This is a genomic window from Marinobacter aromaticivorans, from assembly GCF_002806975.1.
GTDB lineage: Bacteria > Pseudomonadota > Gammaproteobacteria > Pseudomonadales > Oleiphilaceae > Marinobacter > Marinobacter aromaticivorans.
Map to the genome: position 1 here is coordinate 344,034 of NZ_NIHD01000001.1, position 115,343 is coordinate 459,376.

Annotated in this window: 98 protein-coding genes (2 of these 98 cut by a window edge); 47 read left to right on the forward strand and 51 right to left on the reverse strand. The window is 56.9% G+C overall.

From position 1 onward, the window contains the following. Positions 1 to 184, reverse strand: the 5' portion of a protein-coding gene (locus tag CDH48_RS01595) for a peptidylprolyl isomerase (protein ID WP_303596297.1). Its footprint begins 95 nt before the window's first position; the window shows 184 of its 279 coding nt (coding positions 1-184); its start codon is at positions 182 to 184; its stop codon lies off the left edge, out of view. Positions 185 to 367: 183 nt separating this feature from the next. On the opposite strand from CDH48_RS01595, the gene CDH48_RS01600 reads away from it, so the two are divergent. From CDH48_RS01600 to CDH48_RS01615, 4 genes are all read left to right on the forward strand, one after another. Next, complete coding sequence (locus tag CDH48_RS01600; protein WP_100686950.1) at positions 368 to 1,954, forward strand: ABC-F family ATPase; 1,587 nt, start codon at positions 368 to 370, stop codon at positions 1,952 to 1,954. Between the two features lie 175 nt (positions 1,955 to 2,129). After that, positions 2,130 to 2,693 (forward strand): DUF1415 domain-containing protein, encoded by a 564-nt coding sequence (locus CDH48_RS01605; protein ID WP_100686951.1) that lies wholly within the window; start codon positions 2,130 to 2,132, stop codon positions 2,691 to 2,693. Positions 2,694 to 2,871: 178 nt separating this feature from the next. Then, complete coding sequence (locus CDH48_RS01610) at positions 2,872 to 3,603, forward strand: polyamine aminopropyltransferase (RefSeq protein ID WP_100686952.1); 732 nt, start codon at positions 2,872 to 2,874, stop codon at positions 3,601 to 3,603. Positions 3,604 to 3,619: 16 nt separating this feature from the next. Continuing rightward, positions 3,620 to 4,522 (forward strand): NAD-dependent protein deacetylase, encoded by a 903-nt coding sequence (locus CDH48_RS01615; protein WP_100686953.1) that lies wholly within the window; start codon positions 3,620 to 3,622, stop codon positions 4,520 to 4,522. 53 nt (positions 4,523 to 4,575) lie between these two features. On the opposite strand, the gene CDH48_RS01620 is transcribed toward CDH48_RS01615, so the two are convergent. From CDH48_RS01620 to CDH48_RS01630, 3 genes are all read right to left on the reverse strand, one after another. Continuing rightward, entirely contained in the window at positions 4,576 to 5,628 is a 1,053-nt protein-coding gene (locus CDH48_RS01620; protein ID WP_227520877.1) for a sodium:calcium antiporter, read from the reverse strand. Between the two features lie 144 nt (positions 5,629 to 5,772). Then, positions 5,773 to 7,182 (reverse strand): sodium-dependent transporter, encoded by a 1,410-nt coding sequence (locus CDH48_RS01625; protein WP_100686954.1) that lies wholly within the window; start codon positions 7,180 to 7,182, stop codon positions 5,773 to 5,775. 89 nt (positions 7,183 to 7,271) lie between these two features. Further along, entirely contained in the window at positions 7,272 to 8,369 is a 1,098-nt protein-coding gene (locus tag CDH48_RS01630; RefSeq protein ID WP_100686955.1) for a Leu/Phe/Val dehydrogenase, read from the reverse strand. 441 nt (positions 8,370 to 8,810) lie between these two features. Between CDH48_RS01630 and CDH48_RS01635 the strand changes: the two genes are divergently transcribed. From CDH48_RS01635 to CDH48_RS01650, 4 genes are all read left to right on the forward strand, one after another. Beyond that, a complete protein-coding gene (locus CDH48_RS01635) occupies positions 8,811 to 9,548 on the forward strand; it encodes an AzlC family ABC transporter permease (RefSeq protein WP_100686956.1) in 738 nt (245 codons plus the stop codon). Continuing rightward, positions 9,545 to 9,871 (forward strand): AzlD family protein, encoded by a 327-nt coding sequence (locus CDH48_RS01640; RefSeq protein WP_100686957.1) that lies wholly within the window; start codon positions 9,545 to 9,547, stop codon positions 9,869 to 9,871. Before CDH48_RS01635 ends, CDH48_RS01640 begins: the two co-directional genes overlap by 4 nt. Before the next feature lie 98 nt (positions 9,872 to 9,969). Beyond that, positions 9,970 to 11,295 carry a hypothetical protein gene (locus CDH48_RS01645; protein ID WP_100686958.1) on the forward strand — a complete coding sequence of 442 codons (1,326 nt, stop codon included), beginning with the start codon at positions 9,970 to 9,972 and terminating at the stop codon, positions 11,293 to 11,295. A gap of 228 nt (positions 11,296 to 11,523) precedes the next feature. Beyond that, positions 11,524 to 11,739 carry a dodecin gene (locus tag CDH48_RS01650; protein WP_100686959.1) on the forward strand — a complete coding sequence of 72 codons (216 nt, stop codon included), beginning with the start codon at positions 11,524 to 11,526 and terminating at the stop codon, positions 11,737 to 11,739. Positions 11,740 to 11,778: 39 nt separating this feature from the next. Here the strand turns inward: CDH48_RS01650 and CDH48_RS01655 are convergent, their stop codons facing one another. From CDH48_RS01655 to CDH48_RS01665, 3 genes are all read right to left on the reverse strand, one after another. Next, the gene (locus tag CDH48_RS01655) at positions 11,779 to 12,975 is read right to left on the reverse strand and encodes a GNAT family N-acetyltransferase (RefSeq protein ID WP_100686960.1); all 1,197 of its coding nucleotides are present in this window, start codon (positions 12,973 to 12,975) and stop codon (positions 11,779 to 11,781) included. Positions 12,976 to 13,002: 27 nt separating this feature from the next. Further along, entirely contained in the window at positions 13,003 to 13,437 is a 435-nt protein-coding gene (locus CDH48_RS01660; RefSeq protein ID WP_100686961.1) for a hypothetical protein, read from the reverse strand. 289 nt (positions 13,438 to 13,726) lie between these two features. After that, a complete protein-coding gene (locus CDH48_RS01665; protein WP_100686962.1) occupies positions 13,727 to 14,086 on the reverse strand; it encodes a hypothetical protein in 360 nt (119 codons plus the stop codon). A 201-nt stretch (positions 14,087 to 14,287) separates the two neighbouring features. Here CDH48_RS01665 and CDH48_RS01670 point away from each other — a divergent pair, with 201 nt between their 5' ends. The 6 genes from CDH48_RS01670 to CDH48_RS01695 all read left to right on the forward strand — a co-directional run bounded on the left by CDH48_RS01670 (position 14,288) and on the right by CDH48_RS01695 (position 19,233). Beyond that, a complete protein-coding gene (locus CDH48_RS01670) occupies positions 14,288 to 14,974 on the forward strand; it encodes a response regulator transcription factor (protein ID WP_100686963.1) in 687 nt (228 codons plus the stop codon). Beyond that, the gene (locus CDH48_RS01675) at positions 14,971 to 16,287 is read left to right on the forward strand and encodes a sensor histidine kinase (RefSeq protein WP_100686964.1); all 1,317 of its coding nucleotides are present in this window, start codon (positions 14,971 to 14,973) and stop codon (positions 16,285 to 16,287) included. Before CDH48_RS01670 ends, CDH48_RS01675 begins: the two co-directional genes overlap by 4 nt. A gap of 19 nt (positions 16,288 to 16,306) precedes the next feature. Beyond that, positions 16,307 to 16,912, forward strand: coding sequence for a YigZ family protein (locus CDH48_RS01680; protein ID WP_100686965.1), 606 nt, complete (start codon positions 16,307 to 16,309; stop codon positions 16,910 to 16,912). A gap of 75 nt (positions 16,913 to 16,987) precedes the next feature. Further along, entirely contained in the window at positions 16,988 to 17,518 is a 531-nt protein-coding gene (locus tag CDH48_RS01685; protein ID WP_100686966.1) for a DUF4136 domain-containing protein, read from the forward strand. Positions 17,519 to 17,599: 81 nt separating this feature from the next. After that, positions 17,600 to 17,956, forward strand: a complete 357-nt coding sequence (locus CDH48_RS01690) for a translation initiation factor Sui1 (RefSeq protein ID WP_100686967.1) — start codon at positions 17,600 to 17,602, stop codon at positions 17,954 to 17,956. A 23-nt stretch (positions 17,957 to 17,979) separates the two neighbouring features. Continuing rightward, positions 17,980 to 19,233, forward strand: coding sequence for a D-amino acid dehydrogenase (locus tag CDH48_RS01695; protein ID WP_100686968.1), 1,254 nt, complete (start codon positions 17,980 to 17,982; stop codon positions 19,231 to 19,233). 116 nt (positions 19,234 to 19,349) lie between these two features. Here the strand turns inward: CDH48_RS01695 and CDH48_RS01700 are convergent, their stop codons facing one another. The 8 genes from CDH48_RS01700 to CDH48_RS01735 form a co-directional block, all read right to left on the reverse strand. Then, positions 19,350 to 20,993: a fatty acid--CoA ligase gene (locus tag CDH48_RS01700; protein WP_100686969.1), complete on the reverse strand. Its 1,644-nt coding sequence runs from the start codon at positions 20,991 to 20,993 to the stop codon at positions 19,350 to 19,352. 114 nt (positions 20,994 to 21,107) lie between these two features. Next, positions 21,108 to 21,440, reverse strand: a complete 333-nt coding sequence (locus tag CDH48_RS01705) for a Na+/H+ antiporter subunit G (RefSeq protein WP_100686970.1) — start codon at positions 21,438 to 21,440, stop codon at positions 21,108 to 21,110. Positions 21,441 to 21,456: 16 nt separating this feature from the next. After that, positions 21,457 to 21,726 (reverse strand): K+/H+ antiporter subunit F, encoded by a 270-nt coding sequence (locus CDH48_RS01710; protein WP_100686971.1) that lies wholly within the window; start codon positions 21,724 to 21,726, stop codon positions 21,457 to 21,459. After that, positions 21,723 to 22,211, reverse strand: coding sequence for a Na+/H+ antiporter subunit E (locus tag CDH48_RS01715; protein ID WP_100686972.1), 489 nt, complete (start codon positions 22,209 to 22,211; stop codon positions 21,723 to 21,725). The genes CDH48_RS01710 and CDH48_RS01715 overlap by 4 nt, the downstream gene beginning before the upstream one ends. 4 nt (positions 22,212 to 22,215) lie before the next feature. Then, complete coding sequence (locus CDH48_RS01720; protein WP_100686973.1) at positions 22,216 to 23,748, reverse strand: monovalent cation/H+ antiporter subunit D; 1,533 nt, start codon at positions 23,746 to 23,748, stop codon at positions 22,216 to 22,218. Continuing rightward, the gene (locus CDH48_RS01725) at positions 23,745 to 24,110 is read right to left on the reverse strand and encodes a Na+/H+ antiporter subunit C (protein WP_100686974.1); all 366 of its coding nucleotides are present in this window, start codon (positions 24,108 to 24,110) and stop codon (positions 23,745 to 23,747) included. Before CDH48_RS01725 ends, CDH48_RS01720 begins: the two co-directional genes overlap by 4 nt. Beyond that, on the reverse strand, positions 24,110 to 26,911 hold the full coding sequence (locus CDH48_RS01730; RefSeq protein ID WP_100686975.1) for a monovalent cation/H+ antiporter subunit A: 2,802 nt from the start codon (positions 26,909 to 26,911) through the stop codon (positions 24,110 to 24,112). The genes CDH48_RS01725 and CDH48_RS01730 overlap by 1 nt, the downstream gene beginning before the upstream one ends. Positions 26,912 to 27,251: 340 nt before the next feature. Next, the gene (locus CDH48_RS01735) at positions 27,252 to 27,440 is read right to left on the reverse strand and encodes a hypothetical protein (protein WP_100686976.1); all 189 of its coding nucleotides are present in this window, start codon (positions 27,438 to 27,440) and stop codon (positions 27,252 to 27,254) included. 246 nt (positions 27,441 to 27,686) lie between these two features. Between CDH48_RS01735 and CDH48_RS01740 the strand changes: the two genes are divergently transcribed. Next, entirely contained in the window at positions 27,687 to 29,489 is a 1,803-nt protein-coding gene (locus CDH48_RS01740) for an acyl-CoA dehydrogenase (protein ID WP_100686977.1), read from the forward strand. Between the two features lie 188 nt (positions 29,490 to 29,677). On the opposite strand, the gene CDH48_RS01745 is transcribed toward CDH48_RS01740, so the two are convergent. Then, positions 29,678 to 30,967, reverse strand: coding sequence for an alkane 1-monooxygenase (locus tag CDH48_RS01745; RefSeq protein ID WP_100686978.1), 1,290 nt, complete (start codon positions 30,965 to 30,967; stop codon positions 29,678 to 29,680). Positions 30,968 to 31,159: 192 nt separating this feature from the next. Continuing rightward, positions 31,160 to 31,390 (reverse strand): hypothetical protein, encoded by a 231-nt coding sequence (locus tag CDH48_RS19075; RefSeq protein ID WP_157807785.1) that lies wholly within the window; start codon positions 31,388 to 31,390, stop codon positions 31,160 to 31,162. Between the two features lie 105 nt (positions 31,391 to 31,495). Here CDH48_RS19075 and CDH48_RS01755 point away from each other — a divergent pair, with 105 nt between their 5' ends. Further along, positions 31,496 to 31,789, forward strand: a complete 294-nt coding sequence (locus tag CDH48_RS01755) for a hypothetical protein (protein ID WP_100686980.1) — start codon at positions 31,496 to 31,498, stop codon at positions 31,787 to 31,789. A gap of 49 nt (positions 31,790 to 31,838) precedes the next feature. On the opposite strand, the gene CDH48_RS01760 is transcribed toward CDH48_RS01755, so the two are convergent. The 3 genes from CDH48_RS01760 to lamB form a co-directional block, all read right to left on the reverse strand. Then, a complete protein-coding gene (locus CDH48_RS01760) occupies positions 31,839 to 32,297 on the reverse strand; it encodes a hypothetical protein (protein ID WP_227520878.1) in 459 nt (152 codons plus the stop codon). A 71-nt stretch (positions 32,298 to 32,368) separates the two neighbouring features. Next, positions 32,369 to 35,530: a pullulanase-type alpha-1,6-glucosidase gene (gene pulA, locus CDH48_RS01765; protein WP_100686981.1), complete on the reverse strand. Its 3,162-nt coding sequence runs from the start codon at positions 35,528 to 35,530 to the stop codon at positions 32,369 to 32,371. 234 nt (positions 35,531 to 35,764) lie between these two features. After that, a complete protein-coding gene (gene lamB, locus CDH48_RS01770; protein ID WP_227520879.1) occupies positions 35,765 to 37,126 on the reverse strand; it encodes a maltoporin LamB in 1,362 nt (453 codons plus the stop codon). Between the two features lie 431 nt (positions 37,127 to 37,557). Between lamB and zwf the strand changes: the two genes are divergently transcribed. Genes zwf through CDH48_RS01785 form a run of 3 tightly spaced genes read left to right on the forward strand, consistent with a single transcriptional unit; the run spans position 37,558 to position 40,416 of the window. Beyond that, positions 37,558 to 39,033, forward strand: coding sequence for a glucose-6-phosphate dehydrogenase (gene zwf, locus CDH48_RS01775; protein ID WP_100686983.1), 1,476 nt, complete (start codon positions 37,558 to 37,560; stop codon positions 39,031 to 39,033). Further along, the gene (gene pgl / locus CDH48_RS01780; protein ID WP_100687196.1) at positions 39,026 to 39,739 is read left to right on the forward strand and encodes a 6-phosphogluconolactonase; all 714 of its coding nucleotides are present in this window, start codon (positions 39,026 to 39,028) and stop codon (positions 39,737 to 39,739) included. The genes zwf and pgl overlap by 8 nt, the downstream gene beginning before the upstream one ends. Before the next feature lie 29 nt (positions 39,740 to 39,768). Further along, positions 39,769 to 40,416, forward strand: a complete 648-nt coding sequence (locus CDH48_RS01785) for a bifunctional 4-hydroxy-2-oxoglutarate aldolase/2-dehydro-3-deoxy-phosphogluconate aldolase (protein WP_100686984.1) — start codon at positions 39,769 to 39,771, stop codon at positions 40,414 to 40,416. An 11-nt stretch (positions 40,417 to 40,427) separates the two neighbouring features. Here the strand turns inward: CDH48_RS01785 and pyk are convergent, their stop codons facing one another. Beyond that, positions 40,428 to 41,876: a pyruvate kinase gene (pyk, locus tag CDH48_RS01790; RefSeq protein WP_100686985.1), complete on the reverse strand. Its 1,449-nt coding sequence runs from the start codon at positions 41,874 to 41,876 to the stop codon at positions 40,428 to 40,430. 67 nt (positions 41,877 to 41,943) lie between these two features. Next, on the reverse strand, positions 41,944 to 42,948 hold the full coding sequence (gene gap, locus CDH48_RS01795) for a type I glyceraldehyde-3-phosphate dehydrogenase (protein WP_100686986.1): 1,005 nt from the start codon (positions 42,946 to 42,948) through the stop codon (positions 41,944 to 41,946). A gap of 166 nt (positions 42,949 to 43,114) precedes the next feature. On the opposite strand from gap, the gene edd reads away from it, so the two are divergent. Next, on the forward strand, positions 43,115 to 44,935 hold the full coding sequence (gene edd / locus CDH48_RS01800; RefSeq protein WP_100686987.1) for a phosphogluconate dehydratase: 1,821 nt from the start codon (positions 43,115 to 43,117) through the stop codon (positions 44,933 to 44,935). Beyond that, entirely contained in the window at positions 44,932 to 45,897 is a 966-nt protein-coding gene (locus CDH48_RS01805; RefSeq protein WP_100686988.1) for a glucokinase, read from the forward strand. The genes edd and CDH48_RS01805 overlap by 4 nt, the downstream gene beginning before the upstream one ends. Positions 45,898 to 45,954: 57 nt before the next feature. On the opposite strand, the gene CDH48_RS01810 is transcribed toward CDH48_RS01805, so the two are convergent. The 3 genes from CDH48_RS01810 to CDH48_RS01820 all read right to left on the reverse strand — a co-directional run bounded on the left by CDH48_RS01810 (position 45,955) and on the right by CDH48_RS01820 (position 49,531). Further along, positions 45,955 to 47,205: an ABC transporter substrate-binding protein gene (locus CDH48_RS01810; RefSeq protein WP_100686989.1), complete on the reverse strand. Its 1,251-nt coding sequence runs from the start codon at positions 47,203 to 47,205 to the stop codon at positions 45,955 to 45,957. Between the two features lie 147 nt (positions 47,206 to 47,352). Beyond that, positions 47,353 to 47,700 (reverse strand): aldo/keto reductase, encoded by a 348-nt coding sequence (locus CDH48_RS01815; protein WP_227520881.1) that lies wholly within the window; start codon positions 47,698 to 47,700, stop codon positions 47,353 to 47,355. Positions 47,701 to 47,707: 7 nt separating this feature from the next. After that, positions 47,708 to 49,531, reverse strand: coding sequence for an alpha-amylase (locus tag CDH48_RS01820; RefSeq protein ID WP_100686990.1), 1,824 nt, complete (start codon positions 49,529 to 49,531; stop codon positions 47,708 to 47,710). A gap of 262 nt (positions 49,532 to 49,793) precedes the next feature. Between CDH48_RS01820 and malE the strand changes: the two genes are divergently transcribed. The 3 genes from malE (at position 49,794) to malG (ending at position 53,551) form a co-directional block, all read left to right on the forward strand. Then, positions 49,794 to 50,993: a maltose/maltodextrin ABC transporter substrate-binding protein MalE gene (malE, locus tag CDH48_RS01825; protein WP_100686991.1), complete on the forward strand. Its 1,200-nt coding sequence runs from the start codon at positions 49,794 to 49,796 to the stop codon at positions 50,991 to 50,993. Positions 50,994 to 51,108: 115 nt separating this feature from the next. Next, positions 51,109 to 52,650: a maltose ABC transporter permease MalF gene (gene malF / locus CDH48_RS01830; RefSeq protein WP_379923175.1), complete on the forward strand. Its 1,542-nt coding sequence runs from the start codon at positions 51,109 to 51,111 to the stop codon at positions 52,648 to 52,650. 10 nt (positions 52,651 to 52,660) lie between these two features. Next, positions 52,661 to 53,551: a maltose ABC transporter permease MalG gene (gene malG, locus CDH48_RS01835; RefSeq protein WP_100686992.1), complete on the forward strand. Its 891-nt coding sequence runs from the start codon at positions 52,661 to 52,663 to the stop codon at positions 53,549 to 53,551. 207 nt (positions 53,552 to 53,758) lie between these two features. Here malG and malK read toward each other — a convergent pair whose 3' ends face one another. The 3 genes from malK to malT all read right to left on the reverse strand — a co-directional run bounded on the left by malK (position 53,759) and on the right by malT (position 59,509). Then, positions 53,759 to 54,874 carry a maltose/maltodextrin ABC transporter ATP-binding protein MalK gene (gene malK, locus CDH48_RS01840; protein ID WP_100686993.1) on the reverse strand — a complete coding sequence of 372 codons (1,116 nt, stop codon included), beginning with the start codon at positions 54,872 to 54,874 and terminating at the stop codon, positions 53,759 to 53,761. A gap of 32 nt (positions 54,875 to 54,906) precedes the next feature. Further along, the gene (locus tag CDH48_RS01845; RefSeq protein ID WP_100686994.1) at positions 54,907 to 56,520 is read right to left on the reverse strand and encodes an alpha-glucosidase family protein; all 1,614 of its coding nucleotides are present in this window, start codon (positions 56,518 to 56,520) and stop codon (positions 54,907 to 54,909) included. A 232-nt stretch (positions 56,521 to 56,752) separates the two neighbouring features. Beyond that, on the reverse strand, positions 56,753 to 59,509 hold the full coding sequence (gene malT / locus CDH48_RS01850; protein WP_100686995.1) for an HTH-type transcriptional regulator MalT: 2,757 nt from the start codon (positions 59,507 to 59,509) through the stop codon (positions 56,753 to 56,755). A 320-nt stretch (positions 59,510 to 59,829) separates the two neighbouring features. On the opposite strand from malT, the gene CDH48_RS01855 reads away from it, so the two are divergent. After that, entirely contained in the window at positions 59,830 to 61,482 is a 1,653-nt protein-coding gene (locus CDH48_RS01855; RefSeq protein WP_100686996.1) for a methyl-accepting chemotaxis protein, read from the forward strand. Positions 61,483 to 61,541: 59 nt separating this feature from the next. Beyond that, on the forward strand, positions 61,542 to 61,913 hold the full coding sequence (locus CDH48_RS01860; protein ID WP_100686997.1) for a DUF4870 family protein: 372 nt from the start codon (positions 61,542 to 61,544) through the stop codon (positions 61,911 to 61,913). Between the two features lie 23 nt (positions 61,914 to 61,936). Here CDH48_RS01860 and CDH48_RS01865 read toward each other — a convergent pair whose 3' ends face one another. The 5 genes from CDH48_RS01865 to CDH48_RS01885 all read right to left on the reverse strand — a co-directional run bounded on the left by CDH48_RS01865 (position 61,937) and on the right by CDH48_RS01885 (position 68,394). Then, on the reverse strand, positions 61,937 to 63,208 hold the full coding sequence (locus tag CDH48_RS01865; RefSeq protein WP_100687199.1) for an MFS transporter: 1,272 nt from the start codon (positions 63,206 to 63,208) through the stop codon (positions 61,937 to 61,939). Between the two features lie 180 nt (positions 63,209 to 63,388). Continuing rightward, the gene (locus CDH48_RS01870; RefSeq protein WP_227520884.1) at positions 63,389 to 64,489 is read right to left on the reverse strand and encodes a DUF1513 domain-containing protein; all 1,101 of its coding nucleotides are present in this window, start codon (positions 64,487 to 64,489) and stop codon (positions 63,389 to 63,391) included. 10 nt (positions 64,490 to 64,499) lie between these two features. Next, complete coding sequence (locus CDH48_RS01875) at positions 64,500 to 65,549, reverse strand: imelysin family protein (RefSeq protein ID WP_100686998.1); 1,050 nt, start codon at positions 65,547 to 65,549, stop codon at positions 64,500 to 64,502. Between the two features lie 11 nt (positions 65,550 to 65,560). Further along, a complete protein-coding gene (locus CDH48_RS01880) occupies positions 65,561 to 66,973 on the reverse strand; it encodes a di-heme oxidoreductase family protein (RefSeq protein WP_100686999.1) in 1,413 nt (470 codons plus the stop codon). Positions 66,974 to 67,107: 134 nt separating this feature from the next. Then, positions 67,108 to 68,394, reverse strand: a complete 1,287-nt coding sequence (locus tag CDH48_RS01885) for an imelysin family protein (protein ID WP_100687201.1) — start codon at positions 68,392 to 68,394, stop codon at positions 67,108 to 67,110. 201 nt (positions 68,395 to 68,595) lie between these two features. On the opposite strand from CDH48_RS01885, the gene CDH48_RS01890 reads away from it, so the two are divergent. The 3 genes from CDH48_RS01890 to CDH48_RS01900 all read left to right on the forward strand — a co-directional run bounded on the left by CDH48_RS01890 (position 68,596) and on the right by CDH48_RS01900 (position 71,615). Beyond that, a complete protein-coding gene (locus CDH48_RS01890) occupies positions 68,596 to 69,435 on the forward strand; it encodes a 23S rRNA (adenine(2030)-N(6))-methyltransferase RlmJ (RefSeq protein WP_100687000.1) in 840 nt (279 codons plus the stop codon). A 75-nt stretch (positions 69,436 to 69,510) separates the two neighbouring features. Further along, positions 69,511 to 70,803 carry a hypothetical protein gene (locus CDH48_RS01895; RefSeq protein ID WP_227520885.1) on the forward strand — a complete coding sequence of 431 codons (1,293 nt, stop codon included), beginning with the start codon at positions 69,511 to 69,513 and terminating at the stop codon, positions 70,801 to 70,803. 8 nt (positions 70,804 to 70,811) lie between these two features. After that, on the forward strand, positions 70,812 to 71,615 hold the full coding sequence (locus CDH48_RS01900) for a mechanosensitive ion channel family protein (protein ID WP_227520886.1): 804 nt from the start codon (positions 70,812 to 70,814) through the stop codon (positions 71,613 to 71,615). An 80-nt stretch (positions 71,616 to 71,695) separates the two neighbouring features. Here CDH48_RS01900 and CDH48_RS01905 read toward each other — a convergent pair whose 3' ends face one another. After that, the gene (locus tag CDH48_RS01905; RefSeq protein WP_100687001.1) at positions 71,696 to 72,094 is read right to left on the reverse strand and encodes a DUF4168 domain-containing protein; all 399 of its coding nucleotides are present in this window, start codon (positions 72,092 to 72,094) and stop codon (positions 71,696 to 71,698) included. A gap of 188 nt (positions 72,095 to 72,282) precedes the next feature. Between CDH48_RS01905 and CDH48_RS01910 the strand changes: the two genes are divergently transcribed. The 4 genes from CDH48_RS01910 to CDH48_RS01925 are packed head-to-tail and all read left to right on the forward strand — an operon-like array spanning position 72,283 to position 76,358. Beyond that, positions 72,283 to 73,755 (forward strand): ATP-binding protein, encoded by a 1,473-nt coding sequence (locus CDH48_RS01910; protein WP_100687204.1) that lies wholly within the window; start codon positions 72,283 to 72,285, stop codon positions 73,753 to 73,755. Continuing rightward, positions 73,752 to 75,185: a sigma-54-dependent transcriptional regulator gene (locus CDH48_RS01915; RefSeq protein WP_100687002.1), complete on the forward strand. Its 1,434-nt coding sequence runs from the start codon at positions 73,752 to 73,754 to the stop codon at positions 75,183 to 75,185. Before CDH48_RS01910 ends, CDH48_RS01915 begins: the two co-directional genes overlap by 4 nt. Continuing rightward, the gene (locus CDH48_RS01920; protein WP_100687003.1) at positions 75,182 to 76,090 is read left to right on the forward strand and encodes a DMT family transporter; all 909 of its coding nucleotides are present in this window, start codon (positions 75,182 to 75,184) and stop codon (positions 76,088 to 76,090) included. The genes CDH48_RS01915 and CDH48_RS01920 overlap by 4 nt, the downstream gene beginning before the upstream one ends. Before the next feature lie 13 nt (positions 76,091 to 76,103). Further along, positions 76,104 to 76,358: a GIY-YIG nuclease family protein gene (locus tag CDH48_RS01925; RefSeq protein WP_100687205.1), complete on the forward strand. Its 255-nt coding sequence runs from the start codon at positions 76,104 to 76,106 to the stop codon at positions 76,356 to 76,358. Here CDH48_RS01925 and CDH48_RS01930 read toward each other — a convergent pair. Continuing rightward, positions 76,336 to 77,229 carry an alpha/beta hydrolase gene (locus tag CDH48_RS01930; protein WP_100687004.1) on the reverse strand — a complete coding sequence of 298 codons (894 nt, stop codon included), beginning with the start codon at positions 77,227 to 77,229 and terminating at the stop codon, positions 76,336 to 76,338. The two genes, CDH48_RS01925 and CDH48_RS01930, sit on opposite strands and share 23 nt — an antisense overlap. A 79-nt stretch (positions 77,230 to 77,308) precedes the next feature. Here CDH48_RS01930 and CDH48_RS01935 point away from each other — a divergent pair, with 79 nt between their 5' ends. Both CDH48_RS01935 and CDH48_RS01940 read left to right on the forward strand, forming a co-directional pair. Next, positions 77,309 to 78,325 carry an alpha/beta hydrolase gene (locus CDH48_RS01935; RefSeq protein ID WP_100687005.1) on the forward strand — a complete coding sequence of 339 codons (1,017 nt, stop codon included), beginning with the start codon at positions 77,309 to 77,311 and terminating at the stop codon, positions 78,323 to 78,325. A 79-nt stretch (positions 78,326 to 78,404) separates the two neighbouring features. Next, on the forward strand, positions 78,405 to 79,061 hold the full coding sequence (locus CDH48_RS01940) for an OmpA family protein (protein WP_100687206.1): 657 nt from the start codon (positions 78,405 to 78,407) through the stop codon (positions 79,059 to 79,061). A gap of 83 nt (positions 79,062 to 79,144) precedes the next feature. Here the strand turns inward: CDH48_RS01940 and CDH48_RS01945 are convergent, their stop codons facing one another. Both CDH48_RS01945 and serA read right to left on the reverse strand, forming a co-directional pair. Beyond that, positions 79,145 to 79,468: a sll1863 family stress response protein gene (locus CDH48_RS01945; RefSeq protein ID WP_100687006.1), complete on the reverse strand. Its 324-nt coding sequence runs from the start codon at positions 79,466 to 79,468 to the stop codon at positions 79,145 to 79,147. A 266-nt stretch (positions 79,469 to 79,734) separates the two neighbouring features. Beyond that, complete coding sequence (gene serA, locus CDH48_RS01950; RefSeq protein WP_100687207.1) at positions 79,735 to 80,964, reverse strand: phosphoglycerate dehydrogenase; 1,230 nt, start codon at positions 80,962 to 80,964, stop codon at positions 79,735 to 79,737. Positions 80,965 to 81,170: 206 nt separating this feature from the next. On the opposite strand from serA, the gene CDH48_RS01955 reads away from it, so the two are divergent. Beyond that, positions 81,171 to 82,574: an FAD-binding oxidoreductase gene (locus CDH48_RS01955; protein ID WP_100687007.1), complete on the forward strand. Its 1,404-nt coding sequence runs from the start codon at positions 81,171 to 81,173 to the stop codon at positions 82,572 to 82,574. Continuing rightward, entirely contained in the window at positions 82,574 to 83,257 is a 684-nt protein-coding gene (locus CDH48_RS01960) for an SIR2 family NAD-dependent protein deacylase (protein WP_100687008.1), read from the forward strand. Before CDH48_RS01955 ends, CDH48_RS01960 begins: the two co-directional genes overlap by 1 nt. Before the next feature lie 45 nt (positions 83,258 to 83,302). Here CDH48_RS01960 and CDH48_RS01965 read toward each other — a convergent pair whose 3' ends face one another. The 5 genes from CDH48_RS01965 to CDH48_RS01985 all read right to left on the reverse strand — a co-directional run bounded on the left by CDH48_RS01965 (position 83,303) and on the right by CDH48_RS01985 (position 88,019). Continuing rightward, positions 83,303 to 84,613: an ABC1 kinase family protein gene (locus CDH48_RS01965; protein WP_100687009.1), complete on the reverse strand. Its 1,311-nt coding sequence runs from the start codon at positions 84,611 to 84,613 to the stop codon at positions 83,303 to 83,305. Positions 84,614 to 84,660: 47 nt separating this feature from the next. Next, positions 84,661 to 85,323 carry a fumarylacetoacetate hydrolase family protein gene (locus tag CDH48_RS01970; RefSeq protein WP_100687010.1) on the reverse strand — a complete coding sequence of 221 codons (663 nt, stop codon included), beginning with the start codon at positions 85,321 to 85,323 and terminating at the stop codon, positions 84,661 to 84,663. A gap of 56 nt (positions 85,324 to 85,379) precedes the next feature. Then, entirely contained in the window at positions 85,380 to 85,922 is a 543-nt protein-coding gene (locus tag CDH48_RS01975) for an adenine phosphoribosyltransferase (RefSeq protein WP_100687011.1), read from the reverse strand. Positions 85,923 to 85,951: 29 nt separating this feature from the next. Then, a complete protein-coding gene (locus tag CDH48_RS01980) occupies positions 85,952 to 87,250 on the reverse strand; it encodes an NCS2 family permease (RefSeq protein WP_100687012.1) in 1,299 nt (432 codons plus the stop codon). A gap of 157 nt (positions 87,251 to 87,407) precedes the next feature. Then, complete coding sequence (locus CDH48_RS01985) at positions 87,408 to 88,019, reverse strand: trimeric intracellular cation channel family protein (protein WP_100687013.1); 612 nt, start codon at positions 88,017 to 88,019, stop codon at positions 87,408 to 87,410. 223 nt (positions 88,020 to 88,242) lie between these two features. Here CDH48_RS01985 and CDH48_RS01990 point away from each other — a divergent pair, with 223 nt between their 5' ends. Continuing rightward, a complete protein-coding gene (locus CDH48_RS01990) occupies positions 88,243 to 89,223 on the forward strand; it encodes an NADPH:quinone oxidoreductase family protein (protein WP_100687014.1) in 981 nt (326 codons plus the stop codon). Positions 89,224 to 89,658: 435 nt separating this feature from the next. Here CDH48_RS01990 and CDH48_RS01995 read toward each other — a convergent pair whose 3' ends face one another. The 8 genes from CDH48_RS01995 to CDH48_RS02030 form a co-directional block, all read right to left on the reverse strand. Beyond that, positions 89,659 to 91,482: a long-chain-acyl-CoA synthetase gene (locus tag CDH48_RS01995; RefSeq protein ID WP_100687015.1), complete on the reverse strand. Its 1,824-nt coding sequence runs from the start codon at positions 91,480 to 91,482 to the stop codon at positions 89,659 to 89,661. 61 nt (positions 91,483 to 91,543) lie between these two features. Next, complete coding sequence (locus CDH48_RS02000) at positions 91,544 to 92,371, reverse strand: SDR family oxidoreductase (RefSeq protein WP_100687016.1); 828 nt, start codon at positions 92,369 to 92,371, stop codon at positions 91,544 to 91,546. After that, on the reverse strand, positions 92,368 to 94,338 hold the full coding sequence (locus CDH48_RS02005; RefSeq protein WP_100687017.1) for an acetyl/propionyl/methylcrotonyl-CoA carboxylase subunit alpha: 1,971 nt from the start codon (positions 94,336 to 94,338) through the stop codon (positions 92,368 to 92,370). Before CDH48_RS02005 ends, CDH48_RS02000 begins: the two co-directional genes overlap by 4 nt. Positions 94,339 to 94,492: 154 nt before the next feature. Beyond that, positions 94,493 to 95,311, reverse strand: coding sequence for an enoyl-CoA hydratase/isomerase family protein (locus CDH48_RS02010; RefSeq protein WP_100687018.1), 819 nt, complete (start codon positions 95,309 to 95,311; stop codon positions 94,493 to 94,495). Between the two features lie 153 nt (positions 95,312 to 95,464). Next, positions 95,465 to 96,625 (reverse strand): citronellyl-CoA dehydrogenase, encoded by a 1,161-nt coding sequence (gene atuD, locus CDH48_RS02015; RefSeq protein ID WP_100687019.1) that lies wholly within the window; start codon positions 96,623 to 96,625, stop codon positions 95,465 to 95,467. 474 nt (positions 96,626 to 97,099) lie between these two features. Continuing rightward, the gene (locus CDH48_RS02020; protein ID WP_100687020.1) at positions 97,100 to 98,716 is read right to left on the reverse strand and encodes an acyl-CoA carboxylase subunit beta; all 1,617 of its coding nucleotides are present in this window, start codon (positions 98,714 to 98,716) and stop codon (positions 97,100 to 97,102) included. 9 nt (positions 98,717 to 98,725) lie between these two features. Beyond that, a complete protein-coding gene (locus CDH48_RS02025) occupies positions 98,726 to 99,592 on the reverse strand; it encodes an SDR family oxidoreductase (protein WP_100687021.1) in 867 nt (288 codons plus the stop codon). Between the two features lie 150 nt (positions 99,593 to 99,742). Further along, complete coding sequence (locus CDH48_RS02030; protein WP_100687022.1) at positions 99,743 to 101,539, reverse strand: acyclic terpene utilization AtuA family protein; 1,797 nt, start codon at positions 101,537 to 101,539, stop codon at positions 99,743 to 99,745. A 156-nt stretch (positions 101,540 to 101,695) separates the two neighbouring features. Between CDH48_RS02030 and CDH48_RS02035 the strand changes: the two genes are divergently transcribed. The 7 genes from CDH48_RS02035 to parE all read left to right on the forward strand — a co-directional run bounded on the left by CDH48_RS02035 (position 101,696) and on the right by parE (position 112,207). Beyond that, positions 101,696 to 102,316 (forward strand): TetR/AcrR family transcriptional regulator, encoded by a 621-nt coding sequence (locus tag CDH48_RS02035; protein WP_227520888.1) that lies wholly within the window; start codon positions 101,696 to 101,698, stop codon positions 102,314 to 102,316. A 328-nt stretch (positions 102,317 to 102,644) separates the two neighbouring features. Beyond that, complete coding sequence (locus CDH48_RS02040; RefSeq protein ID WP_379923178.1) at positions 102,645 to 103,655, forward strand: hypothetical protein; 1,011 nt, start codon at positions 102,645 to 102,647, stop codon at positions 103,653 to 103,655. 75 nt (positions 103,656 to 103,730) lie between these two features. Further along, entirely contained in the window at positions 103,731 to 104,741 is a 1,011-nt protein-coding gene (locus CDH48_RS02045) for a putative solute-binding protein (protein ID WP_100687025.1), read from the forward strand. A gap of 15 nt (positions 104,742 to 104,756) precedes the next feature. Beyond that, positions 104,757 to 106,808 carry a TRAP transporter large permease subunit gene (locus CDH48_RS02050; protein WP_100687026.1) on the forward strand — a complete coding sequence of 684 codons (2,052 nt, stop codon included), beginning with the start codon at positions 104,757 to 104,759 and terminating at the stop codon, positions 106,806 to 106,808. Between the two features lie 108 nt (positions 106,809 to 106,916). Further along, complete coding sequence (locus tag CDH48_RS02055) at positions 106,917 to 109,682, forward strand: S8 family serine peptidase (protein WP_157807787.1); 2,766 nt, start codon at positions 106,917 to 106,919, stop codon at positions 109,680 to 109,682. 20 nt (positions 109,683 to 109,702) lie between these two features. Then, a complete protein-coding gene (locus CDH48_RS02060; RefSeq protein ID WP_157807788.1) occupies positions 109,703 to 110,197 on the forward strand; it encodes a protease complex subunit PrcB family protein in 495 nt (164 codons plus the stop codon). Positions 110,198 to 110,311: 114 nt separating this feature from the next. Beyond that, positions 110,312 to 112,207 (forward strand): DNA topoisomerase IV subunit B, encoded by a 1,896-nt coding sequence (parE, locus tag CDH48_RS02065; RefSeq protein WP_100687029.1) that lies wholly within the window; start codon positions 110,312 to 110,314, stop codon positions 112,205 to 112,207. Between the two features lie 76 nt (positions 112,208 to 112,283). On the opposite strand, the gene CDH48_RS02070 is transcribed toward parE, so the two are convergent. Further along, positions 112,284 to 113,579 (reverse strand): EAL domain-containing protein, encoded by a 1,296-nt coding sequence (locus tag CDH48_RS02070; RefSeq protein ID WP_227520889.1) that lies wholly within the window; start codon positions 113,577 to 113,579, stop codon positions 112,284 to 112,286. A gap of 562 nt (positions 113,580 to 114,141) precedes the next feature. Here CDH48_RS02070 and CDH48_RS02075 point away from each other — a divergent pair. Both CDH48_RS02075 and CDH48_RS02080 read left to right on the forward strand, forming a co-directional pair. Continuing rightward, positions 114,142 to 114,702, forward strand: a complete 561-nt coding sequence (locus tag CDH48_RS02075; protein WP_100687030.1) for a cytochrome b — start codon at positions 114,142 to 114,144, stop codon at positions 114,700 to 114,702. Positions 114,703 to 114,773: 71 nt separating this feature from the next. Beyond that, positions 114,774 to 115,343, forward strand: partial view of a YceI family protein gene (locus tag CDH48_RS02080; protein WP_100687209.1) — the 5' portion only. 12 nt of this gene lie beyond the right edge of the window; only the first 570 of its 582 coding nucleotides appear in the window; its start codon is at positions 114,774 to 114,776; its stop codon lies off the right edge, out of view.

Consider the following 115,343-nt stretch of genomic DNA (forward strand, 5'->3'; position numbering starts at 1 on the left):
CGAACTCCGGAACCATCTGGCCGGGGCCGAATGAGCCCAGGTCGCCGCCGTTACGGCCGGACGGGCAGGAGGAGTGCTGCTTCGCGACTTCGGCGAAATCCTTGCCACCTTCGATTTCTTTTTTCAGCTCTTCACATTTTGCTTCGCTGTCTACCAGAATGTGGCGTGCGGTTGCCTGTGTCATGGTGATTGTCCTTGAATAAAATGAATGGGTACCTCAGAGGGGGAATGCTGCCCTTACCCTGCGCTTGAGGCAAGCCCTTTTTATGGGGGTTTCTGCGGTCTCACAGTTACCACCGCAAACCTGTACAATGCGCGCTTTCTCTAGCCGGCCCGGCGCTGGCCCCCACATATACAGGTTTGTTTCTTGATCTCTACTGCCAATATCACCATGCAATTCGGGGCCAAGCCCCTGTTTGAAAACGTATCCGCCAAGTTCGGCAACGGCAACCGCTACGGCCTGATCGGGGCCAACGGCTGCGGCAAATCCACCCTGATGAAAATCCTCGGTGGCGACCTGGAGCCTTCTGCGGGCCAGGTGATGCTGGAGCCGAACGTGCGCCTGGGCAAACTGCGGCAGGACCAGTTTGCCTACGAGACCTGTTCCGTCATGGACACTGTGATCATGGGCCATGAAGAACTGTGGAACGTGAAAAAAGAACGCGACCGCATCTATTCGCTACCGGAAATGAGCGAAGAAGACGGCATGGCAGTGGCGGATCTGGAAGTGCAGTTCGCAGAAATGGACGGCTACACCGCCGAATCCCGCGCCGGCGAACTGCTTCTGGGCCTGGATATTCCCCTGGAACAGCACGAAGGCCCCATGAGCAGCCTGGCACCGGGCTGGAAGCTTCGGGTATTGCTGGCCCAGGCACTGTTCTCCGATCCGGATGTGCTGTTGCTGGACGAGCCCACCAACCACCTGGACATCAACACCATCCGCTGGCTGGAAAACATTCTGGTGGCCCGCAGCAGCACCATGATCATCATTTCCCACGACCGCCACTTCCTGAACAGCGTGTGCACCCACATGGCTGACCTGGATTACGGCGAGCTGAGGCTGTTCCCGGGCAATTACGATGAATACATGACCGCCGCCACCCAGGCCCGCGAGCGCATGCTCTCGGATAACGCCAAGAAAAAGGCCCAGATTGCAGAGCTGCAGCAGTTTGTCAGCCGCTTCTCTGCTAACGCCTCGAAAGCGAAACAGGCCACCTCCCGCGCCCGCCAGATCGACAAGATCCAGCTGGCAGAAGTGAAACCCTCCAGCCGGGTCAGCCCGTTTATCCGGTTTGAACAGGGCAAGAAGCTGCACCGACAGGCAGTAACCGTTCGCGACCTGACCAAGGGGTTCGATGGAAATACCCTGTTCAACAGGCTGAACCTGCAGATCGAAGCCGGCGAGCGCGTGGCGATCATCGGCCCCAACGGTATTGGTAAAACCACGTTGTTGCAGTGCCTGGCTGGGGCTTATGAGCCGGATAGTGGTGAGGTGAAATGGACGGACAGTGCAGAAGTGGGCTACTACGCGCAGGACCACGGTGCGGACTTTGATTCAGACGACTCGCTCACAGACTGGATGGCCCAATGGACAACAGGCGGAGAGCAGCTGGTTCGCGGCACCCTTGGGCGTATGCTGTTTTCCGGCGATGACATTGGTAAATCGGTGCGGGTTATTTCCGGCGGTGAGCAGGGGCGCATGCTGTTTGGCAAGCTGATTCTGCAGAAGCCCAATGTGATGCTGCTGGACGAGCCCACCAACCACCTGGACATGGAGTCCATCGAGGCGTTAAACCTGGCGCTGGAGAACTATCCCGGTACACTGATTTTCGTGAGTCATGACCGTGAGTTTGTGTCTTCCCTGGCCACTCGGATTATTGAGCTGACGCCTTCGGGTGTTACGGACTTTAGCGGGACTTATGATGATTATCTTCGGAGCCAGGGGTACATTTAGGATTTATTAATTGCTTCGGTGGCTGGGCAAACGGGCAGGGCTGTCCAAAAAACGCTGTAAATACGTCCCTGTACGCTTGGCTCCGCCATCCATGGCTCCGCACATTTTTGGACAGCCCTGCCCGTCTGCCCGATTCGAACCTCTCGGGTAAATCCAACTAAACAAGGAATACCCATTGAATGAGTCAGCTTTAGTAGAAATTACCCGAAAATGGGTCGAAGACGTTGTTGTTGGCTACAACCTGTGCCCGTTCGCCAAACGGGAACTGGTGAGAGACCGGGTTCGGTTTGTGGTAACAGACGCCGACAACGAAGAGTCACTGCTCCAGGCCTTGCAAACAGAACTCCTGCGTTTGGACGATGAACCGGAAATCGAAACCACGCTTTTGATTCATCCGCACGTGCTCCAGAACTTTACTGACTACAACGAATTACTGAGCGCTGCCGACGGGTTGTTGACTTATCTGGATATGGAAGGCATCTACCAGATCGCCAGTTTCCACCCGGACTACCAGTTTGCTGGCACAACACCGGATGCCGCCGAGAACTATACCAATCGCTCCCCGTTCCCCATGCTTCACCTGTTGCGGGAAGCCAGCCTGGAAGCGGCAATTGATAGTCATCCGGATGTAGATGGGATACCCCCGAGGAATATTGAGCTGATGAACAAGCTTGGTGCAGAGAAAATGCGGGATATTTTGGCCGGATGTATGAAGGCAACAGAGAATCCAGGGGAGTAGACAGTTGCGCTGGTGGGGGCCCCTCTCCCAAAAATGTGCGGAGCCATGGATGGCGGAGCCAAGCGTACACGGACGTATTCACAGCGTTTTTTGGGAGAGGGGCCCCCACCAGTGCTTGCACAGTGCCGATCTAATGCAGGCACGACAAAGGTCAAAGCAAAGAAAAAGAGGCACCAAAGTGGCAAGACTGTTCGAGCAAATTGATAGCCAGCCCTCCGAAATCGGCGAAATCACACTCCGGCGCCGGCGCATCCCCGCACTGGGTGACAGAGACATTTACGAAGTAAAACTCGGTGAAGAGTTTCTCATGTCCAGCATGTTTGTGGATGCCGAAGTCGCGCTCTCAGATCTTGGGCTAAACGAAACCGAAGGCGACAACCTCAGCGTCGTCGTGGGCGGCCTGGGACTCGGCTACACCGCCGTGGCAGCTCTCAAACACCAACGGGTAGCGGAGCTGCTGATTGTCGAATACCTCGAACCGGTTATCCGCTGGCACCAGCAAGAATACGTGCCCCTTGGCAAAGACATCAACGCAGACCCCCGCAGCCGCTACATCCACGGCAGCTTCTTCGATCTGGCCAATGCCGAACCCGAGAGCGGTGGCTTTGATCCCGAAGCCCCAGGCAAACAGTTCGATGCCATCCTGCTGGATATCGACCATTCGCCCCGCGCCCTGCTGAACGCTTCCAATGCCAGCTTCTACACCACCGAAAATATCAGTCGCATGGCCCGGCAACTCAAACCCCGTGGTACCTTTGCCATGTGGTCCAATGAGGCCGAAGATAACGTATTCATGGATGTATTACGGGAAGTGTTCACCGACGTCGAGTGTCACCTGGTGAACTTCTTCAACCCGTTCCAGAACCGGGAATCTTTCAATACCGTTTATGTTGCCCGTAAACCGGGCTGAATCAGCCGGAGTTTGCATGTCAGTAACCACCCACCGAACTCGTCCCTTCAGCGCGGATCAGCGCTTGCCAGAGCTGAGTGAGCCTGTTGCTGTGCATAAACCGGAGCACGCTGGGGAACTACTGGCCGAATTTATCCGGCGCTACCCGAAACTGATGATCCTCACCGGAGCTGGCGTAAGCACAGATTCCGGCATTCCCGATTACCGCGATGGCGAAGGCGCCTGGAAGCGCAAGCAGCCGGTTCAGCACCGGGACTTCATGGAAAACTTCCAGACCCGCCAGCGCTACTGGGGGCGCAGCCTGATTGGCTGGCCGGTCATGCGTAACGCCACGCCAAATCCCGCCCACTATTACATCGCCGAACTGGAGTCGCGCAACCACTCAAGCCTGGTGGTTACCCAGAATGTCGATCGCCTGCACCAGAAAGCCGACACCCGGGCAGTGAGCGACCTGCATGGCCGCGCTGATGAAGTGCTGTGCATGAGCTGTGGCTATCGATGCCCCCGGGATGAAGTGCATGCGCGCTGTGCCGATCTCAACCCGGATTACCGGCAGTACCAGGCTGACACCGCGCCGGATGGCGATGCGGATCTGGAAGTGGATTTTTCAGGATTCCGGCTGGCAGATTGCCCCCTGTGCAGTGGCATACTGAAGCCGGATGTGGTGTTTTTCGGGGATTATGTGCCAAAGCAAAGGGTGAGTTCAGCAATTGATACTCTAAAAGCCAGCGATGGATTGCTGGTGATCGGTTCGTCACTGATGGTGTACTCGGGATTCCGCTTTTGCCGCTACGCCAAAGAATTCGGCAAGCCGGTTGCCACCCTTAATCTGGGCCGGACGCGTGCAGAAGCGCTGGCGGACCTGAAGCTGAATGCACGAATCGGAGAGACCCTGGAGGCGTCCCTTGATCAGTTATGAACCAACTTCATAGCGGGCGAGACGGTTCCTGACCGTCCGGCCCGGAGGTCCGACTAACCTGAAGCCTGGACATCACCAAGCAGCAAGACAACCCCGAAAACATACAGCACCATAATGACCGTGCTTTCCATGCCGATCTTGCCGAATCCCTGACGTTCCCGACGGATCAGCCCCATCATCAATACGCCGGACATCAGCAGCGTAAGGGCTGCCCAGAATTTTGAATCCTCGGGCATCGCATGGTAGATAGACCCGTCCCGGTAGGCTATGTCCGATGCAGCAGTGAACAGAGTGTCAAAGGCATTACCGCCAATAATTCCGCCTACCGCCAGAGTGAGTGCCCCACGGCGAACCGCAGCAACCGATGTCACCAGCTCGGGAATCGAGGTGCTAACGGCGGTTAGCAGCACACCAACCACGGTCTGTGTCAGATTCGTCCTGTTGGCAATCACCGTGGCCGCCGGCTCCAGTGCCCAGCCTGCGACACCCATAGCTGCCATTAACACCAGAAACTCAACCCAAAGGCGAGGCAACGGAGGCATTGTCGTCACGTCGTCGGGCCTGTCTTCACGGGTTTCCCGGGTGATGGAGGGTAGCCACATGGGCGATTCTGATGCCGCGCGCACCAGATAGATGCCGTAGAAATAGACTGCAAGCAAAACCGCTGTTACCGGATGAACCCCACCGACAGTAACGTCTGGCAGGTAGGGGGCGAACAGGATCAGTGCCAGCAGGCAGATCAGCAACCCGTTTTGCATCATATTCGGAACCGACGCCGCGGCATGTTCCAGGTTGGCCCGGCGATAGACCATGTCCGCAACCGCCAGGAAAAATGTCTGTACAGCAATGCCCCCCAACGCGTTGCTGATCGCCAGTTCGGCATGGCCATTCCATGCGGCAGTGACCGAGAGAACCGAGCCGCCTATGGACGTTGACGCGCCCAGCAGCACGGCACCTGCGGCCGCTTCGCCAATTCCGGTGCGGTCAGCCAACTGGTCGACAACCCGTGTGATACGGGTTCCGGCAACCGCGATGATGGCCGCACACATCAGAAAAACCAGACCACCCTGCAATAGGGTCCAGCTTTCTGTCGGTGGAATTGACACGTTAAAGGAGCTCCTTGGCGGGTGAATCTGAGAAGAGGATACACCAGCGGAAAACGGAGACAGATTTTTTTCTGAGGACGTTTATCGGGGAGGCCCTGAGAGCCTCCCCGATGAGTTGCAGACTGGCATCATACCAGGCGTTGCTCAGGCTCCGATCAGGTTGTATACAAATACAGTTCCTACGGCTACCGGCGTAATGTAGCGCACGGTAATGTACCAGAGGCGGAACATGGGCGCTGAAAGTGCCAGTTCATCCTCCATGGCCTTGCGCGACATCACCCAGCCGGCAAACACTGCAACCAGCAGGCCGCCCAGGGGCAACATGATGTTGGCGGTAAAGAAGTCCAGCAGATCGAAGATGGTTTTTCCTTCAAGCATGCCGATCCAGCCCAGTGGCGCGAAATCCGACCACAGGTTCAGGGAAAGGATCGAGGCGATACCCAGCGCCCAGCACACGAATCCCGCACCCAGGGTACTGACGGTGCGGTTCATGCCTTTTTGTTCTTCCAGCCATTCCACGATGGGCTCGAGCAGGGAAATGCCTGATGTCCAGGCGGCAAAGATCAGCAGCAGAAAGAACAGGGTTCCGAACAGGCTGCCCATGGGCATCTGGCCGAATGCCAGTGGCAGGGTCTGGAAAATCAGGCCAGGGCCGGCGCCTGGCTCAAGGCCGTTGGCGAACACAATCGGGAAAATGGCCAGGCCGGCAAGCAGGGCGACAGCCGTATCAATGATACAAACGGCGATGGAGGTTTTGGCAATGGATATGTTCTTTGGCAGATAGGAGCCGTAAGCCATCATTACCGCCATACCCAGGCTCAGGGTGAAGAAGGCGTGCCCCAGTGCCACCAGTACACCCGCGGTGGTGAGTTTGGAAAAATCGGGCTGGAACAGGAAGGCGACAGCGCGACCAAACTCGCCGGTGGTCATGGCGTAGCCAACAACCGTGAGAAGCAGCAGGAACAGGGCTGGCATCAGGATGCTGACCGCGCGCTCAAGCCCGGAACGAACGCCCTTGGCCACCACAAGCATTACCAGGCCCATGAACAGGGTGTGCCACACCAACAAGGTGATCGGATCACCCAGCAGGTCGGAAAAAATGGCGCCGATAGCGTCGGCTGACTGGCCCGTCAGTTGTCCGCTTGCCGCTGTACCGACATAGGACACAGCCCAGCCACCAATGACTGAATAGAACGACAGAATCAGAAAGCCGGCGATAACACCGAGTGCCCCGACCATCCACCAGGCAGGGCTCAGTTTGTCGTGCCTGGCGATGGCTTTCAGGCTGTTAACCGGGCTGTGGCCACCACGGCGACCAATCAGCACTTCGGCCATCATGATAGGCAAGCCAATCGCCGCGATGCACAGAAGGTAAACGAGCACAAAGGCGCCACCGCCGTTTTCCCCGGTAACATAGGGGAACTTCCAGATGTTGCCAAGGCCGACGGCAGAACCCGTGGCCGCAAGAATAAACGCCAGGCGGGAAGACCAGAGCCCCCGTTTGGCGTTTGAGCCTTCCATTATCCCGGAATAGGACGCATTGGATTCAGACATGATTGTCTCCTGCAAGATACTTGTTTTTGTTTGAAGAGGCAGGAGCCGTGATCCGGTCACGACTCCTCAGAGTGAGTACCGAAAAACCGTCACACGCCCTCGAGCTGATCGTGACCTTTTTTTGCTTTGCCCGAACGCGCCTGAAAACGCTCTTCAGCAAGCGTGTTGGCAATCTCTCCGGTTGGAATGCCGCTGTTATCGGAACGCGTAAAGATCTCGGCAAGGGTCTGGCCTATGCCTTCCACGTGCTCTCGAACAACGTCCGGTGAAGCCCCCGAGCGCTCATAGAACACATCAATGATGCCACCGGCATTAATGGCGAAATCCGGTGCGTAGAGGATACCCCGGTCTTTCAGTGCCTGATCGTGATGCGGCTGTTGCAGGAGGTTGTTTGCCGCGCCTGCAACAACCTTTGCCTGCAATCGGGGAATGCTGTCGTCGTTGAGTACGGCACCCATGGCGCAAGGGGCAACAACGTCTACCGGCAGGAACAGAATGTCCTCGGCCGATGCTGCATGAGCGCCCAGTTCGTCTACAGCCCGCTGCATGTTCTCCTGGTGAATATCATAGACCCAGAGTTCGGCGCCGGCGTCTTTAAGGTGGCGCGCCAGCCGGAAACCCACGTTGCCAACGCCCTGAATGGCAACCTTCAGTCCGGTCAGATCCTCACGGCCAAGCTTGTGCCTGACGGCAGCTTTCAGGCCAATAAAAGTGCCATAAGCTGTAGTGGGGGAGGGGTCCCCATTGCTGGTCTGGCCATCGAATGCGGTGCGTTCCACAATACCGGCAACGTGCCGGGTATGCCGGCCCATCACTTTCAGGTCGGGTACGCTGGTTCCGGAATCTTCTGCGGCAATGTACTGGCCTCCGAGCCCTTCCAGGTGCTTCCCCATGGCTTCCAGCAGGGCTTCGGTTTTCTGCTTGCGCGGATCGCCGATAATGACCGACTTGCCGCCACCCAGGTCCAGGTTGGCAAGCGCAGATTTGTAGGTCATGCCCCGTGACAGGCGCAGTACATCGCGCAGAGCTTCTTCATCGCTGGCATAGGGAAACATCCGGCAGCCGCCGAGAGCGGGCCCGCGGGAGGTGTTGTGAATGGCAACAATGGCCCTGAGCCCGGTTTCGGGGTCACAGAAAAAAGACAGATGTTCGTGGTTATCGAATTCGGGATGGCTGAATACAGTCATGGGGAGTCACCTCTCTTCCCTGGCTTGAATGGGCGTAGCGATAAGGAATTGAAAGGCGATGATCTTATCGGGCGGGCGCTGCTGTGCATTGCACAAGACGCCTTGCAGACGTGCTGAAGTAAGCATTTTGAAATCCTCTCCACCTAGCCGGATCTCGGCAGCAGTGGCGCTGTTGTTTTTGTCGTCCGGCTTGTGGCCGGTCTTTCGATTTCAGGTGCCCTGGCTTCTGAAAGGGATTGCCTTTACCAAGTCGGGCTAGGAGTAAACTAATCGTTGTAATCTGCGAGGTCAATTGCAAAATCAGCTTGGCCTGCAATCAATAGCTTTTGTTTATCGGCTGCAGCTTGAAAAACCTGGCGGGAGATCAATAACTCACGCGTGAGCGTGTCACTGCGGAAACTACCTATACGCGCGCCCGGGAAATTTCCTTAGCTTGCCTAGATGAAAAATACGTCATATCCCTACCAGTTCCAGCCCGCGAAGGTTCGTTCCGAACTTGTCCGGATGTTTCCTATTTCCCTGTTCGTGGTGGCTTTCGGCGCTGCATTTGGTCTTGCCGCCGCGCAGGAGGGGCTGGCGCCTCTCGAATCCTTGCTGATGAGTACCCTGGTGTTTGCCGGTGCGTCACAGTTTGCTGCGATTGATATGTGGGGAGCGGAAGTCCCGGTCATCCCCGTTATGGTTGTGGTGTTTGCCATCAACTCCCGCCACCTTCTCATGGGGGCCTCGCTTTACCCCATGCTGAGGGACGTTGCTCCCGCAAAACGGTATGGGCTGCTTCTGCTCCTTACGGATGCCAACTGGGCTGTGTCTGCCCAGGAATATCAAAGCGGCAGACGTAACCTGGAGGTGATTCTCGGTGGCGGGCTTGTGCTCTGGCTGGCGTGGATCGTCGGAACCTGGCTGGGTGCGTATTTCGGTGGGCTTTTACAGAACCCGAAAAGCTTCGGGATGGACATGGTGCTGGGTTGTTTCCTGCTGGCCATGGCACTGGGTGGCAAGAAGAACCCCCGTGTCCTGGTGGCCTGGGCGCTGGCGGCGGTTGCTTCACTGGCGGCCTGGAAGTGGTTGCCCGCCAACACCCACGTGGTCGCCGGCGCCCTTGCCGGTGGTGTGGTTGGCTTCTTCTGGCTTGAAAAAAAGCCGGTTGATGAACGTGCCGGGGAGGAGCCGGCATGACCATCGAAACCACCACAACCGGCGTTCTGGCGCTGATCGTTATCATGACACTGGTCACGTTGGTAACCCGGTTCGGGGGCGTGTTTATCATGTCTTTTGTGCGCATTAGCCCTCGTATTGAGAGCTTTATCAACACCATGGCCAGTTCCGTGCTCATCGCCATCATCGTTCCCATGGCCTTTGGTGGTGATGCGGGCGCGCTCGCAGCTCTCTCGGTGACTGCCGTTGCCATGCTTGTCCTCCGAAAGCCGCTGCCGGCGATTGCAGCAGGTATTCTCGCCGCTGCGCTTGTCCGGTATCTGTTCCAGACGATACCTGGATAGCTTGCGAGCCGGGTGCTTGCACAAAAAACACTCAAGTTCCGCCTGCCTCAGTCGTTAAGAGGGTAGTTAATCAAGGAACTCAGAGGTAAGCCCGCGCCATGATCGTGTCCAGCCAGATTTCCTTTCTTCAGGGAAGCTCCCGCCAGGAAACGGCTTTCAGCCAGAGCCAGCTCCGGGTTAACGGGCAGTCGCTGCCTGGTGTTCGTCCGGAAGGTCAGGATGGTGGCACCCAGCTAACGATATCCCGGGATGCGGCTTATCGTTACAGCAACCAGGAACGACTTGGATACACAAGTTCCGGCACCGTCAGTGGTGGCGATCGGAATTCGGTATATACCAGTGCCGAACTGGCGGAGAAAACCACCGGGCTGTTTCTGCGTGGCCAGCAGGCCCTTAGCGTAGGTCGGGCTGCACTGGCAGGCGAATCTGGCACTCAGGCGAAAGGCAATATGGCCATTGAGGCAAGTCGCTACATGTTCTATTCCGAGAGCGAAACCCGTTCCTTCGCCTCTACCGGCAGCATTGCACTGGACAATGGCGAAACCATTGATTTCACCCTGTCGCTGCGCCAATCCCAATCCAGAACTTACGAATACTCCGAAAGCCTGCGCATTGAAGAACGCCCGATGACCGACCCCTTGGTCATCAATTTTGGCAGCACGACCGCCCGGCTCACCGACACTCTGTTCGAGTTCGATCTGAATGGAAACGGCGAAACCGGTCAGTTCGCTACCTTGGGCAGCGGCAGTGGCTATCTGGTGTTTGACCGCAACGGCAACGGTAAGGTGGATGACGGCACCGAACTGTTTGGCCCCGCAAGTGGTTCCGGCTTCGGCGAACTGGCCAGGTTTGATAACGACGGCAACCAATGGATCGATGCCAACGACGACGTGTTTTCAGCGCTTTCCGTGTGGGTACAGACCGCCGATGGATCCCAGGCCTTGAAGTCGCTTGAGGAGGTGGGTGTTCAGGCTTTGTATGTAGGCAGCACAGAAGACAGCTTCACCCTGACCAGTCGTCAGGGCATTCCCCTGGGGCAAATTCAGGCGTCAGGCATCTACCTGACGACAGACGGTGAAGTTCGCACACTCGAAGAACTCACCCTGGCTGAGCAGAAGACTGCGGAAGTCCCCCCGGCAGAACAGCGTCTCAACCGTCCGGCTGGTGATGGGGGCGGGCAGAGCGGCAACGTTGGCGGATTGCTGGGTGCGCGTATAGAGGTCATTCGTGGTGCATTGGAAAAGCTCAATGAGATCCGGGAAAAGCAAAAGGCGTTTATTGAAGAGACCAGAGATCTCGGCAAATCAGACTCGCCCCTGGATGAATACATGCGCATTATTGACCGGCTACGTCTTGAGCTACTGAACAGCCAGGATGAAAAAAAGCAGGCGGCCAGCCGGTACCTGGAGTTTGCCGCGTCTTGAGGCCCTGAGTATACCTGCGAGCCAGGGCGGGGTGGGCAAGTATTCCCAAAAATGTGCGGAGCCAGGGAGGGCGGAGCCAAGCATACAAGGACGTATTCACAGCGGTTTTTGGGAATACTTGCCCACCCCGCCCGTCTAGGCGCTCAAGACTAAATTACCGTAATTTGCCGGGCACCGGCTTCTCTCCTAGGCTTTTGGTGAAACCCACCGAGCACAAGGAACTTTGGTATGTCCGATAACCACGTGTACAAAAAGGTCGAGATTGTAGGTTCGTCTGAAACAAGCATTGAGGGTGCGATTGAAAATGCCCTCGCCGAATCGGCCAAGAGCATCCGCAATATGGAATGGTTCGAGGTGACGGAAACCCGGGGGCACATTGTGAATGGCAAGGTTGGCCATTATCAGGTGTCCCTGAAAATAGGTTTCCGTATCAAAGACAACTGACCGGAATATGGAGCCGGACGGGGCCCGCAGGCTGGCCTCTCAGGCTCCGTTGTTTTGCCGGAATGGAAGCACTGTTTTGGCGTCTTCAAAGTAACTCATCACCTGTTCCGCCTCCTCCCGGGTAAAGGCATCAATAGCGTCATGAAATCCCGGGTGGGCGATCCCGTGCCATGAATGGGTGAGCACCGGCTCGAATCCCCGCACCAGCTTGTGCTCGCCCTGGGCACCCGCATCGAACGTTTGAAGGCCCAGTTCGATGGCCAGCTCAATGCCCTGGTAGTAACAGGTCTCAAAGTGCAGGTGGTTGTACTCCTCAAGGCAGCCCCAGTAACGACCGTAGAGAGTATTTCGCCCGCTCAGGAACAGGGCGCCGGCAATCATTTCCCCTTCCTTTACCGACATGATCAGGTGCAGATGTTCGGGCATGGTCTGCCGAATCTGCTGGAAGAACTGACGGGTCAGGTAAGGCCGTTGCCCGCGTTTCAGATAAGTGGCTTGATAGAACACATAAAAAGCCGCCAGAACGTGGTCGGGAACGTCGGCGCCATCGAACCGGATGAAGGTGATGCCCTGCCCGGCGACCTGGCGACGCTCTTTACGGATGGATTTCCGCTTGCGGGACGTAAGTTCACCCAGAAAGTCGTCGAAACATTCGTAGCCACGATTGTGCCAGTGGAACTGGCAGCCAAGGCGGTGCAGCTGCTCATCATGTCGGAGCAGTTGCTGATCCTCTGCACCGGGAAACAGCAGGTGCCATGAGTGAGCGCCAAGGCGCGCGATCACCTGGTCCAGAAGATCGTGAAGTCCTTTGGCGTCCAGCTCATCACGCAGTTGCGGATCCAGCAGTAATCTCGGCCCCTGGGACGGTGTGAAAGGAATGGCAATCAGAAGTTTCGGGTAATAGGGCTGGCCATAGCGCCGATAAGCCTCGGCCCACGCAAAGTCGAACACGTATTCGCCACGGGAGTGATTTTTCAGGAAAGCGGGGATAATGCCGGTTATCTGGCCGTGCTGACGGATCACCAGATGGCTGGGTTGCCAACCGGTGGTGGCGCTGGTGCAGCCGGTTTGCTCCAGGGCCTGGAAAAACTCGTATCGCAGAAAAGGGTTGCCGGTGTCCGCTAGCCGCTGCCAGTCGGATCGGGCAATGTTGTTAACCGAATAACACACAGTGACCCGGCAGTCTGCCGGGCCATGAGTCATCTCCAGGGGCTTGTGAAAGCGGGGTTCGGACATGGTAGCCGTGCGATCACGCCAGCAGGATTATTGCTGTCTCTGCTGTCTGCGCTCCTGCATTTCTACCTGCCTGTCTATCAGGCGCTGTTGCCTTTCAATCGCCCTTTCTCTTACGAATTCATCCCACACCTTGCGTTGCTCGCTGGTCAGGTTCATGCGATTGGCGACGTCTTCGTAGCGCTCTGCCATTTCCTGCTGGAGCTCGAGTTTCTCAAGCTGTCGCTCTGCCTGGCGCTGAGACTGGCGTTCTGCCATCTGCTTGTTGGTCATTTGCTGACGTTGTTCCCGCATTAGCTGGCGTTGTTCCTGCATTTGCTGGCGTTCGTCCTGCATTTGCTGAAGCTGAGCCTCGTTATTCCGGCCTTCATTTTTCTGGCTCTGGGCCATAGTTAGCGGGCTGGATAGCAACAGGGCGGAAGCAAGAATGCTGGCGGCTACAATGGCTGGTTTACGTGAGTCCATGATAATACCTCTAATAAGTCCGTTTGTGGTGAAACCACGTTTCGAGCGCAGTTTCGTAATTTGGTGCCATCATCTTTCCGGCTACAAACACAAAGTGAACGGCAGTCTGTGGCGAGTGAAGGTATTGCAAAGGCGGCATGCAATGCCGGATGCCGTCGTTGGCAACATTATGGGGCTATCTCCAGTATCAGTTAATGGGTGCGGGGAAACAAGGCCGGGTAATACGGATTGAAGAAGATGACGAGCCGTGCATACTTCCAGTCGTTAGTCAGAACCCGGCCAATAATCATTATTTCCACTTATCGCATCGCTTTTTCATCTTTTTCTGCATTTGTTCCATACGTTTGTCATGTTGCTGGCGCCTTTCCTCGCGAATCTCGTTCCAGATTTCGCGCTGTTCATCGTTCAGTTTCAGTCGCTCCGCCATGGCTTCATGCCTTTCGGCCATCTGCGCCCGCCGCTCTTCTCTGTTGAAAGGCCCTTTACCGTCGCGCATGTTGTCGCACATTTCTGTCATATCGCGCTGATTACCGCGCGGTCCCTCGCCGTAGTTCCCAAAAGAGTCAGCTGCCATCAGGGCAGGGCTGGCTGCGAACAGGGCGGAAGCCAGAAGGCCGGCGGTGAGAATGGATGATTTATGTTTGCTCATGGTATTTCCTCTTTCAGTGACGGTGTTGTCTGGCTGTTTGTGCCAGAAGCATGATTCACCGCTATGGTAGCTGGCGTCCTGGTAAACGAGCGTCAAGGGTATGTAAAGGTTCTGCAAAGGAATGCAGGCCCGGCTCAGCAGGTTCCGGGGCCCGTGTTAGACTTCGGGCATCGATTGAGTCAATCCGGGTTGAGACTAACCATGCAGAACAGAGTCCTTCTGATAGAAGATGATGACGAGCTCCGTGAGCTGCTGGCGCGCTACTTGAGTGGCCAGGGATTTACGGTGCGGGAAGCGGCTAACGGCAAAGATGGCCTGGCACTGGCGCTCGGGCAGCATTGCGATATTGTTGTGCTGGATATCATGCTGCCTGATATCAACGGCCTTGAGGTGTTGCGTGAACTGCGCTCGGCGACGCATCTGCCCGTGGTGTTGCTGACCGCCCGGGGTGATGAAACAGATCGCATTGTGGGGCTTGAAGTCGGTGCGGATGACTACATTCCCAAACCCTGTAACCCCCGTGAACTGGCAGCGCGGCTTCAGGCCATATTGCGCCGGGTGGCGTGGGATCAGAAGGCAACAGCGGTGGAAGCCAGGCACTATGGTGATCTGCGAATCGAGCTGGACCACCGTCGCATTTACCAGAATGACGAACCACTGGAGCTGACCGCCACCGAATACGAGATTCTGCAGGTGCTGCTGGCCCATGCGGGCAGTGTTGTGCGAAAGGCGGATCTGATGCAGTGGGCTTTGGGTCGCCGTCTGGAAGCGTTTGATCGTACTCTGGATATGCACATCAGTAATCTTCGCAAGAAGCTGGGCAATGAAGACCCACCCCGAATCGAAACGGTGCGTGGTCTTGGCTACAGCTATCGGGTGCCGGTATGAAGCAGCGGCTGACAGTGCCGCTTTTCTGGCGGATTTTCCTGCTGATCTGGTTGGCTATGGCGGCGGCAATCATTGTAAGCGGCCTGGCATCCGGATTCTTGCTGGATCGTGAGCGTGCCGGCATTGAGCGCCAGCTTGAGTTGCGGGATCTTGGGTTTGAGGTGGCCTCTATCCTTGATTCCCGTGGCCGCCGCGACGCTCACAGGTTCCTGAGATCACAGGGCGACGAGCTGGGGCTGCACCTGATGATAATTGGTTCCGATAATGACGAACGTTTGCCTGAGGCTATCCGTTCCCGGCTCAAATCAGGATGGTATCGGCAAAAGCCCGCCATTGTGAATGTTGGTGAAGAATACCGCCTGATTGCCTGGCCCAGAATGCACGGAGAAGGTTGGTTGGAACCTCGTGTTTTCCGGCTTATGGAGATGGGGCTGGCATTTGTTCTGATCACTTTGGCTTGCTGGCTGATTGCGCGTTTTGTATCGCGGCCCATGCGGCATATGGAGTCCACTGCGCAGGCTATCGCCGGCGGTAATACAGAATTGCGGGTCGATAAGCGCATAGCGGCCCGACGGGACGAAGTGGGGCAGCTGGCGAGGGCATTTAACGCGATGACGGACCAGCTTTGCGCGCTTTTGGAGCGGCAAAAACATCTGCTGCGCGACATTTCCCATGATTTACGAACCCCTCTGGCGCGCCAGCGCATTGCCATCGAACTTGCCAGTGAAGGTGGTGTGGACGATGAGTTGATGGCTAGCATACTGCGCCAGAATGAACGTCTTGACATCATGACCGGCCAGATACTGACCCTGTACCGGGTTACCGAGTTGGGAGGGGATTTTGCGCGGGAGCCTGTGCGGCCAGTGAGTCTGCTGAATCACGTTTTACGCGATGCGGCGGATTATGCCGAACAACGGCGAGTGGACTGCAAGCTGGACTCCATGCCGGAAAGCAGTGGCGTGACTGTACTGGGGGATGCCGGCCTGTTGCAGCGGGCTTTTGATAATGTTCTTCAAAACGCCCTGGACCACACTCCGCCGGGCAAGGTGATTCATATTGCGCTTACCCTGTCTGAGGGTTGGATATGCCTGACGATTGAAGACGAAGGGCCGGGCGTTGCCGATGAAATTCTTGAACACCTTTTTGAGCCGTTCTTCCGCGCCGACCAGTCGCGGGGAGGAGAAGGCTGGGGCCTGGGGCTGGCGATTGCCAGGGACATCATTCTGGCCCACGATGGCGAAATCACCGCAGCCAACAGTGAGCGGGGTGGGTTGCAGATTCTGGTTCGGTTACCGGTATTTGCTGTCGATTAATGAGAACTGCAGGCCCTATATGAAAAAAGACTATCCGGTCCCGGCCGGTTATCTGGAGCGGGAAACGGAAGTGAAAAAAAGCCGCTTCATTGCCCGGGTTGCGCCGGTGACTACCCGGGATGAGGTAAAAGACTGGCTGGAAAAAGCGCATCAGGATCATCCCGATGCGCGCCATATCTGCTGGGCTTACCAGATCGGGCGCCCGGGCTCCGCAGCGGAAGCCGCCATGAACGATGATGGAGAGCCCTCCGGAACTGCAGGCAAGCCAATCCTCAATGTGATCCAGCACAAGGATATGGGGGATGTGCTGGTTATGGTGATTCGCTATTTTGGCGGTATCAAACTCGGTGCGGGCGGGCTTGTAAGGGCCTATGCCGGGGCGGCAGAGAGCGTTCTTTCAGAAGTTGGGCGGGCGTTCCACAAGCCTGTGTGCGCCATGAACCTTGTCATGGGCTTTGCAGACGAGCAGCCGCTTCGACACTGGTGTGATGTTAACGGAGCCCAGCTGGCAGCAATCACTTACGGCGCTTCAGTGGCTGCACGGGTACTTGTGCCGGACGATCAAACCGGGGCCTTCGTGGCCTTTTGCGAAGCCCATAAACTGGATTACAGTTTTGAAACCTGAACCGCCAAATGCACATCGGGTAAGTGTCTTGTGCGTATACTGGTACAAAGTCTTTGAGACATTGAGGAGCATATGATGGCCCGTTTTCTGATTGTGGCGCTGGTGGCTCTGGCCATGGCAGGCTGTGCCAGCAACGTGGTGACAGATTACAACTCTGCCGCGGTTTTCGATAACTATTCGTCCTGGGCTTTTGCGCCCGTCAGCGATAATTCCGCCTTCGTATCGCTGGATGGAAACCGGGTCCGGAATGCGATTGAGCGGGAGTTGAATGGCAAAGCCATGAGCAAGGTAGATGCTGAAAAAGCCGACCTTCTGGTGAGTTGGCGGATTGTGGAAGAAGATCGCCTTGAACAGTCAGGGGTCGGGCTTGGACTGGGCTTCGGCACGGGCAACTTCGGCTGGGGACTGGCTGCGCCGCCACCGGTACGTGAAGTGAAAGAAGGAAAACTGGTGGTTGAGCTGGTAGACAGAAGCTCGGAACAAGTTGTGTGGCGCGCTGCCAGCCGCCGTTACCTGAACGAAGACCAGTCACCGGAAAAACGTACAAAACTGGTGAATGAAGTGGTCGCAGAAATGTTCAGCAAGTATCCTCCCGGTCGGGACTGAAAAACGGCAGCTTTCATGTGTTCAGCCGAATGAACATCCCCCGGTTAACTGGAGCCCGGGGGGTACGGATACGGAGGGTAAATGGCAAAGCAATCTTCAGGTGGGCTGGTGTTTTCAACCGAACAGGGGCGCATGTGCCCTGAATGCAGGAACCCTGTTGCAGATTGCACCTGCCGCCAGGCTCAACGCCCGGAAAGCGATGGCATTGTGCGGGTGAGTCGGGAAACCAAAGGGCGCAAAGGCAAAGGCGTCACACTGATTACCGGCATCCCCATGGATGAGAAAGAGCTCAAAGCCTACGCAAAGATGCTTAAAGCCAGGTGTGGAACCGGTGGTACTGTTAAAGACGGTGTGGTTGAAATCCAGGGTGACCAGCGCGATCTGCTGGTCCCCCTGCTTGAACAGAAAGGCTGGGTGGTAAAACGCGCCGGTGGCTGAAGTTGGATCAACAGGAGAAAAGCATGCATATACTGGTTTTAGGCGCGGGAGTTGTAGGGACAACCACCGCCTGGTTTTTGCAGAAGCAGGGGCACCAGGTAACGGTAGTGGACCGACAGAGCCAGGCGGGCCTGGAAACCAGTTATGCGAACGGGGGGCAGATTTCAGTCTCCCATGCGGAGCCCTGGGCTAATCCTTCTGCACCCCTGAAAGTGCTGAAGTGGCTGTTTCGGGCAGATGCGCCGCTGCTGTTCCGCCCGAAGCCCGATCCCGCCCAGTGGCGCTGGGCGATATCATTCCTGACCCAGTGCACCCCCGCAAAAGCGGCCCATAACATCCGCCAGATGGTAAACCTGGGCACCTACAGCCGTGGCAAGTTGCAGGCTTTACGCCAGGAAACCGGGCTTGAGTATGATCATCTGGAAAAGGGCATTCTGCATTTTTACACCAACCCGGCAGAATTCGATGCCGCTCTTGAACCGACTCGCATCATGTGCGAGCTCGGGTGTGATCGCCAGGTTATTGACGCAAACCGGGCAGTAGAGCTGGAGCCGGCGCTTAAACCCATTCAGCACAAAATAGCGGGCGCAACTTACACATCGGAAGACGAATCCGGAGACGCCCGCAAGTTTACCCAGGCTCTGGCGGAGCGTTGCCGGGTGGCCGGCGTTGAGTTTTGTTACGGCACACAGGTGCTGGGTTTTGAGCGCGCGGGAGAGCGTATTCTGGGGGTGCAGGTGCTCAAGAACGGCCATCATGAGACATTGCGTGCCGACGCATACGTGCTCAGCCTTGGAAGTTTCAGCGCATTGCTGGCCCGGCAGCTGGGGCTGTTTCTGAATATTTATCCCGCCAAGGGGTATTCCATTACGGTGCCGGTGAAAAATGAGGAAGCAGCGTTCAATGTCAGCCTGACTGATGACGAATACAAACTGGTATATTCCCGGCTCGGTGATCGTATCCGCGTGGCCGGAACCGCCGAACTGAGCGGCTACAGCCGCACCCTGAACTACACCCGTTGCCGTGCCATTGTGCGCAGAACCGCAGAGATAATGCCTGAGGCGGGTTACTGGGACCAGGCTGAGTTCTGGACAGGATTACGCCCCGCAACCCCTTCCAACGTGCCTTACGTGGGCAAGAGCCATTTCGCCAACCTGTATCTGAACACCGGGCACGGCACCCTGGGCTGGACACACTCCTGTGGCTCCGCTGCCGCGCTGGCCGATATTGTTGATGGCAGGAAGCCCGAGGTGGATTTTGCGTTTTCGGGGATATAGCGCTTTTTCCTGACGCAATAAACCTTGTCATGCCTGGGCGATTTGCACGATGACAAACAACACTGGCCCGCAGCAAAACCTTGCGGGCCAGTGTTTCGGTGCGATTTCGGGACAGGTTACTGGATCTGATCCCGAATCAGCTTTTTGTTGATCTTGCCAACACTTGTTTTTGGAATGTCATCGACGAAATCGATTTGTGACGGAATTGCCCACTTGTTGATTTCACCGTTGTCCACGTATTGCTGCAGGTGGTTCTGGATGTCCTCCAGGGTCGCCTGTTCACCCGGCTTGAGGGTAACCAGAGCGTACGGCCGCTCGCCCCATTTTTCATCGCGAATACCCACAACGGCAGCACTTGCGACCGCAGAATGCTGGCTGATCAGGTTTTCCAGATCCAGGGACGACAACCACTCGCCACCGGTTTTTATCACATCCTTGATACGATCCTTGATGGTGAGCGTGTTATCCGGTTCCATGGAGGCAACATCACCGGTGTGCAGCCAGCCGCCTTCCCACAACTCCTCGCCCTTTTCCGGTTCTTTGATGTAGCTTTGAGTGAGCCAGGGCGCCCGTGCAACAATCTCGCCTTTGGCTTCGCCGTCGTGGGCTACCGGGTTTCCGGAGGTATCAACAATTTCCAGTTCCACCATGGGCACCGCAATGCCGGTCTTGATGCGTTTGGCAGTCTGCTGTTCCAGCGGCAGTTCCAGATCTTCCGGCTTGAGGTGGGTGGCGCTGAGCAGCGGGCAGGTTTCGGACATGCCATAGCCGGAGTACATACGGATGCCCAGCTTCGCACCGGCATCACACAGGCCTTTTGTCATCGCGCTGCCGCCGATCAGAACGTGCCAGTTGCTCAGATCCGCAGTTTTGATGGCCTCTGTGCCCATCATCATCTGCATGACGGTTGGCACACAGTGTGAGAAAGACACCTTGTGTTCCTTGATCAGCTCAACCAGCAGCTCCGGCTCATAGCGGCCCGGATACACCTGTTTTATACCCATCATGGTAGCGGCGTAGGGAACACCCCAGGCATGCACGTGGAACATGGGAGTCACTGGCATATAAACGGATGACGAGCGCAGCAGCGGCATCTCGTCGTAAACAGAGAGTGAGCCGGTCATTGCCAGCGTATGCAAAACCAGTTGGCGATGGCTGAAGAACACACCTTTGGGGTTGCCGGTGGTGCCGGTGGTGTAAAAGGTGGTCGCCACACTGTTCTCGTCAAAATCCGGGAACTCGAATTCTGTCGATGCTTCCGCCAGAAGGGTTTCATAGTCTCCGATGGTATCGAGCGTTGTGTCCTTCGCGGTTTTTTCATCCGTGAGCTGTATATAGGTTTTGACGGTTTTAATGTCGCCTCGGACACTCTCAAGGAGAGGAATGAAGTCGTCGTGCACCAGCACCACGTCGTCCTCTGCGTGGTTTATGGTGTAGACAATCTGCTCCGGTGAAAGCCGCACGTTGATGGTGTGCAATATTGCACCGATCATGGGAATGGCGAAAAAACATTCCAGGTAGCGGGGTGTGTCCCAGTCCATAACGGCCACGGTATCGCCCGGTTTCACGCCTGCATCGGTGAGAGCGTTAGCAAGGCGGTGAATGCGTTCCACAAGATCGGTGTAGGTGTACTGGCTGCGGTTGGCATACACAATTTCCTGATCGGGAGAATATCTCGGCCCTGAAAGCAGCAATTGTTTGATCAGAAGAGGGTATTCGTATGCATTGTCGGCTGCGGGTAGAATTTTCGTTTGTACCATGTCTGGAATCCTCTTTCCCGTTTGTTCGTGTTGTGTGAGAAGTCGGTTCAATCTGACACAATTGAATTAAAACCGGAAGTCTGCAATGCGCCCTTGTTAATACCCGGGCGCAAGCTACTGCTCCCAGGGCTTGCCTTCTGTGCCCTCCATGGCTTTTACACCTATGTGCATGGCAGCTTTGGCCAGCATGTTGGCACTGACCGGGGCTGTCATCAGCAAAAATACGGTGATCAGAATTTCCGAAATGCCAATGCCCTCGCCGATGGCACTGAAGTAGATAACCGAGCTGAGCATGATGGCCCCCACGCCCACGGTGGTTGCCTTGGTTGGGCCGTGCAGCCGGGTGTAAAAATCCGGCAGCCGGGCCAGGCCAAATGCGCCGATCAGAGTAAAAGCACCACCGAACAGCAGCAGGGCCGAAATAGCATATTCTGCAAACGGGCTCATGATTTATCTCCGGTTGTTACTCAATGACGCTGCCGCGCTTCAGGTACTTGGCCATGGCCACAGTGCTGACAAAGCCCATAACTGCAATCAGCAAGGCAGATTCAAGGTACATGCGCGTACTCAGCGTGATGCCCAGCAGGATGATCAGGGCAATGGCGTTGATATAGAGTGTATCAATGGCCAGAACCCGGTCTGGCTCATCCGGCCCTTTTATCAGGCGATATACGTTGAGCAGTGCGGCCAGGGTCACCATGGCGATGGTCAGATACAGGGCAATGGTAATCATCGGAACATCTCCATCAGCGGCTTTTCATAGCTGTTGTAAATGGCCTCAATAACCTCCTGATCACTGGTTGCATCCAGCACGTGGATCAGGAGGGTTTTGTTATCATCACTGACGTCTGCACTGACGGTCCCGGGAGTGAGCGAGATGGTGCTCGCCAGAATGGAGATTGCCAGCGGATGATCAAGCTGCAGCGGGTAGCTGACGAACGCCGGTCGTGGCGTGCGCGGGCTCAGGATCAGCCAGGCCACAGAAAAACTGGCTGCTACAATATCCTTCAGCACCCGCAGTATATAGCCAGGCATGCGCCAGGTTTTTACAAAGGCGGGGCGTTCCGGCCAGAACCCTTGAGTCATCTGGGGGATCAGCCAGGCCAGGATAACACCCAGAACAACACTGCCACCGGATACGCCATCGCTGAGTATCTGCCAGGTGAGGAACAGAATCAGGCTCAGCCAGGGTTGAGGAAAACTCAGGCGGTCGAACATCGGTTTACCTCCCCACCAATGTGTTCGGCGGAACGTGCATCGGCGTTTGCAGGATATTGATATAGCCCCGGTTGTCATACAACTGCTCAGCGGTGGCCCGGGTGTAATCGCTCAGAGGCCCCGCGAAAACCACGATGAGCATGGTCAGGCAGGTCAGAATACCAGTGGACACCGCTACCCGGTTGTTCATGGGTTCCGGGGTTTCCAGGTGGCCATCTACATTCCACCAGAAGACGATGCTGCCGGCGCGACTATAGGCAATAAGCGTCAGAAAGCCGCCAACCAGCAGAACACCCCAGAGCCAGGCCATCTCGGCGCCGGGCTCAACAGATTGGAGAATCAGCAGTTTGCCGAAAAATCCACTCAAAGGCGGTAAACCGGCAGCGGCTACAGCGCCAATAAGAAACAGCACGCTCAGGAAGGTTCTGTGGCGCATTTTGGGCGCTGTTACGATGCTGTCTGCGGCTGTGCCTCTCTGGTTTGCCACCAGTTCCGAAACCAGAAACAGGGCGGCAACGGTCCAGGTGGTGCTGACCAGATAGAACAGAGCCGCAGACAAGCCGGCGACAGAACCCAGTGCAATGGGTGCCAGCAGAGTGCCCACGGAAATGATGACCTGCCAGGCCACCAGGGTTTTCAGGTTACCCGCGCCCAGCGCGCCGATAACGCCCATGCTCAGGGTGACCAATGCCAGAGGAAAAAGCCAGTCCATACCAAGGTTGGCGAGCTCGCCGGCACCTTCTCCAAAGATCAGCGGGTACACTCTGATAATGGCGTAAACGCCCACCTTGGTCATAACCGCAAACAGCGCAGCAACCGGAGCCGTTGCTCTGGCATAGGCTTTTGGTAACCAGAAACACAGGGGCAAAATGGCGGCTTTCAGGCCGAAAACGACCAGCAGCATCATGCCGCCGGCCTTCACCAGATTAAGGTTACTACCGGTCACCTGGGGTATTTTGACAGCAAGATCCGCCATGTTCAGGGTACCGGTTACGCTGTAAATCATGCCTACGCTGATCAGGAACAGGGCAGAACCGGCCAGGTTGAGAACAACATAGTGAAGACCCGGCACCGTGCGGGTGGTGCCGCCGCCATGCATGAGCAGCCCATAAGAGGCAATAAGCAGAACTTCAAATGCAACGAACAGGTTGAACAGGTCGCCGGTTAAAAACGCAATATTCAGCCCCATCAGCTGGAACAGAAACAGCCCGTGAAATTGCCGGTTGCCCTCATCGGCGCCGCCACTGGCGTAAATGTGACAGAACAGGCCGAGAACCGCCGTCAGCACCAGCATCAGTGCCGCCAGCCGGTCGAGCACCAGCACGATGCCAAAGGGTGGCTGCCAGTTGCCAAACGCATAAATGCGGTAGTTGCCATCGCTGGCAATTGCCAGCAGTACAGCAGCGGACACCAGTATCAGTACGGTGGTAGCGATTGCCAGCGTCCGGCGCAGGCTGATTGGGGCGTAGCCCATGAACACCTGCAGAATGCCGCCGAGCAGTGGTATCAGAATGGGAGCGATAAGCCAGTGGGTCATTTACCGGTTGCCTCTTTTTCCTGTTTCGAGGGCGGTGTTTTCCTGCGTTGGCCGTCCACATGATCATTATCGTTATCTGCCAGATTACGCAGAGACAGAACAACCAGAAACGCGGTCATGGCAAAACCGATTACGATGGCCGTGAGCACCAATGCCTGGGGTAAAGGGTCGGAATAGCTCGCGGCGGTCCCGATGACCGGCTGCTGGCCTGTGGCAAGGCGCCCGGTGGCAAACAGGAACAGGTTTACTCCATAGGAAAGCAGTGTCAGCCCCATGATTACAGGGAAGGTGCGGGCCCGCAGAAGCAGGTAAACGCCAGATGCGGTCAAAGCACCAATAACCAATGCAAACAGCAGTTCCATTACGCGCTTTCCTTTTTACTTTTGATAGCCGAATGAGGCGACAGCCGGCCAATGCTGACCAGCGCCAGCAGGGTTGCGCCAATGACTGCCAGGTAAACACCCAGGTCGAATACCAGAGCCGAGGCCACTTCGAATTTGCCCACCACAGGCCAGGTGATGTAACCGAATGTGGTGGTCAGGAAGGGGTAGCCAAAGGCCAGGCTGCCGGCCCCGGCAATGGTGGCAAACAGTAAGCCAAGGCCAATTACATTGTGGTACCGGAACGGGATACGATCCTGGGTCCATATCATGCCACTGGCAATGTACTGGAGAATCAGCGCCACGGAGGTAATCAGGCCAGCGATAAAGCCGCCCCCGGGCAGATTATGCCCGCGCAGGAAAATATAGACAGACACCATCAGTGCCAGCGGTAGCATGGGCCGGGCAATTTGCCTGAGCATCAGCGGGTAGTGATCCCGGGTCCAGGGATGGCCCAGGCCGTCTCCTGGCGGGGGGGTAAGGGCTGTATTTTTCAGCATGGCGTAGATGCCAAGCGCCGCGATGGCCAGTACCGTTATCTCGCCCAGTGTATCGAAACCACGGAAGTCCACCAGGATCACGTTCACCACGTTGGTACCGCCACCACCGGGTTTGCTGTTTTCCAGGAAGAACTCGGAAATGGAGCTGAAAGGCTGGGTCAGCATGGCCAGGGTAATCAGCGTCATGCCGGTTCCTGCCGCCAGGGCAATCAGAGCATCGCGAATGCGGCGCCCTTGAGAGCTTTCCATGGGTGTCCAGGAGGGCATGTAATATAGTGCGAGCATCAGCAGAACAATGGTAACGACTTCCACCGATAGCTGTGTCATGGCCAGGTCCGGCGCGGAGAAACGGGCAAACGTCAGAGCCACTACCAGGCCAACAACACTCAACAGTACCAGCGCGTAAAACCGCTCCCGGTGCCAGAATGCCGTTGCCAGTGCGGACACAACCAGCACGCCGGCAGCAATACCCGTGGGCCAGTCCACAGGGCTCAGCCCGTTCTCACCAATATGGAAACCGTTTTCGGCCAGGGGCATCGCGGCTACCGCAATAACGCTTACCACCAGCAGCGTGGCGTAGCGCTGCAAAGAGCCATTTTCCAGCCATTCGGTAAAGCGGTGAGCCAACTTCTCGATCTCTGAAACCGCAAACTCAAACACAGCCTTGCCGTCAACTTCCCGGAGCTGGGCATGGAAGTCGAAAAAGCGTCGGCGCTGAGTGTACATCAGCAGGCCACCGAAAAAGGCCAGAAAGCTCATCAGCAGCGGCAGGTTAAAGCCGTGAAGAATTGCCAGTTGATAATCGGGCACATCACCACCAAGGGTGGCAGAGGCTGCAGAAAACAGCAGCGGCCCCACAGAGACGGCGGGAAATACACCAACCATAATGCAGGCGAACACCAGAATCTCCACCGGAAACTTCATGTAGCGGGGAGGCTCGTGGGGCGGAAATATTGGCAGATCCACGGGCTTACCATTAAAGAATACGTCGTGAACAAAGCGTGCGGAGTAGGCAACCGAAAAAATACCCGCCAGGGTCGCAATAATCGGAGGCACCCAGGCCCAGAGGCCGGGGAGGTTGAGCTGCAGAGACTCAGCAAAGAACATTTCCTTGCTGAGAAAACCGTTCAGCAAAGGCACACCCGCCATGGATGAAGCGGCAACCATGGCCAGGGTTGCAGTGTGGGGCATATAGCGCCAGAGCCCGTTGATTCGCCGCATATCGCGGGTGCCTGTTTCATGGTCAATAATGCCGGCGGCCATGAATAGTGAAGCCTTGAAGGTGGCGTGGTTGATAACATGGAAGATCGCGGCAACGGCAGCCAGTTGGGTGCCCATGCCCAACAGCAGGGTAATAAGGCCCAGATGACTTACGGTGGAATAGGCAAGCAGCCCTTTCAGATCGTGTTTGAACATGGCGATATAGGCGCCAAGAAGCAGTGTGGCCATGCCGGTAAAACTGACCATGTAGAACCATTGCTCGGTTCCCGCCAACGCCGGATACAGACGCGCCATCAGGAATATCCCCGCCTTTACCATAGTGGCAGAGTGCAGGTAAGCGGAAATCGGCGTGGGCGCCTGCATGGCATGGGGCAGCCAAAAATGAAACGGGAACTGGGCAGATTTGGTAAAGGCGCCGAGCAAAACCAGAGTCAGTGCTACCGGGTACAAGGTGTGCGCTTTGATCTGCTCGCTCGCCGCAAGTACATCGTCCAGTTCAAAACTGCCCACAATATTGCCAATAAGCAGAATGCCGGCCAGCAGGGCGAGGCCACCGCCGCCGGTTATCGCCAGTGCCATCCGGGCGCCGCGCCGGGCATCCTGTTTATGGGTCCAGAAACTGATCAGCAGGAAGGAGGTCAGGCTGGTGAGCTCCCAGAAAATGAGCATCAAAAGCAGGTTGCCGGAGAGAACAATGCCCAGCATTGAGCCTTTGAAGCACAGCAGCAGGGAGTAGAACTTGGCTACATTCTCCTTGGCCTTGAGGTAATAATGGGAATAAATAATGACCAGAAGGCCGATGACCAGTATCAGCAGCGCAAACAGAAGCGCCAGGCCATCAAGACGGAAGCTGAATGAGAGCCCCAGTGCAGGCAACCACTCGTAAGTGTGAAGTACCGTGTCACCGGCCGAAAGAACAGCCCAGTGTGGAAACAGCGCCGCCAGCGCAATCAATGCCGGGACAGATGATGCTATTGCGATAGCCGTTCGCCCGCCCTGGGCAAACAAGGGTGCCGCTATGGCCCCCAGAAACGGCAGTAGTACAACCAGCGGTAGCGACATCGCAACCTCGTTAGCGGTTTTCTTTTTTATGAATGGAATTGGTTTGTGTGCCTGAGTCTAGCCTCCGGTTGGCCACCTTGCATAAATCTATCAAGGTAATTGTGGCGCTTAACAGGAGTTGAGTCAGCAGGAGGCTGGCGGGTCTGGAAAGTAAGGTAAACGCCCACGATGCTGTGCGATGTCAGCGGTAACCGGGGGGCGGTTAATCTGCATGCCGCCGACGAGCCTTGCGGTCATGGTTGCTCCGTTAGTAAAACCTGAGAGTAGATGATACGTGCCCGGGCTCGCAGGTCAAGTCAACTTATGATCGATCAAGTACAGACGTGGTGGAGAGGTGACGCTAAGGGGCACTATCAGCCCGTTTACTGCATGCCGATTTAAGAGCGTTGAAAATGGCTTGGGCTTCGGCTTCCAGTACCCGGGTGTGCAGGCTGTTGCCCTGCCTGACTGCCTGCTCCAGCTGTTCCAGCTTCATGCTGTATAGCCTGCTGAGAACTTCAGCCCGGGTTTGTTGAACCGGTGCGTTCATGGCACGTTTCTCCCAGATGACACCTGTCAGTTTACTTTACGAAAATAGACGGCCAGTGGCCGTTGAGGGATTATGATGCATAACCCGGGCCAAACATCGTTGGCCGGATTGCCACCCAGGCTGCGACCTTTGGACACCGGGAGCCGGCCCGGTCTGTTTGCGAAACAAACGGCTGAGCGAGCTGATATCCTCGTAGCCGATACACAATTAAGAGATGCACCAGTCAATTACCAGGAAACTGCATAAATGACCGATACCCTGATAGACCGCCGCGATCTGGCGTTCCAGCTTTACGAAGTGCTTGATACCGAAGGCCTGCTCAGCCGCGAGCGTTTTAACGAGCACAACCGTGATACCTTCGATGCCGTCATCGAAACCGCCGACAAAATGGCCAGAGAGAAGTTCGCCAACCACAACAGCGCGGCGGACAAAGACGAGCCAAAGTTCGTCAATGGCCAGGTGCAAATGCTACCGGAAGTGAAAGAGGCCTTTGACGCCTACGCCAAAGCCGGGTTTATCGCAGGGCGCTATGATTACGAGCTCGGAGGTATGCAGCTTCCCGAGACTGTTATGGCCGCCTGCAACGGCTTCTTTACTGCCGCTAACCCGGGCACTGCGGGTTATCCATTCCTGACTACGGCAGCCGCCAACCTTATTCGCGTTTTTGGCAATGAATCCCAGAAAGCCAGCTTTCTGCCCAACATGCTCAGCGGTCGCTACAGTGGCACCATGGCTCTCACGGAGCCCCATGCCGGCTCGTCGCTGGCGGACATTCGCACCTCCGCCACACCAGCAGACGATGGCCACTACCTGATAAAAGGCGCAAAAATCTACATCTCCGGTGGTGAGCAGAGCATCACCGAGAACATAGTCCACATGGTGCTTGCCAAAATCAAAGGCGCTCCCGCCGGAGTGAAGGGCATCTCCCTGTTCATTGTTCCCAAGTTCCGGGTCGACAGCGACGGCAACCCCGCTGACCGTAATGGCGTGAGTCTGGCCGGCCTGATTCACAAACTCGGCTACCGCGGCACCACCTCCACGGCACTCAGTTTTGGCGACGATGCGCCCTGCCACGGTTATCTGGTGGGCGAGCCCCATCAGGGCCTGAAGTACATGTTCCAGATGATGAACGAGGCCAGGGTAGGCGTGGGCTTCGGCGCAGCGGTGATTGGCTATCGCGGCTACATGCACAGCCTGGAATACGCCAAAGACCGTTTGCAGGGCCGCAAGGCTTCCGAGAAGAACCCGGAAAGCCCGCAAGTGCCGATTATTGAACATGCGGATGTGCGCAGAATGCTGCTGGCCCAGAAAGCCTACAGCGAAGGTGGGTTGGCACTTTGCCTGTATGGCGCACGCCTGATGGACGACCAGCACACCCATCCGGATGAACAGAAGCGCACAGAAGCCGGCAAGCTGCTCGACCTGCTTACACCGGTAATCAAGACCTGGCCCTCAGAACACGGCCCGAAGGCTAACGATCTTGCGATTCAGGTATACGGCGGAGCCGGCTATACCCGCGAGTACCCGGTGGAGCAGTGCTGGCGTGATAACCGCCTGAACCCTATCCACGAGGGCACCAGTGGGATTCAGGGTCTGGATCTGTTGGGCCGAAAGATCTGGCAGGATCAAAGCCACGGTTTGCAGTTGCTGATGCAGGAGATGCAGGTGGATTTGCAGGCTGCAACCACCGACCGCTGCCAGCAGTGGGCTTTGTCGCTGAGTGAAACCTTGCAACAGGCCGTTAAAGTGACCCAAAATCTGGGTAAATCCTTGATGAGCGGCGAAGTAGACAAAACCCTCGCCAACGCTTCCTGCTATTTGCATCTGTTTGGCCATATCATCGTAGCCTGGATGTGGCTGCGACAGGCGAATGCTGCGGCGAATGCGCTGGCTTCTGCCAATACCGACGATGAGCGCAACTTCTACCAGGGCAAATTGCAGGCCGCCCAGTATTTCTTCCACTGGGAACTGCCGACGGTGGCTCAGGACTTGGTGTTGTTGCGGAATATGGATGACACTTGCCTGAATATGAAAGCCGAGTGGTTCTAGGCTTAGAGGTGCCTGCTTAGCCGGTGGGCTCCGACTCCCGGGAAACGCCCACGAGTACTTCCCTGTAGGGCTTGACGGTGGCCATCCTTGGCCACCGACATTTCCGGGAGTCGGAGCCCACCGGCGGCCCGCACCATAAGTTCGATGCGAGCCGTCACAAACTCAAATTTCCGAGCTCCTGGTGCCAGTCAGGCTGCCTTCTCCGAAGCCGAACCAGCCTCCTCCCGACGAGCCGCGGCTTTGGCGGCCACCTCCGCCGCATAATCCGCATACTTGGCCATCAGCTCGGCCTTACGATCCGGATCCCAGTTGATCTTGCTCAGATCGCCCTCGTAGTGATCGATCACCCGCTTATCCATCGTTTCATACCACCACTGGGGCACGTAAGCCGGTAACAGCATCGATGCGTAGCCGCCGGGTAATTGTGGGGCCTTGTCGAAGTGGCGCAGTGCCTGGAAGCTCCGCTGTGGATGGGCGTGATGATCTGAGTGACGCTGCAACTGATACAGGAACAGATTGGTCACAATATGATTGCTGTTCCAGCTATGCTCTGGCTGTGTGCGCTCGTACTTTCCATTCTTGTCCTTCTGGCGCAGGAGGCCATAGTGCTCAATGTAATTCACACTCTCCAGTAAACTGGCACCATACACTGCCTGGGCGGCGAGGAATGGAACCGCGCGAGGCCCGCAAACAAGCGTGGTCGCGCCAAAGAAACCGGCACTCATCGCCCAGCCCTGCAGCAGTTCATTGTCCAGGCTCCAGAAACTCTTGCCTTTGCGCGCAAGTCGCGCCTTCTCGATCTTCACTGAAGATTTGATACCACCGAGCACTGTGCGTGGCAAAAACTTCCAGAAGCTCTCCCCCATGCGACTGCTTGCAGGATCTTCCGGTGTTGCGACGCGCTTGTGGTGGCCAAAATTATGCTCAACAACAAAATGGGTGTAGCCCGTGGGCGCCAGTGCAGCCATGGCCATCAGTTTATTGAGTTTGCTTGATTTATGGCCCAGCTCATGGGCAGTGTTGATGCCAACGCCATTAATCGCACCAACGGTCAGCGTCAGGCCGATTTTATCCTCTATCGGTGTGTTCTTGCGGCTTGCCAGCCAGGCACCCATAACGGTCATTGCGTACTGGGTGGGGATAAAGGCCTTGACGATGCGGCTGTAATACTTGTCTTGCTCCAAGGGCCCGACTGCAGATTCTGGCGGATTGCTGGGGTCTTCACCGATCGCCCGATCCAGAGCCGGAATAATACCGTGAACCAATGCCGGCCCGGTCCAGGCCAGTGCTTTCAGTTTTTTAGGCGCGACTGCATAACCGGTCAAGGCCGCCAGGCCTATACCGGGCAGGGCAGGGCCCAGTAGCCAGAGATAGCGTTTCGGGTCTTTCCATTTTTCAGCGGTGCCTGGTGCCGCAGGGTTGTCCGCCGGCTTTTTTATGTACTGTGGATCCAGATTGTTACGGATTTTGGCATTCATGGTGTTTCTCCAGTTCGGTGCACGTAACTCAAACTTATGTCCGACAATCTTGCAATGCAACAAATAAAAATACGTCTCCCAACGTTGGCTCAAAATGACAAAAAACAATTTGAGTGGCGGGCACGGGAAATCTGGACCAGACTTTCGGCACGAAAATGATAAAAAAACAGGGATGGTCTGGAGATGAAAAGGTCAGATGCTTTGGTTGCAGGGGTCGGTTCTTTTCGCGCAACCCTCTGTGAATATTTGTCCAGCGGTCAGCTTCTGGAGGTGGTCTATCGCGACAGCGCTGGTCAAGTGTGTGTTGTGCACGACGTGATACGGGACATTTTCAGCCGCGCCGGGCAGGACTTCATTTTTCTTGGTCGCGGAACCATGCTGCCATTTGAGCGGATTTTGACAATTGACGGTCAGCAAATTCATGGTATCTCCGATTAAAAAAAGGGTAACCGGCAGGTAATTGTGTGGTGTGGGGTATGGCTTTACCCTGTTCTTGGTTACTAACGTTTACCAACAGAGGGATATGTTATGAATAAGTTCACTCTCAGTGCGCTGTTTTTGTTTTTGACTTTGGGTCTTGCTGCCTGCAGCTCCGAGGACAACGAAGGAGCCGATTTTGAGCAGGCCGCGGACAATGCTGAAGAGATGGTGGACGACGCAGGAAACTCAGTGGAAGAGACCTATGAAGAAGCCACTGGCCAGGATGAAGGCGTCATGGGTGAAATGAAAGAAGGTGCTGAAAACGCCGGCGAGGAAATGGGCGACGCCGCGGACGAAGCCGGTGACTCCATAGAGGAAGGCTATGACGAAGTGACTAAATAATCATGCCTCGGCTCTGGCGCGTTGCATCTGCGCCAGAGCGCTCCTCCGCTTACTCGGCTGTAGCCTTTTTGACGTAGACCTGCGGGATTTCGCCTGAGGCATCAAAGTAAAACTCGTAGACTGCGCTTTCAGGTGGCGTAAAACGGAAATTCTCAAACACAGCCGAACAGTTGGCATTGACCGGCTCGCCGAGTTCAACCACCTTGTCTTCCTTTTCCGAGAGATAGCCGCAATTGGTACCGCTGCTCCAGTTGGCATCGCCAAACTTGAATTCATAAGGCTGGCCATCCGCTTTCAGTTCCACTTGGGTGCGATACAGGCCGCTGTCAACTTTCTTCACTTTGTACTCGGGCAGAGCATCCCACCAGGCAAACTGACCTCTGAGATACAGCGAATCGCTATAGTCCCGCTCACCGCCGGTTGTGGCACAGCCTGTGACAGCCAGAACGGAGGCAAAGACAAGGGCGGGATTAAGGTTGAGGTTAAGGGCGCTGAGTTTCATATTCATCAATGTTCTCCTTCTTTTTTTAAAAGCCACCGGAAGGCCCGGTGGCGGTAGGTGATCTGAGGCGTCGTTGATTAGCGGGCAAAGACGGCAACGGACAGCGCCGGAACGGAGAAGTCGCCACCTGCTGCGCCTGCATAGCCGGTTGGTGATGTGTCCGCCATGACCCCAAAGGTGCCCGTCAGTGCCGTGCTCAGGGTTTGTGTGGTGTTGCTTGCGTTGATAACGACAACAATCTCGTCGTTGGCGGCATCCAGATCGTCCAGGCCGTTACTGGTATCATCCAGCAGGCTGTAGCCGATCACTCCCGGAATCTGCCCGCTGCCGGTGTTCAGGAAGCTCAGGCGGTTCCGGACAGCTTCGGCGGTTTGCAGGCGGAACAGGGGGCTGTCCCTGCGCACCGACAGAAGTTTCCGGACCTGTTCGTTGGTATAGGCAATGGCTTCGGGTGTGGGTTCTGCATTGGCTCCTGCCGATTGAATGACCTCGCTGATCAGATTCCAGTTCGAGCCGTCCTTGTCCTGACGGGGCAGGCCCCGGTTCCAGGCAGAGCCCTGGAAACTGAAATCCACTTCGTTGTACCAGTCGCCGGAATCATAGCTGTCCCGCTCCATGGACTTCGAACGCAGCAGTTCCGAGCCCATATGCAGGAACGGGATGCCCTGGCTGAGAATGGGAACTGCCAGGCCGACCACCTGCATCTGTGCCCGCTCCATTGTGGTTGCGGAATAGTCTGCCTTGTACTGGTTGTTGTCCCACAGGGTCTGGTTGTCGTGCTTCGACACGTAATTGATGATTTCCTGGGGATCGGCGGTATAGCCTGCATTCAGTCCGTTGTAGTCGATCTGGGCGCCGCTCGTGATCTCGCCTGTGGCGGCTTCAAAGGTGTAATCCTTGAGGTTGCCGGCGATACCGATACGAATCCAGTCGCTGATCTGAAGCAGGCGCGCCTTCTCGTCTTCGCTACCGCTGTTGCGATCATTCGGGTGGGTGAACAGGCCATTGCCGAAGCCCTGATTGGCGCGGATGGCGTCGCCACCGTCAAAGGGACCGCCGCCGCGGACCGCATCCCGGAGCCGGTCGTTGAATGAGCCGATGCCGGTGCCTGCCATATTGGACTGGATGGCATTACGGCCCCGTGCATTATTGGCCACTTCGCCGAAATTCCAGGCTTCGCCATAAAAATAAGTGTCCGGATCAACCGCCTTTACTGCTGCCAGTGCCTTTTCCATGTTGCTCAGCATATGGTGGCCCATAAGGTCAAAACGGAAGCCTGAGATCTTGTACTGTTCTGCCCAGGTCACCAGAGAATCCACCATCAGCTTTTCCATCATGGCGTGTTCGCTGGCGGTATTCTCGCAGCAGGTGGATTGCTCCACGGCTCCGGTTTCCGGATCCTGGCGGTGGTAGTAACCGGGAACCAGCTTGTCCAGCACTGAGTTTTCAGCAAGCCCGGAGGCGTTGGTGTGGTTGTAGACCACGTCCATAACCACGTTCAGGCCCAGCGCTGTTGCCGCCTGCACCATTTCCCGAAATTCCAGAATGCGCTGGGCGCCGTCTGCATCGGACGCATAACTGCCTTCGGGAACCGTGAAGTGCACCGGGTCATACCCCCAGTTGAAACTGTCCAGGTCCCGGAAGGTATTGTAGAGAGCCTGGGCGTCGCCGGTGAGCGGGTCGAATTCAGCCAGGACCTGGCGAATGGATTTGCCGCTGGTGCAGTAAGTCTGGTAGGTGCTGGCAGCCTCCCCGGACAGATCGCAAAGACGGCTGAAATCATCGTTGATGTCTACTACCCCGGTCGGGTCTTCGTTGATGGTGGCAATGTCGAACGCCGGCAGCAGGTGCAGGTGGGTGACGCCGGCATCCGCCAGGGATTTCAGGTGCGCGATACTGTCGACGCTGCCGTCTGCAGGCGCGGTAAACGCGCGATACTTGCCTCGCAGTGCCGGATCAAGGGTTTCATCGGTAGCACTGAAATCGCGGATGTGGGTCTCATAGACAACCACATCTTCCGGGGCCAGCATGGCCGGGGGTGTCAGTGAGTCCCAGCCGGCCGGTTTGTGGTTGGTTTGAATATCCACAACCTGAGCATACTGACCGTTGGTTGAGAGGCTCAGGGCGTAGGGGTCTGAAACCATGGTGGTTTCGATGGCGCCGGTTCGTGGGTGATAGACCCTCACCTCGTATTGGTAGAACTGCTGGTCCAGATCTGCAAAGTTTCCGTTATGGGTCCAGACGCCATCAGTTTCAGCCATGCTGACCGGGTAGCCCGGGAGCAGAGCGCCCGAATCGTCGAAAACGTGGAGGCGCAGAGACTGTGCTGTCGGTGCCCAGACGGTGAAGTCCACGTCAGCACCGTTTACCCTGGCCCCCAGCTTTCCGTCATAAGCAAACAGGTCATCCAGAACACCGGGAACCTGGACTCCGGTCGCCATAACCAGATCGTCGCTGCTGTTGAAGCCGGCGGCCACCAGTTGTCCTTTCAGGGCCGCTTTGATTTCGGAGGTGTCTGCCTGGACTTCGAAAGCCGGCCAGTCACTCAGATGTGGGAATTTTTCCGCGAGGGCAGGGGCAAGGGAGGTTGCCGACAGTGCCAGAGACTCTCCGCCGTCCAGGGTTTTGCTTTCGGTAACCTGGATTTCAGCATTCGGGTCGTGTCGCAGCTCAACCCGGGCGAGATTGCCTGCATTCTTGATCACAACAGTGGTTTCATCGAGCCAGTGGGCTCTGGCGCCAGCGATGGTAACGGCTGCTGCCTCAATCGGGGTTTGTGATAATTCCTGGCTGCCACTGAGGGTAAAGATGCGGTTGCCAAGGGCACCGAAATGCCAGCGGTGGTCAAGGCCACCAAGGTCCTTTTCATCACCCTTATGCATGATGAAGTTCAAGCACTCACCGGCCTCGCGCATCGGGATCAGGTACCAGGCACCGTAGGTGTCGCTGACACCATCAGGTAACCGGGGGCTGTTCCACTCGGTTGGAACGCCCTCGGCAAGGCCATCGCAGCCGTCGGCGGGGTTGTTCCAGAGGTGCAGACCCCAGCCGCTGTAGTTTTCGTCCGGTCGTTTGTAATACAGCAGTGCTTCATTCTCGCCCGGCTCCAGCAGTGTGTCGGTCCCGCCACCGATGGCGTCGTCGTCCGCCGCAGGGTTGTCACTTCCGGAATTGCAGCCGGCCAGGGCCAGCAAAAATGCCAGCACCAGGCTACCTGCAACCAGTCTTTGCTCAGGCATGAGAAATCCCCTTTTCCATTTTTTTTGTTTGGCTTTGAACCCTTTTGGGTCAGGTTCATAGTTGCGTGATAAAGCTGAAAGAACATCCTTCGGCAGGCAATTTTTCGGGGCGTAGATGAAATGGAGTGGGGGTAGTAGAAACGGTTCAGGCTGGAAACGGTGCCGGCTGTAAAAAAAAGGGGCCGGCAAAAGCCGGCCCAGAGGAGGTCCAACAAAAATGTGGGATTCAGAGCCTTACCACCAGGCTTCTACCTGGGCACCAACCCGGATATTACCGTCGTCATCCCTGTCTTCTGCGCGGTCACCGAAGAAAGAGCCTGCGTAGAGCCGAATGGTTGGGCGAGCCCAGAAGCTGGGGCCTGCTGACCATTCCTGGGCAACAACGATTTTCTTGAGGTTCTTGTCATTGTCCGTGGACCATACAGAGCCGTCATAATAGCCGGAGTCGTAACCCAGCTCGAGCGTGGTTTTCATAAAGTTTGTCCAGTTGTACTCTGGACGCAAAACAAAGCTCATCAAATGCGGGTCATTCTCGGCGGTGTTGCCGTAGGTCTTGCCCTGTTGATACAGAGCCGAATAACCCAGCTCTACTTTGTCGGTGAGTTTGATGACGCCCCAGTCCAGTACGCGCCAACTCTCCTCAATGGTCCCGTCCCACCAGGTGCTGTTCAGTGACTCACCGCCACCATGTGCAACATATGCCTCGTGGCCCATGGAGCCTTCTGCATACTGGACAACAAACTTGTTGAATCCGCCCATCAGGCCGTGGGAGTACTCGGCGGTTAGGAAATAACCGTCGCGATCCACTTCTTTTGCTAATGTGTCCTTGGCTTCGTCCTGATCATCGGTCAGATCGGCGTAGCCGTAGATGCCGATTAGTTCCAGATTGCCGGAGGCCACCGGAAAGGCGTAGCGCAGGTCGATCTTGTTGTTCTGGACATAGAAGTCGTCGGTGTTAGCGCTGTGCCGGGACGGTGTGTCGAAGTTGGTCACTGCGAAGGAGAGCTTGCCTGCGCCCACGTCAACGCCTTCAAGGCCCGCGCCGTAGCCAGAATTGTTTATATAATACAGGTCAAGGATGTGGACATCCTTACGCTGATAATAGCGTTTGCCGGCCCAAAGGGTGGCTTCGGGTGCCCAGCCAATTACACCCTTGGCCGAGCCATATGCCTGGCGAAGTGCAATGTCACCACCCGCCCAGGGTTCGCTGGAAGAGGTCGAGGTCTCCTGATTCGGGAAATCAATTCCGGTGACTTCATTGGGACCACTCAGTGACTGGTAATCATTGCCCTGATTCTCGGCCTGGTAAGCCAGCATCGTGTCGAAGCGAAAAACCCGGCCATCCTGATTGAACAACTCATCACCCAGGCTCAGTTCACCGTAGGTGTCGCACTCATCGCCAAGTCGTCCGACCAGATGGGCGTTTGCACCACTGCCGTAACACAGTTGTTCACCACCGTCGGAGGTGGTGCTCAGGCCTGCCCGGGCATAGCCATGAAAATCAACAGCAACAGCCGGGGTTGCCAGAACTGCGGCGGTTATTGCTGCAGCCAGGGGAAGCTTGTTTGCAGTAAAGCGCTTTTTGTTTTGCATCATCTGTATCCTGTGCTTTTTGTCATTTTAAATGTCAGGGAAGCGGAATCTCCGGTTGCTGAATACAGGTCAGCACAGGCCGGTTCGGGCTTCCGGTTCCCGCGATTGCAGCTTCTGTCAATCAGACATTGGGAAACCGGATTTCATAGTGTTGTAACCCGGGGGTTAGTACATCATCCGTCCAAAAGAATTTGGGGGGTGAGTTTTCAGGGGTAGAAGGGGCGTAGGAGGATGACCCTGAATCATGAGTGCCTGTTATCGTAAAAAGGGCTGATTATACCGCGTTGTCATGAATGGCGACGTAGTAAAAATATCATTTAAGGCAGGATTTCCTTGGAAAATGGATTTTTTGATGTCATTATTTGTTTAAGATTACTACATTTTCCCGCTCGTTAAGTTTTTGTGACGGGATACCCACCAGAGAGAAGGAACCAATGGTCAACAAGATCAATACCCGTTGTGACCTGATGCTATTCGGTGCGCTGGGCGATCTTGCCCAGCGCAAACTGTTCCCGGCCCTTTATCAGTTGGAGCGCGCCAGCCTGCTGGCCGATGGCAGCCGGGTTCTGGCGATTGCCCGCACTAAGGCAGATACGGAAACCGTGCGCCGCCAGTTGTTTGAGAAGCTGAAGCAGTATGTGAAGCCGGAAGAGTTCGATGCGGGGTTGGCTGAGTCCTTTCTGCAGCGGGTTGATTACCAGATTCTGGATTTTAATGAACCGGGCGCCTTTGAAGTACTCAACGAATGGCGCGATGATGCCAACAACGAACTGATCGTTTACATGGCAACCCCACCTTCCATGTACGGTGTCATTGCCCGAAACCTGCGCTCGGCGAATTGCAGCTCAGAGAAGACGCGGGTGGTTGTAGAGAAGCCGATCGGTCACGACCTGGAATCCTCGAAAGTCATCAACGACGAATTGGGAGAGGTCTTCAATGAGAACCAGCTGTTCCGGATTGATCATTATCTGGGCAAGGAAACGGTTCAGAACCTGATCGCCCTTCGTTTTGCCAATAACCTGTTTGCCTCCCAGTGGGACCAGAACCATATCTCCCATGTCGAGATCAGCGTAGCCGAGAGTGTTGGAATTGAAGGCCGGTGGGGGTATTTCGACAAAGCCGGCCAGATTCGCGACATGGTTCAGAACCACCTGCTTCAGCTGTTGTGCCTGATTGCCATGGACCCGCCGTCAGACCTTTCTGCAGACAGTATTCGTGATGAAAAAGTAAAAGTGCTCAAAGCGTTGAAACAGATTACGCCCGACATGATGGACAGCTACGTTGTCCGTGGTCAGTACACAGCCGGCACGAGTAACGGCAAGCCGGTTCCCGGCTATCTGGAAGAAGACGGTGCCAACAAAGGCAGTGCCACCGAAACCTTTGTGGCGCTGAAGGCCGAAATCGATAACTGGCGCTGGTCCGGTGTTCCTTTTTACATCCGCACCGGTAAACGCCTGCCGGAGAAACTTTCCCAGATCATCATTCACTTCAAGCCGGCGCCGCACTACATCTTTGATCCGGACCAGAAGCACCTGGCCAACAACAAATTGATTATCCGCCTGCAGCCGGACGAGGGTATGGCCCTGAAGATCCTTACCAAGGATCAGGGGCTCGATAAGGGTATGCGGCTGCGTCAGGGCCCGCTGGAGCTGACTTTTTCCGAGACCTTTGCCACCGACCGCATTCCCGACGCCTATGAGCGTTTGCTTTGGGAGGTCATGAAGGGTAATCAATACCTGTTCGTTCGTCGGGACGAGGTGGAATACGCCTGGCGCTGGGTGGATCAGGTTATCCGGAACTGGAAAGACGGCGGCGAGCCGCCCAAGCGTTACGCCGCTGGAACCTGGGGGCCGGTTGCCTCCATTGCCATGATCACACGGGACGGGAGGAGTTGGTATGAAGATGTCTGATGTCGGTCTGCCCAAGGGGGTCAGTGACCGGTCCGGTGAAAACCCGGACGAAGTGGCTCGGAATCTTGCCGATGCGGTTGCCGGATTTTTGATGGATCGTCTCAAAGAAGCGCCCAGGGCCAGTCTGGTGGTTTCCGGTGGGTCCACGCCGCTGCCCTTTTTCAAGGCTCTGTCCACCAGGGAACTGGACTGGAGCAGGGTAGACGTTCTGCTGGCGGATGAACGCTGGGTGGACGCGGACAATGACGCAAGTAACACCCGTCTGGTCAAGGACAACCTGCTGCAAAATCGCGCTGCATCGGCGCGATTCCTGTCACTCAAGCAGTCCGGCGCTACGCCGGCAGATGGACTGGACCGGGTCAAAGCCGAGCTGGCCGATCTGGCTTTGCCACTGGATGTATTGATTCTGGGGATGGGAAATGACGGCCACACCGCCTCCCTGTTTCCGGACGCACCGGAACTGGCGTACGCCATGGACCCTGAATGCCAGGACATAGTTGCCGCCACAACACCGGCGTCGCAGCCCCAGAAGCGCATAACCCTGACCTGGCCGCCCCTGAGAGACGCGCGTTTTACTGCATTGCACCTGAAGGGTGAGGACAAACTGGCAACCCTGGAACGGGCCATTTCAGAACCGGAAAAAATTCTGGAAATGCCGGTCAGGGCCTTCCTCAAACCCGGTCTGCAGGTATTCTGGAGCCCCTGAAAGCGCCTCGATTTTGTAATGGAGAACATATGAAACAACTATCCAGCCATCATCGCGAGCGCGTGAGAGCGGTGCTGAACTCCTCGCCCCTGATACCGGTGATCACCGTTAACGATCCCGATGACGCCGTGCCTCTGTGCCTGGCTTTGGTTGAGGGAGGTATAAATGTACTGGAAATTACGCTGCGCACTGAGCACGGTGTAAAGGCTATCGAAAAAGTTCGGAAAGCCATCCCGGAAGCCTGGGTCGGCGCGGGCACTGTCACCAGCATTGCGCAATACCGACAGGTGGAGGCCGCAGGCGCCCAGTTCGTCATCACGCCGGGCGTGACCGAGGCCATCCTCGAATTTGGCATAACCTCGGAAACGCCACTGTTGCCCGGCATTGCCACCATCTCCGAACTGATGATCGGCTACAATCTGGGCTACCGCGAATTCAAGTTCTTCCCGGCCGAAGTCGCCGGCGGCATCCCGGCACTCAAGGCCTTCGGCGGCCCTTTTCCGGACGTTACCTTCTGCCCCACGGGGGGCATTCGCCGCAACACCGCGGCAGACTACCTGGCCCTCGGCAACGTTCAGGCCGTTGGTGGCACCTGGCTGACGCCAGCTGATGCAGTGGCTGCGAAAGACTGGTCGCAGATCACCGAAATTGCGCGGGGGAGCCTGGCTGATCTCTGACGCGTAACCATTCAGTGAATATCCGAACCCACCCTGACAATCTTCATGGTGTTGGTTCCGCCCTGGGCATTCACATAATCACCCTTGGTAATTGCCACCAGATCGCCTTCCTTCACCACCTTGCGGGTGACCAGTTCCGACACGGCGAGCGCGTTGGTTCGGGCATTCGGAATCTTTGCCGAATCAAACGGCACGGTCTGAACGCCCCGGAACAGCACCACCCGGTGCTGGGTTGAGTGGTGGCGGGAAAACGCGAAAATGGGCAGGCTTGACTTGATGCGGGACATCAGCCGGGGCGTGGCGCCGGTTTCAGTCATGCAGATGATCGCAGAAACACCTTCAAGGTGGTTGGCAGCGTACATGGCAGACAGCGCAATGGCCTCATCCACCTGTGCCATGCGCTCATGAATCCGGTGTCCGGACTGATGCATGGACGGATGCTTTTCCGCCCCCAGGCAGATTCGCACCATTGCTTCGACGGCTTCCCTCGGGTAATCGCCCACGGCTGTCTCGGCAGACAGCATCACCGCATCTGTATAATCCATCACGGCGTTGGCCACATCCGAGACCTCCGCCCGGGTCGGCATCGGGTTGGTGATCATGGACTCCATCATCTGGGTTGCCGTGATCACGGCGCGGTTCAGAACGCGGGCGCGGGAAATGATGTGTTTCTGAACGGCCACCAGCGCTGCATCACCGATTTCAACCGCGAGGTCGCCACGGGCCACCATGACCGCATCGGATGCTTCGATAACAGCATCCAGCGCGGCGGCATCATGGGCCAGTTCTGCGCGTTCAATCTTTGCCACCAGCCCGGCATCGGACCCCGCCTCTCTGAGCAGGCGGCGAGCTGTGTGCATGTCCTCGGCCGTGCGCACAAATGAGACAGCTACGTAGTCTGCTCCCAGGCGCGCCGCGGTCACTATGTCCTGCCTGTCTTTGTCTGTCAGGGCCTCGGCGGAGAGGCCACCGCCTCTCTTGTTCAGGCCCTTGTTGTTGGACAGGGGGCCGCCAATCATTACGGTGGACGTAATGCTGTGTGAATCCAGTGACGTGACTTCCATCTCGATGCGCCCGTCATCCAGCACCAGGATATCGCCGGGTTGCACGTCGTTGATCAGTTGTTCGTAGTCGATGCCAACCCGTTCTTCGGTACCTGCCTCCTTGTCCATGCTTGCATCGAGAACAAACGTCTGGCCGGCAACCAGGGTTACCTTGTTGTCGGTGAACCGGGCGATACGCAGTTTGGGCCCCTGGAGATCGGCAAGTAGTGCGACAAACCGGCCCTGAGCACTGGCGGCCTCGCGCACCCGGCGTGCGCGGTCGATATGTTCCTGGGCGCTGCCATGGGAAAAGTTCAGCCGGGTGACGTCTACTCCTGCAGCAATAATGCTGGCCAGGGATTCGGGTGAGTCGGTGGCGGGGCCGAGGGTGGCGACTATCTTGGTACGCCTGAGCATGGTTGGTGTCCTTTGGTTCTTCAAAATGGTCTCGAACAAGTGGCGGAATGAATCCGGGTGGCCAGGGTTACTGGCTGGCCTTGATCAGGGCAATGGCGTTATCCAGCATGCGATTCGAGAAACCCCATTCATTGTCGTACCAGGCCATGACTTTTACATGACGACCCAGTACCCGGGTGTGGTTCGCGTCAAAGATGCTTGAGAGCGCATTGTGGTTGAAATCCACGCTCACCAGTTTCTCGGTGTTGTAGCCCAGAACCGGATTGTTCCCGGCGGCCGCTTTTACCGCATTATTCACTTCTTCCACTGTGGTTTCCCGACCGGCGATGAAGCCGAAATCCACCAGCGATACATTGATGGTTGGAACCCGAACCGCCAGGCCATCCAGTTTGCCGTTGAGCGCCGGGATCACCTTGCCAATAGCGGCCGCAGCGCCGGTTTTAGTGGGGATCATGGATTGGGTGGCGGATCGTGCCCGGTACAGGTCGGAATGGTAAACGTCGCTCAGTTTCTGGTCGTTGGTGTAAGAGTGGATGGTGGTCATCAGGCCACTCTCAATGCCAATGCTGTCGTGCAGGGCTTCGGCAACAGGCGCCAGGCAGTTCGTGGTGCAGGATGCGTTGGATATGATGTCGTGCCCGGAGGTCAGGATTTCATGGTTCACTCCGTATACCACCGTGGCATCCGCATCGGGGCTGGGGGCGGAAATAATGACTTTGCGGGCGCCGGCGCTCAGGTGCGCTGCGGCCTTGGCCCGTTCGGTGAACAGGCCGGTGCATTCAAAGACCACATCAACACGGTAGTCTTTCCAGGGAAGTTCTTCCGGGTTGCGGATTGCTGTGATGGCGATCCGGTCGCCGTTCACGGTCAGGGATTCAGCGTCGTGGTTAATATCGGCGTTAAACCGGCCATGAACACTGTCATACTTGAGCAGGTGGGCGTTGGTTTCCGCGTTTCCGAGGTCGTTAATGGCAACAACCTGCAGTTGGCTCCGGTAGTTATTTTCATACAATGCCCTGAGCACATTGCGACCGATACGGCCAAAACCGTTAATTGCGATGCGGATCGTCATCATTTGACTCCTTGTTGGTCGTTTTTTGTTCGTTGATTTTCTTTGATGTAGTAAATATAACAACAAAAAAACAACAAATGAACGATCTGAAGGTGAAATATCCAAAAAAAGAAAGTAAAGTTACGAATAAAAGATCACTCTAGTAATTTACACAACGGAGCCCATCATGCACCCGACCGTCGCCAAGGTTACCCAGAGAATTATCAAGCGCAGTGAGTCAACGCGGCAGGATTACCTGGACCGCATGAATGTTCTGAAAGCCCGGTCCCCGCACCGGAGTGCTCTTTCCTGTGGCAATCTGGCCCACGGTTTTGCGGCCTGCAGTCAGGGCGACAAAGACACCCTGAAGTTCATGAACAAGGCCAACGTAGCCGTGGTTACGGCCTACAACGATATGCTTTCCGCCCACCAGCCCTATGAGAGATTTCCGGAACTGATCCGGGAGGCAGCGAGGGGAATGGGGTCTGTTGCGCAGGTTGCCGGTGGCACCCCCGCCATGTGTGATGGGGTAACCCAGGGTCAGCCGGGTATGGAGCTGAGCCTGTTTTCCCGGGACACCATCGCCATGAGTACCGCGGTGGCCCTGAGTCACAACATGTTCGATGCCACTCTGCTGCTGGGGATCTGCGACAAAATTGTTCCCGGCCTTCTGATCGGTGCCCTCAGCTTCGGTTACCTCCCCACCATTCTGGTTCCGGCGGGCCCGATGCCCTCGGGGCTTCCGAACAAAGAAAAGCAGCGCATCCGTCAGCTCTACGCCGAAGGCAAGGTTGGCAGGGAAGAACTGCTTGAGGCCGAGAGCAAGTCGTATCACAGCCCGGGCACCTGCACGTTTTATGGCACTGCCAACAGCAATCAGCTATTAGTGGAGGTCATGGGGCTGCACTTGCCCGGGGCGGCATTTGTAAATCCCCATACGCCGCTGCGTGATGAACTCACGCGGGCAGCAACCGAACAGGTGATCAAACTCTCGAAGCCTCACGGTGGCGAACTCGGTCTGTGCGACATGGTGGATGAAAAGAGCATCGTTAATGGCCTGGTGGCGCTTCTGGTCACCGGTGGTTCCACCAATCACACCATCCACTGGATCGCCATTGCCCGGGCGGCGGGTATCATTATCGACTGGAACGACTATGCCGAGCTTTCCTCAGTGGTGCCGTCCATGACCCGGATATACCCTAACGGCGAGGAAGACGTGAATGCGTTTCACGAAGCGGGCGGTACGCCGTTCCTGATCCGGGAGCTACTGAGTGGTGGCTACCTGCACAATGACGTGAACACGGTAGTGGGCTATGGCCTGGAGCGTTACGCCCGGATGCCGGAGTTGGAGGATAAAAATCTGGTCTGGAAGCCCGCGTCGGAAAAAAGTCTGCGACCGGATGTTCTCAGCCCGGTGGCGGAACCGTTTGCACCGGATGGCGGGCTGAAAGTGCTCAATGGCAATCTTGGCCGGGGTGTGATCAAGGTGTCTGCCGTTGCCCCCGAGCACCGTAAGGTGGAAGCTCCCGCCGTGGTGTTTAATGACCAGAACGAACTCAAGGCCTCATTTGAAGCCGGCGATCTGGACAGGGATTGCATTGTGATTGTGCGTTTCCAGGGCCCGAAAAGTAATGGCATGCCGGAACTGCACAAACTCACCCCCTACCTGGGAGTATTGCAGGACCGCGGATTCAGGGTTGGCCTGGTGACGGATGGCCGCATGTCCGGTGCGTCCGGCAAGGTGCCCGCAGCGATCCATGTTTACCCGGAAGCGCTGGATGGCGGGCCTCTGGCGAAAGTCAAAAATGGTGATCCGGTCTGCCTGGATGCCGAAAAAGGCATTCTTGCCATCCGGGTCGACGAGCAGGAGTTAGCCGGGCGGGAATCTGAAAAAGCGGACCTTACGGGTTATCATCACGGCTATGGACGGGAACTGTTTGGCTGGATGCGTCGCGCCACCAGTAATCCCGAGAAAGGGGCCAGCTTTTTCTGGAATCATGAGGCATGACAGCAGCACACTATTCACTGGTCGGTGATATCGGTGGCACCAATGCGCGCTTTGCGCTGGTAGAGCGGGGCAGCGTGCAGCCCCGGGCCATAGAGATCCTGCCCTGCGGGGAATACAACAATCTCGAGAATGCCGTTCGGGATTACCTGACACGGGTCGGGGTTTCGGAAGTGGATGGGGCCTGCCTGGCGGTTGCCTCGCCCGTACGCGGAACCCAGGTGCGGATGACCAACAACCACTGGCGCTTTGATACCGAAGAAATCCGAAAAGAGTTTGGCTGGGCGGCATTCAAGGTGATCAACGATTTTACCGCTATGGCACTTGGTGTTCCCCATGTTGCGGATGACCAACTGGTTCATGTTTGCGGGGGGCCGGGTGACAGTCGGCGTCCCAGGCTTGTTATGGGGCCTGGAACCGGGCTCGGGGTTTCCGGGCTGGTGCCGATTCAACAGGGTTGGGTGCCCTTGATGACCGAAGGCGGGCACGTGGATTTTGCGCCGACGGACGACACTGAAATGGCGGTGTTGCGTATCCTCAAGGCCCGCTTCGGCCGGGTTTCGGTGGAGCGGATTCTGTGCGGCCAGGGTCTGTTGAACCTCTACCAGGCCCATGCGGAAATCCAGGGTGTCGCTGCCCCACTGGATGGCCCGGAGAAAATCACGTCAGCGGCTCTGGATAACACGGATACCCTGGCCCGACATACCCTGCGGCATTTCTGCGAGTTGCTGGGTCGCGTTGCCGGTAATGGTGTGCTGACGCTTGGAAGTACCGGAGGGGTTTACCTGTGTGGCGGCATTCTGCCCCGCATTCTGGATTTTTTCCTGGAAAGCCCGTTCAGCAGTGGTTTTGAAGACAAGGGCAGAATGCGCCCGCTGCTGGAGTTTACGCCGGTTTACGTGGTCATGGAGCCATACACGGGGCTGTTGGGAGCCGCCGAGGCACTGGGTAATCCGGAGGTGTAAGCCCGCCAAGCCCGCGCCCATTCAGGGGCGGACTTTCCAGTGGGCCTGCCGGCGAATTTAGAGCCGCAGAGGCTTGCCCGCCTCCCGGCGCCGCTCTTCCCATTCTTCCCGGGTCTGGGCCGCCTGATCGCCGGGCATGGAATCGATGATGCTGAAATAATCGGAACCGTATTCATCAGCGATGATTGTGTTGCGTGGTTTGACCTTGACCACATACACCGTCTGGATATTCTGGTGATCGAATTCCCGCCAGTACTGCTCGTCCTTCAGAAAAGTGTATCTGTGCCCCTCCAGGGCCCGAATGAGGCTGGTGGTATTGGTGGTACCGGTTCGCTCGACCGCATCCTTGTATTGATAAACAATGCTGTAGGCAGAAGCCGCAGCGGTTGAGGGCCGCATTTCATACCGCTTTGAGAAGGCCTCTACAAATTCTTTTCCTCTGGGGTAGTTAAGCTCGTAGGGCACGTTCCATACCCAGGGCGAGCCGCCGATAACGCCTTCCATAATGGTGGGGCCCACCTGACGTGCCATGCCCAGGGTCAGGTTGGGCACTACGACCTGCATCTTGCTGGTGAGCCCCATTTCGTAAGCCACGTTAAGGGCGCGTACCATGTCGTCGCCAAACAGGACCATCATCAGAACCTTGGCATTGCTGGCATCCGCTTGTTCAAGTGCGTGCCGGAAGTCGGTGATCAGGGCTCTGGGGAACGGGGTCTTCACGCCCTGATGGCGCTGAGTGTCTTCGGTTCCCGAGAATTTGCGTACCGACTCCTCCACGGACCAACCCCAGGTGTAGTCAGCCGTGATGTAGAAGTAATCATCGTCGGCGTGATTGCTGGTCAGGTACTGGCTGAGGGCTTTTGCGGCCATCCAGGCGTTGTAGGGTTCCCGGAACATATGAGAATGCCCTTCGGCGCCCGTGGTCGCGTTCGAGTAAGTGAGGGTGCCAAAGTAGATCCTGTCCCGTTCGCGCGCGGCTTTGCCGGAAGCAATGGCAACCGCACTCGACACACCGCCGAACACCATCTGGACACCTTCAAGGTCGATCAGTTCGGCTGTGTTTTTCGCACCCTGGGCCGGTTCACCACGGGTATTTCTGATCACCAGTTCCAGTTGGCGACCCATGACACCGCCGGCCTTGTTGATTTCGTCAACCGCCAGAAAAGCGCCCAGACGCTGTTGCAGCCCCTGGTCCTTGTAGCGACCGGTCTGGGGGTAGTTCAGTCCGATTTTAAGAGTTTCGGCATAAGCAGTGGTACTCGCCACCAGTAGCAGGCAAGCAGAAAAGAGCACTTTTCTGACATTCATTCGGGCTGGCCTCCGGAATTGCAGCGCCACAGAGGAGGCGGACTGCGTTTTTCTGATTATTTCTTAACCGGAATAGTGTGGCATTGAACCGGAAGCCAACAATGGGACTAAAGTGGAATTTTGGGTAAAAAATTGTAGGTTGGTGACTTATGTCAAATTTGCGATACCCTTCAGGGCACCGCAGTTTGCCGCATTGCCTCCAGCAGAGCGAACCAGAGTAGTCGCCAGTGATTCCGCATCCAGCAGCGGATCTGGCCGGTGAATAAGGAATGTATGGATCTGCCCGACCCGAAGCCGGCTCAGTGCCTCGCCGAAAACACGCTCGCATTCGCCATCCCCATAAATATCAGCGTGGTCAAAGGTATTAAGACCTTCATCCAGCCTTTTTTGTATCCAGGCTGCCAGCCGTGCCGGTTTGCAAAGTTCGGCATGGTCCAGCAGGCGCATCATGCCAGGAATAAGAGGGGTTTCTTCCAGAAATCTCGAATAACTCATGGTCAGCTCACTTTCTCCCGAACGCAATCACCACCCGCTCATCGCCGTTGGTTCTTGAGAATACATAGGGTCGCTGGCTGATCAACCGGTGCTCGCCTGCGCCGATGGCAGGGTGGCGCTCGCGGAACTTGCCCAGTTTCTGCCAGTGCTCGAGGATGGCGGACACCTCGCCATTCTCAATGGCGCGCCAGTTCATGTCGGACCGGGTGCCCTGATGGGGATCGGACCCGGTTGGCCCGAACGCGCGACCGGACTCATCGCCATAGAACACCTGAACTGCACCGGGGGTCAGCATAAGTGCAGCCGCAGCCCGCTTCTGTAGCGCCGAGTCATTGCCTGCAAGCTGGCTGAACAGTCTGGTGTCGTGGGAAGAGATATAGCTCAGTACGTTGAAGTTGTCGGCACCGTGCAGTTTGCCGGCGTAATCACTGTAGACGGACTCCATGGCGGGCAGGCACTGGGCACCGGCCCGGGCCTCTTCCTGGAAGTCGAAGTTGATCACCGCGTCGAAGCCGGCATCAAAATAGGCGGTCTTGCGGACGGAGTGGGGGAAAACCTCGGCAACCATCCAGAACTCGTCTGCCGGTAGTTCAGTGTCGGGGTTGCGGCTGCGGTAATCATCCAGGGCGGCCTGGGCCTCCTGCTTGAGCGCCAGCCAGGCTTCCGGCTCCACATGCTTGGCGGTATCCACCCGGAAACCGTCCACCCCGAACTCCCGGACCCAGTCGGTGAGCCAGGTGATCAGGTAATCCCGCACCGTGGCATTGTCCAGTTGCCGGCTCCGGGAGGTTTCCTTGTTCCGGAGGAAGACAGGAAGATCAACGGCCTGTTCGGCTTCCGTCTTGAAATCCGGCAGGAAGGCAAGAGAACCGCGCTGAGGATCGACGGAGGCGTTTGCTGGCGTGTCGTAGTCGGCGATACCGGCCCTGACCCAGTCCTTTCCCCACCAGTTGCGCCAGTCCGGATGGTCGTAATCAATGAGGGCGTGGTAGGCGTGGAAGTTTTCCCAGGATTCCGGTTGCCAATCACCCCACTGCGCGGGCAGATGCTTTTCGAACCCTTCGAACAGCGAACCGAAACCAAAGGTCTGCATATCCTGAAGTGTGCTGTACCCCGGATGGTTCATAACCACATCCATAACTACCCGGATGCCCCGCTCGTGGGCTTCCTGAACCAGGGTGCGAAACTCCTCCCGGGTGCCGAAGTTGGCGTCCGGTACGGTGAAGTCCAGGGCGTAGTAGCCATGGTAGCCGTAATGCTGGAAATCGCCCCGGTCACCACCTCCGACCCAGCCGTGCATCTGCTCGAAGGGCGGGGTAATCCAGAGGGCACTCACACCAAGTTCTGACAGGTAATCCAGCTTTTGTGTGAGGCCGGCAAAATCACCGCCATGAAAGGTGCCGATTTCATCCTTGCCATCCGTCCGTCGACCGTAATTAAGGTCGTTGCGTGTGGTGCCATTGGCAAAACGATCGGTCACGGCAAAATAGACCGTCGCGCCCGCCCAGGTGAACTGGCCTTTGGCGGTGTCTACCGATTCCAGTAACAATAAGCCCTCGGCACCATCTCCCGGGGCCATGGTTACCTGGCCTTCGCGGACGCGGGCCGTGTTGCCAGTGTAGAAATCTCTTACCAGTGTGCCATCCGAGAATACGGAGCCGACCTGAATCGTCATTTCGGTTGATTCGGCCTCGCAAAAAACGCTGGTATCATTTCCCGAAGGTGGCCCGGCCACAACCGGAGGCTTGCCGGGGCCTGAGGCGCAGCCCGCCGCGATCAGGGCCGAGGCTATGCAGGCATGGAGTTTCAGGTGTCTGGCACAGGGGTTCATGGCAGTTGCTCCGTTTCGGTTTTCATTCTTGTGAGTGCCATCAAACCAGACTTCTCCCGGGGGCGGTAGGAGGAATTTTCTACGCCTGTCTACTCCCCTTTGCTACGCCTCGGGGAATGAAATAAGGGGTGATGCTTATTACCGGGAATTGCCACACAGTGCCACTACTCGCAAATGAAAGCTTTGCGTTACGTCCGGTCCCACAACCTCGCGCATGGCCGGAAAACAAGAATAAGGCAAGAACATACAGAGGAATCACCTGATGAATCGTCGAACTTTTATCCGCAGTACACTCGCCGCGTCCATGGTTGCCGTCTCGCTCGGTGCTGCCATGCCGGCTTATGCCGGGATCGAAGAGGGCAAACTTCTGGTCTGGATCAATGGCGACAAGGGCTATGATGGCCTGCAGGAAGTAGGTGACTGGTTTACACAAGAAACCGGCATCGCCGTCGAAGTCGCGCACCCTGACAATGCTACCGACAAGTTCCAGCAATCCGCTGCCACGGGTAATGGCCCCGATATCTTTATATGGGCGCACGACCGTTTCGGTGAATGGGCCCAGAGCGGCATTATTTCCGAAATCAAACCGTCCCGGAGTGTGATCGACGCCAACTATGACTTCACCTGGGATGCGGTCACGGTGGATGGCAAAATGTATGGCTACCCGATGGCGGTCGAGTCCATTGGACTGATCTATAACAAGGATCTGCTGCCCGAGCCACCCAGTGCCTTCGAGGACATTCCCGCGGTTCATAAGAAGCTGGCGGAAAACGGTAAGCGCGCCGTCCTATGGGACTACAACAACACCTACTTCACCTGGCCGATGCTGGCTGCAGCCGGTGGTTACATTTTCGGTGAGAATGCCGATGGTTCTGTGAATGTGAAGGACACCGGGGTGAACACGGATGGTGCCATCAAAGGCGCCAAAGCGCTGACCCGGTTGATCGAGGAAGGGGTAATGCCGCGGGGAGCGGATTACAGCGCCATGGAGTCCAGCTTTAACAAGGGCGAGACTGCCATGATGATCAACGGTCCCTGGGCCTGGGGTAACCTCAAGAAAAGTGGCATCAATTTTGGTGTGACCACTATTCCGACGGTGGGCGGACAGCCCAGCAAGCCTATGGTGGGCGTGATGGCCGCAACCCTGAACTCGGCCAGTCCGAACAAGGATCTGGCGGTTGAGTTCCTGGAGAACTACGTGCTCTCGGTTAAAGGTCTGAAGATGGTGAACGATGACGTTCCCCTGGGTGCTGTCGCCAATAAAGAATTCATGGGCGAACTCTCTTCCGATCCCAATATCAAGGCGACCTTCGAGAATGCCCGGCTGGGCGAACCCATGCCAAATGTTCCGGCCATGGGCGCCTTCTGGTCTTCCATGGGACCCGCCCTGCAAAATATCACATCAGGACGCCAGTCCGTTGAAGATGCCCTGAACGCGGCCGCTCAGCGAATTACCCGCTAACCAGGCTGGTAAGCCGGAGCCGGGCCGTGTTGCCGCTGCCCGGCTCCGGGCAACTGAGACGTGCATGAACATCCGCCGTTGCCTTGGGGCGACGGATATCAACGGGCTGACTACAATGATAACGGAAACCCTGTCCTTTCCCGGTATTGAAAGCAGACACTCCATGACCCGAGTATTTCTCAAGTGGGGTGCGCTGGCGGTACTTGTCGCTGCCGCGCTCTACCTCATACTGGCACTATACGCCCAGCGTGAGTTTGTGTTTGCCATGCTGTTTCTGGTGCTCACCGCGTCTGCTGTCGCGGTATTTGTCAGCAAAAAGCTGTATGCGCACCGGTATATTTTTCCTGCCATCGCCGGCATGGGCCTGTTCGTGATTTTTCCGCTCATGTATACCGTGGGCATCGGCTTCACCAATTACAGTGCCAGCAACCTGTTGAGTTACGAGCAGGTGCAGGACAACCTCCTGAGCCGGACGTACCAGTCGGAAGCGATTCGCTATGATTACCAGCTTTACCGAACGGCTGAGGGCTATGTATTCTGGCTCGAAGGTGAATACCAGAATCTGACCTCGGCGCCTGTGAAGCTCAACGAAGGCGAGCGCTCGGCCCCGGTCCTGCCGGTATCCGGTAAGCCCCAGGGCGAGCCTCTGTCCATTCGCGAGATCATTCAGCTGCGGGGGGAGCTCTCGGAACTTACGCTGATAACCGAAGACGGGCGTGAGCTGAGCCAGGCGAGCCTGCGTTCCTTCGCTGCCATTCACCCCCAGTTCACGCTGCACGGGAATGGCAGCCTCACCAACAACCAGACCGGGGTAACCTACTTTCCCGATCATGAGACAGGCTTTTACCGGGATGGCGACGGCAAGGCCCTGTCGCCCGGCTGGACGGTTAACATTGGCTGGGACAACTACCTGAAGGTGGTGACGGACCCTTCCATTCGCGGGCCGTTCTTCGAGATTTTTGTCTGGACCCTCTCGTTCGCTGTAGCCACTGTTGTTTTCACCCTGGCTCTGGGCCTGCTGCTGGCCAACCTGCTGCAGTGGGAGCAGATTCGCGGCAAGGCCTTTTACCGTACCATGCTGATCCTGCCCTACGCTGTGCCGGCTTTTATCTCGATCCTGGTGTTCAAGGGGTTGTTTAACCAGAACTTCGGTGAGATCAACCTGGTTCTTGAGGGGCTGTTCGGTCTCCGGCCTGACTGGTTCAGTGATCCGGCCCTGGCCCGCACCATGATTCTGATTGTGAATACCTGGCTCGGTTATCCCTACATGATGCTGCTGTGCATGGGACTGCTGCAGGCAATACCCCGGGATCTGTATGAGGCGTCGGCCATGGACGGAGCAGGGCCGGTGAATAATCTCTTCAACATTACCCTGCCGCTGATCATCAAACCGTTGATGCCGCTGCTGATCGCCAGTTTTGCGTTCAACTTCAATAACTTTGTCCTGATTGCGCTGTTGACCGGGGGGGCTCCGGACATCATCGGTGCGAGTACGCCGGCAGGAACCACCGATCTTCTGGTGAGTTACACCTACCGCATCGCGTTCCAGGATTCCGGGCAGAACTTTGGTCTTGCCGCAGCCATTGCCACCGCAATCTTCCTGGTGGTGGGTGCGCTGTCCCTGATCAATCTCAAACTGTCCAAGATCAAGGTGTAAGGAACTTATTATGGCCATGGTTGAACCCCGCTCCACCAAATACCGTGTGCTGGCATCCCATCTGGGGATGCTGGCGTTCATCGTGATCATTCTGTTTCCGCTGCTGATGGTTATTTCCATTTCGTTCCGCAGCGGCAACTTTGCTGCCGGCAGCCTGCTGCCGGAAAATCCTTCCCTGGAACACTGGTATCTGGCGTTGGGTATTCCTTACACCGGTGAAGATGGCGTGACCACTCAGCCACCGTTTCCGGTGCTTCTGTGGTTGTGGAATTCGATCAAGATTGCCGTTGTTTCCGCGGTTCTGATCCTGGCGCTTTCCACGACCAGTGCCTACGCCTTTGCGCGTATGCGTTTTGCCGGCAAGGGGTTTGTCCTGAAATCAATGCTGATCTTCCAGATGTTCCCGCCGGTGCTTTCCCTGGTGGCGCTGTACGCCCTGTTCGATCAGATCGGTAATCATGTGAGCTGGCTGGGGCTGAACACTCACGGTGCGGTGATCGTGGCTTCGCTGGGTGGCATGGCGTTGCACATCTGGACCATCAAGGGGTATTTCGACTCCATTGACCGCTCCCTGGAGGAAGCGGCTATTGTGGATGGCGCCACCACCTGGCAGGCGTTCCGCTACATCCTGTTGCCATTGTCGGTGCCGATTCTGGTGGTGGTGTTCATCCTGGCATTCATCATGACGATCATGGAGTACCCCATGGCATCGGTGCTGCTGGTGGATACCGACAAGCTGACGCTGGCGGTGGGAGCCCAGCAGTACCTTTATGAACAGAATTATCTGTGGGGTGACTTTGCGGCAGCGGCGGTGCTTTCCGGCCTGCCAATTACGGTGATTTTCCTGTACTGCCAGAAATGGATTGTTGGCGGGCTGACCGCCGGTGGCGTCAAAGGATAGCCAACTCCCTTTTCCGCGATCCCTGTGTCTCCCGGCGTTAACTTTCGCGACCCGGTCAGCCTGATCCCCCGGCTGACCGGGCTTTTTTTTGTCCAGAAAAAAGGGCCGGTACGTGACGGAACCGGCCAAAGAAGTCACCTGACAAAAGGTGACGGCAGATCGAAATGGCAAGGGGCCGGGATTGGCCCCTGAGGAACCTGGTGGGGATCAGTAATCGATGCAGGGTTCGCGGTAGAGGCGGGGGCAGGCGCTGCCATCCTGGCGGAACAGGTGGCATTTCCTTGCGTTCATGCCCAGGGTCATGTGGGCGCCTTCCTGAATCGGGTTGGAGCCGTCGGTGCGCATGGTGATCACGCCTTCGACGTTGTTGACGTCCAGGTGCACCAGGGTCTGATATCCCAGACGTTCGACCACGTGCACTTCACCTTCCAGGTACATGTCCGCTTCCCGATCTTCGCTCAGGTGCTCCGGGCGAATGCCGAGGGTTACGGTTTCGCCTTGCGCGAGCTCGGCACCATTCACCGGCAGCTCCAGCTGGTGGTCCCCGGGCATGACAATGGTCGCCGACTGGCTGCTGGCAGCGGCGACCGTGCAGTTCATGAAGTTCATTTTCGGGGAGCCTATGAAACCTGCGACAAAGCGCGTGGCCGGGTAATGATAAAGCTCCATGGGTTTGCCAACCTGAGCAATGGCGCCGTTGTCCAGGGCCACGATCTTGTCCGCCATGGTCATGGCCTCTACCTGATCGTGGGTAACATAGACCATGGTGGCACCAAGGCGTTTGTGCAGGCGTGAGATTTCAATGCGCATCTGTACACGGAGGGAGGCGTCGAGGTTTGACAGGGGCTCGTCAAACAGGAAGACCTCCGGTTCCCGCACAATGGTTCGGCCAATGGCTACCCGCTGGCGCTGGCCGCCGGAGAGGTCTTTGGGCTTGCGTTCGAGCAGTTTTTCCAGTTGCAGCAGATTGGCAGCATCCTGAACCCGACGGTCGATTTCGGCCTTGTTGGTTCTGGCCAGCTTGAGGCCAAACGCCATGTTTTCCGCCACGTCCATGTGGGGGTAGAGGGCGTAGGACTGGAATACCATGCCCACTTCCCGCTCCTTGGGTGGCAGGTTGTTTACACGATTGTTGCCAATGTACATGTCGCCGGAGGTAATATCTTCCAGGCCCGCAATCATGCGTAACAGGGTGGATTTGCCGCAGCCGGAGGGCCCGACGAAGACGACGAATTCGCCGTCCTGAATGTCCAGATTAACGTCGCGAGTTACCTGGACTTCGTCATAGCTCTTGCAGATATTGCGTAAAGTGACGCTGGCCATATGTCTTGTCTTCTTGTTGGGTCGTGGAATGTTCAGAGCCGGGCGATATCGACGCCCCAGGGCCCAAGTGTCAGATTCTTGCCATGCCACTGACCGCCCACAAAATCCGGGGTTTCCGGTTCAGGGGTGCCGGCACCTGGCATGGGAATGGTGACAGTGTTTTTGCTCAGGTTCAGCGCTACCATCACCGTCTGCCCATTGAGGCTACGGGTATAGACGAGAGTGTTCTTCGGGCTCTTGCTGAACTCGATGTCGCCCTTGAGCAATATGGGTTGGTCCTTTCTCCAGCCCAGAAATGCCCGGTAAGCCGCGAGCACGGAATTATCCTCGGCGTGCTGAACCGCGACTGCGGCGTTGTAATGGTCATCATAAACCGGTAGCCAGGGGCGCGCATCGGAGAACCCGGCGTGGGATTCCTTGTGGTGCCAGACCATGGGTGTGCGGCAGCCGTCCCGTCCCTTGTATTCCGGCCAGAAGTTAATGCCATAGGGATCCATAAGGTCATCGTAATGCAACTCGGCCTCAGTCAGCCCCAGTTCTTCACCCTGATAGATGCAGACACTGCCGCGAAGGGTGAGCAACATGGCCATATAGGCTTTGAGCTGTTGCTCGGACCTTGCGTTCCAGCGGGTAGCAACCCGGGCCACATCGTGGTTACCAATGGCCCAGCAGGGCCAGCCGTCGGTCAGTTTGCTTTCGATGGTGCTCACGGTTTTGTAAAAGAATTCTGCACCATGATGCTCTGTGAGCAGGTCAAATGAATAGGCCATGTGCAGCTTGTCACCGCCGCTGGTGTAATCAGCCATGGTTTGCAGAGAATTGTCATCGCCGATCTCTCCTACGGTGGTGGTGCCCGGATACTGGTCCAGTAAGGTACGCAGGCGTTTCAGAAATTCGATGTTCTCCGGTTGGGTCTTGTCGAACTTGTGGAGTTGGTAAGCATAGGGGTTTTCCTTGCGAACGCCGATAGAGCCCTCTGCAATGGCCTTGCTCGCGGGGTTGTTCCGCAGTTTCGGGTCGTGAAAGCAGAAGTTGATGGCATCCAGTCGAAACCCGTCTACGCCCCGGTCAAGCCAGAACTTTACATCCGACAGAATCTGTTCCTGAACGTCTGGATTATGGAAGTTCAGATCGGGCTGGCTGGTCAGGAAGTTGTGCAGATAATATTGTTTACGGCGGCTGTCCCATGCCCAGGCTGAGCCGCCAAATACCGCCAGCCAGTTGTTCGGAGGCGTGCCATCGGGTTTGGGGTCTGCCCAGACATACCAGTCCGCTTTCGGGTTTTTGCGGCTGCTACGGCTCTCAACAAACCAGGGATGCTGGTCGGAGGAGTGGCTCAGTACCTGATCGATCATGATTTTCAGGTTCCGCTTGTGGGCCTCGGCGATGAGTTCGTCGAAGTCTTCGAGCGTGCCGAAGATGGGGTCAACGTTACGGTAATCGGAAACATCGTAGCCGAAATCTTTCATGGGTGAGGTAAAGAACGGGGACAGCCAGATAGCGTCCACGTTCAGGCTGGCGATATAGTCCAGTTTTGCGGTAACCCCGGGCAGATCTCCAATGCCATCGCCGTTGGAGTCGTAAAAACTGCGGGGATAAACTTGATAAATAACGGCGCCACGCCACCAGTCCGGGTTCTTGATCATGTAGCCTCGCTTGTAATTCTGGCGATGAAAGGTTGTTCGTGTAAATTGTGGTTATTGAATTCCACGAAAAAGACTTGAGTCATACTGCGGCGGTGGCGTGGTACTTTCATCCTCCCGTGACAGTTTTTCCTGGCGTAGTCCGGGGGATGAGAGGGGGGAGGTGGAAGGGGAGGTAGAGTGCGAGGCAGAAACAGGCAAAAAAATCTCAAATGCGCGTTAATACTCCTGCGTATCACTCCCCCTGGATTTTGCTGAGCAGGTCTTTTGCAAGCTCAATGGCTTCTGAACGATGGCGGATATTCTGTTTCTGGTACAGGCTTCGAATGTGGGTCTTCACGGTAGTTGATGCCACCTTCAGGTGTTCGGCAATCTGGTCATTGGAGAGCCCGGCATGGATGAGGCTCAGGATCTGCCACTCCCGTCGGGTAAGGGGGGACGTCCGTATCAGCTCCGGCACGTCGGGCCGGTCAATGATGTCCTGGATAATGGCTTCATCCAGGGAGATGCGAATGGCTCTGCTGAAGTTGCGCTGTTGTTGGGCCAGCTGAAGTAACCGTTTAGCCCGCTGAAGCTCCAGGTCATCAATAGTCTCCTCATTGATCAGAGCCTTGAGCAGGACAATGAGCTCCTTGCCCAGGCGCAAGAAACTCCCAACGGCACCGGTAGTGCTGGCAAGTTCCAGAGCTGTTTTCATGTGCGTGAGGGCCTGGCCCCGTTCATCCATCTGCCAGTAGAGGTAGGCCAGGTCAATGTGGTTGCGGTTCAGGTCTGTTTTCAGGCCAAATTTCTGTGCTACGGACTTCAGCTCTTCGAGGAGCGGTTGGGCCAGTTCGAACTGGCCCAGGCTGATCAGTGCTCCGGCCCGGTTGCGGCCGTTGCACTGGAGGAAATGGTTGGTTGCCCTGGCCGGGTCACAAGGCGGGGCGATAGTCAGCCAGCGCTGGATAGAGTCGTTGTCCCTTACCGCATCCCAGTACGAAAGAATGGTTGCGTGGGCATTTGCGACCCAGTCCAGATGGTAGTCGCCGGCGGCCAGCATCTTCTGGATCTTGGCGATATAGTCGGCACACAGGCTTTGCCGCCCCCGTGCCTGGGCAACCTTGGCCAGGGAGGTGTAGCTCTGTACGTACCAGCGTTCTCCCTGGGCCTCGAGAATCTCGATGCCTTGCAGAGCGCAGCGCTCGGTACTCTCGAGGTGGTGCCACTCCCACATGATCTGGCTGCGAATCCGGAACAGGAATTCAAGAATTGGCAGATGGTTTAACTGATTCTCTTCTGCGTACTGAAACGCTCTTTCCTGAATATTGTAGGCCTTCTGCAGAAGCCCCATGGCAACACTGATTTCACTCTGCTGGCACAGGGCCCAGAGAACGTTCTGATGGGCCTGGTGGGCGCGGGCAAGGTGTTCGGTGTCTTGCATTCGTGCCAGGGCTTCCTTGAGTTCTCCCCTTACAAACAGCGCTTCGCCGATGACCGAGGCGGCGGCAACCCGGGAGGTGGGAAGATAGCGGGCTTCCTGCTCGATTGCTTTGCGGGCGAGAGTAAGTGCCTGATCGCAGTCGCCGTAGTTCATGGCAACCTGAGCGCGAATTGCACTGAACTCACCAAGCACAGCGCGTTGATTATCCTCGCTCATGGAACCCTGTAACCGGGCTTCTGCTGCCGAAAGCCAGCTCTCTACCTCATCAAATCTGTACTGGCCCTGGGCTACCCATGCCCGCAGCAGTGTCAGTGTCGGGTCCTCGGCAATAATCTCCTGGGGCAGGGTATCCAGGCAGCGCTGAAGAAGGCTGAACTGTCCCTCGGTAAAAAACTTCTGGCCATGCAGGCTCAGAACCCGGGTGATGCGGTCCGGGTCTTCTGCCGCAATGGCATGCCTGGCGGCCTCTTCGGCGTGGTTCAGTTCGAGCCAGGCATCAGCGGCTCGCTGGTGCAGATCTCTTTGGTTTTCGTGGGTGGTACAGGTGAGCAGATGCCTCAAATAGACCGAGAACAGCGGATGATAGCGGAACCAGAGAGTTGTATTGTCCGCAGGACTGATAAACAGTCCCATTGCAAGTAGGCTGTTTAACAGAGCCTGGCCATCCGTGTCGCCCATCACCCGCATTATCATACCGGCGTTGAATCGCTCAAGAATGCTTGTCCGCATCAGGAAGCGCTTTTGCTGTTCGCTCAGATCGTTGCCGACAAGTTCATCGAAATAATCAAAGATGTACTGGTTACCGTATTTCAGCTGATCGACAAAGTCGCTGAACTCGGCACTGGTGGCGGCGGAAGCTGAGAGCAACTGCAGGGCCGAAATCCAGCCTTCAACCCGGCGAACGGCGCGCTCAATATCTTCCCGGGCGATCTCGAATGGCAGCCGGCTCTCAAGATACTGCTGTGCCTCATCCGGTTCAAAACCCAGGTCGCGACTGGTGATTTCAGCCAGTCGTCCTTGCATCCGCAACCGGGCCACGCCCACGGGAGGAATGGTGCGACTGATCAGGACCAGAGTAAGGTAGGCCGGCAGATGCTTTAACAGAAAGCGCAGGGACTCGTGAATTTCACTGTTGTTAATCAGGTGGTAATCATCAAGCACCAGATACAGCGGCTCGTCATCCTCGGGAAGCCCGGCCAGCAGATCGGTCAAAACAGCTTCCAGACTCTCATACCCGTCGTTCTGGAGCCTGTCCAGGACTTGCTGGCAGGCACCTGCCGTTGCGACATTGAGGGCATTGGCGAGGTAACCGGCGAAGCGCTCCGGATTGTTGTCGCTGTTCTCCAGGTGAATCCAGGCCGTTCTCGCTTGCTGCGCAGCGAATCGCTCCGCAATCGTGGTGGTTTTACCATACCCGGCGGGCGCATGAACCAACAGCAGGCTGACCGGCTCGAGGTCATGTAAAACGTCATTGAACTTTTCTCTGGGTAGCAGGGCCGGAGGTGGCAGCGGGCTCTGGTTTTTGGCGGCAACAAACGTGATCGGCCCCGGATTCAGTGTTGTTGTCATCAGAATCTACACCAGGAAATTAAAGTGACTGGAGTGCAGTTGATATCGGATTTGCATTGTTGCGTCAACTCCGGGAGTCCTCGAAAGCCCATGGCCCGCCAACGGGTGCCCGGTATGACCGTCGGATACGAGAGCGTGTGAGTGACAGTTTCCGTTTTTTTGTTCAAGAAACGTCCAGCCAGGCCGTTAAACAAATCAACTAAAGTAGGAGTTATTAACCCGGCGCAATTTCTTAGTCTGTATTGCCGCCCGGGTATCCGTGCAGCGATATGAAATAACAAAAAAATAAGAGAAAGAATGATAACAACGACGAGGTTTTTATGGGGCTGCTTGACCGTGCAACGATCTTTTGGGGGGGCGCAATCGCCCTCATCGTCTCCCTCACTGGCGCTATGGTGGCGCCTTTGATAGGTCTCGATCCGGTATCGCTTCTTATCGGGCTGATCATCGGCCTTGTGGCTGCCACGGCATTTCTCATTGTGAGGGTTCTGGATCCGGTCGACCGGGGGCTGGACGGGTTGAATGCGGGAACCCTGGAAGAACAACACCCTCTGCAATCCCGGTGTGAGCGTGTGCTTTCCGATGCCCGGTCGGGCAGGGCGCTGGTGGTGACGCTTGCCGGCAGTGCCGATAAAAACGCAATTTCTGCCGCCCAGGTATCCTATGCCGTTGATCAGCTCCGGCTGCGCCTGGATCGCCAGGTTCAGGAGGTGGAGCAGTTGGCAGATCATGCCGGGCAAATCACTGAAACGGTTCGTGAGTCCTCCGAACAGGCTACGGATGCTGCTGCCATGGCCCTGCAGAACCGGCAGACCAGTACTGAGGGTCGCCAGTCGCTCGTTACCGCCATAGACAGCATTCGGGAGGTGCACCAGCAATCTGGTGAAAACCTGCGCCTGATCCAGGAGTTGAACGACAAGTCCAACAAGATCCAGGGGGTGACAACCACCATTCAGGGTATTGCAGAGCAGACCAACCTGCTGGCGCTCAATGCGGCCATTGAGGCGGCCCGCGCCGGGGACCAGGGTCGTGGCTTCGCCGTGGTAGCCGATGAAGTCCGGCAACTGGCAGGCCGCACAGCCCAGGCCACGGGCGAGGTGGCGGAAACTCTGCAGGCAGTGCGTTCAGATACAGCGCTAATCGTTAATCGTATCGAGAACCTTGCCCGAAGTGTGGAGGAAGGGCTGGCCTTGGTGGAAACCGTCGGGGAGCGACTGGACCAGATAAGCGGGCAGTCGGACCGGGTGCAGCAGCAGGTGGCACGCATTGCCGAGATTGACCAGAATAACGAAATCAGCCTGAGCCACGTGTTCTCGGCAATCGAAACCGTAAAGGATCAGATCACCGAAAGTGACAGCAGTGTTGCATCACTGGCGGAGCAGGCAGCTACCTTGATGGAACTGGCTGAAGTGGCTAACGCAGCGTTTGCGACGCACAGTGGGGCCAGTTACCACCGGTTCTTTTACGATCAGGCGCGGGCGGGCGCAGAACAGATTGGCCAGCTGTTTGAGCAGGCCATCAGCCAGGGCAAGCTGACGGAAAGCAAGCTTTTTGACAAGACGAGAACACCCATTCACGGTACTCGGCCAACCAAGTACTCCAGCAGTTTCGATGCCTTTACAGATCAAGCCCTGCCTGCGATTCAGGAGCAGGTGAAGAGCGCTCACCCGGCTCTGGTGTTTGCGATTGCTTCAGCGCCGGATGGCTACATACCAACCCATAACCGTGAATTCGCCCATCAGCCTACCGGTGACCCCGAGGTTGATCTGGTGCGCAGCAGAAGCAAGCGCCTGTTCAACGACAGAACAGGTATCCGTTGTGGCACCCATAAAGAGAAGATGCTGCTGCAAACCTATCGTCGTGACACAGGTGAAGTCATGCACGACCTCTCGGTTCCTATCTATGTAAATGGCCGGCACTGGGGTGGCTTCCGGCTCGGGTATCGTCCGGATAATCACGGATCGGCCAGGTGAGAAACGGGTTCCGGGGCCTGTGTTAAACTTTCAGTTCATACTGATAAAGGAGATGTGCTTTGGCTGACCCGGAATACATTCCCGCCAACCCGGAACCGGATGAGCTGTCACGCCGTTCTGACCCGGCACGTAACCTCGCGGTTGTTGTCTATATTCTTCAGGGACTGTCGTTTTTCCTTGGCGGCATTACCGGGCTGGTGGGTGTGATTATCAATTACGTCAAACTGGACGACGTCCGCAACACCTGGGTGGAGCCGCACTTCCGCTGGCAGATACGCACCTTCTGGATAGGATTGTTGTGGACGGTTATCGGGGTTGTGACCACCTTTCTGATCGTCGGGTGGTTCATCCTGCTGGGTATCTCGATCTGGCTGATCTACCGGATTGTAAAAGGGGCCCTGGCGCTGAACGATGGCAAGGCACCTGTCTGAATGTTGTTACAGCGGTTGGGGGCTCAGTCGCTGGTTACCTCTTTTAAATGAATGGCGCTGAAGGTGCCGGCAAGGCCCATCAGCCCAAGCACAACGATTACGGCCGCGTTTGATATCAGGGACAGCAGCGCCGTCAAACCACCGGTGGCAAGCAACAGGAAACCTATTACGGTGTTGCTTACGGCGGTGTAGTCGGTGCGTTTGTTGCCACCCGCCATATCCACCAGATAGGTTTTGCGCCCCAGCCGGACGCCTGCGTGCGCGATGCTCAGCACAAAGAACGCCAGGGGATAATACCAGCCGTTGCCAATGCCGGTGCCGGCAAACATCGCGGTAAGGCCGACGGTGAGACACACAGCGCTGGCGATAGCGGCACCACGAATCATGACACGGCGACTGGATGAATCTGCCATCCAGCCCCAGAAACTGGCGGAAACGGAACTGGCCAGGCTGCTTGCCAGAAGAAACACACCCAGCATCAGGGCCGTGTCGGACTCTTCTTGGGCAAGAACCACAAAATAAGGCGAGGCGAGCGCAGAGCACAGCAGCAGTGCGCGGGTAATAACAAAGTTGCGAAAAAGTGCGTCGTCCCTCAGCAGTGACAGGCTTTTGAAGGCTTCCGTAATGGCGTTGCCGCCGCCTCCGGTTTCGCCCTCGTGCTCCTCCACGCCGGCAAACAGGAGCCCGGCAATAATCCAGAGTGCAGCCGCCAACAAAAGCAGGAGGCTGTAAAACGCAAGCGTGGGGTCGCCCCGCTCCCAGAACAACAGCACGGTCAGGATGACCGTGGTGGTGCCGCCAATGGTGGTCGCAAGGCCCGAGAGCCTGCCCCGGCGAGTTCTCGGGACGCATTTTCCCTGGACGTCTTTCATGGCCACGGAACAGAAACCGCGAGACAGGGAAAACAGAATCAGTGCGCCTATGATACCGCCGCCAGCGGTGTAGCCTTCAAGAAACCAGACGCTGGCTGCCATGCCCATAACACTGACGGCCTGGCCGAAACTGCCCAGGGTCCAGAACCATTTACGCACAGGTTTGCGGCGCACCCAGGCGGCGATCATCATCTGCGGCACCATGGAGCCGGACTCCCGGATGGGCACAAGCCAGGCCACCAGAGCCGGTGCGCCAACCGCATTCATCAGCCACGCCAGCACCGTTTTTGGGCTGATCAGAAGATCCCCCAGTTTGGTCAGCACATTGGCTGCCAGAATCAGGAAAAAATTGCGCGGCACCACATGGCAGGCTTCCGGCGGGATATCCTTGCAGACCCGCGCATCTTCCTCGTTGGCAATCAGGCTGTAGAGCCGGTCAACGGAGCGCCCGAGTGCGCCGGTTGTGGCTTCGGTGCCTTGGGGTGAAGAAGTACTGTTTGTTAAAGGTGTCTGTTGCTTGGACAAGCCGCCGCCCTCCGGGAAATTGACAGCCAAGGATAGCATCCCGGGCGGCACCCCTGAACCCCGGAGTTCAGCGCAGGGCTACACCAGGTGATGGTCCCAGTGTACAGCCATGCTGGCAATCTCCCTGGCGGGCTGGCCTTTGCCCATGCGAACCAGTTTGCCGCGGCCGGAGGAAACCAGAAAGTCTCCGCCGGCCAGGGCTTCCACTCCGGCGCAGTCGGCAAGGGCAGCTTTCTCAACGACCTTGCCGGTACGCCCGTCGAAAATCAGGGCGGTACCTCCGATCGGAGAGGCGACGGCAACCAGGTTGTTTTCCGGGTGTGCGACTATGCTGGCAATATAATTGCCAAGTTCCCGCTGAACCGACTCACCAAAGTGGATCTCCTCATAGCGCCCCTTGCTGTAACGTGCGACCAGCGGCGGCAGGTGGTGTGCCGGCCCCTGGTACTGATAGGCTGCGTACAGGGCGCCGTCCGGGGCTACATCCACGTGCCGGGTGCTGAGCTGGTGATGGGAGGGCTGGAACCGGTGCAGGATCTTGCCGGAGTGCCTGTTCATCATTACCAGTGCGGGTTCCATGGTGCTCAGATTGAGCTTGATGCGGTCATAATCCGGATGGGTGAGGATGCCGCCCACAGCAACGACCAGCGTTTGTCCATCGGGATGCAGCGTGAGCTGGTGCGGGCCCGTGCCGTGGAGTTCCAGGGTGTTCACCCGCTGGTAATTGTGCTGGCTGTCGTATACCGCAACCAGGCCTTCCCCGGCGTCGAAGCGGCTGGCCGTTGCGTAAAGATACCGCCCATCGGGCGAGAATACGCCGTGCCCCACAAAGTGCTCGCCTGCCGCCGCCTTGATGTGGTGCAGGCGCTCGCCGATTTTACTGTTGAACACATAAAACGACCAGCCAGGGCGGCGCTCGAAAAATAAAACTTCCGCTGTGCCGGGGCGGTTACAGCCACTGTGGCAGCGCGTGTCGACCGGTGACTGCCAGAGCAGGTTCCCCTCCGGAGAGACTGCGCCCACGGCAAAGCGACCGCCTGGCAGGCCGATCGCGCCGGCATATTGTTGCGGACCATTGTTGCCGGCCCTGCCGGGCAGTGCGCTGCAACCGGACAGTGTGATTACCGCGCTGCCGGCGAGAGCTGTTTTAATAAGCTTTCTGCGCGTCATTTCAGGCATGGGCCTTTCCTCAGTCACCGTCGCTGGAATTGAAACCGCGCACAACACCCAGCGCAACCGCTGCCCGGTCGTTTACCAGTGCTGCCAGCCGGGTAACATCTATATACAGGCTCTGCAACGATCTGAACGCATCATCATCGGCCAGCAAGGGCGCCATGGGCGTGTCGAGATCCGGAAAATTGGCCAGTACTTCGTCAAACTGTTGTTCAATGTCTTCGGTCAGGGCGGCCTGATTCCGGTCCCTGAGAAGGCCGGAAAACGCCGGCAGGAAATACTGCTTCAAGCCCTGAACGCTAGCGTCCGCTGCAATCAGACTGGACTCGCTGCGCCATGCATCGGCGCTGTATACCGAGCGTTTTCCATTGCCGCGCAACCCCATCGGTGCGGCGAGCCTGCGTTCTTCCAGAATTTCCAGCCCGGCCATGGCCGCGCGGATGGTTGCATCCGTGTATTGCTCATTGCCAACGTAGGCGCTCCGGAAGTCATCCCAGTCGCGGGCCAGTGTTTTGCTGTTGTCGGCAATGTGGCTGGTTACTGCAAGCAGGAGTTTGCAGGTGCGATCCGCCGGAAGCGCTTGTTCGCTTTCGCTGAAGGCCTGGTCGTACAGCAGGTATTCGGCCATCGGAAAACCCTGGGCAGCGACACCGGATTCACTGATTTTTTCCGCTGTTACCGGCGCCTCGTCTTTTATCAGGTACGAAGCCTTGCGGGCCACCAGATTCTTGGGATCCGGCCAGAACTGGAATTGCCAGGCACGGTTGTCCTGTTCTACCGGGCCGAAATCGACAAATCGAACCTTTTGCCAGGCCAGAAATGCCTCCAGCCATGCCTGCTTTGTCTGTTCAAGCCCGTTGGCTGAAGGTGCCCGGCAGTAGGTCTCCGACTGCTGTGCCAGAGCCTGGCCCTGTGCTGCCAGCTTCTGGTAACCGGCGCGAATATCGGTGTGCCACTGTTGGCGGTAATCCGTAGTACGGTGGTCAATATGGCTGCTGTCAGCGGCCAGCAGAGGCGTTGCTGCCAGCGCCAGGGTGAGGCAAAGCGTCGGTGTTAGTGGCTTCATATCCGGCTCCGTCAGAGTGAGTTCAGGAAGTCGAGCAGGGCGCGCCGGTTCTCCGTGCTGAACTGGCTGAATCGCGCAACTGCGGGTGCTGCTTCGCCACCGTGCCAGAGAATGGCCTCTTCCAGCGTTCGTGCCCGGCCATCGTGCAGAAAGCCGGCCTGCGGATTAACGGTTTGGGCCAGCCCTATGCCCCAAAGTGGCGGCGTACGCCATTCATTGCCATTGGCCAGAAACTCATCGCGGCCATCCGCCAGGGCCGGGCCCATGTCGTGCAGCAGCATATCGGTATATGGCCAGATCGTCTGCTGGCTCAGGTCGGGGCGATCCGGGTCCGTTCCGGTGACGTGGCGTGGCGTATGGCAGCCTGCGCAGCCGGTTTCATTAAACAGCCGCGCGCCTTTCTGCACAGAGGGGTCATCCATGTCGCGTCGCGCAGGCACTGCAAGACTCTTGGCATAGAAGGTAACAAAGTTTGCGATCTTGTCGCTGACTTCCGGTTGGCCACCGTCGGGAAAGCGGTCACATTCCTGCTCCGGCGTGCAGTCGGTGGCGGGTTTAAGGCTTGATGTCAGCCCCATGTCGCCGGCAAAGGCGCCCATGCTTTGTTGATGCACATCGGGTTCCGCCGCTTTCCAGCCAAAACGCCCGGGAACTGTCTGTTCAGTGGCCAGATCCCACACCTGATTGAGCTTGCCGGATAGGCCATCGCCGTCTTCATCCCCGGGGTCGGCCAGCGTTTTGAGGTCGGCAATCGGGATAGCTTCGAGCAGCCCCACCCCGATCATCGGGGGTGCAACCCGGGGAGAGATCAGAAGATCATCCGGCAGGGGGCCGTAGTTCGGGTTTTCAATGGTATAGATGGGCTCGCGCAGCTCTACCTCAGTGCCATCGGCCAGGGTTCTGGTGACGGCCTTCCAACTGAGCACCATATCGGCTTCGGGTTTTGCTGCGGGCAGGGCTGCGGTCTGCAGCTGGCTGCCGTAAACCGGTGCCGGTTTGAAGCCGTGGGTAAGCAGAATGTCTGCATCAGCTTCGGGGTCTGCAGGAACCGCAAGGCGCAGAAACAGTGATACCGGCGGCTCGTTGACGGCAGGAGGGTGACCGCGGCCATCCTTGATATGACAGCCCTGGCAGGAGTTGGTGTTGAACAGAGGGCCCAGACCATCCCGCGCCGTGGTGCTCGCCGGTGCTTCCACCCAGGGGTTGCGGAAAAAGCTGTTACCAACGCTGAAATCCAGGCGCTTGGTCATGGAAAGGTTACCCTGTGGCAGCGAATAAGCATTGGTATCGAACTGCTCCACCGTGCCGTCTCCACCGGTATTGGCGGTATCCTGCAGCGGAAAACCTGCGTGAGTGCCGGCCTGGACCGGCAGGCTGCTACAGGTTATCAGCAGCAGTGCGCCTATAAGTCGTTTTCTGGTCATTGTTTCTTACCAAATAATTGAATAAGCCATGGAAAATCGGCTCTTTGCAAAGGTGGCTTTCCATGGCTTCTTCCTGTTCCTTATAAATACCGGGGCCCCTCTGGCCCCGGTATATGCCGGTTCTGTTGTGTTGATCAGAAAGAGTGGCCGGCGTCGTCCGGTGACAGGGCCTCAAGGCCAAGTTCCCGTGCAGCCTGTTCAATGGAACCGGTCTGCTCAACCAGAGCCATGATGGCTCCGTTCACAATGCTTGCGCCTTTGGTGTTGCCTGGTGCAATCATCATGTCGAATGGCATGGGGTTCTGGCTTGATTCGGCCCTGGCTTTCATCGTCCCCAGAGCTTTCATGGAGGCATCCAGCTGCGCATTCAGGCGGGCATCCAGCTCAGGGTTGATCTGTTCTACAAGGTCAGACAGGGAGGGGCCGGAAACCAGGCTGCCATCCACCCGGCGGTAGCTGCCGGTATAAACGTTCTGGATACCCAGGCCGTTGTAATAGTGGGAGTTGTGGGTGTTGTCGCTGAAGCAGTCGTGTTCGTCTTCATAGGAGTTGGCTTCCAGGGCCACCTTCATGCGCTCGCCCGCCAGTTCGCCCAGTGACAGGGAACCCATGCCAAACAGCATTTTCTGTACGCCTTCATCGGCGCTGGCGTTCATTAACTGACTGCGGTAGTTGTCAGAGGCTCCGGGTGCCCACTGGGCGGCCATCCACTCCAGATCTGAAATCAGCAGATCGGTTACCGCGTCGAGGTATTCGCCTCGCCGGTCGCAGTTGCCGTTAGTGCAGTCTGCGCCGGTGGCGTAGTCGGTTGCCGGGCGTTCGCCGCTGCCGGGTTCAAAACCATGCAGATCCTGGCCCCAGAGCAGGAACTCGATGGCATGATAACCGCTTGCAACGTTTGCTTCGGAACCACCGATCTCGTTCAGGCCGGCAAGCAGTTCTGGCGTCAGATTTGTGACGTCCACTGTTTCGCCACCAACATTAATACTGTTGCTGCCAATGATGTTGGCGGTGGCACCTGCATTGCCCAGCTCGTACTGGTAATCGTCGGCCTGCACATAGTCGATCAGCCCCTCATCCAGCGGCCAGGCATTCAGCTGGCCCTCCCAGTCGTCAACAATTGCGTTGCCAAAACGGAAAACCTCCGTTTGCTGGTACGGCACGCGTGCCGCCAACCATGCCTCTTTCGCGGCCTGCAGGTTGGCTTCTGTCGGATTGGCCAGCAGCCGGTCGGTTGCCTTGTCCAGGGCGCGGGCGGTGATAAGGGCGTCCTCATAGCCGGCATGGGCCAGATCCGCATAGTGCTCAACAACCGAGGCTTTGGTCGCTGGCGCAGGCGCTGCGGAATCCGTTGATGTGGACGCGCAACCAGCGCTTACCGCGGCGGCAATAGTGAGGGCGAGTGGGGCCGGGCGAAACATTGCAATCATTGAAAACTCCGGAATTCGGGAAACGTTTATGTTAATAGGATGTATTATCGTTCGCAATTATGTTGGCTAAAAGGTGACAACGCAAGAGTGCATTGGGTGGGCAAGGAGTGTGTGCGGGAGCCATGAACGCCGAACCCTTGCACAGGTGCCCTGGGCTCGTGCCTAATAGCTTCTGCTAACAGGAGCCTTTATATGCTGAGTTACCTCCATGCCTTCCATGCGGGAAATTTTGCCGATGTGCAGAAGCACGCAGGGCTAACGCTTGCGCTTTCGATGATGCAGGCCAAGCCTTCAGCAATTGCCTGTTTTGACACCCACGCCGGCAGTGCCATCTACGATCTTGCCAGTGAGCGGGCCCGGAAAACGGCGGAAGCCGATGCGGGTGTGCAAAAGCTCTGGGCGGGCCGGAGCGGTTTAGCCTCCGAAGACTGGCAGCGGGTTATCCGGGTGCTGTCTCGTTATAACGCCGGCCAGGGGCGCTTGACTGTTTACCCTGGTTCTCCGGTGTGGTTTCGTCATTTCCTGCGTTCTGGTGATTCGTTAACGGCATTTGAGTTGCACCCCACTGAACGTGGTCAGCTTGCCGGCTGGGCAGCAGAGAACGGCGTGCGGGTTATGCACGAAGATGGTCTGAAAGGGCTGCTGCGACATTTGCCGCCGTCTCAACCCAGGCTGCTGGTGTTGATTGACCCCTCCTATGAGATCAAATCCGAGTATCCTGAGGTTGCCAATACCCTGCAAAAAGCATGGCAAAAGTGCCGCCATGGGGTTTATCTTGTGTGGTACCCGGTGCTCACCAGTGGCGCGCAGACCGCCCTGAAACAGGCTGTTCAAGACAGCCGCCTGCGGAAAGTCTGGTGCAGTGAAGTCTGCCTGGATGCACCTCCGGAGCGGGGCATGACCGGTTCCGGTATGCTGGTGGTCAATCCGCCCTGGGGGTTTGACGACCGCTTTTCTGCGATGATTGACGACGTCTCCGAAGATCAGGCACTGGGTCTATCTCACGAATGCGGGTGGTTGATACCGGAATAGATGAGATAACCGCTGCTCTGGCCAGTCTGCCCCGGGAGTAAGGTAAATCGATCTGCCATACAGGAGTTGTATTTTTTGAAGGATACAAACAACGAGAGCATTGTGGACCCTTGCCTTCCTGGCGGATTGATACCCGCAGAACAGTGGGAGTTACCACAGACATCCGTGCGCCGGTCTCTCAGGGATGGGATTCGCCACGCCCTGGAGCAGTTGCGGGCAGGCGTAACCCAAGCCGAAGAGCCGTTTGAGAGCATGGATGAGCTGCCCGAGTTGTCTGCCGCCCAACAGAACCGGCTGGCCCCCGAGCCGGATTATTCAGACCAGGCCAGAGCCATTGCTAGCAGCCTGGAGAAGGCCCGGGCCGCGGGTTCGCTCAGCCGTCACGTTGTTTGCCTGGTGGCACCGCCTTTTTCCGGGTTGCAGCCGGCTCTTGCCCGGTTCCCGGAGTCTGGACATTCATATTCTGTTGAGAGTGGCGGCGAAAACTGGCGCATTATTACCCCTCCGGATGCGCTGGCTTTTGACGATCATGAGGCCAGTGCATGGTGGGATAAGCAGGATTTGTCGGGCCCCTGGGTAATTCCCGAGCTTGCAGATTTCTGGCTCCGGCAACTCTCAGGCCTTGCGCTTGTCAGGGAGCTGTTTCGCAGGATCGCGAATGGCGATACGGGCGCGGGTATTGTGGGCTGCTCAAGCTGGTGCTGGCGATACTGGGGGCAGTATCTCGAGAATGTGCAAATGTCTCCCTGGACAACGGCTGCCATGGATGCCGAGAGGCTTGGGGTCTGGTTTACACACCTGGCTTCGGTTGGTGGAATAACCTCGGTGACTGCGAGGACGACGGAAGATGGTCAGTACGTGCTGCCGTTGCCGGAAGCAGACGAAACCGGCAAAAGTAAAAGCCGCAAAAAACGAAAATACAGCACTTTTTTACGCGACCTGGCCGCCGTGTCCAGGGGGAACCCCGGCGTGGCTCTGGCTATCTGGCAGAGGTCACTGCGAGCCAGGCCGGATGATGACGTGGAACTGGATGATACCGATGAAAAGCCGGCGCAACGCAGAGGTGCAGCTCATTGCTGGGTTGTGCCGCTGAGCGGGCTGAGTCTCCCCAGCATGCCCCAGAGCAAGGAGAGCATCACCGGTTTCATACTGCACGGACTGTTGCTGCACAACGGTCTTGATGCGGTTTCACTGGAAGCTGTTACAGGCGTATCTTCCTACGAACTGAGCCTGGTACTGTCGCGCCTGAAACGTGCAGAACTGGTGGCCTGTGACCCGAAAGATGAGCTCTGGCGCGTCACATCGATCGGCTATCCTACGGTTCGGCGCCATCTGCAAAGCTGGGGCTTTCCGCTTGATCAGTTTTAGGAGCACTCATGATTGATGATCTTGGTATCAAGGATGCCTTTGCCTCCATAACAGGGCAGGCGCTGCTTCAGGCTGCGCTCGTTATCGTGATCGCTTCACTGATCACCATAGCCATTCAGAAAACATTCCCGCGTATCGCCGAAAAGCTGGGTGGCAAGCCTCGCCTTTACCTGCTGGCCTCGGTGCCTCTGCTCCGGTTGCTGATTATCCTCGCTACGATTGTGGGTGTGGTTCCGATTCTGGTGGAGCCGTCTTTCGAAAATATGGTGGCCATTTTCGGCGCTCTGGCTCTGGCCCTGGGTTTTGCGTTCAAGGATTACGCCAACAGTCTCATTGCCGGCATTGTTACCCTCTACGAAATGCCATACCGGCCCGGCGACTGGATTGAAGTGGAAGGTCAATACGGTGTGGTGCGGGCCATAGGCGCGCGGGCTGCCGAGATTGTCACGCCCGATGATACGATTGTGATCATCCCCCACAACAAGCTTTGGAATTCCCTGATTGCCAACGGTAACGATGGTACCGACAACCTGATGTGTGTGGCAGATTTTCATCTGGAAGCGAACCACGACGTCAGTCGGGTGCGGGAACTGCTTCGGGATGTTGCGTTTACCAGCCCGCGAACAAAAACGTGGCAACCGGTGCTGGTGATCGTGTTCAACAAGCCCTGGGGCATGCATTACCGATTGAAGGCTTACCCGTTTGATCCCAAAGAGCAGTTCCAGTTTATTTCCGAGCTCACGGCCCGGGGGTCGGCGGAACTGGCACGCCAGGGTGTGAAATTTGTTTCTGTGCCGGTTACCGTTGGCTGAGCCGCGCACTTTGTGCTGCCGTAAAAAAGCCCCGCACGGCGGGGCTAAACTGACGAGCAGTTTTCCGGTTCTGACCGGCGTTACATCAACGCATCAATCCGGTTACGCACTTTCGGCTCGCTGCTGTAGGCAGTGGCTATGGCGTTGTAGGTCGGGATATCCATGCCCGAATCCTCAATCACCGATACCATCTCGTCGTTGGCTTCCATCTGAAGTTCCTGCGCTTTTTCCTGGGAATCAGCGGATTCAATCTTCTCGATATATTCTTCCCGCACCTCGGTGATGCCTTCCTGGGCCTTGATAAACTGCTTCAGTTCGGCGTCCGTGTAGTTGGTTTTCTGGGTGCCTGCTGCGGCGGGGTTGGAGTAGCCGCTGGACTCTCCGGTTGTTGCCGGGCTTTGCGGGTTTTGCTGGGCCAAAGCCGGGCCGGCCGTGAGCAGGGCAATAGAGGCGGTAAGGGATACAAGTAGCTTGTTCATAATCATCGTCTCCTGTTTCATTTTCGGTCACCAAGGACCCATCAAGCATCGTGCCAGAATTGAATATTTAATTTTTTGATTTAAAAACAACAACTTGAAATTTCACGCGGTTAATTTCCAGCAATGAAGCTTGTGGCGAAATGCCACATGTGGCAGAAATGTGTGGCAATTATGTCGGTGGAGACGCCATGAAACCTTCCCTGAAAAGCGCTGGCCAGGTTTTCGGTTCGATACAGTTAACGCTGGTATTGAGCATTGTTGTGCCCTTGCTCGCGATCAGCGGCCTTGCCATCTATCTCGGGTTCGGCGCCGTCGAAAGAACCCTGAACAATCGCCTGCAGGAAGATCTGGAGCTGGTTGCCCGTGCCGCCAGCGGCCCGCTTTCCCGGGCGATGCAGGAGAATGACGAACTGGTGATCGGTGATTCGCTTAAATCGATCTTCCGGATTGGTCGTGTGTCGGGGGCGTCGGTTTTCGACAGGGAGGGAACCCGGATTGCCAGCCTCGGCCTTGCTGATACCAATGTGGATAACAGCGCCAGTGCCGAACAGGTCATCAGCAGCGGCGAGCTTGGCGGCGCCTTTCGCTGGGTAGACGGGCAATCCGTTTTTTCCCATTTTACGCCCCTGGTGGCCGACGACGGCCGCATACAGGGGTTGCTCCAGATAACCCGCAGGCGCAGCGACTTTCACGAATTACTGGCTTCCAGCCGTCTGTGGGCGGTGTCTCTATGGTCGGCGGTTGCGGTAACCATCATTCTGGTGGTTGTGCTCGGGCACTACGGCGCTGTCGGGCGTCATGTGAGCCGGCTGCTGAGTACCATGGAAGGACTGGCCCCGGGCAACTGGCGGCTTGATGCGCAGCCGTCCGGCCCCCGAGAGTTGCGGCAGATATACGGCGGCGTGCGGGATATGGGCGAGCGTATGGCCCGGGCCGAGGAGGAAATACAGCAGCGCATGGCCCGGGAACGCCAGCTTGCCGAGCGCCTGGAATACCAGGAGAAAATTGCCATGATCGGGCGCGTGGCCGGCGGTGTTGCCCACGAACTGGGCGCGCCTCTGAATGTGATTCAGGGGCGCGCCGATATTCTGGCACGTCACGAGCTCACCGGTGAACAACGCCGGCAACTCGATGATATCGGCTACCAGGTAGGGCGGATGACCACCATTATTCAGCAATTGCTCGATTGCTTCCGTCATGTGCCGGATTCAAGAAGACCGGTACGCCTTGATACCGTTCTCGGGCATGTCCTGGATCGTGCCGGTGAGGATGAAAAATGCCGTGGCAAGCGACTGCGTGGCAGAGGTCTTGAAGTGGACGCCAGGGTGAACGCGGAACCTGTCAGGCTGGAGCTGGCCTGTCTGAACGTGGTGCGCAATGCGTGCCAGGCAGCCCGCTCCGAGGTTGTTTTATCGCTGCACCGTAAGCCTGGCGAGTGGGAGGTTCGTGTGGACGACGATGGCCCGGGCATAGCAGCGGAAAACCGGGAAGCTGTTTTTGAGCCCTTTTACAGTACCCGGGCGGCGGGCGAAGGTACAGGGTTGGGGCTGGCGGTTGTGAGCAGCGTACTCAAAGAGCACGGTGGCCGGATTGAGGTCGCAAGCAATGAAGCAGGGGGGTGCAGGATGAGCCTGTTCTGGCCGGTGGAGTCAGCAATATGAGTGAACACAGGGCAAAAATTCTGCTGCTGGAAGACGACGCCAGCCTGGGTATGCTGTTGAGCGAGGAGCTTGAACTGGATGGCTACCGGGTAAGCCATGCTGCAACGGTGAAAGAAGGCTGCCGATTGCTCGCCGCAGAATCGCCGGATCTGGTTGTTTCGGATCTGCGCCTGCCAGATGGTGACGGGCTGGAGCTTCTCAAGGCCGCTCAGACCGATGGCCGCAGTCTGCCGTTTATCGTGATTACAGCGTTCGGAACAGTTGATCAGGCCGTTGATGCTCTGAAAGCCGGCGCGGATGATTTTCTAACCAAGCCCTTATCCACGGACCACCTGCGCCTGAAAATACGCCGGTTGCTGGCGCAGGCGGACCTCACACGGCAACTGGAGCAGTTTCTTGCCCATAACGGGACTGATGAGTCCCTTGGCCTGATTGGCGAACATGAGACCATGGTTCGGCTCAGGTCTGAAATCCGCCAGATTGCCCGCAGTGAAGCGGCGGTACTGATTTGTGGAGAAAGCGGAACCGGTAAAGAGCTGGTTGCGAGGGCAATTCATCGGGCCAGTGGGAGAAGCTCCAAACCCTTTGTGGCGGTCAATTGTGCCGGCATTCCAGGGGAGCTTATGGAAAGTGAGTTTTTCGGCCACGAGGCGGGTGCCTTTACCGGAGCACGCCAGGCGCGCAAAGGCCTGTTCACGGAAGCTCATGGCGGCACACTGTTGCTGGATGAAATCGGGGAAATGCCCCTGGCCCTGCAGGCCAAGCTGCTGAGAGTGTTGCAGGAAGGCATGGTCAAACCCGTTGGCTCTGATCGCGAAGAACCGGTGGACGTGCGGATTCTGGCGGCAACCCATGTGGATCTTCTCAAAGCTGTGCGTGAGGGAAGCTTCCGGGAAGACCTTTACTACCGGCTGGAAACCCTGAGTCTTCGCGTTCCCCCACTCCGGGAGCGGGGGGACGATGTGGATCTGCTTGCCATGCACTTCCTGAGGGAGGCCGCCAGGCGGCATCAACGGGGATTCATGAAGCTCAGTGAGGTGAGTTCCCGTATCCTGGCAGACTATCCGTTTCCCGGAAATGTCCGTGAACTCTCCAGCGCAATTGAGAGAGCGGTCACCTTTTGTGACGGGGATACGATCCAGCCTGAGCATCTGCCGGAACGCATTCGCAAACGTCAGGGCGGTGCGGCTGCAACGCAAACCCCGGTTTCTGATGCCAGCATCTCTGAATGGCCGACACTTGAAACCCTGCAGCAGGACTATGTACGCGCCGTGATGCAGGCGGCGAACGGGAACAAGCGCCGGGCTGCCCAGATTCTGGGTATTAACCGGAGAACCCTGTACCGGTGGCTGGCAGCGGGGGAGCCGGCCAGTGAACGCCATGATGAAGACAGCTCCGGTTCAGGAGCGGTCCAGGGAGATTCGCCGTGACCAATCAGAAAACCGCCATGTTATACGGGCTGGGCACGGTGTTGCTCTGGTCCACGGTTGCAACGGCTTTCAAACTGGCGCTTGCCGATCTGGCGCCGGTGCAGATGCTGCTGGTTGCCTGTGCCTCATCAGTGCTGGTTATGGCCACTATCCTGATGCTGCAGAAGCGCTGGCATCTGGTGTTTTCATTGAGTAAAAAGCAGTATATTCAGTCATTTGGCATGGGGCTGATCAACCCCTGCCTGTATTACTTTTTTCTGTTTGGTGCCTTTGACCGGTTGCCGGCCCAGGAGGCACAGCCGCTGAATTACACCTGGGCATTGGTTCTGGCTTATCTGTCGGTGCCTTTTCTCGGGCACCGGTTGCGCAAGCTGGATATCCTGGCGGGGTTGGTGTGCTATGCGGGGGTAGTGGTGATTGCCACCCGGGGCGCCGTTACCACGCTGAGTTTTTCAGACCCCCTGGGTGTGGGCCTGGCTATTGCCAGCACGCTGGTGTGGGCCTCGTACTGGATCATTGCAACCCGCGACACACGGGATCCTGTGGTAGGGCTGTTCCTGAATTTTCTGTTTGGTCTGCCGGTTATTGCGCTGATTTGCTGGTGGACAGAGGGGCTGGCCCTGCCGGTAACCGGTTCGCTGCTTGCAGCGGTATACGTGGGCACCTTCGAGATGGGGATCGCCTTCGTGCTCTGGTCTTATGCCATGAAAAAAGCCGAAAACACCTCCAGGGTAAGCAATCTCATTTTTATTTCTCCCTTCCTGTCCCTGGTATTTATCTACTTTATTCTCGGGGAGCAGATCCTGCCGTCAACCTACGTCGGCCTGGTGCTCATTATGGCGGGGCTTTGGCTACAGCAGAAAAAAGTGAAAGAACGTGAGCGAGGGCTCGCCAGTGGCCAGTGACTGGTTCGTGTACATGGTTCGTACTGCCAACGGCGCCCTTTATACCGGCATCAGCACCGACGTACCCCGCCGCTTTGCCGAGCATCAGGCCGGCGCCCCGAAAGGAGCGCGCAGCCTGCGGGGCAAAGGTCCGCTGGAACTGGTATTCAGTTCGCCGGCGGGTAATCGCAGCCAGGCGTCACGCCTGGAATGGCATATCAAGCAGTGGCCAAGGCAACGTAAGGAAGCACTGGTACTTGGCAAGCTCAGCCTGCCAGATGCGCTCTGATATGTTCGCCCGCGGTTTTCACAGCGGCGGTGGCTCTGTCCAGTTGCCCGGCGTGCACCTGAAACACGTGCCAAAGGCTGTTGAATACTTCAAGCTGCGTTTCGACGCCCGCTTTGCGGGCCGCGTCTGCGAGTCGCTCGGCATCGTTGAGCAGAATCTCCTGGCTTCCAACCTGAATCAGTAAGGGCGGCAGGCTTTCAAAATTCCCGAAAACGGGAGAAAGCAGAGGGTTTTGCAGGGGTTCCTGGCGGGCATAGAGTTTGGCGGCTTTTGCTGTCCATCGAGCCTGTAACACGGGTTCGCACTCCGGTGAGTACAGAGCTTCCTGGGTAAGATCGGCCCAGGGTGAAAAAACTGTAAGGGACGCGGGCAGAGGTTGGTTGCTGTCACGCAGGCGCATCGCAAGTGCAACCGCGAGGCCGCCGCCGGCAGAATCTCCGGCAACGGCGATTTGTTCGGATGCAAAACCTTCATCAATCAGAGCGTTCCAGGTGGCTTCTGCATCATCCAGAGCCGCCGGGAATGGATGCTCCGGCGCAAGGCGGTAGTCCGGCGTAACCACCAGGCAGCCACTGGCTTTTGCCAGATGCCCGGTAAGGCCTTTGTGAGTGGCTGCTGAGCCGATGATGTAGCCACCACCGTGCAGATACAGCAGCGCGCCGCGTGAGGTCTGGCCCCAGGAACTTCTGATAACCGGGATGCCAGCCAGCGTGTCTGCCTGAAAACGGCAGCCCCGGGGCGGGACCGAGCTCCGGTAGGCCTGGCTTATCAATGTACGTTGAATGGGAACCGGTATCGCCGGATGAAGCACCGGCCTCACCAGGCGATTCATGGTCTGGCGCAGTCCGGTTTCAAGAAGATGTTGCAACATCTGTGTTATGCCCCCGCTATGGGTTAGGATTGTGCATCATAATTCGTATTATCTATTCATGACAGGCGTTTAACTCTACGTGTACTGGAAAACAGATACCATAGAAATACCAGACTGGGATCGCGGATCGTTGCTGGAGCGGCTTGAGCCCTTTGACCCGGGCGGCCGGGAAAAGCTGAGTGATGAGATGGAGGCATACTGCCGGTTTTATGGCCTTGATCTTTGGGTGGAGCACCCGGAGGTTACCTACCATCAGGGTTACGTAACGGCAGGCGAGCATCAGGTTATGGTGCATTATTTCCGGTTGCCGGAGCAGCAGGGCGCCCGGGGTACTGTGTTCATCATGCATGGCTATTTTGATCACGTGGGCCTGTACAGCCAGTTGATTGACCGCTGCCTCGGTGCCGGCTTCGACGTGTTGGCCTACGATCAGCCGGGGCATGGGCTGTCCAGCGGGACACCTGCCGCCATCGGCAGCTTTCTGGAATATCAGGGGGTGTTATCGCAGGTTCTGGCGCACGTTGGTGAAAAAATCCGCAGTCCCTGGTTCGCAGTGGGTCAGAGTACCGGAGCTGCCATACTGATCGACTACCTGCTCTCAAACCACCACACACAGGAAACCTCGGAGTTCCGTGAAGTGGTGTTGCTGGCGCCACTGGTACGGCCGGCAGGCTGGCTTGGAGCCAGGATGTTGCACACTCTGGCGAAGCCGTTCCTTACCCGGTGGCAGCGCGTGTTTTCCGCCAACAGCGGCAACACCCGGTTTTTACGCTTTCTCCGGGACCACGATCCGCTGCAGGCGCGGGCGGTGCATGTGGATTGGGTAAGTGCGCTGCGCACCTGGGTGCCGCACATTGAATCTGCACGCCCTGTGGACTTTCCGGTAACGGTGATTCAGGGCGAAAAGGACCAGACGGTGGACTGGCAGCACAACCTGAGAATTATCCGCAACAAGTTTGCCCAGGTGGAGGAAGTGAAAATCGCCGACGGGCGGCACCATCTGGTAAACGAAGCCAAGGATTTACAGGCAACGGTTTTCAATACCATTATTGATACGTTTGAACATTCATCGGCAAACGCCTCCGCAAACCCCTGAAGCCGTGATGAGGGCGCCGGGAGTTTGCTAGCCCGGAGTTGAAAGGCGTTTGCAATACAACCAGCCACGGGAGAATGCAGTGAAGAAAACAATGCTTGCCTTAGCAGTGACGACCATGGGCCTTGCCGGTTGCATGACCTATGACCCCTATACAGGCCAGGAGAAAACTTCCAGTGCCACCAAAGGCAGTATCATTGGTGCCGTTGGCGGTGCTGCTGTAGGCGCGGCAACCTCCAGCAAGAGTGATCGCGGTAAGGGCGCACTCATTGGTGCAGCAAGCGGCGCAGCCGTAGGCGGCGGCATTGGTTATTACATGGACAGGCAAGAGGCCATGCTGAGGCAGAAGCTGGAGGGCTCCGGTGTCCGGGTGGTTCGCAATGGTGATGAGATAGAACTCATCATGCCCGGAAATATCACCTTTGATCTGAACCAGACCACAATCAGGCCGGGATTTACCGATACGCTGGAATCGGTCGCGCTGGTACTGAAAGAATTTGACAAAACTATCATCCAGATTGAAGGCCATACCGACAGCTCCGGCTCCGACAGTTACAATCAGCTGTTGAGTGAACGCCGTGCTGGCTCGGTTCGGGATTTCCTGCTTAACCAGGGCATTGAACCCAGACGCACGCGCGCAGTCGGCTACGGTGAGCGCTACCCCATAGCTTCGAACGACACCCCGGGTGGTCGGGAACAGAACCGCCGGGTTGAACTTACTCTGGTGCCAACCCAGTAAGCGGTCCTTCTAAGACTGCCTGGTTTTAGCGGGCAAAAAAGAAGCCCCGCGATCCTCAGATGGCGGGGCTTCCTGGCTCTGTATCATTGGCTGGTTTGGTCGTTGCTGCTTGATTGGCCGGTTTTGTCGTTGCTGCCGGACAGCCAACTGTCGATCTGGTCTTTCATGTCCGAGAGCCTGTCCTCACCCGCCTCACGGATATCGGCGAGTTTGCTGGTGGCCGCGTCAATATTGCTTTCCAGAGCCTGGATTTTTTCGGAAAACTGTTTCTGAATCTCGGCTTCGGCCTGTTCATCTTTAGCTTCAGCCTTGCGGGTTTCTGCATCCTGCTTCAGTTTGTCCACCTGCTCGCGCCAGGCTTCGGTCTGAGTTTCAAGCTTCTTCTGCAATGAATCTTTCAGCGACATAAATCTCTCCTTCTGATGGTACTCAATGGTTGATCTATCTGCACTGATGATAGCAGTTGATCATGCTTCGATATTGACTGTACTCATCTGGTCAGGGAATGGGTGTGACCGGCCAAACCAGATTAACGTAAAGTTGGCCGTGTCACACTTACTAACTGGAACCGCGAGAGGTTTATATCAAGGCTGAAAAAATTAACATTCTTTAGTGTGCCGGCAGGCAAAAAAAACCGGAGCACAAGGCTCCGGTTTGTCGGGGCTGGCAGTGCTCAGAAAAGCACGCGCGCCCGGATGGTACCCTTTACCTGGAGCAGCTTTTCCAGTGCAAGTTCACCGTAGGCCTTGTCTACGTCAATAACCACGTAGCCAATATCTTCCTTGGTTTGCAGGTACTGGCCGCACACGTTGATGTCGTTCTCCGAGAACACCTGGTTGATCTCCGACATAACACCCGGCACGTTCTCGTGAATATGCAACAGGCGGTGCTGGTTAGGATGTGAAGGCAATGCAACTTCCGGGAAGTTGACAGAGGAAACAGACGTTCCATTGTCACTGTACATAGCCAGCTTTTCAGCAACTTCACGCCCAATGTTTTCCTGGGCTTCAATGGTAGAGCCGCCCACATGGGGAGTCAGGATTACGTTGTCAAATTCCCGCAGTGGAGAAACGAACTCTTCATCGTTGGACTTGGGCTCAACCGGGAAAACATCAATCGCAGCACCCAGCAGCTTTCCGCTTCTCAGGGTGTCAGCCAGTGCGTCAATATCAACAACTGTACCCCGGGATGCGTTCATCAGAATGGAGCCAGGCTTCATCTGCGCCAGCTGCTCGGCCTTGAACATGTACTTGGTGGCCGGCGTTTCCGGTACGTGCAGGCTCACAACATCGGCGATGTTAAGCAGTTCCTGCATGCTGCCTACCTGGGTGGCGTTGCCGATCGGCAATTTGGAAACCACATCGTAGAAATACACGTCCATGCCCAGGCTTTCGGCCAGAACGCTGAACTGGGTGCCAATGTTGCCGTACCCGATGATACCCAGCTTTTTGCCACGGATCTCGTAACTGTTTTTTGCCGATTTCTGCCATTCACCGCGATGCGCCTTGGCGTTTTTTTCGGGTACGCCGCGCAGCAGCAAAATAGCCTGTGCCAGAACCAGTTCGGCAACACTGCGGGTGTTGGAGAAAGGCGCGTTGAATACAGCGATACCGCGACGGGTGGCCGCCTGCAGATCCACCTGGTTGGTGCCAATACAGAAACAGCCCACGGCAACCAGCTTTTTGGCAGCCCCGAATACTTTCTCAGTCAACTGGGTGCGTGAGCGAATGCCGACAAAATGCGCATCGGCAATCTTCTCAATCAGATCCTCCTCGGCCAGCGAGTGGCTGAGGTACTCAATGTTTGTGTAGCCGGCGGCATTCAGGGTATCCAGTGCGGACTGATGCACGCCTTCCAGCAGCAGAATGCGGATTTTGCTCTTTTCGAGAGACGTCGTTGACATGGGCTTTGATTCCGAACCTTTCATCGCATGAAATGACCTGCAGCCAGTGATCGTCGGGGCTGGCTCACAGAACAGGGGCGGTATGATACCATAAAAGCAACTTTTCACAGTGTGCTGGTTCGCCTGAATCAAGTGCGCGGATAACTTTTTGTCCGGAGCCCTTTTTTCAGTGAGCCTGGCGCAACCCTGACGAGACTGATGCATTCATGAACTCTGAACAGATCATTGCTTCCCTGAAAGAGCTGGTCGCCACCAGCGAGGCGCCTGGAAAGGTACTGACTGACGCCGCTGATCTCGATAGCTATGGCAAGGACTGGACGCGCATATACGCCCCCAACCCCCTGGCCATAGTGCTCCCGAAAACCACCGAACAGGTTCAGGCTCTGGTGAAGTTTGCCAATGAGCACAATGTAGCACTGGTTCCTTCAGGTGGTCGCACCGGGCTGAGTGCCGGCGCCGTTGCCGCCAAAGGCGAGGTGGTTGTTGCCTTCGACAACATGAACCAGATCCTGGATTTCAATGCCAGTGACCGGCTGGTTCGCTGCCAGGCCGGTGTTGTAACCGAACAGCTGCAGAATTTTGCCGAAGAAAACAATCTTTACTACCCGGTGGATTTCGCCTCCGCCGGTTCCAGCCAGCTTGGTGGTAACCTCTCCACCAATGCCGGCGGCATCAAGGTGATCCGCTACGGCATGAGCCGCGACTGGGTGGCCGGACTGAAAGTGGTCACCGGCAAAGGCGATATTCTTGATCTGAACAAGAATCTGGAAAAAAACAACACCGGTTACGACCTGCGCCACCTGTTCATCGGCGCCGAAGGTACCCTGGGCTTTATTACCGAAGCCACCATGAAGCTCTCGCGCCAGCCGGATAATCTCACAGTCCTGGTGCTCGGGCTCAACGACCTTGGCAACACCATGGACGTGCTCAAAACCTTCCAGAGTGGCCTTGACCTGACCGCTTACGAATTCTTCTCGCACCAGGCCATGGCGCACGTTCTGGCCCATGGCCAGGTGCCGGCGCCGTTTGAGACCGAAGCGCCTTACTACGCACTACTGGAATTTGAAGCGACGTCAGACCAGGTAATGGACGATGCCATGAGCCTGTTCGAGCAATGCATGGAAAACGGCTGGGTACTGGACGGTGTGATCAGCCAGAGCGAAACCCAGGCCCATAACCTCTGGCAGTTGCGTGAACGTATTTCCGAATCCATTGCGCCCCGCACACCCTACAAAAACGACATTTCCGTAGTGGTTTCCAAAGTACCGGGGTTCCTGCAGGAAATTGATAAAGTGGTGACCACCCATTACCCCGACTTCGAGATCATCTGGTTCGGTCACATTGGCGATGGTAACCTGCACCTCAACATCCTGAAACCGGAAAACATGGCCAAAGAAGACTTCTTCGAAAAATGCCAGCAGGTGAACAAGTGGGTGTTTGAAATCGTCGAGAAATACCAGGGCAGCGTCTCCGCCGAACACGGCGTAGGCATGACCAAAAAGCCCTACCTGAAGTACACCCGCAGCGAAGCGGAAATTGCTTATCTGAAAGGAATCAAACAGGTATTTGATCCCAACGGCATAATCAACCCAGGCAAGATCTTTGACTGATGCAAAGGCACATTGTAGTACTCACCGGCGCTGGCATCAGCGCCGAAAGCGGCCTCTCCACCTTCCGTGACAACGGCGGCCTCTGGGAGCAGCACAGTGTATACGACGTTGCCACCCCTGAAGCCTTCGCCCGTAATCAGGAGCTGGTGCTGCGCTTCTACAACGAACGCCGGCGCCAACTTGCCAAAGCCCAGCCAAACCGTGCCCACAAACTGCTGGGCGAACTGGAAAAACACCACCGTGTAACGATCGTTACCCAGAACGTCGACGATCTGCACGAACGCGGCGGCTCCAGCAACGTAATCCACCTGCACGGCGAACTCACCAAAGCCCGAAGCTCGGTCAACCCGGAGTTGATTTACAACATAGGCTACCGGGACATAAAACCTGGCGAAAAATGCGAGTACGGCGAGCAACTGCGCCCTCACATCGTCTGGTTTGGCGAAGAAGTTCCCATGCTGGAGAAAGCAGCCGACATAGTGCGCACCGCAGACGACCTGCTGATCGTTGGCACCTCGTTACAAGTTTACCCCGCTGCCGGGCTGGTGCATGAAGTGGAGCGGGATGTGCCCATCACGGTGATAGACCCCGGTGAAACAGCGGGTGTTTCCCGTGCGAGGGTTATCCGAAAAGGTGCGGGTGAGGGCGTTGCGGAGTGGGCAGCGAAGTTTTTAGCCAGGTAGCTGGAGATACTGCTTAGCCAAGGCCGTCAGCACCAAACACACCAATCAGGGCGACTCCGCAAGATACCGCCGAAGCTCCTCACCAAAAGCAGCCTGAACCCCCAGCCGCTTCAGCATCCAGTAGTGCCCCGCGATCATCCGGTCAATAAAAATACTCTCAACCGGCGGCTTGAACGAATCCAGATATTTGAACACCGTACTTGTCTTGGCCGCCACCTGTTTATGAATATTGGCCTCACCAAAATCGTAAGGCTGCTCCGTGTCAAAAGGCACCACAAGGATATCCCGCCACATCGCGTAGTAAGCCTCATCAATAGCCGGCTGACTCCCAACCCGCGCACCCAGATCAATCAGGTATGCATCCAGCGCCTTGTAATCCTGTGCCAGCGCTGCTGTAACCGCATTACGATAGGCTTCAACAATCTCCGGCTTCAGCTTTTTCACACAGCCGAAATCGTACATCACAATGCTGCCATCCGGCCGGTACGCAAAATTGCCGGCGTGAGGGTCTCCATGGATACACTGAAAACGGAATAACTGATCCGCCATGGTCGTAAACATGCGATGGCCGATCAGATTGATGGTGGCCTGATCGTAGCGCTCTGGTGTGACCTCGCTGACGTGGTCGCCTTCCTCCAGCTCCAGAGTGAGCACATGGCGGGTAGAATGGCTGTGAATCACAGCAGGAATGGCGACCCAGGCATCATTCTTGTGAAACTCCCGGAACAGCTCAATGTTGCGGGCCTCATTCTCGTAATCCAGTTCTTCCCGCAGGCGCTCACGAATCTCCGTGAACAGCTGGTCAACCGACTCCTTCGGCATCTTCAACAGGCCGCCAAGCTTCAGGGCAAGGCGTAGCTGTTTCAGATCAGAATCGCAGGACTCATCCACACCCGGGTACTGCACCTTTACGATCACATCCGTGCCATCGTGCAGCCGGGCCCGGTGTACCTGACCAATGGAGGCCGCTGCGTAGGGTTGTTCCTGAAGATACTCAAACAACTCGCCAACCGGTTTGCCCAGTTCGGCCTCAATCTGCTCAAGAATGATCTCGAAAGGCATGGGCGGCGCTTCTTTCTGAAGCTTCTGCAGCGCATCCGAAAACTCCCGGGGCAGGAAATCCTGGGTCTGCGAGGCGATCTGGCCCACCTTCATGGCCGCCCCTTTCATTTCGCCGAGCGTATCGGTGATACGGCTGGCCATGCGGGTGTAACTCTCGCTGCGAGCACCATCGTCGTTCTCGCTGCTGAACAGGCTGCGGGCTTTCTGACCGGCATACTGCCCCGCCACAGAGGCGGTCATGCCCGCAAGCTTGAAGAAACGACCACTACGTGAGGTAACCGGTTTTTTTGCCATGCCTGACTATACGTGCCCTTCAGATAGAAAGATTGTGCCTGCTCAAGTTAAACCACTTTGGTGGAGACAGACAACTGATCTTCCAGCTGCAGAGCCAGAATCTGCCCGGAATGCAGCGGGCCCACACCTTTCGGAGTGCCGGTAAGAACCACATCGCCGGGCAGAAGCGTGAAGTGGCGGCTTATATGAGCCAGCAGCGGGATGATGGGGAAGAGCATGTCCCGGGTATCGCCGCTTTGCTGAGGCTGCCCGTTGATATCCAGGCTGAACAGGATATGATTTTTGCGGAAATGCTCGGCGGCCACAAACGGAGACAGTGGGCAGGCGCCATCAAAGGCTTTCGCCCGCTCCCAGGGGTGTCCCTTTTCTTTCAACTGGTTTTGCAGGTCGCGAAGGGTCAGGTCCAGTGCCAGGCCATAACCAAGAACAGCGGCCTGGGCTTCACTGGCAGACGCATTAGTGAGGGGCTTGCCAATAAGTACCGCCAGTTCGGTTTCGAAATGCACCTGCCCCTGGTTGGCCGGGAGTACAAGAGGGCGCGTTACATGCACGGCAGCGGTTGCCGGTTTTATAAACAACAGAGGCTCTGAAGGTACCGGGTTGTCAAGCTCTTTGGCGTGTTCTGCGTAATTGCGGCCAACGCAAACAACCTTTCCCAGAGGCAGGTGCACCGGAGTGCCGTCTTTCCAATGGTGCTGGTAATGATCCATGGTGTCCTCCCGGAGCGCTCAAAATGCACTATGAATGGTGTTGGAGGACAAAACCTTTATTCGCCCTCGAATGAGCACACAGTATAGACCTTCAGGCCCTCTTCCTGCAGCCTGGCGGACCCGCCAAGATCGGGCAGGTCGATCATGGCCGCAACTTCTACAATGTTAGCGCCAATACGGCGGATCAGCCGGGCCGCTGCCAGCATGGTGCCGCCGGTGGCAATCAGGTCGTCAACCAGTATTACGTTATCGCCGGGTTTGAACGCGTCCTGGTGCAGCTCTACGGAAGCGGTTCCGTACTCAAGTTCGTAGTCTTCCACCAGGGTATCGAATGGCAGCTTGCCTTTCTTGCGCACCAGAACCAGTGACGCATTAAGCTCATAGGCGAGGGCCGAGCCTATGATAAATCCGCGGGCATCCACCGCGGCCACAGCGTCAATCTTGTGGCCGTGGTAACGGTGGACAAAGGCATCAATCAGTTTCCGGAAGGCTGTCTTGTCTTGTAGAACCGTGGTGATGTCACGAAAGGCAACACCGGGCTTGGGCCAGTCTGGCACAGTGCGGATAGCTTGTTTGATGCTTTGGGAGAAATAATCCATAAAAATCAGGCTCTCGGCCCGGGCGCAGCTCAGGCTGCGTCCAGAAAAATGAATTTCAGGATGAACACCGCAGAGATCACCACCACACTGGCGTTCAGGTCAGTCCAGCGCCCACTCAGGGCTTTAATAACGGTGTAAGTGATAAAGCCCAGGGCAATACCGTTGGCGATGGAAAAGGTTAACGGCATCATCAGCGCGGTAACAACAGCAGGTGCCGCATCTGTAATGTCGTCCCAGTCTATCAGTTTCAGGCCACTGGCCATCAACACCGCAACGTACAGCAGCGCCGGCGCTGTGGCGTAGGCCGGAATGATGCTGGCGATGGGAGACAAAAGCAGGCTGGCAAGGAACAGAAGGGCGACAACGACAGCCGTGAGCCCGGTGCGACCGCCGGCGGAGATGCCTGCGGTGGATTCAATGTAACTGGTAGTGGTTGAAGTGCCCAGGGCCGCACCGGACATGGTTGCAACGGAGTCGGACATCAGCGCACGGCCAAGCCTTGGCAGCTTGCCATCTTTATCCAGAAGCCCGCCGCGTTGGGCGGCACCAATCAGCGTGCCGGAGGTGTCGAATAGATCCACGAACAGAAATGCGAACACAATACTGATCATGCCCACATTCAGGGCGCCGGCGATATCAAGCTGCATAAACGTGGGCGCAAGGCTCGGTGGCGCAGAAGCAAAGCCTTTGTACTCCACCATGCCCAGCATCATGGCAATTATTGTCACCGCAATAATACCAATCATGACGGCACCGGTTATACGCCGGAACGACAGCGCACAGATCAGTACAAACCCACCGAAGAACAGCAGGCTTTCTGCGGTTTTCAACTCACCCAGGCCAACCAGCGTTGCCGGGTTGTCGACTACCACGCCGGCATTTTTAAGGGCAATCAGCGCCAGGAAAAAACCAATACCGGCAGAAATGCCGAAGCGCAGGGACATGGGGATGCTGTTGATGATCCATTCGCGAATCCTGAAAATACTCAGCAGGAAGAAAATCAGGCCGGAGAGGAAGACTGCGCCCAGCGCTACCTGCCAGCTGTAACCGAGACTGCCCACAACCGTGAACGAGAAAAAGGCGTTCAACCCCATGCCCGGAGCGAGAGCGATCGGGTAGTTTGCCCAAAGGCCCATGATCAGCGTGCCGATGGCTGCTGCCACGCAGGTGGCAACAAACACTGCCCCGAAATCCATGCCAGTGGAAGACAGAATGCTGGGGTTGACCACGATGATATACGCCATGGTCAGGAAAGTGGTGATGCCTGCAACCAGTTCTCTATGAACGTTGGTGCCGTGGGCCTGAAGTTGGAATAATCTTTCGAGCATGACGGGAGTCTGCCTCTCAGGATGCCAGAGTGTGGAGTTGCGGAGTCTGTTTACAGTGTTAAGAGTGGTGCGTGAAAAAACGGCAATCTTACCGGCTGAGAGGGCTCAGGCCAAGAGATGATTGAAGGTTCCATACAGGCGTGCCCAGGCACCGGATTCACATCGGATCGCGTTGCAAGCGGATATCGAAACGCACCGCCGCCATCCGGACAATCACAATAAAAAGCAGGCCAATCGTGAGCGACAGGGCTTCGCTTTGCAGGGCCCACTGGCACAGGAAGTAGAGCCAGCATCCCGCAAACGATATGGACGCGTAAATCTGGTCCTTGCGGAAAATAAACGGCACCTCGTTACACAGGGTATCGCGCAGGGCGCCGCCGAATGTTCCGGTCATCACGCCGAGCAGTGACGCGATAAACCAGGAGTGGCCCAGGTCGAGCGCCAGCTGCGCCCCGAGTATCGAGAAAGTGCCGAGGCCTATGGCATCCGGAAATACGATCCAGGAGGGGCGAATACGCTCCGTGTGCTTCCAGTAGCTGAATACAACCGCCATGGCAAGAATCAGAATGGGCTGTTCTTCGTGCTTGATCCAGTAAACCGGGTGGTTTGCCATAATGAGGTCGCGCAGGGTGCCGCCGCCCAGAGCGGTAATAAATCCAATGGTGAAAACCCCGACCGGATCCATATTCTTGGAGCGGGCAACCATCATGCCTGATATTGCGAAGGCAACAATCCCAATCATTTCAAGTGAATAGACAATGTCTGGCATAGGAAACCCTGAAAGGAAGGCAGATGGTTTGTGAGCGGATCGGATCAGGAGGGCGAAGGATAGCGGAAAACCGCGCCTGATTCACCTCCGGGCCGTTAGTGTATAGGTAGGTTATAAATCGCGTTTATTGAAGTGGATAAAGGTTCTTTATTTGCTTCATGGGCCGAGTCTGTTTAGCTTGACGTAATTCAATAAAAACAGAATTTTATCAAAAGGAGCTCCCATGAAAGCGATCCTCTGCAAAGAATATGGCCCGGCTGAAAACCTGGTCATTGAAGACGTGCCGAGCCCGGAGGCCAAAGGCCGTGGTGTAAAGGTTCGCGTAAAAGCCGCAGGCCTGAACTTTCCCGATACTCTGATTATCGAAGGCAAGTACCAGCTTAAACCAGCCATGCCGTTCTCACCGGGTGGAGAGTTGTCGGGTGAAGTCATTGCAACAGGGGACAAGGTAACCCGCTTCAAAGCCGGTGACCGGGTAGCCGGCCTGACCGGTTACGGCGCCTTTGCTGAGGAAGTGATCGTGCCCGAGCACAACCTGCTGCCGATACCGGAAGGCATGAGCGACGAGAAAGCCGCTGCCTTTACCATGGTATACGGCACGTCCTACTACGCCCTCAAACAGCGCGCCAATATCCAGCCGGGCGAAAGCCTTCTGGTACTGGGCGCCAGCGGCGGCGTGGGCCTGGCAACTGTAGAGTTAGGCAAAGCCATGGGCGCCCGGGTAATCGCCGCCGCCAGTTCCGCGGCGAAGCTGGAGGTCGCCAAAGCTGCCGGTGCGGATGAGCTGATCAATTACACGCAAGAGCCCCTGAAAGACGCGGTAAAGCGCCTGACCAGTAGCAAAGGCGTGGATGTGATCTACGATCCTGTCGGTGGCGATTTCACAGAGCAGGCCCTGCGTGCCATGGCCTGGAACGGCCGCCACCTGATCATCGGCTTCGCCGCCGGTGAGATCCCCAGGATTCCCGCGAACCTGCCGCTGCTGAAGGGCTGTTCAGTTGTCGGCGTGTTCTGGGGCAGCTTCACCCAGCGGGAGCCGGAGGCAAGTGCTCAGAACATGATGGAGCTGATGAAGCTCTACGCTGCAGGTAAAATTGATCCAAAAGTCAGCGAAGTCTACGAGTTCGAGGATTACGCCAAGGCGTTGGGTGCCCTGACTGAGCGGCGTGCTACCGGGAAGGTGGTGCTGAAGGTTGGCTCCTGAGTTTTGGTCTGGCTGTAGCCTGACGGTTCTGGTTCAAAGCCTTGGCTGACAGGCCTCCCCCAAAACCGCTACGAGCACGTCCATGTGCGCTTGTTTCCGGCCATCCATGGCCTCCAACATTTTGGGGGAGGCCTGTCAGCCAAGGCTTCCTGGCTTCTCAGATATATCGAAACTCAAATGATTCTGGCTAATGATTTTCTAGGCATTGTTCCTGTTGACCCTTTGTGCGGCTTTGATATCTCAGGTTTTTTGTTGCAGGCGAGTAGGTATGTCTGGTCGCGTTGGTGGGAGCCCCCTCCCAAAAATGACTGCGGCCATGGATGGCCGCAGTCAAGTGCACATGGATGTGCTCGTAGCGGTTTTTGGGAGGGGGCTCCCACCAACGCAGTCCGCAGAGTTATAGGCAATGGCCCGAAGTTTCAGGCCAAGCCCAAGTCAGAAGTTAAACTGCCCGGAATCAATATCCGAAACCAGCTCCGGGGTCAGCAATGTGTAGCCCTCTGTTTTGGGCAGCCGCACATAAACCTCCTCATTGGGTCGCTCCAGAGTGTAACCGGCTTTCTGGATATCCACCTTGCGATACTTGAAGGTACCCGTTTTCTCGATGGCCCCGGTGACGCGCACAAATACCGGTACCGCGTAGGCCGGCAGGTTATCCCGCATGTAGGCCAGGAGCTTGTTGATATCGAAATTATTCTTGTTCGGTACCAGCGTTACCATTCCCGCCTTGCCGTTGGTTTTCGGAATCTCCACCCCGTAAACAATGGCTTCTTCTACCATTCCGGAACCATCGATGATGTTCTCAACTTCATTGGTTGAAACATTTTCGCCTTTCCAGCGGAAGGTGTCCCCCATTCGATCCACAAACTGCAAATGGCGGCAGCCGATTTCTTTCAACACATCGCCGGTGTTGAACCAGGCATCGCCTTTCTTGAACGCATCGCGCAGGATGGATTTTTCCGTGGCTTCTTTCTGGGTGTAGCCCTCAAACGACCACTTCTTGGTGATTTCGCCGATGAGCAGGCCGGGTTGGCCTTTTGCCACTTCCTGCAGCATACCCTTGTCATTCCGGATCGGGTCGCGGGTGCCGTCGTGGAACTTCACCAGTTTGTAGGGTGCGGTGGACAACCCAACGGTATTATCCTGGTTAAAAAAGTTACTGAAGCCAATGTTGCCCTCGCTGGAGGCGTAGAGCTCTGCGATAGTCTCGATGCCAAACCGCTCCTTGAACTCCTTCCAGATTGAGGGGCGCAAACCGTTACCGAGCATCTTGGTCAGTCGGTGGTTTCTGTCCTGATCGCTTGGGGGCTGGTTCAGCAGATAGCGGCAGAGTTCGCCGATGTAGCCGAATACGGTCGCATCGTAACGGCGCACGTCGTCCCAGAAGGCGCTGGCGGAAAACTTGCGGCGTAGTGCAAAAGCTGAGCCTCCGGCCAGCACCGAGCCCCAGCAAACCACAAGGCCGGTGCCGTGATAAAGCGGCAGGGTGCAGTAGAAAACGTCTTCAGGTTTCATAGACAGCGACATCAAGCCGAAGCCACCATAGGCCTTCAGGAACTTGTTGTGCGAACCCGGGGCAGCCTTGGGCAGGCCGGTTGTGCCAGAGGTGAACAGATAAATTGCCGTGTCACCGGTTCTGGGCGGGTCACTCAGAACCGGGTTGTCGCTGTTGAAGGTGCTGACCTGCTGCGCCATGTTGGCGTAGCCGGCAGGCGCCTCGCCGAATGTGTTGAGGGTGTTGGTGTCGGCGAGGAACAGGAAGGGTGTGGGGTGGTCGAGTGCAAGGCTGGCTTTCACCTCGTCAAATACAGAAACCAGCTCCTCGCCAACCACCACCATTTTCGGGCTGACCAGCCTGGCGCTGTGTTCAAGCACCTTGCCTTTCTGTGAAGTGTTCATCATGGCGCAGGCCACGCCGATTTTTGCGGCACCTGTAACGACCGCCAACACTTCCGGGCGGTTTTCCAGAAGAACCGCTATAGAGTCACCTTTTTTCAGCCCCTGGGCCTGTAAATAACCGGCAATGCGATTTGCCCAGGCGTTGAAGTCGGCCCAGGTTATACGGCGGTCCTCAAAGAGAATTGCCGGCCTGTTGCCGAACTTTTCAGCGTTGTTTTCAACCAGGGTTCCGAGGGTCAGGGTTTTCTGCGTATCCTTGATCGAGTAGTAATATAAGCCTCTGGCGATAGCCGGGAATCGTTTCATTATTCCCGGCATGCTGCGTGCGATATCCATCGCAGTAACTTTGTCTTGGTTCATGGTTTTTCCGTAAGATGTTTTTATAGTTAATCAGGTGCTTCGGAATAACCTCGCCGTGAGGCTAGTCCAGATAAAGGTCCGGCAACAGGGGTTTATCACCGGCTTTGTATCGGTAACCTTCGAAATCGGTTACGCCGTCCTGGCGTAGCACGTCCTCGTCAATAAGGTTCTGGCCAGTCAACTGGTCCACGGGTCGGTTCAGTATGCTTACAGCTGCATCCGCCATAATGTCTGGCTTCCGGCCTTGTGCCATTAACTGTTCGCCTCCCGCTTCGTGCTGAATCGCAGCAGTGGCTATAATGGTTTTAGGCCAAAGGGTGTTCACGGCAATGCCGTAACGTCTGAACTCCTCGGCCATGCCGATGCTGATCATGGTCATGGCGTATTTTGTGGAGGTATAGGGCCCGAAGTGCGCAAACCATTTCGGGTCCAGGTTCAGAGGTGGTGACATGCTCAGGATGTGGCCGCGCCCGGATTTTTTGAGCCAGGGCAAAGCGGCCTGGCTGCAGGCCATCACCGCACGGGCATTGACCTGGTGCAACAGATCAAAGCGGCTGACCTTCAGTTTCTCTACACCGGCCAGGCGTATGGCGCCGGCGTTGTTGATCAGGGCGTCAATGCCGCCAAAGTGCCCAGCTGCTTCATCAATGCGCTGTTTGATCTGTTCTTCATCGCGCACATCAAGCACCAAAGGCAGTGCCTGGCCACCCGCTGCCCGAACTTCCTCAGCCACCGTATAAATGGTTCCCGGCAGTTTCGGGTGGGGTGTGTCGGACTTGGCAGCTATAACAACATTCGCGCCCTGGCGAGCACAGGCAAGAGCGATCGCGCGGCCGATGCCCCGGCTGGCGCCGGTAATAAATACGGTTTTCTTGTCCAGGGTGTTCATTTCCTGCTCTCCTGTCCGGATGATTCGCCGGCAGTGATTTCTGCCAGCAACTGGTTGCGCTTCACCTGATCGCCCTTGCTGGTCAGAACCTGGCTGACGACACCGTCGCAGTCGGCTTTAACCGGGTGCTCCATTTTCATGGCTTCCAGTATGACCAGGGTGTCCCCCTGGCGAACCGTCTGCCCGGCCTCCGCCAGCACGTCAATAATGGCGCCGTCCATTGAAGCCTGAATGCGCCCGCTGCCCGTGCCGTTGGCACCTGCCGCTGGCTGGTGAGTAAGGTCAGTGACCGACCACGACTCTCCGAACGCCTGTAAATATAGGGAATCTCCGCTGCGGTGATATTGGCAACGCTGACGGATACCATTGTCGATAATGCATAAGACACCGTTCTGCACGCTGGTGACAATCATTTCGTACCGCTCATCACCAAACTGGCAGGAAAGCTGGCTGCCACTGCTTTGTACCAGCAGTTCAACAACTTCGTCACCGGTGTCCAGCTTCATCGGCGTATTGGTGGCCGGGGCGTTGCTCCAGGCTTCCTGGCCTGCGGTGCCGTGGGCCAGTACGCAGGCTGCAAGAGCAAGCTGGCGGATCTGCAGTTTGGCTGGCTGCAGGGATGGGTCATCGCTGAAGGCCTGCTGCAGGAAGGCCGTGGTGGCTTCGCCGGCACCAAAGGTGCTGTCTGCGATGATGCGGCTCAGGAAATACCGGTTGGTGGTGACGCCAAAAACTGTGGTGTCGTCCAGCGCACGGATCAGCCGACGGCGGGCCTCATCGCGGTTTTCACCCCAGGCAATCACTTTCGCGAGCATGGGGTCGTAGTGAGGTGTGACTTCGTCGCCGGAGCGCACACCTGTGTCATAACGCAAGCCCTCGCCTTCGGCAGGCTGGAAGGTGTGCAGCGGCCCGGTTTGGGGTGTGAAGCCGTTGGACGGGTCTTCGGCGTAGAGCCGGACTTCTATGGCATGGCCGTTCAGTTTAATCTGGTTTTGCGCCAGTGGTAGCGGCAGGCCTTCGGCAACTGTCATTTGCCAGGCTACCAGATCCTGGCCGGTGATCAGTTCGGTAACCGGGTGTTCTACCTGCAGGCGGGTATTCATTTCCAGGAAGTAGAAGTTACGACCCTTGTCAACGAGGAATTCGACGGTGCCGGCGCCTTCGTAGTTGCAGGCCAGTGCCGCTTTTACCGCGGCTTCGCCCATGGCGGCCCGGAGTTCGGGGGTCACGAAGGGGGAGGGCGCTTCTTCAACAACTTTCTGATGGCGGCGCTGTACCGAGCAATCACGCTCGCCAAGATAGACAGCGTTGCCATGGCGGTCGGCAAAGACCTGTATTTCCACATGGCGCGGTTCGATAACGGCTTTTTCGAGAATCAGCTCGTCATCACCGAAGGCCTGTTTGGATTCTGAGCGTGCACGTTTGATGTTGTCCGCCAGTTCGGATTCACTCTTTACCAGGCGCATGCCGCGGCCACCGCCACCGGCAGAGGCTTTGATCATCAGCGGGTAGCCGATGTCGGCTGCGGCGGCCATGAGTTCGTCGTCGCTGGCATTGTTGCCTTCGTACCCGGGGACAACCGGTACACCGGCTTTCTGCATGGCGATTTTGGAGCGCCGCTTGCTGCCCATGAGTTCGATGGCGCTGGCGGGCGGGCCTACGAATACGATGCCGGCTTCTTTACAGGCATTTGAAAAGCCGGCGTTTTCAGAGAGGAAGCCGTAACCGGGGTGGATGCAATCTGCGCCGGTTTTGCGTGCGGCATCGAGTATGGCGTCGGCGTTCAGATAGGACGCGGATACTTGTGCCGGCCCTATGCAAACGGCTTCATCGGCCAGTTCGGTGTGCATGGCGTTGGCGTCTGCCTCGGAGTATACGGCGACGGTGCGGTATCCGAGGGCTTTGGCGGTGCGAATAACGCGGACTGCGATTTCGCCCCGGTTAGCTATTAATAGCTTTTTCAGCATAGCGCTTGTCTCGTAAGTTTGTGCCTGTCCGTGAGGGGCGGGGAGGGCGTATTCAGGAAACCGCTACGAGCACATCCATGTGCGCTTGACGTCGGCCATCCTTGGCCGCCGACATTTCCTGAATACGCCCTCGCCGCCCCTCACTCCCTCTAACTTATTTCGTGTCTGCCCAAGCCGGGGCACGTTTCTGCATGAACGCCATGGTGCCCTCGGTGCCTTCGTTGCCTTTAACCGCAGCAGCAAACATTTCGGCGGCGCTGTCGAGTAGCCCACTCATGGATTCGTGGCCAACCCGATGCAGCAGGGCTTTGGTTTCTGCTGTAGCGTTTGGCGCACAGTGGCGAACGCGTTCCAGGGCATGGGCCAGCATGTCGTCAAGCTCCACATCTGATTTTGCCGCCTGATGAACAATGCCCAGAGAACAGGCTTCTTCCGCTCCAATCCTCAAACCGAGCAACGCAAGCCGGCGGGCCTGGGTCAGGCCTATGCGTTCAACCACAAACGGAGCGATCTGGGCCGGGATGATGCCGAGGGAGGTTTCCGGCATACCGAATTTGGCGGTTGGCCCGGCGATGGCAACGTCGGATACGCAGGCCAGGCCAAAGCCGCCGCCCATGACGGCGCCTTCTGTGATGGCGATGACGACTTTGGAGGATTCGTTCACTTGCTGGATCATGTGCCCGAAGGCGCGGTTGAGGCGGTAGAGCGGGTCAGTCTCGCCTTCACCGGTTTTCTGGTTGCGGGCGCCGGCCATGTCTTTGATGTCGCCGCCGGCACAGAAGTGGCCGCCCGAGCCGCGAATTACCACGGCGCGTATGCTGGGATCAGATTCCACTTCGGTAAAGATCGTGGACAGCTCCGCCACCATCTGCAGGCTCATGGCATTGCGGGAGTCCGGCCGGTTGATGGTGATGTGCAGGGCTGGCCCCTGTTTTTCCAGAAGCAGTGTTTCGCAATGAGGCAAGGTTTCCATCTGTAGACTCCACGAACATTGTTTTGGGCCGTTAGCCCGGTTGAACTCTTCAGGACCGTTGAGGGCCAGGGATGGCCCGATCGAGCCCTACAGGGACGTACTCGCGGGCGTGTCCTGAAGAGTTCAACCGGGCTAACGGTCTGGCGCCGACCTTCAGTCTTTGCGCTTGCCCGGCAAGGTTCCCATCAGCTTGCAGATAATCCCCAGCATGATTTCATCGGCGCCGCCGCCAATAGAGACCAGCCGGACATCACGGTAAGCGCGGGATGCGGGGTTGTCCCACATAAAGCCGTTGCCGCCCCAGTATTGCAGGCAGCTATCCGTAACTTCGCGGCCCAGGCGGCCGGCTTTCAGCTTGGCCATGGAGGCAAGTTTGGTAACATCCTTGCCTTCAATGTGCAGTTCGCAGGCCTGATAGGTCAGGGCACGCAGGGCTTCTACTTCCGTCTGCAGTTCGGCCAGGCGGAAGTGAATAACCTGATTGTCGATCAGCGGTACGCCAAAGGTCTTGCGCTCGCGGCAATACTCAATGGTCTGGTCGATGCAGTTTTCCAGCGCTTTGATCACGTTAGCAGCGCCCCACAGGCGCTCTTCCTGAAACTGCAGCATCTGCATCATGAAGCCGGTGCCCTCTGCGCCGATGCGGTAGCGCTGGGGGACGCGCACGTCGTCAAAGAAAATCTGGGCAGTTTCGGACGAGCGCATGCCCAGCTTGTTCAGATGCGGGCTGAAGGTAATGCCCGGGGAGTTCATGGGTACCACAATCAGTGATTTGTTCTTGTGCGGCTTGTCGTCACTGGTATTGGCCAGCAGGCAGATAAAATCGGCCTTGGGGCTGTTGGTGATCCACATTTTGGAGCCGTTGATGATGTAGTCATCTCCGTCTTTTCTGGCGGTGGTTTTCAGGCCTGCCACATCAGAACCGGCACCTACTTCGCTCACACCAATGCAGCCCACCATGTCGCCAGCAATAGCCGGTGCAAGGAAGGTACGTTTCAGTTCGTCGGAACCGAAGCGGGATATCGCGGGGGTGCACATGTCGGTTTGCACGCCAATGGCCAGAGGCACACCACCACAGTGAGCCATGCCCAGTTCTTCTGCAGCGACGAGGTTGTAACTGTAATCCAGCCCCATGCCGCCATATTCCTCGGGTTTCTGAATGCCCAGCAAACCAAGGTTGCCCAGTTTCTTGAATAACTCATGAATGGGGAATTCGCCTGCTTCTTCCCATTCGTCGCAATGGGGGTTAATTTCTTTCTGCACGAAATCTCGGACGGTTTTTCTCAGGGCTTCGTGTTCGGCTGTGAATTTCACTTTTTGTTCTCCTCAGGTCGTTCGTGCCTGTTTGCTCTGGTGTTCGTTGTCTAGCTTGGCGGGCGGGTGTGTGGGGCCGGTTTCAGAAAACCGCTACGAGCACATCCATGTGCGCTTGTTTCGGGCCATCCATGGCCCTCTACATTTTCTGAAACCGGCCCCACACTCCCGCCATGTCTGCAAATGTGCTGCTACTTGCTGAAATTCTTTTTTCTATGGTGGCTCTTTACTGTGATAAGCCCCATCCGTGTTCTTAAACTGATATTCGCTCCCGGCATAAAATCGTGTATTGCTGAGTGGCTGTGCGAACTTGGCTGAACCGTTTGGGGACGCCGTCCAAAAATGTTGGAGGCCAAGGATGGCCGGAAACAAGCGCACATGGATGTGCTCGTAGCGGTTTTTGGACGGCGTCCCCAAATGGTTCCACCCCCCAAACCTGCCAGCCATGAAGCACAGATCCCTAATGCGCCGGAATCAAAGCCGGGCCACGCCAAACGTATTGGGCCGCAACTGGCGGATCTCGGCTTCGCGGCATACGTCGAGAACCAGAGCGACAACGCGCCGGGTATCTCGCGGGTCGATCAGGCCGTCGTCCCAAAGTCGGGCTGTGCCGAACAAGGCTGTAGAACCTTCCTCCAGTTTCTTGGCGGTTGCCTGCTCCAGAAACTCCAGGGTTTTCGGATCAGGCTCCATGCCGCTGCGGCGCTGCTTGTCCTCCGCCACTATGCGCATCACCTTGCCGGCCTGGGCCGGGCCCATGACGGCGGTCCGGCTGTTGGGCCAGGCAAAGATGAATCTCGGGTCAAGGCCGCGACCACACATGGCGTAGTTACCGGCACCATAGGAACCACCAATCACGATTGCGATCTTCGGAACCCGGCAATTGGCAACCGCCTGAATCATTTTCGACCCGTGTTTGATGATGCCATTCTGCTCCGAGTGCGTTCCCACCATGAACCCCGTGGTGTTATGCAGGAACAACAGGGGCGTACCCGCCTGGTCGCAGAGCTGGATAAACTGGGCAGCTTTCGTGCTCCCGGCCGGAGTGATCGGGCCGTTGTTGCCGATGATGCCCACGGAATGTCCTTCAATCCGGATGGTGCCGCACACGGTCTGGTCGTCGAACTCGTTCTTGAAGTCCAAGAACCTGGAGCCATCCGCAATGCGCGCCAGAATCTCGCGCACGTCGTAAGGCTTTTTGGAATCGGACGGGATTACACCCAAAAGTTCGTCTGCCGGATAGAGAGGCTCGTCCCACTTCAATTCACGTTGCGGTGGAAGCTGTTCGTTCCAGGGCAAGGCTTCCAGAATGTTTCTGGCCTGGCGGATGCCATCGGCGTCGTCTTCGGCCAGGTATTCGGCGGTGCCGGCGACCTGTGCGTGCATTTCTGCGCCACCGAGTTCCTCGTCATCAGCTATTTCACCGGTGGCTGCTTTCAGCAGTGGCGGGCCGGCCAGGAACATTTTGGCTTTGCCCCTGACGGCAATTACGTAATCAGAAAGCCCTGGCTGATACGCGCCACCCGCAGTGGCATTGCCGTGTACCACGGTAACCTGTGGTAACCCGGCTGCCGACATGCGCGCCTGATTGGCGAAACCGCGGGCGCCCTGCACAAAAATGTCAGTGGCGTAGTTCAGGTTGGCGCCACCGCTTTCAGAGAGGGACACAACCGGCAATTTGTTCTCTTTGGCGATCTGTTGCAGGCGCAGGGTTTTATCCAGGCCCGCAGGCGTAATCGTTCCGCCTTTGATGGCGCTGTTACTGGCAACAATCAGGCAGCGGATGCCACTGACGGTTCCAATACCGGCGATGATGTTGCCACCCGCCATGCTGCCGTCTTTGTCATCATGCATCTTGTATCCGGCCAATGAGCACAGTTCCAGGAACGGCGTGCCACGATCCAGCAGACGGTTGATGCGATCCCGGGGCAGAAGCTTTCCGCGCCTGGTGAACTTCTCCCGCGCGGCTTCTGCCAGGTCGAGCACCTTCTGTTCCACATCCCGGAAGGTCTTTATATGCGCGATCATGGCCTCGGTGTTGGCACGGAACTCGTCGGATTGCGGATTGACGCTGGTTTCCAGTGTTTGCATAAAAATTCCTCAATCCTCGCTGAGTACTTTTGGAGTAACTGCCCGGTGAAAGCCGTTATATGGCTCGTTATTTTTGGCCTTGGGTAGCGGCCATACCCGCCCGCCTTGAGAGGCAGCGCCGTCAATACGCAGGCAATCACCGTTTACAAAGGAAGCCCCCGGGCTTAGCAAGAAGCAGATGGCGGAGCTGACTTCCGATTCCGTGCCCATGCGCTTGATGGGTACGTTATCGCCGAGGCTGCGAATCCACTGCTTCATGTGTTCGGGGTAGTTGTCCATGCCGCTGGACGCAATCCAACCCGGCGCGACCGCGTTTACACGAACGCCGGAGGCACCCCATTCCACCGCCGCTGTCTGGGTAAAATTCACCATGCCGGCTCTTGCCGCACCCGAGTGCCCCATACCGGGCATGCCGCCCCACATGTCCGCCACAATGTTTACGATGGCGCCACCGGTTTTTGACAGTGCCTGGGTGTAGGCCTCTCTCGCCATCAGAAAGCCGCCGGTGAGGTTGGTGCGTACCACGGTTTCCCAGCCTTTCTGGTTGATTCCAGCCAGGGGAGATGGGAACTGGCCGCCGGCATTATTGACCAGGCCGTTCAACCCGCCATGCTCTGCAATAATCGCTTTCACGGTGGCCTTTACTGAGTCTTCTTCACGGATATCACACACGTGTGCCGAGGCGATGCCACCGTCTTCAAGGATTTCAGCCTTTACGGCCTCAACCTTTTCGACTTTACGGCCGACCAATGCAACCCGGGCGCCGAGGGATGCGAGTTCGTGAGCGGTACAGCGACCGATGCCGGAGCCGCCACCGGTGACGATAAAGGTCTGCCCCTTAAATAAATCAGGGCGAAAAACAGATTGATAACTCATAACTTGAAAACCTTCTCTAATGTTCGGGCGCTCAGGCAGGGAGGGGGCTCCAGGACTGTGAGCAGCAGGGATGCTGCGACCAAGCCTACATGGACGTATTCACGGCGTGTCCTGGAGCCCCCTCCCTGCCTGAGCGCATGCACCATAACTTCAAGAACGAGCCAGCCTGGAAGGCACCGGCACCGGAAACTCCAGTAACTGCTGGGCAAACGCCTTGCCTTGCGGATCAATACGCAGGCTGGCAACGCCACCGCCGCCCAGGCTGTGTTCCAGCAGGAAATTGAAAGCATGGAACCCGGGCAGCGTCCAGCGGGTAACCTTGCCGGTTTCCGGGTTCAGTGTATGGGCCATCCAGTCGGCAACGGCTTCTTCGGTTAATGCAGCAGCAATGAACGGAACGAACTCCGGCTTACGTGCAATAACGCCAATGTTGCTGTGGTCGCCCTTGTCACCGCTGCGGGCCCAGGCCAGATCAATCAGGGGAACGGTGGTATCGGTTACTGATGCACCTTCGATAGCGGGTTGATCCTTGATCTGGCCAGGCAGGAAGCCTCCTGCCGAATCAACAGCAACCGGTGTTACCTGGCCGCTCAGATCAACCGATACAGCAACCTCGCTCTTGGGCACCAGGCACGAATAAAGCCGGATCTTGGGCCAGACGGCTGGCCGGCCACCCACAATGCCCGTCAAACCCGGTGCCATGCCGGTTGCCGCCTGAGCGATCTCCCGGGAGAACAACACCAAGGCCGCTTTTTTGGTGTGGGCCGCACTGATTTTGACGACGATTTCCCGGCTGTCTTGGCCGCGACCATGCTTGCCATAGGTGGTTTCAGTACCCAGCAGTTCGACACTGGTTTCCGTGTAGTCGGGTAAGCCGCGTTCCTGGAACAGCCGCGATGTTTTGGTAAGGATGGCGTCGGCCACGGCCTGGGCCTTCTTCCGCGCATCCATGCCCGCAAGCAGGAAAGTTGCGGTGCACTTGAAACCATCCGGCCAGGTGCCGGAAACCTTGTAGCTGTCGGTTGGCGGCAGGCCCCGCGCGCCGCGAACCGTTACACAGTCTGGCCCGCTTTCTTCCAGTTTCACATCGGTAAAATCGCAGGTTACATCCGGCAGGAAATAGGCCCGGGGATCTCCGATTTCGTAGACCAGCTGCTCAGCAACGGTGCCACGGCTTACCTTGCCGCCGGTACCTTCCGGCTTGGTGATTACAAAATCCCCGTCTGCGCTGACTTCGGCAATGGGGAAACCCATATCGGCAAAGCCCTCGGCAACATCTTCCCAGTCCGTGAAGTTACCGCCGGTGGATTGTGCACCGCACTCCAGCAGGTGGCCGGCAAGGCTACCCTGGGCCAGTTTGTGGTAGTCCTTCCAGTCCCAGCCGAATTCGTGCACCAGAGGGGCAAGAATCAAGGCACTGTCTACCACTCTGCCGGTCAGAACTATGTCGGCGCCCTGATCCAGTGCTGCCACCAAACCCGGTGCGCCAAGATAGGCGTTCAGGCTGACCATCATGGCTGGCATCGGCTCGCCGGTGGCTATTTCGGTGGTGCCGGCTTTGCTCAGGGCCTGCTTTTTCGGCAGCAGGTCATCCCCGAGTACCAGGGCAATTTTCATGTCTACGCCGGCTTTTTCGCACAGTGCCTGCAACGCATCGCGGCAGGCTAACGGATTCACACCACCGGCATTGCTAAGCACGCGAATCCCTTTTGCTTTAATGTCGGCAAGCAGCGGGCCCATTACGGTTTCAACAAAATCCCGGGCGTAGCCCTGGCTGGGGTCTTTCATCTTCTGGCCAGCCATGATCGACATGGTGACTTCGGCCAGGTAGTCGGAGACCAGATAGTCGATATCACCTCTATGAACCAGCTGTGCGGCGGCCGTTTCGGTGTCACCCCAGAAAGCGGAGGAACAGCCTATGCGAATGGTTTTCGGGGAGTCAGCCATGTTTGTGCGTCCTGTTACTGGATTGGCCCGGGCGTTACGCCTGGTGGCAGGCCATATGTTAGTCCATGGGGTAAACCATACCAAGCAAGCGCTTGGTTTGTAAACAGGTAATTTTCAGGTAGAATGCCGTTTCTTCTACCGCAGCTGGATTTGCCCGTGAATCAAGACAAAATTCTTCAGTCACTCATTGCCGACAATCTGGTTTCAGATCCGGAAAGTGCTCGTGGTCGGCTGCTTCGGGAAGCGGCGCGGCTATTCCGCGATAAAGGCTATGAGCGAACGACTGTCCGCGATCTGGCGGCAGCCGTGGGTATCCAGTCGGGCAGTCTTTTTCACCACTTCCGCACCAAAGAAGAAATCCTCAAGGCGGTGATGGTTGAAACCATCAGGCTTAATACCGCCGTAATGCAGGCTGCTGTGAATGCGGCAAACACCAACCGGGAGAAGTTGAGAGCGCTGATCAGTGCCGAGCTGGAATCCATTAACGGCCAGACCGGCGAGGCCATGGCAGTACTGGTCTACGAATGGCGTAGCCTGTCTGAAGCCTCCCAGGCCGAAGTGCTGAAGCTTCGGGATCTTTATGAGGCCCTGTGGCTGGATGTCCTTAACGCTTTGAAACGGGATGGTGCTCTGGTTGCCGACCCGTTTATTGTGCGCCGCATGCTGACCGGTGCCTTGAGCTGGACAGTAACCTGGTACAGACCAGAGCGTGGCGGCCTGACCCGGGAGGATCTGACGGATCAGGTGATTGCCATGCTGGGCCTGAGCTCGAAGTGATGAGCAGTCGGGTGGCATGTGTTGCGCACCTGTAATCAGTTCGTAATAAACAGTTTATTGAACTGGCTGAATCTGAAAAAAATCGTAAAGGCATTGTTTTAAATCAAAATAATTTCAAAAAATGCCCTCTTGGCAAAGCCATTGGCCTGATCGGCATGACCGTGACGGCAAACGAGCCATTTTTGTAGGACAGTTTTCAACGCACTCTTGCCTCCGGAATGACAGAACCAACTGCATTTCAGGCTTATAAAAACAAAGCAGAGCAGGGTGACTTATCATGTCCTTATTGGCGATGTATGCACGCCGTCTGGCGGCGGTGCGTGGCAAAATGATTATTCTTGCAGTGGCCGTTTTGTTTGCCGGCTGTTCCGCAAATCCCATTTATAAAACCACCGGGGCTGTGCTCGCAGGTTATTCGGAGGCTGAAGCCACTCCGTATGTCATGCAGATGTCTGATCCCGAAATGGCCTGTGCGCTCGGAGAAGGCATAGATCCCTTGCTCTACTCCTTTTCGCGCATCAACGATGCCCCGGATACAACCGGTTCCCTGTTGATGCTGCTGGCTGCCAATTGCATGGAATACAATGCCTGGGAGGCCGAGCTTGCCTACCTGCGGGCAGATTATGAAGGCAATGTGCCTGCTGCCAAGGATGCCCGCGAGCAAACAAAGCGTTTACATGCGCTGACGGCCGAGCGCCGCCAGATTGCTTTCCGCAGGGCCATGGAAGCCTACGACTTTGATCCCTCCAAAGAACCGCTTGAGTGCCCGTTCCTGTTTACCGAGCAGGATGAAATGACCTTCATGCTCGGCTTGCTGACCGGTATGCAGGCGGTTGTAAACGATGCCAATTCCGGTGCCCGTGCAGGGATACCGCGCAACATCGCACCCCAGGCAGAGCGCGCTGCAACCTGTGTCGACAATGAAAAACTGGGTGGCTTGCCCAACGCTGTCCGTGCCCTGGTCTGGCTGTTATTGCCGGATACCCGCCCGGAACTGTCACCGGATCCCTGGAAAGTGCTCGAAAACAGCTCTGCAAAAGGTGTAGAGGCAGGCATTCGCGCCTCTATGGCGGTGGAAGCCGTCGCTGCCGAAACCTTCGGGCGCCCGGACGTGTTGGCCGACGTGATCCGCCGTTTTGCAGAGGCTGAGGACACCATCGAGGTGTGGGAAGAGTACCGTCTGGTGGACAGTGTAGCCCGTCAGGCCATCCGGTTTTCCTCGGATAAGCACTGGACCGCTCAATACGGTTACCGCACGCCCCAGCGTTTTTTCGGAAAAATGAGTCCGGAGCGCAACACGGAAAACGTTGAAACCATGAGCCTGGATGATCTGCTCTGAATCAGTCATGCCCGCGCCTGTTCGGCGCACCCCCAACGAACTCGGTATAAACACAAGAATCACCCGGAGGTCTTTATGATCCGCAAGTCCATTACTGCTTTGACACTGGCAGCCATTGCCCCCCTGGCGTCGGCCCAAACCGTGAAACTGTGTGTGTTTGATGTGATAGGTGCCAACGGTGACATATACAACATGGTCAAAGACTATGCGCTGGAAATGAAAAACCATGGTGTGGACTTCAAACTCAAGCCTTATACCGACGAAGGCGTGGCCATTGGCGACTTCAATGCCGGCCAGTGTGATGCCGTTGCCGCCACTGACTTGCGTACCCGGCCTTTTAACCGGTTTACCGGAAGTATCAGTGCTGTCGGGGCCATACCCACCTACGATGACCTGAAAACGCTGCTGGCTACCCTGGCTCAACCCAAAGCTGCTGCACTGATGAAGCAGGGCGATTACGAGGTGCTTGGGATTGTGCCCGCGGGCGCCGGCTATCTGTTTGTAAACGATCGCAGTATTGATACGGCGGGGGAGTTGGCCGGAAAGCGGATGGCGACCCTTGATTACCAGGAAGATGCCATCCACATGGTGAATTTTGTAAAGGCAACGGTGGTTCCTTCTGATATCACCAACTTTGCCGGTAAATTCAATAACGGTTCCGTTGACACAGCCTATGCGCCCGCATTCGCGTATGAAGCCCTTGAGCTCTACAAGGGGTTGGGTGACAAGGGCGGGATTGTGGATTACCCGCTGGCGCAGCTCACAATCCAGGTGATTGCCCGCGATGATGTTCTGGATGACGAAACCGCCCAGAAAGCCCGCGAGGTTGCCTGGGATATGTACCCTCAGGCCATGAACCTGATCAACCAGCAGGAAAATGCCATTCCGGCTGACAAGTGGATTCGCATTCCGGAAAAAGACATCCAGGGTTACCAGGAAATGTGCCGTCAGAACCGGCTCGAAATGCGCGACGGTCTTAACGGAGCTCCCGATGTGTATCATCCCAAAATGCTGAGTTTGCTGAGCAAAATCCGTTGTTCAAGTAATCCGTCCGCATCCGAGTGCACCTCGGAAAACCGGGAATAACAGGGCGGATCACCCATGAACTGGCAAGCATTGACGGCTCCGGCCGCGAAAACGCTTTACCCCGTGCACCGGATGCACGGGGCCATTCTGCTGGTGCTGCTGTTTGTTACCTTGCTCCTGGGCATGGGTAACTCGCTCCATTCGCGCCTGCTTTGGGTTGGTGAGCAGGTCTGGCCAAACTACTACCTGCTCAACCCCGATGCCACGGAGCCGTCGTGCCGGCTGGAAATGGATGTAGACGCGGAAGTGCGCAAGCGTATGGATGCTTACCAGCCAGACCCGGATGATCTGTTTGATTCCGCTCCCGATCCTGAGGCTATTCGCGCCTCCCTCAAGCGTAACCTTGCGCTGTGTGCGGAGAAACATGCGGCTTATGAACAGAACCAGAAGCATGCCACACCGGCCCTGGGCGCATTCAAGACGGTCGAGCAGGGATTGGCGTCCTTTTTGCTGGATAACATAGCGCTTACCAAGTATCTGTTCATTGCCATTTTTGCAATGGCCGCTGCGGTGGCAGCTTTTGATACGGATCACATCGCGCTCCGGCTGCCCCGAAACCGGTCAGAGTGGCGCCTGAGCCAGGCGGTGCAGTTCATCGTCAACGGTTTGATGGTGTTTTCGATGAACGCCTACCTTGGGCGGCTGGCCAGTTCGCCCGGCACTGAGTCTACCGTTACGCTCCAGTATGCCTGGACGGCTGTATTCGGCCTGTTTATGGTGATTAACGCGCTGCGTTTCGTGAAAGTTCCAACGCATATGCGGGCTGGCGCGCTGGCGCTGTCCTCGGGCCTGGTCGTGCCGCTGTACTGTAGTATGGGCCTGATTGCCATGAGCTACTTTTTCTTCGCGGACGGCTACGCATCGGGGCTCGCCATTTACTTCGGCATGATGTCCAATCTCTCTTCCATGTTTATCAATATCGGGCTTTATGTGCTGGTGGGTATGGTTCTGAAGCAGACTCGCCTGCCAGAGCTGTTGCTGAACGTCATCAAACCCTACAACCTGCCTGCACCCATGCTGGCCTCGGTCATTATCTTTGCCACCGCCTTCCCGACGGCCTTCACCGGCGCTTCCGGTATTTTCATACTTGCGGTTGGTGGCGTGGTTTATGATGAGTTGCGCAGGGCCGGAGCCGGGCGGCAGCTGGCTCTGGCAACCACCGCTATGTCCGGAAGTCTTGGTGTGGTGCTCAACCCCTGCCTGCTGATTGTGGTGGTTGCGGCTCTGAACAAGGAAGTGACAACCACCGAGATGTACGGCTGGGGCTTCTGGGTGTTTATTATGTCCGCCACGCTGTTCTCGTTGATTGTTTGCAAAACCGAAGGCAACTGGCGGCCGCGCCCGGCTGCGGGTGCTCTGAAGGCATCGTTGCACCAGCTCAAGCCACTGCTCCCTTATGTGGCCGTGGCGGCGGGCGTCATAGTGGCCATCTACGGAGTGCTTGGCCTGTCATTCAATGAATACAGTGCACCCCTGATACTGCCATTGGTAATGCTTGCCCTCGTGTATCTTGATGCTGACAGCAGCAGCCGCGACGATACTGAAACCCGTCTGCAGGCATTCTGGGGCAGGAGTTGCGCCGCTGCCAGCGATTCTGCAGTGCATATCGGAGCCTTGCTGGCTTTGATTGGTTTCTCTATTTGCCTTGGCGGCATTCTGGAGCGCTCCGATATTGTTCAGGCGCTGTTTCCGGAGGATCTCACAAGCCCCTGGATTGCCATGCTGGTGATTGTTGTCATGTTGACGATCATCGGCATGGTGATGGATCCCTTTGGTGCGGTAATCCTGGTGTCTGCCACCATCGCCCAGCCAGCGATTCAGTTGGGCATTGATCCACTGCATTTCTGGATTGTATGCCTGGTGGCATTTGAGCTGGGGTATCTGAGCCCGCCCGTGGCACTGAACCACCTGCTTACGCGCCAGGTCGTGGGGGAGAACGAAGTGCTGGCTGCGGAGCGTGTGGGGTCCTTCTGGCATCGTTACGAGCGTTTGTTGCTGCCCCTTGCGGTGATGGCGCCAACGTTGTTGCTGGTGGCGTTCGTGCCCATGATGTTCTATGCCCTGTAGGGCCGACCTTTGACCCTGAAGGCCGTCTCCGGAGGTTCCCGAGGCGGCTTTTTTGTATCTGCAAAACCGGATTCCTGTGTTTGCGCGCTCCCTGGCATCTGGCGAATAATGGGTAACGTACCTTTGCGCAATGAGTGTCGTACACTTGGCAGTCTGAAAACAGACGGGGGCTTTATACGGATGCCGGCTAACTCACAGGCAACAGCGCTTTTCAGGTATTCCATTGTGGCGGGGCTGCTGGCGGCTCTCTGGGGTTGTGGCGGGAGTTCCGGCGGCGCGGCAGAGCCAGCAAACATAGCGCTCTCGGGCAGTATCGGCATTGAAACCGGAACGCGGGTAGACACAGACGATGCAGGCACCCTGGTGCTGAGTTCATCGCCATTTCCCGGTGTCCAGCTTCTGCCCCAGGAATTCATTCTCGCAGGTTATGTCAGTGCCGTTAGCGGGCGTTACACTGGCGCGGATGGGCTGCCCGGAAATGCTTTCCCGGAAGATCCTGCCGACACCTATTCCATGACCCTGCGCGGGGGGCAAGGCATTTCCCTCCAGCCTTTCTCCGCGAGCAGGAACCCACCCCCGCTGACCCTGTCCCTGTTCAGTGGCGATCGTCTTGTTGCAAGGGATTCCACCGGCAGCCAGGCAGCCCCGGTGCGGATCTCGCTGCCGGATACCGAACCCACGGGCACATATACCCTGAAAATTGAAGCATCCGGTACAGAACCCATGCTCTACATTCTGTCGACATCGGTTACCGGCAGCGCTTTGGCTGCCGGGTTCCAGTGGCCGGATCACGACTTTGCCGAATCCGAAGCCATTGTCATGTTCCGGCAGCAGGCGGGGCAGGCGTCGGTGCGCTCATCTGCGCTGCAGATGGACGTGGAGCCCGAAATGCAGCTGGCTCCGGGTGTCTGGCTGGTGAAGGCTCCACCACAGGCGGCCCGCAGCAGCGCAGTGCAAACAAAGGCATCGACCCTGGAATGGATACGAACACTGAGCAAGCGCCCGGAGGTGGTCTCGGCCACCCCCAATTACACAATGCGCACCATGGCTGCAACGCCGGTGGATGAGCCGCTGTACAACAACCTTACCGTGGGGCAACAGTGGCACTATGAATTGGTGAACGCCCCGATTGCCTGGCAACTGGCCAATGGCGGTGGCGCTGGCGTTACGGTCGCGGTGATGGATACAGGGTTATATGGAGAGCCGGGGAACTGGCACAGCGAGCTGGATGAAAACGTTGTCGATGGCCGGGATTTCGTATCCCAGGCCTTTGATAACGATGGTGATCCGGGCCCTGACAATAATCCTGCGGACCCGGGAAACGCAGTCGGAACCAGTGTTTACCATGGCACCCATGTGGCAGGCACTGTAGCCGCTGCGGTTAACGGTGTCGGTGGCGCCGGTATTGCCTACGGCGCTTCGCTGCGCCCTGTGCGGGTGCTCGGGGAGGGTGGTACCGGCTCATCGGCGGATCTGCTGGCAGCCCTGAACTGGGTTTCCGGCCGGTCTGATGGCGTGGCTCCCCACGCTGATATTGTTAACCTCAGTCTTGGAGGCCTGCCGTTCCAGCAAGAACTCCTGGAGGCCATTGATTACGGAATCCGGCAGGGCATCCTGTATGTGGCTGCGGCAGGCAATTCCGCTTCCACGAGTGCGTCTTATCCTGCTGCTTATGAGAAGGTGTTTTCAGTCAGCGCGGTTGACGGGGCCGGGGTGCTGGCCAGCTACTCGAATTACGGTGACTGGATTGATCTGGCGGCACCGGGCGGGGATGCCAGCCGTGATGGCAACGCCGACGGGCGCAGCGACCTGGTCAGCAGCACCAGTGCCAGCCTGATCAATGGCACACTGAAGGAAACCTATATCGGATTGCAGGGCACCTCCATGGCGGCGCCTCACGTGGCTGGTGTCTTTGCATTGATGAAGAGCCTCAACCCGGGGTTGGATCATGATGGCTTCTACCGGCTTTTATCGGGAGGCGACCTGACCCGGCAGGATTGTGACCGTGACCCTTGCCTCAAAACCCGTGAACTGGGCTGGGGTCTGATAGACGCCGGCAAATCAGTCCTGGCGGCCTCGGCCGGGGTGGTGCCAAACCTGTTGACGTCATCGCCTGCCATCGTGAGCCTGTCGTCGGAAGGGCCGTCTTCTGCGACTGTGAAGCTGAGTGTTTATGGCCGCAGTACCGATGAGGTCAGCATAGAATCCGTGTCGGTAGATGTACCCTGGCTGCGCCTGGACTCGGTGCCGGCTCTCAACGATCCTGGAACAGAGTTTACGATCACTTTAACGCTCATCCCGGGAGAGCTTGATGCTGGTGTATCGGAACGGGCGCCCATCGTGGTGGACTACAGAAGCGACGAGTCCCGCAGGCTTGAAATCCCGGTGATCGGCCAACGGGTAACGGATCTGCAGGCCCGTGACGCAGGCCGGCATTTTGTTTTACTGGTTGACCCCGAACCCGTGGGTGATCTGTACACAACCATTGCCCAGACCAGCGCCGTGGCAGAGAACGGACGGTACCCGTTTACCTTTGTACCTGATGACGGTGTTGAGCCGAAAATGCTCAATGAGGTGCCACCGGGTAACTACATCCTGGTCGCCGGATCGGACCTAGATAACGATGGCCTGATTTGTCATGCTGGTGAAGCCTGTGCGGAATACCCGGTTGCCGGGCTTCGGCAGGAAATCACAATCAGCCCGGGGAAGCCCGTGACGGGTATAGAGATGACAACCAGTTACGCCCGCCCGGAGATATCGGCGGCGACACCCGGCATATTGCCCCGCCCCGGGTTCAGAGGCTACAGGCTGATGCCGGAGCCAGCAGGGCATGGCAGCGGGCCAGCACCTAAACTGATGGGAGCAGAGCGTTGATGGCGCTACGCAGGATAATCATGCGAGGCTCGACGATGGCCTCTTTACTGGCAAGTTTGGCTTTGCTGGCGGGCTGTGCCTCCTCAGGCATTGTGGCAAATGAATCCAGTGCACCTCTTGCGCGCCAGGTTACCCAATCCTCCCACTGCGGGCTGACCGGCCCCGGACTGGCGTATGTTCAAACGGAGGATCGGCTGCAACAGCTGTTGCATTTGCCGGCACAAAATATGGCAGTGCAACAACTGCGGGCGGTGGACCTTGAGCAGGAACACTTGCTGTTCGTGACTCTGGGGGAAAGGCCAACGGGAGGTTACAGTGTGGGACTGGTGTCTGCCGCTGCGGAGGAGGCAGGAAAAACCCTGAGCCTGTCCATGGCTGTGCGCACGCCCGCGCCGGGGACCATGGTTACCCAGGCGCTCACTTCACCCTGTGTGGTGGTGGCCTTTCCCGCCCGGGACTGGTCCGAAATCCGGGTGTCCGGTGTTGGTGAAGGGGATCTGCGGATCAGGCCCTGAAGAGCCTGCCGGGCGCAGATTGGTCACACAGGCGGCAATCAGCCGTTGATCTTTGGCTGTGAATCCCTAAGCTATGGCAACGAATTTTATATCCTGCGGAGTCACTTCCAGTCTATGAACCAGCAACAATACAACGCCGATGCCATTGAAGTACTGAGCGGTCTGGACCCGGTGCGCAAGCGCCCTGGCATGTATACAGATACCAGCCGCCCGAATCACCTGGCTCAGGAAGTGATTGACAACAGCGTGGATGAAGCTCTTGCCGGCCACGCCCGCCGTATTGATGTGGTGTTATACGCAGACGGATCCCTGAGCGTTGAAGACGATGGCCGGGGAATGCCCGTTGATCTGCATAAGGAAGAAGGGCTACCCGGTGTGGAACTGATTCTTACCCGGCTGCACGCCGGCGGCAAGTTTTCCCAGGGCAATTACAACTTCTCGGGCGGGCTTCATGGCGTTGGTGTTTCGGTGGTTAACGCGCTCTCCAAACATCTTGAAGTCACCATAAAGCGTGATGGGCAACTCCATCGCATGACGTTTGCCAATGGCGACAAGGCAACCGATCTGGAAGTGATCGATACCGTTGGCAAACGCAATACCGGCACCCGCCTCAAGTTCACGCCGGATACCAGGTACTTTGACAGCCCCAATTTTTCCGTTAGCCGCCTGCGCCATAACCTGAGGGCCAAAGCTGTTCTGTGCCCGGGTTTGACGGTGACCTTTTTGCAGGAAAAAACCGGCGAGAAGGACGAATGGCTGTATGAAGAGGGCCTTCGGGATTACCTCCGTACCGCACTGGCAGATGTTGAAGCAGTACCCCTGGAGCCATTTACCGGCAGTTTTTCCGGTAACAAGGAAGCGGTTGACTGGGCAATCCAGTGGCTTCCGGACGGTGGTGAATCGGTTATGGAAAGCTACGTTAACCTGATCCCCACGGCCCAGGGTGGCACCCATGTAAACGGGCTGCGAACCGGGTTACTGGAGGCCATGCGGGAATTCTGCGAGTTCCGCAATTTGCTGCCGAGGGGTGTCAAACTGTCGCCGGAGGACATCTGGGAGAAGGCAGCCTATGTGCTGTCGTTCAAAATGCAGGAGCCGCAGTTTTCCGGGCAGACCAAAGAGCGTTTATCCTCACGGGAGGCGGCAGGGTTCATTTCCGGTGTGGTCAAGGATGCTTTCAGTCTTTGGCTGAATCAGCACACCGATGTGGCGGAAGTTCTGGCTGAATTATTTATCAGCAATGCCCAGCGCAGGCTGAAAGCCAGCAAGAAGGTAGCCCGTAAACGGGTAACTTCCGGCCCGGCCTTGCCGGGCAAGCTGGCGGATTGTTCCGGTGGCGATACCGCCCGTTCCGAGTTGTTCCTGGTTGAGGGGGATTCCGCGGGCGGTTCCGCAAAGCAGGCCCGTGATCGGGAGTTTCAGGCGGTCATGCCACTGCGGGGTAAAATACTGAATACCTGGGAAGTGGATTCCGGCGAAATCCTGGCTTCCCAGGAAATTCATGATATTGCCGTGGCCATAGGCGTAGACCCCGGTTCCGACAGACTCGAAGGCCTGCGCTATAACAAGATCTGCATACTCGCCGACGCGGACTCGGACGGCCTGCACATTGCGACCCTGCTGTGCGCCCTTTTCCTCAGGCATTTCCGCCCGGTCGTCGCCGCAGGGCACGTATTTGTTGCCATGCCACCGCTGTACCGTGTAGATCTTGGCAAGGAAACCTTCTACGCGCTCGACGAACACGAGAAGCAGGGGATTCTGGACCGCCTCGAAGCAGAGAAGCGCAAAGGCAAGATTTCGGTCACCCGATTCAAGGGTTTGGGTGAAATGAACCCTTTGCAACTGCGCGAAACCACCATGGCACCGGACACACGCCGCCTGGTTATGCTGACGATCGAGGACGGGGACGATACCGATAGCCGTATGGACATGCTTCTGGGCAAGAAGCGTGCCTCGGACCGGAGATCCTGGCTGGAAGCCTACGGCAATATGGCCGATATTGCTGTCTGAGGAGCCGGCCATTCGCCTGCCAGTGAACGTGTTTAGTGGTCTGGTAGCAGTTGCGGTTACTGCAGGGCGTACGGAGTCAGCCCGGGCTCATGGCCGAGGCGGGCGCGTTAGCCAGGATGTCGCAGCAAAGCACCCGCCGCTCACCCTTGTTGCTGAAACAGAGTGACAGGGTTACGCACATATAGACGCCGGTTACGCACAGGTAGGGGGCTGTAATGTGCAAGGTGTCCGGTTGGGCCAGCGCTTGCCTGAGGTACTGCTGCCGATACCAGTCTGCCTTGGCCGTGCTCTCCAGAGGCTTGAAACGCGGATCCAGATCCCGGGCCCTGGTCTCTGATACGAGCGTATCATCAATCTGAACCCCGTTCTCATCAGCCAGATAGCAGCGGGACACCGTGGGGTGGCTCAGCAGGGTATTACACGCCTGTGCCATCCGCGCACCGGCCTGGAGGCGGGCAATTGCATCCTGGAAATCCTTCCAGAAGAAATCCACCAACTGGCTGGTCGGGTCCCGCGTGATCTGATGACGGGCTTTATAATCCTTCAGCAACTGGTCAAAGTCTGCCGTTGCATTACCAAGCCGGGCCAGGTCGGTGCTGGGCCGGCAAAAATAGAACCCCTGAACAAAGTCGACACCGGCATCAATGGCGATCATGGCCTGGTCGCTGGTTTCCACCCCCTCCAGTAATACCAGGCACCCGGACTGGTGCAGCAGTGAAACAATGCCATTCAGTATCTGTCGTGCCTTGTGATCTTCAGTAGCCCGCGTCAGCAGTTTTCTGTCGAGCTTGACGATGTCGGGTGACAGGTTCCAGATGCGTTCAAAGTTTGAATGCCCGGCGCCGAAGTCATCTATAGCAGTGAGACAGCCCAGCTTGCGGTAATAGGCGACGGTTTCGCGCAGGCGGTCTGCATCGTCGGTTGGCTGTTCAACAATTTCGATAACAATCCGGTGGGGCGGCAGCCTGGTTTGTTTTAACAGGTTTCCAAAAAACGAATCTGCCTGGCTGCCGCTGGTAACAACCCGGGGAGAAACGTTCAGAAACAGCCAGTTGAGCTGGTCCTGTATGCCGCTGTAGTTGCGGATATGCAAATAGCGACACAGCCTGTCCAGCAGGAGGGTTTCCGCATCGGATGCCGGCAGCTCGAAAAGGTGTATTGGCAGAACGTTAGCATCATCCGGATCCAGTGCCCGTATCAGTGCTTCGTAGCCCACCGTGCGTTTGTGGGAAATGCTGTAAATCGGCTGAAAAGCTGTTCTCAGCTTGAGTCCGCGAAAGTTGGCTGTCCAGAATTCGCCATTACTGTGAAGCATGGACGATATCAGATCCACTTCGGGGTCTCTTGGAGTCTCCGGGGTTGCTGGCTGCATAGTGTGTTTTAAATCATCGAACGAATACATCAGGTGCGAGTAGAGGTGCCCCTGAACTGATCACTGATCAAAGTCGGCTGAGAGCTGAAAACGTCAGATTAAACTGATAGTTGGAAGGAGATTGCCAAAAAACGCGAAGCATTACCACTGTTTCATGAACAAACCGGAAACAGTTCGCGGGTTTTGGAGGGTATGCACTGCGGAAAAGAGTGTGGCGGCCCGTTACGACAAGGGCCGCCGGATAATCAGTTATTACTCGGGATTACTACGGATTCGTCGAATTCAAGTTCCATGTCCTGTCCTCTAGTTAAGTCTGGCCCCACCTGGGTAATACAGCATGGTTAAAGCCTATCTGTTTTATATATTTCAACAATCCGTAAAACCCGTATGCGACCAAAGCCAAATCCGGAGGGAGCCTGACAGGGCGCGAGAAGGAATGGCGGATATGACATGGTCAGATTTTTTGATGAAGGGCGGCAAAACATTGCGTTTTTCTTTATGAATGCGGGTCCTTATACTCCGGCTCTTCAGTCACTGACAGCAAAACGAGGTCTCGGCTGTTATGCAAATGAGCAATACCTCCGCCGGTTACGGATTACTGGCGATCGTGATTCACTGGGTTGCTGCTGTGGCAGTTATCGGATTGTTTGCTTTGGGTTTCTGGATGGTGGACTTGTCGTACTACGACGACTGGTATCGCCGCGCTCCGGATATTCATCGCAGCATCGGCGCTTTGCTGTTTGGTTTGATGGCGCTTCGTTTGTTCTGGCGCATTTTTTCAGCATCGCCAAAGCCGATAGCAGGGCACAAGCGTTGGGAGACTCTCAGCGCACATGCCGCCCATGCATTGCTGTATTTTCTGATTTTTGTGGCCACGGTGAGCGGTTTTCTGATCTCAACCGCGGATGGCTCATCAGTGAGTGTGTTTGGCTGGTTTGACGTTCCCTCAGTGACCGGCCAGATAAAAGGCCTTGAAGACATTGCAGGGGTGGTGCACTACTGGAGCACCTGGGCACTGGTTGCACTTGCCGCCGTTCATGCCCTGGGCGCGCTGAAACATCACCTGGTTGACCGCGATGAAACGCTGCGCCGGATACTGGTTCCGGTGCGCAGGAATAAGTGATTTGTATGGCGCCGCCGGTACCCGGTGCGCCTGATTTAAATGATTTCGATGGGATCCAAAAGGAGAATGCTATGAAGAGAATACTGCTGGCTTCGGCTGTTGCCATGGCGGTGACAGGAAGTGTTCAGGCCAATGAACACAGCGGCACCTACGCGTTTGATAAAAAGGACGCCCACCAGTTTATTACGTTCAGGATTTCCCACCTGGGTTACAGCTGGCTCTATGGTCGTTTCAACGATTTTGATGGCCAGTTCGTTTACGATGCTGAAAACCCGGAAAACAGCTCGGTTAGCGTAACCATTGATACATCCAGCCTGGATTCCAACCACGCCGAGCGTGATAAACACCTGCGCGGAAAAGATTTCCTGCATGTAAGTGAATACCCACAAGCGAGCTTCAAAAGTAAGCGGGTAATTGTTGATGACGAAGGCGAGGCGGATATTGTTGGCGACTTCACGCTGCGTGGTGTAACCCGCGAGGTTACTCTGGACGTGGAAATGCTCGGCCACGGTAAGGATCCCTGGGGAGGTTACCGCATGGGATTCGAAGCGGAAACCGAGTTGCGTCTTGAGGACTTCGGGATACCAACGAACCTCGGAAAGGCGTCTGAAACTGTAGAGATCAGTATTTCAGTTGAGGGC

Excerpts from the sequence above, each read along its gene's own strand:
- CDH48_RS02010 (WP_100687018.1), bottom strand. The coding sequence starts at position 95,311 with ATGGAAACCTTGCCTCATTGCGAAACACTGCTTCTGGAAAAACAGGGG.
- pyk (WP_100686985.1), bottom strand. The coding sequence starts at position 41,876 with ATGCTCAGGCGTACCAAGATAGTCGCCACCCTCGGCCCCGCCACCGAC.
- CDH48_RS01665 (WP_100686962.1), bottom strand. The coding sequence starts at position 14,086 with ATGAGCAAACATAAATCATCCATTCTCACCGCCGGCCTTCTGGCTTCC.
- CDH48_RS02000 (WP_100687016.1), bottom strand. The coding sequence starts at position 92,371 with ATGAACACCCTGGACAAGAAAACCGTATTTATTACCGGCGCCAGCCGG.
- CDH48_RS01740 (WP_100686977.1), top strand. The coding sequence starts at position 27,687 with ATGACCGATACCCTGATAGACCGCCGCGATCTGGCGTTCCAGCTTTAC.
- edd (WP_100686987.1), top strand. The coding sequence starts at position 43,115 with ATGCACCCGACCGTCGCCAAGGTTACCCAGAGAATTATCAAGCGCAGT.
- malT (WP_100686995.1), bottom strand. The coding sequence starts at position 59,509 with ATGACAACAACACTGAATCCGGGGCCGATCACGTTTGTTGCCGCCAAA.
- CDH48_RS01720 (WP_100686973.1), bottom strand. The coding sequence starts at position 23,748 with ATGACCCACTGGCTTATCGCTCCCATTCTGATACCACTGCTCGGCGGC.
- CDH48_RS02020 (WP_100687020.1), bottom strand. The coding sequence starts at position 98,716 with ATGCAAACACTGGAAACCAGCGTCAATCCGCAATCCGACGAGTTCCGT.
- CDH48_RS01970 (WP_100687010.1), bottom strand. The coding sequence starts at position 85,323 with ATGGATCATTACCAGCACCATTGGAAAGACGGCACTCCGGTGCACCTG.
- CDH48_RS01845 (WP_100686994.1), bottom strand. The coding sequence starts at position 56,520 with ATGATCAAGAACCCGGACTGGTGGCGTGGCGCCGTTATTTATCAAGTT.
- CDH48_RS01945 (WP_100687006.1), bottom strand. The coding sequence starts at position 79,468 with ATGTCGCTGAAAGATTCATTGCAGAAGAAGCTTGAAACTCAGACCGAA.
- CDH48_RS01625 (WP_100686954.1), bottom strand. The coding sequence starts at position 7,182 with ATGTCTGAATCCAATGCGTCCTATTCCGGGATAATGGAAGGCTCAAAC.
- CDH48_RS02070 (WP_227520889.1), bottom strand. The coding sequence starts at position 113,579 with ATGCAGCCAGCAACCCCGGAGACTCCAAGAGACCCCGAAGTGGATCTG.
- CDH48_RS02030 (WP_100687022.1), bottom strand. The coding sequence starts at position 101,539 with ATGGCTGACTCCCCGAAAACCATTCGCATAGGCTGTTCCTCCGCTTTC.
- CDH48_RS01805 (WP_100686988.1), top strand. The coding sequence starts at position 44,932 with ATGACAGCAGCACACTATTCACTGGTCGGTGATATCGGTGGCACCAAT.
- CDH48_RS01870 (WP_227520884.1), bottom strand. The coding sequence starts at position 64,489 with ATGCCTGAAATGACGCGCAGAAAGCTTATTAAAACAGCTCTCGCCGGC.
- CDH48_RS01715 (WP_100686972.1), bottom strand. The coding sequence starts at position 22,211 with ATGTTCGACCGCCTGAGTTTTCCTCAACCCTGGCTGAGCCTGATTCTG.
- CDH48_RS01680 (WP_100686965.1), top strand. The coding sequence starts at position 16,307 with ATGAAAAAAGACTATCCGGTCCCGGCCGGTTATCTGGAGCGGGAAACG.
- CDH48_RS01745 (WP_100686978.1), bottom strand. The coding sequence starts at position 30,967 with ATGAATGCCAAAATCCGTAACAATCTGGATCCACAGTACATAAAAAAG.
- CDH48_RS01725 (WP_100686974.1), bottom strand. The coding sequence starts at position 24,110 with ATGGAACTGCTGTTTGCATTGGTTATTGGTGCTTTGACCGCATCTGGC.
- pulA (WP_100686981.1), bottom strand. The coding sequence starts at position 35,530 with ATGCCTGAGCAAAGACTGGTTGCAGGTAGCCTGGTGCTGGCATTTTTG.
- CDH48_RS01675 (WP_100686964.1), top strand. The coding sequence starts at position 14,971 with ATGAAGCAGCGGCTGACAGTGCCGCTTTTCTGGCGGATTTTCCTGCTG.
- CDH48_RS01705 (WP_100686970.1), bottom strand. The coding sequence starts at position 21,440 with ATGAGCCCGTTTGCAGAATATGCTATTTCGGCCCTGCTGCTGTTCGGT.
- zwf (WP_100686983.1), top strand. The coding sequence starts at position 37,558 with ATGGTCAACAAGATCAATACCCGTTGTGACCTGATGCTATTCGGTGCG.
- CDH48_RS01735 (WP_100686976.1), bottom strand. The coding sequence starts at position 27,440 with ATGAACGCACCGGTTCAACAAACCCGGGCTGAAGTTCTCAGCAGGCTA.
- CDH48_RS01925 (WP_100687205.1), top strand. The coding sequence starts at position 76,104 with ATGGTTCGTACTGCCAACGGCGCCCTTTATACCGGCATCAGCACCGAC.
- CDH48_RS01980 (WP_100687012.1), bottom strand. The coding sequence starts at position 87,250 with ATGCTCGAAAGATTATTCCAACTTCAGGCCCACGGCACCAACGTTCAT.
- CDH48_RS01900 (WP_227520886.1), top strand. The coding sequence starts at position 70,812 with ATGATTGATGATCTTGGTATCAAGGATGCCTTTGCCTCCATAACAGGG.
- CDH48_RS01875 (WP_100686998.1), bottom strand. The coding sequence starts at position 65,549 with ATGAAGCCACTAACACCGACGCTTTGCCTCACCCTGGCGCTGGCAGCA.
- CDH48_RS01710 (WP_100686971.1), bottom strand. The coding sequence starts at position 21,726 with ATGATTACCATTGCCCTGTATCTGACCATCGCCATGGTGACCCTGGCC.
- CDH48_RS01930 (WP_100687004.1), bottom strand. The coding sequence starts at position 77,229 with ATGTTGCAACATCTTCTTGAAACCGGACTGCGCCAGACCATGAATCGC.
- parE (WP_100687029.1), top strand. The coding sequence starts at position 110,312 with ATGAACCAGCAACAATACAACGCCGATGCCATTGAAGTACTGAGCGGT.
- CDH48_RS19075 (WP_157807785.1), bottom strand. The coding sequence starts at position 31,390 with ATGAATTTGCTGACCGTCAATTGTCAAAATCCGCTCAAATGGCAGCAT.
- CDH48_RS01690 (WP_100686967.1), top strand. The coding sequence starts at position 17,600 with ATGGCAAAGCAATCTTCAGGTGGGCTGGTGTTTTCAACCGAACAGGGG.
- CDH48_RS01685 (WP_100686966.1), top strand. The coding sequence starts at position 16,988 with ATGGCCCGTTTTCTGATTGTGGCGCTGGTGGCTCTGGCCATGGCAGGC.
- CDH48_RS01645 (WP_100686958.1), top strand. The coding sequence starts at position 9,970 with ATGATCGTGTCCAGCCAGATTTCCTTTCTTCAGGGAAGCTCCCGCCAG.
- CDH48_RS01990 (WP_100687014.1), top strand. The coding sequence starts at position 88,243 with ATGAAAGCGATCCTCTGCAAAGAATATGGCCCGGCTGAAAACCTGGTC.
- CDH48_RS01960 (WP_100687008.1), top strand. The coding sequence starts at position 82,574 with ATGCAAAGGCACATTGTAGTACTCACCGGCGCTGGCATCAGCGCCGAA.
- CDH48_RS01975 (WP_100687011.1), bottom strand. The coding sequence starts at position 85,922 with ATGGATTATTTCTCCCAAAGCATCAAACAAGCTATCCGCACTGTGCCA.
- CDH48_RS02045 (WP_100687025.1), top strand. The coding sequence starts at position 103,731 with ATGATCCGCAAGTCCATTACTGCTTTGACACTGGCAGCCATTGCCCCC.
- malE (WP_100686991.1), top strand. The coding sequence starts at position 49,794 with ATGAATCGTCGAACTTTTATCCGCAGTACACTCGCCGCGTCCATGGTT.
- CDH48_RS01730 (WP_100686975.1), bottom strand. The coding sequence starts at position 26,911 with ATGTCGCTACCGCTGGTTGTACTACTGCCGTTTCTGGGGGCCATAGCG.
- CDH48_RS01885 (WP_100687201.1), bottom strand. The coding sequence starts at position 68,394 with ATGTTTCGCCCGGCCCCACTCGCCCTCACTATTGCCGCCGCGGTAAGC.
- CDH48_RS01965 (WP_100687009.1), bottom strand. The coding sequence starts at position 84,613 with ATGGCAAAAAAACCGGTTACCTCACGTAGTGGTCGTTTCTTCAAGCTT.
- CDH48_RS01635 (WP_100686956.1), top strand. The coding sequence starts at position 8,811 with ATGAAAAATACGTCATATCCCTACCAGTTCCAGCCCGCGAAGGTTCGT.
- malK (WP_100686993.1), bottom strand. The coding sequence starts at position 54,874 with ATGGCCAGCGTCACTTTACGCAATATCTGCAAGAGCTATGACGAAGTC.
- CDH48_RS02005 (WP_100687017.1), bottom strand. The coding sequence starts at position 94,338 with ATGCTGAAAAAGCTATTAATAGCTAACCGGGGCGAAATCGCAGTCCGC.
- CDH48_RS02025 (WP_100687021.1), bottom strand. The coding sequence starts at position 99,592 with ATGAGTTATCAATCTGTTTTTCGCCCTGATTTATTTAAGGGGCAGACC.
- CDH48_RS01615 (WP_100686953.1), top strand. The coding sequence starts at position 3,620 with ATGTCAGTAACCACCCACCGAACTCGTCCCTTCAGCGCGGATCAGCGC.
- CDH48_RS01890 (WP_100687000.1), top strand. The coding sequence starts at position 68,596 with ATGCTGAGTTACCTCCATGCCTTCCATGCGGGAAATTTTGCCGATGTG.
- CDH48_RS02055 (WP_157807787.1), top strand. The coding sequence starts at position 106,917 with ATGGGTAACGTACCTTTGCGCAATGAGTGTCGTACACTTGGCAGTCTG.
- CDH48_RS01810 (WP_100686989.1), bottom strand. The coding sequence starts at position 47,205 with ATGAATGTCAGAAAAGTGCTCTTTTCTGCTTGCCTGCTACTGGTGGCG.
- CDH48_RS01815 (WP_227520881.1), bottom strand. The coding sequence starts at position 47,700 with ATGAGTTATTCGAGATTTCTGGAAGAAACCCCTCTTATTCCTGGCATG.
- CDH48_RS01655 (WP_100686960.1), bottom strand. The coding sequence starts at position 12,975 with ATGTCCGAACCCCGCTTTCACAAGCCCCTGGAGATGACTCATGGCCCG.
- malG (WP_100686992.1), top strand. The coding sequence starts at position 52,661 with ATGGCCATGGTTGAACCCCGCTCCACCAAATACCGTGTGCTGGCATCC.
- CDH48_RS01955 (WP_100687007.1), top strand. The coding sequence starts at position 81,171 with ATGAACTCTGAACAGATCATTGCTTCCCTGAAAGAGCTGGTCGCCACC.
- CDH48_RS01670 (WP_100686963.1), top strand. The coding sequence starts at position 14,288 with ATGCAGAACAGAGTCCTTCTGATAGAAGATGATGACGAGCTCCGTGAG.
- CDH48_RS01660 (WP_100686961.1), bottom strand. The coding sequence starts at position 13,437 with ATGGACTCACGTAAACCAGCCATTGTAGCCGCCAGCATTCTTGCTTCC.
- CDH48_RS01910 (WP_100687204.1), top strand. The coding sequence starts at position 72,283 with ATGAAACCTTCCCTGAAAAGCGCTGGCCAGGTTTTCGGTTCGATACAG.
- CDH48_RS01785 (WP_100686984.1), top strand. The coding sequence starts at position 39,769 with ATGAAACAACTATCCAGCCATCATCGCGAGCGCGTGAGAGCGGTGCTG.
- CDH48_RS01905 (WP_100687001.1), bottom strand. The coding sequence starts at position 72,094 with ATGAACAAGCTACTTGTATCCCTTACCGCCTCTATTGCCCTGCTCACG.
- gap (WP_100686986.1), bottom strand. The coding sequence starts at position 42,948 with ATGACGATCCGCATCGCAATTAACGGTTTTGGCCGTATCGGTCGCAAT.
- pgl (WP_100687196.1), top strand. The coding sequence starts at position 39,026 with ATGTCTGATGTCGGTCTGCCCAAGGGGGTCAGTGACCGGTCCGGTGAA.
- CDH48_RS01630 (WP_100686955.1), bottom strand. The coding sequence starts at position 8,369 with ATGACTGTATTCAGCCATCCCGAATTCGATAACCACGAACATCTGTCT.
- CDH48_RS01820 (WP_100686990.1), bottom strand. The coding sequence starts at position 49,531 with ATGAACCCCTGTGCCAGACACCTGAAACTCCATGCCTGCATAGCCTCG.
- CDH48_RS01650 (WP_100686959.1), top strand. The coding sequence starts at position 11,524 with ATGTCCGATAACCACGTGTACAAAAAGGTCGAGATTGTAGGTTCGTCT.
- CDH48_RS02060 (WP_157807788.1), top strand. The coding sequence starts at position 109,703 with ATGCGAGGCTCGACGATGGCCTCTTTACTGGCAAGTTTGGCTTTGCTG.
- CDH48_RS01755 (WP_100686980.1), top strand. The coding sequence starts at position 31,496 with ATGAATAAGTTCACTCTCAGTGCGCTGTTTTTGTTTTTGACTTTGGGT.
- CDH48_RS02040 (WP_379923178.1), top strand. The coding sequence starts at position 102,645 with ATGATTATTCTTGCAGTGGCCGTTTTGTTTGCCGGCTGTTCCGCAAAT.
- CDH48_RS01760 (WP_227520878.1), bottom strand. The coding sequence starts at position 32,297 with ATGAATATGAAACTCAGCGCCCTTAACCTCAACCTTAATCCCGCCCTT.
- lamB (WP_227520879.1), bottom strand. The coding sequence starts at position 37,126 with ATGATGCAAAACAAAAAGCGCTTTACTGCAAACAAGCTTCCCCTGGCT.
- CDH48_RS01700 (WP_100686969.1), bottom strand. The coding sequence starts at position 20,993 with ATGGTACAAACGAAAATTCTACCCGCAGCCGACAATGCATACGAATAC.
- CDH48_RS02050 (WP_100687026.1), top strand. The coding sequence starts at position 104,757 with ATGAACTGGCAAGCATTGACGGCTCCGGCCGCGAAAACGCTTTACCCC.
- CDH48_RS02075 (WP_100687030.1), top strand. The coding sequence starts at position 114,142 with ATGCAAATGAGCAATACCTCCGCCGGTTACGGATTACTGGCGATCGTG.
- CDH48_RS01640 (WP_100686957.1), top strand. The coding sequence starts at position 9,545 with ATGACCATCGAAACCACCACAACCGGCGTTCTGGCGCTGATCGTTATC.
- malF (WP_379923175.1), top strand. The coding sequence starts at position 51,109 with ATGATAACGGAAACCCTGTCCTTTCCCGGTATTGAAAGCAGACACTCC.
- serA (WP_100687207.1), bottom strand. The coding sequence starts at position 80,964 with ATGTCAACGACGTCTCTCGAAAAGAGCAAAATCCGCATTCTGCTGCTG.
- CDH48_RS01855 (WP_100686996.1), top strand. The coding sequence starts at position 59,830 with ATGGGGCTGCTTGACCGTGCAACGATCTTTTGGGGGGGCGCAATCGCC.
- CDH48_RS01995 (WP_100687015.1), bottom strand. The coding sequence starts at position 91,482 with ATGAACCAAGACAAAGTTACTGCGATGGATATCGCACGCAGCATGCCG.
- CDH48_RS01915 (WP_100687002.1), top strand. The coding sequence starts at position 73,752 with ATGAGTGAACACAGGGCAAAAATTCTGCTGCTGGAAGACGACGCCAGC.
- CDH48_RS01695 (WP_100686968.1), top strand. The coding sequence starts at position 17,980 with ATGCATATACTGGTTTTAGGCGCGGGAGTTGTAGGGACAACCACCGCC.
- CDH48_RS01880 (WP_100686999.1), bottom strand. The coding sequence starts at position 66,973 with ATGACCAGAAAACGACTTATAGGCGCACTGCTGCTGATAACCTGTAGC.
- CDH48_RS01985 (WP_100687013.1), bottom strand. The coding sequence starts at position 88,019 with ATGCCAGACATTGTCTATTCACTTGAAATGATTGGGATTGTTGCCTTC.